Origin of the sequence: Pseudoxanthomonas broegbernensis, from assembly GCF_014202435.1 — a bacterium.
In the GTDB taxonomy this organism is placed as follows: domain Bacteria; phylum Pseudomonadota; class Gammaproteobacteria; order Xanthomonadales; family Xanthomonadaceae; genus Pseudoxanthomonas; species Pseudoxanthomonas broegbernensis.
Genome location: NZ_JACHGU010000002.1, coordinates 54,194 through 167,171 on the forward strand (window position 1 = coordinate 54,194; position 112,978 = coordinate 167,171).

The 112,978-nt window shown below is 72.2% G+C and carries 92 protein-coding genes and 2 pseudogenes (1 of these 94 only partly in view); 60 read left to right on the top strand and 34 right to left on the bottom strand.

The genetic code is table 11. The features are described 5' to 3' along the window. Window positions 1-114: 114 nt before the first annotated feature. Window positions 115-1,254, bottom strand: a complete 1,140-nt coding sequence (locus HNR76_RS03745) for a Gfo/Idh/MocA family protein (protein WP_162310987.1) — start codon at window positions 1,252-1,254, stop codon at window positions 115-117. A gap of 176 nt (window positions 1,255-1,430) precedes the next feature. On the opposite strand from HNR76_RS03745, the gene HNR76_RS03750 reads away from it, so the two are divergent. Continuing rightward, complete coding sequence (locus tag HNR76_RS03750; RefSeq protein ID WP_425501790.1) at window positions 1,431-2,324, top strand: SMP-30/gluconolactonase/LRE family protein; 894 nt, start codon at window positions 1,431-1,433, stop codon at window positions 2,322-2,324. Between the two features lie 173 nt (window positions 2,325-2,497). On the opposite strand, the gene rlmM is transcribed toward HNR76_RS03750, so the two are convergent. The 3 genes from rlmM to HNR76_RS03765 all read right to left on the bottom strand — a co-directional run bounded on the left by rlmM (window position 2,498) and on the right by HNR76_RS03765 (window position 5,949). Beyond that, window positions 2,498-3,550 (bottom strand): 23S rRNA (cytidine(2498)-2'-O)-methyltransferase RlmM, encoded by a 1,053-nt coding sequence (gene rlmM, locus HNR76_RS03755; protein WP_162311024.1) that lies wholly within the window; start codon window positions 3,548-3,550, stop codon window positions 2,498-2,500. An 11-nt stretch (window positions 3,551-3,561) separates the two neighbouring features. Then, window positions 3,562-4,122: a nucleoside deaminase gene (locus HNR76_RS03760; protein WP_162310985.1), complete on the bottom strand. Its 561-nt coding sequence runs from the start codon at window positions 4,120-4,122 to the stop codon at window positions 3,562-3,564. Between the two features lie 66 nt (window positions 4,123-4,188). Next, complete coding sequence (locus HNR76_RS03765) at window positions 4,189-5,949, bottom strand: glutamine--tRNA ligase/YqeY domain fusion protein (RefSeq protein WP_162310984.1); 1,761 nt, start codon at window positions 5,947-5,949, stop codon at window positions 4,189-4,191. 154 nt (window positions 5,950-6,103) lie between these two features. Here HNR76_RS03765 and HNR76_RS03770 point away from each other — a divergent pair, with 154 nt between their 5' ends. Then, window positions 6,104-6,364, top strand: coding sequence for a putative signal transducing protein (locus HNR76_RS03770; protein ID WP_162310983.1), 261 nt, complete (start codon window positions 6,104-6,106; stop codon window positions 6,362-6,364). A gap of 56 nt (window positions 6,365-6,420) precedes the next feature. Then, a complete protein-coding gene (gene msrA / locus HNR76_RS03775; protein ID WP_162311023.1) occupies window positions 6,421-7,029 on the top strand; it encodes a peptide-methionine (S)-S-oxide reductase MsrA in 609 nt (202 codons plus the stop codon). Between the two features lie 110 nt (window positions 7,030-7,139). Here the strand turns inward: msrA and HNR76_RS03780 are convergent, their stop codons facing one another. Continuing rightward, window positions 7,140-8,117, bottom strand: coding sequence for a transaldolase (locus tag HNR76_RS03780; protein WP_162310982.1), 978 nt, complete (start codon window positions 8,115-8,117; stop codon window positions 7,140-7,142). A gap of 253 nt (window positions 8,118-8,370) precedes the next feature. On the opposite strand from HNR76_RS03780, the gene pyk reads away from it, so the two are divergent. Together pyk and HNR76_RS03790 are read left to right on the top strand one after the other, a co-directional pair. Further along, entirely contained in the window at window positions 8,371-9,834 is a 1,464-nt protein-coding gene (gene pyk / locus HNR76_RS03785; protein ID WP_162310981.1) for a pyruvate kinase, read from the top strand. A 111-nt stretch (window positions 9,835-9,945) separates the two neighbouring features. Beyond that, entirely contained in the window at window positions 9,946-10,953 is a 1,008-nt protein-coding gene (locus tag HNR76_RS03790) for a class I fructose-bisphosphate aldolase (RefSeq protein WP_162310980.1), read from the top strand. Between the two features lie 603 nt (window positions 10,954-11,556). Here the strand turns inward: HNR76_RS03790 and HNR76_RS03795 are convergent. Both HNR76_RS03795 and gshB read right to left on the bottom strand, forming a co-directional pair. After that, on the bottom strand, window positions 11,557-12,420 hold the full coding sequence (locus tag HNR76_RS03795) for an energy transducer TonB (protein WP_162310979.1): 864 nt from the start codon (window positions 12,418-12,420) through the stop codon (window positions 11,557-11,559). Beyond that, window positions 12,417-13,397: a glutathione synthase gene (gene gshB / locus HNR76_RS03800; protein WP_162310978.1), complete on the bottom strand. Its 981-nt coding sequence runs from the start codon at window positions 13,395-13,397 to the stop codon at window positions 12,417-12,419. The genes HNR76_RS03795 and gshB overlap by 4 nt, the downstream gene beginning before the upstream one ends. 252 nt (window positions 13,398-13,649) lie before the next feature. Between gshB and pilG the strand changes: the two genes are divergently transcribed. From pilG to HNR76_RS03835, 8 genes and pseudogenes are all read left to right on the top strand, one after another. Further along, the gene (gene pilG / locus HNR76_RS03805; protein ID WP_162310977.1) at window positions 13,650-14,051 is read left to right on the top strand and encodes a twitching motility response regulator PilG; all 402 of its coding nucleotides are present in this window, start codon (window positions 13,650-13,652) and stop codon (window positions 14,049-14,051) included. 18 nt (window positions 14,052-14,069) lie between these two features. After that, window positions 14,070-14,435: a response regulator gene (locus HNR76_RS03810; RefSeq protein WP_162310976.1), complete on the top strand. Its 366-nt coding sequence runs from the start codon at window positions 14,070-14,072 to the stop codon at window positions 14,433-14,435. Further along, complete coding sequence (locus tag HNR76_RS03815; protein ID WP_162310975.1) at window positions 14,435-14,965, top strand: chemotaxis protein CheW; 531 nt, start codon at window positions 14,435-14,437, stop codon at window positions 14,963-14,965. Before HNR76_RS03810 ends, HNR76_RS03815 begins: the two co-directional genes overlap by 1 nt. A 45-nt stretch (window positions 14,966-15,010) precedes the next feature. Next, the gene (locus tag HNR76_RS03820; protein WP_162310974.1) at window positions 15,011-17,047 is read left to right on the top strand and encodes a methyl-accepting chemotaxis protein; all 2,037 of its coding nucleotides are present in this window, start codon (window positions 15,011-15,013) and stop codon (window positions 17,045-17,047) included. An 82-nt stretch (window positions 17,048-17,129) separates the two neighbouring features. Further along, window positions 17,130-21,626, top strand: a pseudogene (locus tag HNR76_RS03825) (Hpt domain-containing protein); the annotation flags it as partial. A gap of 219 nt (window positions 21,627-21,845) precedes the next feature. Further along, a pseudogene (locus HNR76_RS15730) lies at window positions 21,846-23,726 on the top strand (response regulator); the annotation flags it as partial. Beyond that, window positions 23,713-24,936, top strand: a complete 1,224-nt coding sequence (locus HNR76_RS03830; RefSeq protein ID WP_162310972.1) for a chemotaxis protein CheB — start codon at window positions 23,713-23,715, stop codon at window positions 24,934-24,936. The pseudogene HNR76_RS15730 and the gene HNR76_RS03830, both read left to right, overlap by 14 nt. 23 nt (window positions 24,937-24,959) lie before the next feature. Further along, window positions 24,960-25,433: a chemotaxis protein CheW gene (locus HNR76_RS03835; protein ID WP_162310971.1), complete on the top strand. Its 474-nt coding sequence runs from the start codon at window positions 24,960-24,962 to the stop codon at window positions 25,431-25,433. Window positions 25,434-25,799: 366 nt separating this feature from the next. Here HNR76_RS03835 and HNR76_RS03840 read toward each other — a convergent pair whose 3' ends face one another. Both HNR76_RS03840 and bioA read right to left on the bottom strand, forming a co-directional pair. Continuing rightward, window positions 25,800-26,534 carry a 16S rRNA (uracil(1498)-N(3))-methyltransferase gene (locus HNR76_RS03840; protein ID WP_162310970.1) on the bottom strand — a complete coding sequence of 245 codons (735 nt, stop codon included), beginning with the start codon at window positions 26,532-26,534 and terminating at the stop codon, window positions 25,800-25,802. Beyond that, window positions 26,525-27,916 (bottom strand): adenosylmethionine--8-amino-7-oxononanoate transaminase, encoded by a 1,392-nt coding sequence (bioA, locus tag HNR76_RS03845; RefSeq protein WP_162310969.1) that lies wholly within the window; start codon window positions 27,914-27,916, stop codon window positions 26,525-26,527. The genes HNR76_RS03840 and bioA overlap by 10 nt, the downstream gene beginning before the upstream one ends. A 68-nt stretch (window positions 27,917-27,984) precedes the next feature. Between bioA and nudE the strand changes: the two genes are divergently transcribed. Beyond that, on the top strand, window positions 27,985-28,536 hold the full coding sequence (gene nudE, locus HNR76_RS03850; protein WP_162310968.1) for an ADP compounds hydrolase NudE: 552 nt from the start codon (window positions 27,985-27,987) through the stop codon (window positions 28,534-28,536). Then, on the top strand, window positions 28,533-29,330 hold the full coding sequence (cysQ, locus tag HNR76_RS03855) for a 3'(2'),5'-bisphosphate nucleotidase CysQ (protein ID WP_162310967.1): 798 nt from the start codon (window positions 28,533-28,535) through the stop codon (window positions 29,328-29,330). The genes nudE and cysQ overlap by 4 nt, the downstream gene beginning before the upstream one ends. Before the next feature lie 60 nt (window positions 29,331-29,390). Here cysQ and HNR76_RS03860 read toward each other — a convergent pair whose 3' ends face one another. Continuing rightward, complete coding sequence (locus HNR76_RS03860) at window positions 29,391-29,942, bottom strand: Dps family protein (RefSeq protein ID WP_162310966.1); 552 nt, start codon at window positions 29,940-29,942, stop codon at window positions 29,391-29,393. A 98-nt stretch (window positions 29,943-30,040) separates the two neighbouring features. Here HNR76_RS03860 and hrpA point away from each other — a divergent pair, with 98 nt between their 5' ends. The 3 genes from hrpA (at window position 30,041) to HNR76_RS03875 (ending at window position 38,916) form a co-directional block, all read left to right on the top strand. Further along, on the top strand, window positions 30,041-34,411 hold the full coding sequence (gene hrpA, locus HNR76_RS03865; protein ID WP_162310965.1) for an ATP-dependent RNA helicase HrpA: 4,371 nt from the start codon (window positions 30,041-30,043) through the stop codon (window positions 34,409-34,411). Window positions 34,412-34,505: 94 nt separating this feature from the next. Next, window positions 34,506-36,668, top strand: coding sequence for a RelA/SpoT family protein (locus HNR76_RS03870; protein WP_162310964.1), 2,163 nt, complete (start codon window positions 34,506-34,508; stop codon window positions 36,666-36,668). Window positions 36,669-36,741: 73 nt separating this feature from the next. Continuing rightward, entirely contained in the window at window positions 36,742-38,916 is a 2,175-nt protein-coding gene (locus tag HNR76_RS03875; RefSeq protein ID WP_162310963.1) for a RelA/SpoT family protein, read from the top strand. Between the two features lie 245 nt (window positions 38,917-39,161). Here HNR76_RS03875 and HNR76_RS03880 read toward each other — a convergent pair whose 3' ends face one another. The 6 genes from HNR76_RS03880 to HNR76_RS03905 are packed head-to-tail and all read right to left on the bottom strand — an operon-like array spanning window position 39,162 to window position 43,923. Further along, window positions 39,162-39,824, bottom strand: a complete 663-nt coding sequence (locus tag HNR76_RS03880) for a ribonuclease HII (RefSeq protein WP_425501787.1) — start codon at window positions 39,822-39,824, stop codon at window positions 39,162-39,164. Continuing rightward, window positions 39,821-41,032, bottom strand: a complete 1,212-nt coding sequence (gene lpxB, locus HNR76_RS03885; protein WP_162310962.1) for a lipid-A-disaccharide synthase — start codon at window positions 41,030-41,032, stop codon at window positions 39,821-39,823. Before lpxB ends, HNR76_RS03880 begins: the two co-directional genes overlap by 4 nt. 25 nt (window positions 41,033-41,057) lie before the next feature. Next, a complete protein-coding gene (lpxA, locus tag HNR76_RS03890) occupies window positions 41,058-41,846 on the bottom strand; it encodes an acyl-ACP--UDP-N-acetylglucosamine O-acyltransferase (RefSeq protein WP_162310961.1) in 789 nt (262 codons plus the stop codon). A 31-nt stretch (window positions 41,847-41,877) separates the two neighbouring features. Then, window positions 41,878-42,336, bottom strand: coding sequence for a 3-hydroxyacyl-ACP dehydratase FabZ (gene fabZ, locus HNR76_RS03895; protein ID WP_162310960.1), 459 nt, complete (start codon window positions 42,334-42,336; stop codon window positions 41,878-41,880). Continuing rightward, window positions 42,333-43,358: a UDP-3-O-(3-hydroxymyristoyl)glucosamine N-acyltransferase gene (gene lpxD / locus HNR76_RS03900; RefSeq protein ID WP_183982115.1), complete on the bottom strand. Its 1,026-nt coding sequence runs from the start codon at window positions 43,356-43,358 to the stop codon at window positions 42,333-42,335. Before lpxD ends, fabZ begins: the two co-directional genes overlap by 4 nt. A 46-nt stretch (window positions 43,359-43,404) precedes the next feature. After that, entirely contained in the window at window positions 43,405-43,923 is a 519-nt protein-coding gene (locus HNR76_RS03905; RefSeq protein WP_162310958.1) for a Smr/MutS family protein, read from the bottom strand. A 168-nt stretch (window positions 43,924-44,091) separates the two neighbouring features. On the opposite strand from HNR76_RS03905, the gene surE reads away from it, so the two are divergent. Genes surE through HNR76_RS03925 form a run of 4 tightly spaced genes read left to right on the top strand, consistent with a single transcriptional unit; the run spans window position 44,092 to window position 47,051 of the window. After that, a complete protein-coding gene (gene surE / locus HNR76_RS03910) occupies window positions 44,092-44,886 on the top strand; it encodes a 5'/3'-nucleotidase SurE (protein ID WP_162310957.1) in 795 nt (264 codons plus the stop codon). After that, window positions 44,886-45,578, top strand: coding sequence for a protein-L-isoaspartate(D-aspartate) O-methyltransferase (locus HNR76_RS03915; RefSeq protein WP_162311021.1), 693 nt, complete (start codon window positions 44,886-44,888; stop codon window positions 45,576-45,578). Before surE ends, HNR76_RS03915 begins: the two co-directional genes overlap by 1 nt. A 3-nt stretch (window positions 45,579-45,581) precedes the next feature. After that, window positions 45,582-46,229, top strand: coding sequence for an exopolysaccharide biosynthesis protein (locus HNR76_RS03920; RefSeq protein ID WP_162310956.1), 648 nt, complete (start codon window positions 45,582-45,584; stop codon window positions 46,227-46,229). A 54-nt stretch (window positions 46,230-46,283) separates the two neighbouring features. Then, window positions 46,284-47,051 (top strand): peptidoglycan DD-metalloendopeptidase family protein, encoded by a 768-nt coding sequence (locus HNR76_RS03925; protein ID WP_425501786.1) that lies wholly within the window; start codon window positions 46,284-46,286, stop codon window positions 47,049-47,051. Between the two features lie 201 nt (window positions 47,052-47,252). Here the strand turns inward: HNR76_RS03925 and HNR76_RS03930 are convergent, their stop codons facing one another. Both HNR76_RS03930 and yhbY read right to left on the bottom strand, forming a co-directional pair. Further along, window positions 47,253-47,642 (bottom strand): Mth938-like domain-containing protein, encoded by a 390-nt coding sequence (locus tag HNR76_RS03930; protein WP_162310955.1) that lies wholly within the window; start codon window positions 47,640-47,642, stop codon window positions 47,253-47,255. A 6-nt stretch (window positions 47,643-47,648) separates the two neighbouring features. Then, entirely contained in the window at window positions 47,649-47,954 is a 306-nt protein-coding gene (yhbY, locus tag HNR76_RS03935; RefSeq protein WP_162310954.1) for a ribosome assembly RNA-binding protein YhbY, read from the bottom strand. Between the two features lie 82 nt (window positions 47,955-48,036). Between yhbY and rlmE the strand changes: the two genes are divergently transcribed. From rlmE to HNR76_RS04000, 13 genes are all read left to right on the top strand, one after another. Continuing rightward, a complete protein-coding gene (gene rlmE, locus HNR76_RS03940; protein ID WP_162310953.1) occupies window positions 48,037-48,675 on the top strand; it encodes a 23S rRNA (uridine(2552)-2'-O)-methyltransferase RlmE in 639 nt (212 codons plus the stop codon). Window positions 48,676-48,744: 69 nt separating this feature from the next. After that, window positions 48,745-50,679, top strand: a complete 1,935-nt coding sequence (gene ftsH / locus HNR76_RS03945) for an ATP-dependent zinc metalloprotease FtsH (RefSeq protein WP_162310952.1) — start codon at window positions 48,745-48,747, stop codon at window positions 50,677-50,679. Window positions 50,680-50,706: 27 nt separating this feature from the next. Continuing rightward, window positions 50,707-51,000: a hypothetical protein gene (locus HNR76_RS03950; RefSeq protein WP_246429004.1), complete on the top strand. Its 294-nt coding sequence runs from the start codon at window positions 50,707-50,709 to the stop codon at window positions 50,998-51,000. Between the two features lie 163 nt (window positions 51,001-51,163). Continuing rightward, window positions 51,164-52,060, top strand: a complete 897-nt coding sequence (folP, locus tag HNR76_RS03955) for a dihydropteroate synthase (RefSeq protein WP_162310951.1) — start codon at window positions 51,164-51,166, stop codon at window positions 52,058-52,060. 300 nt (window positions 52,061-52,360) lie between these two features. Beyond that, window positions 52,361-53,848: a sodium/proline symporter PutP gene (gene putP / locus HNR76_RS03960; protein WP_162310950.1), complete on the top strand. Its 1,488-nt coding sequence runs from the start codon at window positions 52,361-52,363 to the stop codon at window positions 53,846-53,848. 14 nt (window positions 53,849-53,862) lie between these two features. Next, window positions 53,863-54,846: a tRNA (adenosine(37)-N6)-dimethylallyltransferase MiaA gene (gene miaA, locus HNR76_RS03965; RefSeq protein WP_162310949.1), complete on the top strand. Its 984-nt coding sequence runs from the start codon at window positions 53,863-53,865 to the stop codon at window positions 54,844-54,846. Between the two features lie 57 nt (window positions 54,847-54,903). Then, window positions 54,904-55,179: an RNA chaperone Hfq gene (hfq, locus tag HNR76_RS03970; protein WP_162310948.1), complete on the top strand. Its 276-nt coding sequence runs from the start codon at window positions 54,904-54,906 to the stop codon at window positions 55,177-55,179. A gap of 14 nt (window positions 55,180-55,193) precedes the next feature. Next, window positions 55,194-56,516: a ribosome rescue GTPase HflX gene (hflX, locus tag HNR76_RS03975; protein WP_162310947.1), complete on the top strand. Its 1,323-nt coding sequence runs from the start codon at window positions 55,194-55,196 to the stop codon at window positions 56,514-56,516. Window positions 56,517-56,601: 85 nt separating this feature from the next. Next, entirely contained in the window at window positions 56,602-56,982 is a 381-nt protein-coding gene (locus tag HNR76_RS03980) for a RidA family protein (protein ID WP_162310946.1), read from the top strand. A gap of 36 nt (window positions 56,983-57,018) precedes the next feature. Further along, window positions 57,019-59,154: an ATP-dependent DNA helicase RecG gene (gene recG / locus HNR76_RS03985; protein ID WP_162310945.1), complete on the top strand. Its 2,136-nt coding sequence runs from the start codon at window positions 57,019-57,021 to the stop codon at window positions 59,152-59,154. Between the two features lie 80 nt (window positions 59,155-59,234). Further along, window positions 59,235-60,176: a nucleoside hydrolase gene (locus HNR76_RS03990; RefSeq protein ID WP_162310944.1), complete on the top strand. Its 942-nt coding sequence runs from the start codon at window positions 59,235-59,237 to the stop codon at window positions 60,174-60,176. Between the two features lie 96 nt (window positions 60,177-60,272). Further along, entirely contained in the window at window positions 60,273-60,521 is a 249-nt protein-coding gene (locus HNR76_RS03995; protein WP_162310943.1) for a type B 50S ribosomal protein L31, read from the top strand. A 270-nt stretch (window positions 60,522-60,791) separates the two neighbouring features. After that, window positions 60,792-62,081, top strand: coding sequence for a citrate synthase (locus HNR76_RS04000; RefSeq protein ID WP_162310942.1), 1,290 nt, complete (start codon window positions 60,792-60,794; stop codon window positions 62,079-62,081). A gap of 216 nt (window positions 62,082-62,297) precedes the next feature. Here the strand turns inward: HNR76_RS04000 and HNR76_RS04005 are convergent, their stop codons facing one another. Next, a complete protein-coding gene (locus HNR76_RS04005; RefSeq protein ID WP_162310941.1) occupies window positions 62,298-62,951 on the bottom strand; it encodes a hypothetical protein in 654 nt (217 codons plus the stop codon). Window positions 62,952-63,123: 172 nt separating this feature from the next. Continuing rightward, entirely contained in the window at window positions 63,124-65,583 is a 2,460-nt protein-coding gene (locus HNR76_RS04010; protein ID WP_162310940.1) for a penicillin-binding protein 1A, read from the bottom strand. 220 nt (window positions 65,584-65,803) lie between these two features. Between HNR76_RS04010 and HNR76_RS04015 the strand changes: the two genes are divergently transcribed. The 12 genes from HNR76_RS04015 to HNR76_RS04070 all read left to right on the top strand — a co-directional run bounded on the left by HNR76_RS04015 (window position 65,804) and on the right by HNR76_RS04070 (window position 79,102). Then, window positions 65,804-66,862: a pilus assembly protein PilM gene (locus HNR76_RS04015; protein WP_162310939.1), complete on the top strand. Its 1,059-nt coding sequence runs from the start codon at window positions 65,804-65,806 to the stop codon at window positions 66,860-66,862. Beyond that, complete coding sequence (locus tag HNR76_RS04020) at window positions 66,862-67,623, top strand: PilN domain-containing protein (RefSeq protein ID WP_162310938.1); 762 nt, start codon at window positions 66,862-66,864, stop codon at window positions 67,621-67,623. Before HNR76_RS04015 ends, HNR76_RS04020 begins: the two co-directional genes overlap by 1 nt. Next, window positions 67,620-68,270, top strand: coding sequence for a type IV pilus inner membrane component PilO (locus tag HNR76_RS04025; protein ID WP_162310937.1), 651 nt, complete (start codon window positions 67,620-67,622; stop codon window positions 68,268-68,270). Before HNR76_RS04020 ends, HNR76_RS04025 begins: the two co-directional genes overlap by 4 nt. A gap of 47 nt (window positions 68,271-68,317) precedes the next feature. After that, entirely contained in the window at window positions 68,318-68,818 is a 501-nt protein-coding gene (locus HNR76_RS04030; protein ID WP_162311018.1) for a pilus assembly protein PilP, read from the top strand. Between the two features lie 14 nt (window positions 68,819-68,832). Then, window positions 68,833-70,794 (top strand): type IV pilus secretin PilQ, encoded by a 1,962-nt coding sequence (locus HNR76_RS04035; RefSeq protein ID WP_162310936.1) that lies wholly within the window; start codon window positions 68,833-68,835, stop codon window positions 70,792-70,794. Between the two features lie 77 nt (window positions 70,795-70,871). After that, entirely contained in the window at window positions 70,872-71,873 is a 1,002-nt protein-coding gene (locus tag HNR76_RS04040) for an AAA family ATPase (RefSeq protein WP_162310935.1), read from the top strand. Then, on the top strand, window positions 71,870-72,808 hold the full coding sequence (locus HNR76_RS04045) for a DUF58 domain-containing protein (RefSeq protein WP_249065649.1): 939 nt from the start codon (window positions 71,870-71,872) through the stop codon (window positions 72,806-72,808). The genes HNR76_RS04040 and HNR76_RS04045 overlap by 4 nt, the downstream gene beginning before the upstream one ends. An 11-nt stretch (window positions 72,809-72,819) precedes the next feature. Continuing rightward, window positions 72,820-73,272, top strand: a complete 453-nt coding sequence (locus tag HNR76_RS04050; protein ID WP_162310934.1) for a DUF4381 family protein — start codon at window positions 72,820-72,822, stop codon at window positions 73,270-73,272. 5 nt (window positions 73,273-73,277) lie between these two features. Continuing rightward, entirely contained in the window at window positions 73,278-74,303 is a 1,026-nt protein-coding gene (locus HNR76_RS04055) for a vWA domain-containing protein (protein ID WP_246429025.1), read from the top strand. Further along, window positions 74,300-76,045, top strand: coding sequence for a VWA domain-containing protein (locus HNR76_RS04060; protein WP_162310932.1), 1,746 nt, complete (start codon window positions 74,300-74,302; stop codon window positions 76,043-76,045). Before HNR76_RS04055 ends, HNR76_RS04060 begins: the two co-directional genes overlap by 4 nt. Beyond that, window positions 76,042-77,739, top strand: coding sequence for a BatD family protein (locus HNR76_RS04065; RefSeq protein WP_162310931.1), 1,698 nt, complete (start codon window positions 76,042-76,044; stop codon window positions 77,737-77,739). The genes HNR76_RS04060 and HNR76_RS04065 overlap by 4 nt, the downstream gene beginning before the upstream one ends. A gap of 43 nt (window positions 77,740-77,782) precedes the next feature. Next, window positions 77,783-79,102, top strand: a complete 1,320-nt coding sequence (locus tag HNR76_RS04070; RefSeq protein WP_162310930.1) for a dicarboxylate/amino acid:cation symporter — start codon at window positions 77,783-77,785, stop codon at window positions 79,100-79,102. A gap of 33 nt (window positions 79,103-79,135) precedes the next feature. Here the strand turns inward: HNR76_RS04070 and HNR76_RS04075 are convergent, their stop codons facing one another. Continuing rightward, window positions 79,136-80,983 (bottom strand): beta-L-arabinofuranosidase domain-containing protein, encoded by a 1,848-nt coding sequence (locus tag HNR76_RS04075; protein WP_162310929.1) that lies wholly within the window; start codon window positions 80,981-80,983, stop codon window positions 79,136-79,138. Window positions 80,984-81,305: 322 nt separating this feature from the next. On the opposite strand from HNR76_RS04075, the gene HNR76_RS04080 reads away from it, so the two are divergent. Continuing rightward, window positions 81,306-82,922, top strand: coding sequence for a family 43 glycosylhydrolase (locus tag HNR76_RS04080; protein ID WP_183982119.1), 1,617 nt, complete (start codon window positions 81,306-81,308; stop codon window positions 82,920-82,922). Window positions 82,923-83,176: 254 nt separating this feature from the next. Further along, window positions 83,177-85,177, top strand: coding sequence for a transketolase (tkt, locus tag HNR76_RS04085; protein ID WP_162310927.1), 2,001 nt, complete (start codon window positions 83,177-83,179; stop codon window positions 85,175-85,177). Window positions 85,178-85,425: 248 nt separating this feature from the next. On the opposite strand, the gene HNR76_RS04090 is transcribed toward tkt, so the two are convergent. After that, window positions 85,426-85,749: a BolA family protein gene (locus HNR76_RS04090; RefSeq protein ID WP_162310926.1), complete on the bottom strand. Its 324-nt coding sequence runs from the start codon at window positions 85,747-85,749 to the stop codon at window positions 85,426-85,428. 148 nt (window positions 85,750-85,897) lie between these two features. On the opposite strand from HNR76_RS04090, the gene HNR76_RS04095 reads away from it, so the two are divergent. Continuing rightward, window positions 85,898-86,269: a BlaI/MecI/CopY family transcriptional regulator gene (locus tag HNR76_RS04095; RefSeq protein ID WP_162310925.1), complete on the top strand. Its 372-nt coding sequence runs from the start codon at window positions 85,898-85,900 to the stop codon at window positions 86,267-86,269. 76 nt (window positions 86,270-86,345) lie between these two features. Further along, complete coding sequence (locus HNR76_RS04100; RefSeq protein ID WP_162310924.1) at window positions 86,346-86,681, top strand: M56 family metallopeptidase; 336 nt, start codon at window positions 86,346-86,348, stop codon at window positions 86,679-86,681. A gap of 105 nt (window positions 86,682-86,786) precedes the next feature. On the opposite strand, the gene HNR76_RS04105 is transcribed toward HNR76_RS04100, so the two are convergent. Together HNR76_RS04105 and HNR76_RS04110 are read right to left on the bottom strand one after the other, a co-directional pair. Next, entirely contained in the window at window positions 86,787-88,052 is a 1,266-nt protein-coding gene (locus tag HNR76_RS04105) for a glucuronyl esterase domain-containing protein (RefSeq protein ID WP_162310923.1), read from the bottom strand. 331 nt (window positions 88,053-88,383) lie between these two features. Next, window positions 88,384-89,214, bottom strand: coding sequence for a S1/P1 nuclease (locus HNR76_RS04110; protein ID WP_162310922.1), 831 nt, complete (start codon window positions 89,212-89,214; stop codon window positions 88,384-88,386). A gap of 266 nt (window positions 89,215-89,480) precedes the next feature. Between HNR76_RS04110 and gap the strand changes: the two genes are divergently transcribed. The 4 genes from gap to HNR76_RS04130 all read left to right on the top strand — a co-directional run bounded on the left by gap (window position 89,481) and on the right by HNR76_RS04130 (window position 96,457). Next, a complete protein-coding gene (gene gap / locus HNR76_RS04115) occupies window positions 89,481-90,485 on the top strand; it encodes a type I glyceraldehyde-3-phosphate dehydrogenase (RefSeq protein ID WP_162310921.1) in 1,005 nt (334 codons plus the stop codon). 271 nt (window positions 90,486-90,756) lie between these two features. Beyond that, window positions 90,757-93,603, top strand: coding sequence for a DUF2339 domain-containing protein (locus HNR76_RS04120; RefSeq protein ID WP_162310920.1), 2,847 nt, complete (start codon window positions 90,757-90,759; stop codon window positions 93,601-93,603). Further along, window positions 93,600-94,964: a DUF3999 domain-containing protein gene (locus HNR76_RS04125; RefSeq protein ID WP_162310919.1), complete on the top strand. Its 1,365-nt coding sequence runs from the start codon at window positions 93,600-93,602 to the stop codon at window positions 94,962-94,964. Before HNR76_RS04120 ends, HNR76_RS04125 begins: the two co-directional genes overlap by 4 nt. Window positions 94,965-95,281: 317 nt before the next feature. Next, a complete protein-coding gene (locus HNR76_RS04130) occupies window positions 95,282-96,457 on the top strand; it encodes a phosphoglycerate kinase (RefSeq protein ID WP_162310918.1) in 1,176 nt (391 codons plus the stop codon). An 82-nt stretch (window positions 96,458-96,539) separates the two neighbouring features. On the opposite strand, the gene rnk is transcribed toward HNR76_RS04130, so the two are convergent. The 4 genes from rnk to ahpC form a co-directional block, all read right to left on the bottom strand. Next, window positions 96,540-96,971, bottom strand: coding sequence for a nucleoside diphosphate kinase regulator (gene rnk, locus HNR76_RS04135; RefSeq protein WP_162310917.1), 432 nt, complete (start codon window positions 96,969-96,971; stop codon window positions 96,540-96,542). 132 nt (window positions 96,972-97,103) lie between these two features. After that, window positions 97,104-98,057, bottom strand: coding sequence for a LysR substrate-binding domain-containing protein (locus HNR76_RS04140; RefSeq protein ID WP_162310916.1), 954 nt, complete (start codon window positions 98,055-98,057; stop codon window positions 97,104-97,106). Between the two features lie 246 nt (window positions 98,058-98,303). Continuing rightward, a complete protein-coding gene (ahpF, locus tag HNR76_RS04145) occupies window positions 98,304-99,896 on the bottom strand; it encodes an alkyl hydroperoxide reductase subunit F (RefSeq protein WP_162310915.1) in 1,593 nt (530 codons plus the stop codon). A gap of 257 nt (window positions 99,897-100,153) precedes the next feature. Beyond that, window positions 100,154-100,717: an alkyl hydroperoxide reductase subunit C gene (ahpC, locus tag HNR76_RS04150; RefSeq protein WP_162310914.1), complete on the bottom strand. Its 564-nt coding sequence runs from the start codon at window positions 100,715-100,717 to the stop codon at window positions 100,154-100,156. Between the two features lie 194 nt (window positions 100,718-100,911). On the opposite strand from ahpC, the gene prmC reads away from it, so the two are divergent. After that, window positions 100,912-101,757, top strand: a complete 846-nt coding sequence (gene prmC, locus HNR76_RS04155) for a peptide chain release factor N(5)-glutamine methyltransferase (protein WP_162310913.1) — start codon at window positions 100,912-100,914, stop codon at window positions 101,755-101,757. A 62-nt stretch (window positions 101,758-101,819) separates the two neighbouring features. Further along, complete coding sequence (pip, locus tag HNR76_RS04160) at window positions 101,820-102,767, top strand: prolyl aminopeptidase (RefSeq protein WP_162310912.1); 948 nt, start codon at window positions 101,820-101,822, stop codon at window positions 102,765-102,767. 91 nt (window positions 102,768-102,858) lie between these two features. Here the strand turns inward: pip and HNR76_RS04165 are convergent, their stop codons facing one another. The 5 genes from HNR76_RS04165 to HNR76_RS04185 form a co-directional block, all read right to left on the bottom strand. Next, the gene (locus HNR76_RS04165; protein WP_246429006.1) at window positions 102,859-103,524 is read right to left on the bottom strand and encodes a DUF2242 domain-containing protein; all 666 of its coding nucleotides are present in this window, start codon (window positions 103,522-103,524) and stop codon (window positions 102,859-102,861) included. A gap of 103 nt (window positions 103,525-103,627) precedes the next feature. Further along, entirely contained in the window at window positions 103,628-104,425 is a 798-nt protein-coding gene (locus tag HNR76_RS04170) for an N-formylglutamate amidohydrolase (RefSeq protein WP_170298596.1), read from the bottom strand. Next, window positions 104,415-104,978 (bottom strand): NUDIX hydrolase, encoded by a 564-nt coding sequence (locus HNR76_RS04175; protein WP_162310911.1) that lies wholly within the window; start codon window positions 104,976-104,978, stop codon window positions 104,415-104,417. Before HNR76_RS04175 ends, HNR76_RS04170 begins: the two co-directional genes overlap by 11 nt. A 9-nt stretch (window positions 104,979-104,987) precedes the next feature. Continuing rightward, complete coding sequence (locus tag HNR76_RS04180; RefSeq protein WP_249065646.1) at window positions 104,988-105,941, bottom strand: 5'-3' exonuclease; 954 nt, start codon at window positions 105,939-105,941, stop codon at window positions 104,988-104,990. Beyond that, window positions 105,938-106,513 carry a nitroreductase family protein gene (locus HNR76_RS04185; RefSeq protein ID WP_162310910.1) on the bottom strand — a complete coding sequence of 192 codons (576 nt, stop codon included), beginning with the start codon at window positions 106,511-106,513 and terminating at the stop codon, window positions 105,938-105,940. Before HNR76_RS04185 ends, HNR76_RS04180 begins: the two co-directional genes overlap by 4 nt. A 148-nt stretch (window positions 106,514-106,661) precedes the next feature. Here HNR76_RS04185 and HNR76_RS04190 point away from each other — a divergent pair, with 148 nt between their 5' ends. From HNR76_RS04190 to HNR76_RS04200, 3 genes are all read left to right on the top strand, one after another. Next, a complete protein-coding gene (locus HNR76_RS04190; protein ID WP_162310909.1) occupies window positions 106,662-108,875 on the top strand; it encodes a DUF1631 family protein in 2,214 nt (737 codons plus the stop codon). A 145-nt stretch (window positions 108,876-109,020) separates the two neighbouring features. Continuing rightward, window positions 109,021-111,378, top strand: a complete 2,358-nt coding sequence (locus HNR76_RS04195; RefSeq protein ID WP_162310908.1) for a DUF1631 domain-containing protein — start codon at window positions 109,021-109,023, stop codon at window positions 111,376-111,378. Window positions 111,379-111,582: 204 nt separating this feature from the next. Further along, a complete protein-coding gene (locus HNR76_RS04200) occupies window positions 111,583-112,698 on the top strand; it encodes an NAD(P) transhydrogenase subunit alpha (RefSeq protein ID WP_162310907.1) in 1,116 nt (371 codons plus the stop codon). 43 nt (window positions 112,699-112,741) lie between these two features. Here HNR76_RS04200 and HNR76_RS04205 read toward each other — a convergent pair whose 3' ends face one another. Continuing rightward, a protein-coding gene (locus tag HNR76_RS04205; protein WP_162310906.1) for a DUF3106 domain-containing protein crosses the window boundary here: on the bottom strand, window positions 112,742-112,978 show its 3' portion. Its footprint extends 192 nt past the window's final position; 237 of the gene's 429 nt are visible here — the last part of the coding sequence; the start codon falls outside the window, past its right edge — the gene reads right to left on this strand; it ends in the stop codon at window positions 112,742-112,744.

The following is a 112,978-nucleotide window of genomic DNA, read 5'->3' on the forward strand; positions in this document are numbered from 1 at the left end:
CGATGTGGGCGCCGCGCTCCGGGGCCCGGGTGCGCGGCGCAGGGCGTCCATCGGACAGGCGTGTCCCGTACCGGAAGGCCGCCGGCACCGGGCACGCCGCCACCGGCGCGAGGGCTACGCCAGGACGATGCGGCGGCCGCCGCCGCGCGCGGAGGCGTACACCGCGTCGAGCACGCGCATGTCGCGCAGGCCCTCCTCGCCCGGCACCAGCGGCGCGGTGCCCTGCAGGATGGCCAGGGCGTCGTCGTCCATCTGCCTGGCCTGCTGGTACGGGGACACGCCCGTATCGGTGAAGACCTGGCCGTCGCTGGTGCGGCCCTTCAGGCCGTCGTAGGTCTGGAACGGCGCCATTTCGTACCAGCCGCGCTCGCAGTCGATGCGCAGGGTGTTCATCTCCTTGCCGAAGCTGGTGGCGCACTCGGCCACCAGGCCGTCGCCGAACTCCAGGGTGAAGTACATGGTTTCGTCCACGCCCTCGAACAGGTGCGGGCGGTGGATCTCCTGGCGCGCGGTCACCGCCACCGGTTCCTGCGCGGTGGTGTAGCGCGCGGCATTGAGCGCGTACACGCCCATGTCGTACATCGCGCCGCCGCCGTGCTGCGGCAGCAGGCGCCAGGGCTTGGCGGCCGGGTCGACATCGTCGTAGGCGTGGAAGCCGGCATCGGCGCGCACCTTGAGGATCTTCCCGTAGGGCTTATCCCGGGCCATGGCCATCAGCCGGCGGGTGTTGGACTCGTGCTGCAGGCGATAGCCGATGGCCAGTTGCACCTTGTTGCGGCGGCAGGCCTCGATCATGGCCTCGCCCTCGGCCGCGTTCATCGCCATCGGCTTCTCGCACCACACGTGCTTGCCGGCGGCGGCCGCGCGCCGGGTCAGTGGCAGGTGCAGGTCGTTGGGCGTGGCGATGTAGACCGCCTGGATGTCGGGGTTGTCGGCGATGCGGTCGAAGCCGTCGTAGTCGTAGACGTTGCGGTCGGGGATGCCGTGCCGTTCCTGCCATGCCGGGACCTTCTCCGGCGAGCTGGTGACGATGCCGGCCAGATGGCAGTTGCGGGTCAGTTGCAGCCCCGGCGCGAGCAGGTGGGAGGCGTAGTAGCCCAGCCCGACCAGGGCCACGCCGATGGAGTCCTGGCGGCGCGGCGCCGGTGGCGGCGATTGCGTGGACGTTCCCGCGCGGACGGGCAGTGCGGCGCCCAGGCCGGCGCCGGCCATCGCCGCCAGCAGGTGGCGGCGGGTGATTCCTTGTAGCTGCATGATCCCTCCCTTGGTCGCGTGCGTGGCGCAGTCCGCCACCTTGCCATGCCGCGTCCGCGAACGGACGGCGGCGCATGCCGGAGCGGCTCTGGCACACTGCCCTCCGCACCGTCCAGGAGGATACCGCCATCGACCGCCCGACTCCGATTCGATCCGTTCCGGCCGCCGTCCTGCCGCTGCTCCTGGCCGCCTGCGCGTCCGCGCCCGCCGCGCCCGACACCCTGGCCGCCGCTGCGGCTCCGTTCGTGGCCCGCGACTTCGTCGGCGACGGTGTGTTCGGCGGCGGCATCGAAGGCCCGGCCACCGGTCCGGGCGGGGTGCTGTATGCGGTGGCGTTCGGCCGCGACGGCACCATCGGCCGGGTCGTGCCGCAAGCCGATGGCCTCGGCCATGCCTCGCCGTTCGTCGAGCTGCCCGCGGGCAGCACCGGCAACGGCATCCGCTTCGGTGCCGATGGCGCCATGTTCGTGGCCGACTACACCTGCCACAACGTGCTGCGCATCGATACGCGCACCCGCGCGGTCGAGGTGTTCGCGCACCTGGCCGGTGCCCACCAGCCCAACGACATCGCCCTCGCCCCCGACGGCACGCTCTACGCCAGCGACCCGGACTGGAGCACCGGCACCGGCCAGCTCTGGCGCATCGGCCGCGACGGCGCCGCCACGCGCCTGGAAACCGGGATGGGCACGACCAACGGCATCGAGGTCGGTCCCGACGGCAAGCGCCTGTACGTCAACGAGAGCGTGCAGCGGAAAGTCTGGGTCTACGACATCGGGGCCGATGGCGGCGTGTCGAACAAGCGCCTGCTGCTGGAGTTCCCCGATCACGGCATGGACGGCATGCGCAGCGACGTCGACGGCAACCTCTACATCGCTCGCTACGGCGCCGGCACGGTGGCCGTGGTGTCGCCCACGGGCGAGCTGCTGCGCGAGGTGCGGCTGAAGGGGCAGAACCCGACCAACGTCGCCTTCGGCGGCGCCGATGGGCGCGAGGTGTACGTCACCCTGCAGGACCGCGGCGCGATCGAGACCTTCCGCAGCGAGCGGCCCGGCCGCGAGTACGGCCGTTGAGGGCACCGGCCACGCGCGGGAGGCCGGGGGTTCTTCGCCGATCCCGGCGTACGGGCGGCTTGCGGCCGTAGGAGCCGGCTTCAGCCGGCGCAGGGTTCGGAGGCAGGAAGGCCGGCATGCCCGGCATGTTTCCCACCTCGCATGCCTGCGATGCCATCGCGCCGCGGATACCGCTACGCGGCCGTGGCGAAGACGGTGATCTCCTCGCGGTCGTGGTAGAGCTGGCGCGCGCGCACGGTCAGCGGGCGTCCGGCCTGGGCGGCGAACAGCTCCAGGCACTGCCGCGTCTCCTGCCAGCGCTTCTTCATCGGCAGCTTGAGGTTGAACACCGCGTGCCGGCACCAGCCCTGGGCGAACCATTGCGCCATGCGCGCGGCCACCCGGCGGGGCTGCTCGACCATGTCGCAGACCATCCAGTCCAGCGGCCGCGAGGGCTGCCAGTGGAAGCCGTCGGCGCGCAGGTGCTCGACCAGGCCGGTATCCAGCACGTGCTGGCGCAGCGGGCCGTTGTCGACCGAGGTCACGCGCAGGTGGTGGCGGGTCAGCACCCAGGTCCAGCCGCCGGGCGCGGCGCCGAGGTCGGCGGCGGTCATGCCGGGGTGCAGCAGGCGCTCGCGCTCGCCGGCGTCGAGCAGCACCAGGAACGCTTCCTCCAGCTTCAGCGCCGAGCGCGAGGGCGCATCGGGCAGCAGCTTCAGCCGGGGGATGCCCAGCGGCCACGGCGCGCTGTCGCGCGGGTCGCCCAGGGCCAGCAGTGCGTGGTCGCCGGCGAGGAAACACACGTGCAGCCGCGGCAGGCGGGCGTCGTCCGTGGCGACGAGATGGCCGGCCTTGCGCAGCGCCGGGCGCAGCGCGTTGCCGAAGCTGCGCGCCAGCGCAGACAGCGGCTTGCCGGCGTCCGAGTCCGGATGCTCGGCCCACGCGTCTGCCACGCGCAGCCCTTCGGGCAGCGCGGCCAGCAGCGGCGTCAGCCGGTCCTTCGGGTCCATGCCGCGCAGCTCGGCCAGCAGGCGCAGCTTCTGCCGGGCGAAGACCAGCCCGCGCGACGGCAATGCCCGGGCCAGCGTCCGCGCATCGGCTTCGTCGCCGGTGACGAACAGCACGTGGCCGTCGTCGCGGCCGGCGCGCGCATAGCCGGCGATGCCGGCCGTGGCGGCGCGCTCGCCCAGCTCGGCGGCCAGCTCCGGCTCGAAACCCTGGCGGCAGTAGCCGAGCAGGCCGTTCATGGCGGCGCTCATCAGTAACGCTCGCCGCCGCGCTCTCCATAGGCGCGCAGCACCGCGCACGCCTCGGCCCGCAGCAGGTCGCGGGCCACGGCGATGCCGCGGCGCTCCAGCTCGCCGATCCAGTCGGCCGGCAGCGGGCCCTCGTCGAACTCGGTCAGCGCCATCACGTCCTCGGAGCGGGCGCCGATCAGCAGGCGGTCGATGCCGGCCCAGATGGTGGCGCCGTAGCACTGGCAGCACGGCTGCGAGGACGTGGCCAGGGTGACCGGGGCGAGCACGTCGTTCAGGCGCGGGTTCTGCAGGCGCTGCTGGGCCAGCATGTAGGCCATGTTCTCCGCGTGGGCCAGCGAGGTGGCGTGCGGCACCACCCGGTTCACGCCGGCGGCGATGACGCGGTCGTCCGGGCCGAACACCACCGCGCCGAACGGGCCGCCGCTGCGCGCCTGGACGTTGCGCCCGGACAGCTCGATCGCCAGGGCGACCTTGGCCTCGTCGCCGGCGAACACCGCAGCCGGATCGACGGCATCGTGGATCCAGGCGGGCAGGGTGAGGTGGACCTGGGCGTAGAGCATTCGGCGTGCGCGGGGGGCTGCGGCGGACCGGGGCCTGCAGTGTATAGGCCCGGCGCCGCGCCGGGTTCAGCCCGCCCAGGTGTCGCGCAGGGTGACGCTGCGGTTGAACACCGGCCGGCCCGGGGCGTGGTCGTAGCGGTCGGCGACGAAATAGCCGCTGCGCTCGAACTGGAACGATTGCTCCGGCACGGCCTGCGCGGCGGCCGGCTCGACCCAGCCGGCCACGGTCCTCTTCGAATCCGGGTTGAGGTGGTCGCGGTAGCCCTTGCCGTCGGACTCGTCGTCCGGCCTCTCCACCGAGAACAGGCGGTCGTACAGGCGGATCTCCGCGGCCACCGCGTGCGGTGCGCTGACCCAGTGGATCGTGCCCTTGACCTTGCGGTTGGCGCCTTCCATGCCCGGGCGCGATTCCGGGTCCAGCCAGCCGCGAAGTTCGACCACCTGGCCGCCGTCGTCCTTCACCACCTCGTCGATGCGCACGATGCCCGCGCCGCGCAGGCGCGCCTCGCCGCCGGGGACCAGCCGCTTCCAGCCCTTGGGCGGCACCTCGGCGAAGTCCTCGCGCTCGATCCACAGCTCGCGCGAGAACAGCACCCGGCGCTGGCCGAGCGATGCGTCCTTGGGATGGTTGGGGAAGTCCAGCGATTCCTCGTGGCCCTCGGGCAGGTTGGCCAGCACCAGCTTCAGCGGGTCGATCACCGCCATGCGGCGCGGCGCGGCCGCGTCCAGGTCCTCGCGCAGGCAGCCTTCCAGCACCGAGAAGTCGATCACCGAGTTCTGCTTGCTGATGCCCACCCGGTCCACCAGCAGGCGCAGCGCGGCGGGGGTGTAGCCGCGCCGGCGCAGGCCCTGCAGGGTGTACATGCGCGGGTCGTCCCAGCCGTCGACCAGGTTCTCGGCCACGAGCTGGGTGAGCTTGCGCTTGCTCATCACCGTGTAGTTGATGTTCAGGCGCGAGAACTCGATCTGGCGCGGCTTGGCCGCCTCGATCGGCAGGCCCTTGGCCAGCAGCGGCTGCAGCAGCTCCGGGTGGCCGGCCAGGTCCACGTTGTCCACGCACCAGTCGTACAGCGGGCGGTGGTCCTCGAACTCCAGCGTGCACAGCGAGTGGGTGATGCCCTCGATGGCATCGCCCAGGGCATGGGCGATGTCGTACATCGGGTAGATCGGCCAGGCGTCGCCGGTGTTCTGGTGCTCGACGTGCTTGATCCGGTACAGCGCCGGGTCGCGCAGGTTGATGTTGCCCGAGGCCATGTCGATCCTGGCGCGCAGGGTGCGGGCCCCGTCCGGGAATTCGCCGGCGCGCATGCGCCGGAACAGGTCCAGGCTCTCCTCCGCGCTGCGGTTGCGGTACGGCGATTCGCGGCCCGGCTCGGTCAGGGTGCCGCGGTATTCGCGTACCTGCTCCGGCGACAGGTCGCAGACGAAGGCCTTGCCGTCGCGGATCAGCTTCTCGGCGGCCAGGTAGTAGACCTCGAAGTAGTCCGAGGCATGGCGCAGGCTGGCCCATTCGTAGCCCAGCCAGCGCACGTCGTCCTGGATGGCCTGGACGAACTCGGGGTCCTCCTTGGCCGGGTTGGTGTCGTCGAAGCGCAGGTTGCAGCGGCCGTCGAACTCGGCGGCGATGCCGAAGTCCAGGCAGATCGCCTTGGCATGGCCGATGTGCAGGTAGCCGTTGGGCTCGGGCGGGAAGCGGGTGCGGATGGCGGAATGCTTGCCGCTGGCCAGGTCCTCGCGGACGATCTGGCGGATGAAATCCTTTTTCGTCGATGCCGGGGCATCGGTGGCGCGCTTTTCCGGCGCAGTGGACGGGACGGTATCGGACATGGTGCGGAGGCGGCCAAAAAAGGTAAACGAGGAGTTTATCCGAGCCGTCCCGGCCTGGGCCGCCGGCGCGGGCCGGGCGTTCAGTTCATCGGCCGCTGGCGGGGCCGGCGTATGCTGGCAGGGTGCCGCATCCGCCCGCCGGGAGAAAACCAACATGCAGGTCGCCTATCGCGCCCAGAACCTGATTGATGCCCACCTGGCCCGGCACGCGCTGGAGAACGCCGGCATCCCCGCCTTCGTCTTCGGCGAGAACCTGCTGGGCGGGGCGGGCGAACTGCCGCTGTTCGGCGTGCTGCGCGTCTGCGTGCCCGATCCCTGCATGCCGCAGGTCGATGCGGCGCTGCAGGCGGCGGGCTTGGGCGGCGAGCCCGATGCCCCCACCTGGGAGGACGAACCCGGCCTGCAGCCGGCCTGAAGGAGGCAACCGTGAGTACCGGATCGTTCCTTGGCGTGGGTGCGTCGAAACAGCGCATGCCGCGCGAGCAGGACCTGCTGCCCGGCCGTGCCGACCCGCTGCCGCTGGCCGGCGTCCACCATGTCCATGGCCGGCCGCTGCGCGGCGACTTCCCCGGCATGGAGACGGCCGATCTCGGCCTGGGTTGCTTCTGGGGCGCCGAGCGCAGGTTCTGGCAGTTGCCGGGCGTGTTCACCACCGCCGCGGGCTATGCCGGCGGAAGCACGCCCAACCCCACCTACGAGGAAGTGTGCTCCGGCCGCACCGGCCACGCCGAGGTGGTGCGCGTGGTCTACGACCCGGAGCAGATCGACTTCGCCACCTTGCTGAAGGTGTTCTGGGAAAGCCACGACCCCACCCAGGGCATGCGCCAGGGCAACGACCTGGGCACCCAGTACCGTTCGGTCCTGTACTGCCATACGCAGGCGCAGTACGAGGCGGCGCTGGCCAGCCGCCAGGCCTACCAGCAGCAGTTGCAACTGGCTGGCTATCCGCCGGTCACCACCGAGGTGGCGTACCCGGCGCCGGCGTTCTTCCACGCCGAGGACTGCCACCAGCAATACCTGGCGAAGAACCCCAACGGCTACTGCGGGCTGGCCGGCACCGGCGTGTCCTGCCCGATCTAGGCGCAAGCTAGGCGCAGGCGCGCGCCTGGCGCACGGGGAAGCCGCCCGCGCAACGAAGCCGTGGCCGGTCCGGGCGAACCCGGCCGGCCAGTGCCTCTACGCGGGCCCGGTCACGCCAGGCGCTGGGCGATGTCCGCGCGCAGCGCGTCCAGGTCCTTGGCGAAGGTGACGATGCCCTCGGCCAGCTTGTCGTTGGCCATGGCGTCGGCGGCCAGGTCGGCGGCGAAGCGGGCCGCATCGACCGGAACCGTGGCGCGCTCCTCGCGCGCGACCGGCGAGAGCCTGCGCTCGACCGTGCCGGTGGACGCGTCCAGTTGTTCCAGCAGGTCCGGCGAGATGGTCAGGCGGTCGCAGCCGGCCAGCGCCAGCACCTGCTCGACGGAGCGGAACGAGGCGCCCATCACCACCGTGGACGAGCCGCGGCGCTTGAACTCGTCGTAGACCCCGCGCACGAACTTCACGCCCGGGTCCTCGTCGATGCTGGCCGGCACCTGGCCGCGGGCCTTGTACCAGTCCAGGATGCGGCCGACGAACGGCGAGATCAGGAACGCGCCGGCCTCGGCGCAGGCGATGGCCTGGGTGGGGTTGAAGATCAGGGTGAGGTTGCAGTCGATGCCCTCGGCCTGCAACTGGCGCGCGGCCTCCACGCCTTCCCAGGTCGCGGCGACCTTGATCAGGATCTTGTCGCGGCCGACGCCGCGCTCGGCGTACATGGCCACGAACTTGCGCGCCTTGGCCACGGTGGCGGCGGTGTCGTGGGCCAGGTCGGCGTCGACCTCGGTGGAGACGCGGCCGGGGACCAGCGCGCTGAGCATCGCGCCCACGCCCACGGTGAGGCGGTCGGCGACCTCGTCGACGACGGCCTTGTCGCCCGCGCCGGCCTGGGCGTGCGCCCAGGCCAGTTCGCGCTCGATCAGCTCGGCGTACACCGGGAGCACCAGCGCTTTCTTCACCAGGGTCGGGTTGGTGGTGCAATCGACCGGCTTGAGGCGCTTGATGGCGTCGAAGTCGCCGGTGTCGGCGACGACGACGGACATCTGGCGCAGTTGCTGGAGCCGGGAGGGAGAAGCGGAAGAAGTGGCGGTCATTGGATTTCGGCTTGAGAATGCGTGGGAAGACGACCTTTCCATCCTAGCCTGTGCAGGGACGGCATGGCCGGCGGCTGGGCATCGGCGGCGGTTGTGTTTGCAACTATTCCGATGCGTGCACCGACGCATATGGGGGCGGTAACCGCTCCGCACAAGTCCGGCGCGCCGCGGCGGCATGCGCGACGGGCGATGACAGCGCTGCCGTCGCGAGAGGCGATGTGGTAGTTTTCCCTGCCTTTTCGGGAAGCCCTTCATGACCAACCGCCGTCGCACCAAGATCCTCGCCACCCTCGGACCGGCCACCGATTCGCCGGGCGTGCTGGAGGCGCTGCTGCGCGCCGGCGTGAACGTGGTCCGCCTGAACTTCTCCCATGGCGATCCCTCCGGCCAGGCCAAGCGCGCCGCCGACGTGCGTGCCGCCGCGCAGCGGGCGGGCGTGGAGGTCGGCATCCTGGCCGACCTGCCCGGCCCGAAGATCCGCATCGAGCGTTTCGCCCAGGGCAAGGTGGCGCTGAAGGCGGGCGACCGCTTCGACCTAGTGGCCGACGTCAATGCCCCGGCCGGCGACGCCACCCAGGTCGGCGTGAGCTACCTGGGCCTGCCCGGCGACGTGAGGGCGGGCGACGTGCTGCTGCTGGACGACGGCCTGATGCAGTTGAAGGTGGTGGAGGTTCAGGGCGAGCGCATCGTCAACACCGTGCTCAACGACGGCGTGCTGTCCGACCGCAAGGGCCTGAACAAGCAGGGCGGCGGCCTGTCCCTGGGCGCGCTGACCGAGCGCGACAAGGAACTGATCGGCATCGTCGCCAAGATCGGCGTGGACTTCATCGCCGTGTCCTTTTGCCGCAACGCGCAGGACATGCACGACGCCCGCGAGGTCGCCCGCTCGCACGGCTGCGATGCCGCGCTGGTGTCCAAGATCGAGCGCACCGAGGCGATCGAGAACCTGGTGGAGATCGTCGAGGCTTCCGACGTGGTGATGGTCGCCCGCGGCGACCTGGGCGTGGAGATCGGCGACGCCGAGCTGCCTGGCCTGCAGAAGAAGATCATCCGCGAGTCGCTGGTGCAGAACAAGGTGGTGATCACCGCCACCCAGATGCTGCAGTCCATGGTGGAAAGCCCGATCCCGACCCGCGCCGAGGTGCTGGACGTGGCCAACGCGGTGATCGACGGCACCGACGCGGTGATGCTGTCGGCCGAGACCGCCGCCGGCGCCTACCCGGTCAAGGCGGTGGAGGCGATGGCCCGCATCTGCCTGGGCGCCGAGCGCCAGTTCCAGACCCAGACCGACTTCGGCAAGGCCCAGCGCAACCTGGAGCGCGCCGACCAGGCCATCGCCATGGCGACCATGTTCCTGTCCGAGCACATCGGCGTGCGCGCGATCGTGGCCATGACCGAGTCCGGCGGCACCGCGCGCTACCTGTCGCGCTTCCGTGCCAAGTCGCCGATCTACGCCATCACCCGCCACGACGGCGCCCGCCGGCAGATGGCGCTGATGCGCGACGTGTTCCCGATCGGCTTCGACAGCCGCGGCCTGACCCCGCGCGAGGCCGCGCGGGGCAGCATCCGCCTGCTGGTCGACGCCGGCATGCTGGCCGCCGGCGACCGGGTGGTGTTCACCAGCGGCGAGCACATGGAGACCCACGGCGCGACCAACACCTTGCGCCTGCTGGAAGTGGGCTCCGACGGCCGCGCCAGCGGGCTGGGCGACCTGTGACCGCGGGGCCGGCGCCCGCCAGGCGCCGGCCCGCCGATAGGGCCGGGGGGAATGGCGGGACAGCGCTGCGGCTATAATCGCGGCCCTTCCCCCGCCGTGCAGGACCCCCCCATGAGCATCGAGCAGCTCGCCGAAACCGCCCAGGCCATGGTCGCCCCGGGCAAGGGCATCATCGCGATCGACGAATCCACCGGCACCATCGGCAAGCGCTTCGCCGCCGTCGGCATCGAGAGCACCGAGGAACACCGCCGCGCCTACCGCGAGCTGCTGCTCACCGCGCCCAGGCTGTCCGAGCACATCTCCGGCGCGATCCTGTACGACGAGACCCTGCGCCAGTCCACCAAGGACGGCGTGCCCTTCGCCAAGTACATGGCCCAGCAGGGCATGATCCCGGGCATCAAGGTGGACAAGGGCACCGCCGCGCTGGCCGGCTTCCCCGGCGAGCTGGTCACCGAGGGCCTGGACGGCCTGCGCGCGCGCCTGGAGGAGTACTACCGGCTCGGCGCGCGCTTCGCCAAGTGGCGCGCGGTGATCAACATCGGCGAGGACATCCCCACCGGCACCTGCATCGAGGCCAACGCCCATGCCCTGGCCCGCTACGCGGCGCTGTGCCAGGAGCAGGGCCTGGTGCCGATGGTCGAGCCGGAGGTGCTGATGGACGGCGACCACGACATCGAGACCGGCTATGAGGTCACCGAGGCGGTGCTGCGCTCGCTGTTCGCCGCCCTGTACGAGCAGAACGTGCTGCTGGAAGGCACCATCCTGAAGACCTCGATGGTGGTCTCCGGCAAGGACTGCGAGGAGCAGGCCGACATCCAGGAAGTGGCCGAGTCCACCCTGATGTGCCTGAAGAGCACGGTGCCGGCGATCCTGCCGGGGATCGTGTTCCTGTCCGGCGGGCAGAGCGACGAGCTGGCCACCGCGCACCTGGACGCGATGAACCGCCTCGGCCCCAACCCGTGGCCGCTCAGCTTCTCTTACGGCCGTGCCATGCAGCAGGCGGCGATGAAGCTGTGGTCGCAGGACATGGCCGGCAACTACAAGAAGGCCCAGGACACGGTGCTGGCGCGCGCGCGCGCCAACGGCCTGGCCTCGCTCGGCCAGTGGCAGGGCGACTGAGCCGCATCGTTTCGCCTTGTTGCGTGGACCTGGACGCCGGCCTTGTGCCGGCGTTCTTGTTGTGGGGCGGCCTGGAGGCGAGGATATCCGGCTCCGAAGGCGGCCCGGGAAGGCTCGGCCCCGGCCGGGCCGCCGATGGCCGGGGGACTCGCTCCTCCCTCGATCGGGGCTTCCTGCCCCGACTCGGGCGCGCGTCATCCATGGCGCACTTGTTCCCCGAGCCCCCGGCCATCGGCGTCTCGTGTGCGTGGAGAGGGCTTCGTGGATCATTGTGAGAAAAGCGCGCGCGTTTCCTGCCCCGAGCGCGTTGCGTGAGACCTGGATCGTCATCCCCCGCAGGGCCGGGCTTCGTCCATGAAAGTTGCGGGGACGATCTTCTGTCCAGGCCCTCGCCGTTGGCCGACGAACGCAGCCGATGTTCCATCTCGGCCGCCCGCGTGTGTCGCCTTGGCCGTTACGCACGGATGCTTCCGTCCGCTCCGGAGTCGGCCAAGCAGATTTTCCACCAAGCCGACTTCCCGCCAAGCCGGTTCTTCCAGGGTTGAATCCCTGGAGACGGCGGTCGCCGTCAAGCCGGCTCCCGACCCGGGGGGCGTGAAGGCGCTATTCGGTCCGCAACTGCCCGCCAGGCACGAACACCCAGGTGCGGGTGACGTGCAGGATGTCGACCCGGTCGCCGCCATCGGGCAGGGGCGGGAACGGCTCGGCCAGCAGCACGATCCGCTCGGCCGCCGCGTCCAGCATCGGGGTGCCGCTGGAACGCAGGATGCGGGTGCTTTCCACCGTGCCGTCGCGGCGCACGCCCACGCTGATCACCACCTGGCCGCCGAGCCTGCGCCGGCGGATCTCGTCCGGGTAGTTGAGGTTGCCGACCCGCTCGGCCCGGTCCACCCAGGCGCGCAGGTAGTTGGCGTAGGCGTACTCGCGGGTGCTGGCGGAGACGAACTTGCGGGTGGGCCGCTTGGCGTAGAGTTCCGAGCGCAGGTAGACCTCCGCGGCCAGCCGGGCCATCTCCGCGTCGCGCGCGGCGCGCACCGGGCTGACCGGTGCCGGCTCCGGCTCGGCCTGGGTCGTCGGCACGACGTCCTCGCCGCGCCGGCTGGCCACGATGCGGGCCTGCGGGGGCGGCGACTCGACCGCCGCGCGGCGCTGCTCGGGCAGCGGCGCCAGCCCGGGCTCGGCCAGCGGGATGGTCCCGGCCTGGGTGTCGCGGGGGCGCTGCGCGACCTCGTGTTCGCCGCCGCCGCGGTTGTTGGCCTGGGCCAGGAAGTCGGCCTGCTCGGGCGTGAGCGGGGTCCGGGTGTGGCTGAAGATCACGTCCAGCGTGGGTACCAGCGGCGCCTCGTCGTCCAGGACGAAGCCCAGGCCCAGGATCGCGATGCCGTGCACCAGCAGCGACAGCACCAGGGTGGCGGTCAGGCGCTGCTGCTCGCCGATCTGCGGCGGGGCGCCAGCCGCGGCGTTCATGCCCGGCCGTCGGTCCCGTTCGAGCCGGTGATGGCCGGGCCGGCCTCGATCGCGTCGAACAGCATCCCGGCGATGTTCAGGCCGAACTGCGCGTCCAGTTCGCGCACGCAGGTGGGGCTGGTGACGTTGACCTCGGTCAGCCAGTCGCCGATCACGTCCAGGCCGACGAAGCGCATGCCGCGGCGCTTCATCTCCGGCCCGACCTGGGCGGCGATCCAGCGGTCGCGCTCGCTCAGCGGGCGGCCCTCGCCACGGCCGCCGGCGGCCAGGTTGCCGCGGAAGTCGTCGCCCTGCGGGACCCGCGCCAGGCAGTAGTCCACCGGGGTGCCGTCGATCAGCAGGATGCGCTTGTCGCCCAGGGCGATTTCCGGCAGCCAGCGCTGGGCCAGGGCCAGCTTGCGCCCCGACTCGGTCAGCGTCTCCAGGATCACGTTGAGGTTGGGGTCGCCGGCCTGGCTGAGGAAGATCGAGCGCCCGCCCATGCCGTCCAGCGGCTTGAGCACCACCCTGCCGTGCTCGGCGGCGAAGGCCTTCAGCTCGGCCGGGTCGCGGCTGATCCGGCTCGGCGGGCAGCACTGCGGGAACAGCAGCGCCGCCAGCTTCTCGTTGAAGTCGCGCAGGCCCTGCGGGTCGTTGACCACCTGCGCGCCGGCCCGCCGCGCCAGGTCCAGGATGTGGGTGTCGTAGAGATACTCGCCGTCGAACGGCGGGTCCTTGCGCATCAGCACGAGCTGGCCGGGGCCGAAGGCCAGTTCGCCCCAGTCGCCCAGCCGGTACCAGCCGGCCTTGTCGTCGCTCACCGTCAGCGGCGCCACCCGGGCCAGGGCGCGGCCGTCGCGCAGCGACAGCCCGCCGGGGCGCACGTAGTGCAGGCGGTGGCCGCGGCGCTGGGCCTCCAGCAGCATGGCGAAGGTGGTGTCCTTGGCGATCTTGATCGACCCGATAGGGTCCATCACCACGATGACGTCCAGAGGCATGGCGCGGGTGCGGCGTGCGGGGGAAGGCCGAAGATGGTAGCCGATCCGGACACCCGGCCCGGCCCGGGGCCGCCGCGAGGCGGGTCGCGATGCCGGCGCCCGCCCGCGGCGACGGGGACCGCCGCGGGCGACCCGGCCGGGCCGCCGCCGCCGCGAAGCCGGGCTTGACAGTCCGTGGCCGTACTGGGATATAGATCGACAACGTAGCGACGCCGGAGTGATGATGCGCCGCGCGCAAGGGGAATTTGGGTAATGACAGACAACACGGCCCCGAACGGGGAATTGGGCGGCTTGCGGGTCATGGTGATCGACGACTCCAAGACCATCCGCCGTACCGCAGAGACCCTGCTCAAGCGCGAGGGCTGCGAGGTCGTCACCGCCAGCGACGGCTTCGAGGCGCTGGCCAAGATCGCCGACCAGCAGCCGCAGATCATCTTCGTCGACATCATGATGCCGCGCCTGGACGGCTACCAGACCTGCGCGCTGATCAAGGGCAACCAGAAGTTCAAGTCCACGCCGGTGATCATGCTCTCGTCCAAGGACGGGCTGTTCGACAAGGCCCGCGGCCGCATCGTCGGCTCCGAGCAGTACCTGACCAAGCCTTTCACCCGCGAGGAACTGCTGGGCGCCATCCGTACGTACGTCAACGCCTGACCGGGGGGCAGGCAATCCATGGCTCGAATCCTGCTGATCGAAGATTCGCCGACCGACCGTGCCGTCTTCACGCAGTGGCTGCAGCGTGCGGGCCACGACGTCGTGTTCGCGTCCAATGCCGAGGACGGCCTGGACATCGCGCGCAAGCAACTGCCCGACCTGGTGCTGATGGACGTGGTCCTGCCCGGGATGAGCGGGTTCCAGGCCACGCGCGCGCTCAGCCGTGACGCGGCCACCAGCAAGATCCCGGTGCTGATCGTCAGCACCAAGAGCATGGAGACCGACCGCGCCTGGGGCATGCGCCAGGGCGCGGTCGACTACGTGGTCAAGCCGCCGCGCGAGGAAGACCTCATGGCGCGGATCAACCAGTTGGTGGCCGGCTGATGCGTACCCCGTTCGACATCCTCTCCGACTACGAGCAGCGCAGCCTGGCCCACGTGGTCCAGTTGCCGGCGCGCGAGCTGGGCGCCGACACCTGGCGCGGGGTCGGCTACCGGGTGGGCAAGCGCCGCCTGGTGTCGGCGTTCGGCGAGGTGGTCGAGATCCTGCCGATGCCGCCGGTCACCCCGGTGCCCGGCGCGCAGCCGTGGCTGCTGGGCATCGGCAACCTGCGCGGCAACCTGTTCCCCGTGGTCGACCTGAAGCTGTTCCTGGAGGGCGAGCGCACCGTGCTGCACGAGGGCCAGCGCGTGCTGGTCATGCGCCAGCAGGGCGGCGACGTGGCCCTGGCCATCGACGAACTCTACGGCCAGCGCGGCTTCGACCAGGAGCAGGCGGCCGACCCGGCGCCGCTGGCGCAGGGCCGCTACGCCCATTTCATCGACCGCGCCTTCCACAGCGACGACGTCGACTGGGGCGTGTTCTCGCTTTCGCGGCTGGCCCGCACTCCCGAATTCAGGCAGGCGGCGGCCTAGCGGCGAGCCGTTCCTGTTCCCGTTACCGATCGAGGCAGAAGACGCATGAGCACTACCCCCGAGACCCCCAAGACCAGCCGTCTGGGCGGCGTGAGCACCGGGTTCTGGCTGGTCCTGCTGTCGCTGTCGGTGGTCGTGTTCGGCGCCAACACCGGCGTGGCGACCTGGCAGAGCAACCGGCTCACCGGCGCCAGCACCGGCGCGGCCGACCTGCAGGTGCTGTCGCAGCAGTTGGCCAACCAGGGCCGCGACGCGGTGGCGGGCAACGCCGAGGCGTTCAATGCCTTCCGCACCACCCGCAGCGAGATCGAGGCCACCGTGACCGGGCTGCAGGGGCGCTTCAGCGCCGAGCCGGGCGTATCCGAACCCCTGGAGCGGCTGGTGGGCACCTGGACCCCGCTGGGCAAGAGCGCCGGGCAGATCATCGCCTCCGAGCAGGCGGTGCTGGCCCTGGCCGGCAACGCCGACCGCTTCGTCGGCCGGGTGCCGCAGTTGCAGGCCCAGCTCAACGAGGTGGTGCGCGCGATGACCGCGTCCGGCGCGCCGGCCGCGCAGGTGTTCAACGCGCTGCAGCAGGTGGTGGTGGCCGGGACGATGGCCCGGCGCGTCACCGAGATCCGTGCCGGCGGCCCGGGCGCGGCCAGCGCCGGCGACGCGCTGACCCGCGATGCGCTGGTGTTCGGGCAGGTGCTCGACGGCCTGCGCCAGGGCAACGAGGAACTGGGCGTGGCCGCGGTGCGCAACCCGGCCGCGCTGTCGGCGCTGGAGCAGTCGCAGGCGCAGTGGAACGAGATGCAGAAGGACCTGGACGCGATCCTGGGCAGTTCCAGGAACCTGTTCGCGGCCCAGGCCGCCGCCGCCAGCATCACCAGCGGCTCGGGCAGGATGCTGGACGACAGCAAGCGCCTGTTCGACGCGTTCTCGTCCTTCGGCTCGGTGCGCGACACGCGCCTGTTCCCCAATTTCTGGATCGGCGTGGTTTCCGGCGTCATCGCCCTGATCTCGCTGATCGGCTTCGTCTGGAGTTCGGTGCGCAACCGCGCCCGCGAGCAGGAAGTGCGCTACCAGGCACAGGTGGAGTTCAACAGCCGCAACCAGCAGGCGATCATGCGGCTGCTGGACGAGATCAGCTCGCTGGGCGAAGGCGACCTGACGGTGAAGGCCTCGGTGACCGAGGACATGACCGGCGCCATCGCCGACGCCATCAACTACGCCGTGGACGAGCTGCGCAACCTGGTGGCCACGATCAACGACACCTCGGTGCAGGTCGCGGCCTCCTCCCAGGAAACCCAGGCCACCGCGCTGCAACTGGCCGAGGCGTCCAACCACCAGGCCGAGCAGATCACCGCCGCCTCCGACCGCATCAACGAGATCGCATCGAGCATCGAGCAGGTCTCGCGCAACTCCACCGAATCGGCGGAAGTGGCGCAGCGCTCGGTGGTCATCGCGGCCGAGGGCGCGGGCGTGGTGCGCGAGACCATCCAGGGCATGGACCAGATCCGCGACCAGATCCAGGAGACCTCCAAGCGCATCAAGCGCCTGGGCGAGTCCTCGCAGGAGATCGGCTCGATCGTGGAACTGATCAACGACATTTCCGAGCAGACCAACATCCTGGCGCTCAACGCGGCGGTGCAGGCGGCTGCGGCGGGCGAGACCGGCCGCGGCTTCGCGGTGGTGGCCGACGAAGTGCAGCGCCTGGCCGAGCGCACCTCCAGCGCGACCCGGCGCATCGAAGGCCTGGTCCAGGCCATTCAGGCCGACACCAACGAGGCGGTCAGCTCGATGGAGCAGACCACCGCCGAGGTGGTGTCGGGCGCGCGCCTGGCCGAGGACGCCGGCACCGCGCTGACCGAGATCGAGCGCGTGTCCAACGCGCTGAACGAACTGATCAAGAGCATCTCGGTCGCCGCCCAGCAGCAGGCCGGCGCGGCGGCCGACATCACCAAGACGATGGGCGTGGTCCAGCAGATTTCCGGCCAGACCTCGCGCGGCGCCGGACAGACCGCCGAGTCGATCGGACACCTGGCGCAGATGGCCGCGGACCTGCGGCGTTCGGTCGCCGACTTCAAGCTGCCTGGCTGACGATGACGCGCCCGACGGGGGAAGAAGTAATGAGCAAGGCCCGGTACATGCGCATGGGCGACCAGCCGGCGAGGACCTCGTCATGAGTGCGCTGCGCGACGCGATGAGCCATGCCGTGCTCGGCTGGGTCAAGCCCGAGCTGGACGAAACCCTGCGCCAGGCGCGGGGCGAGATCGAGGCGTACGTCGAGAACCCCGAGGACGACAGCCGCATGCGCTTCTGCGCCGGCTACCTGCACCAGGTGCAGGGGACCTTGCGCATGGTCGAGCTGTACGCCCCGGCGATGGTCGCCGAGGAGATGGAGCTGCTGGCCCACGCCCTGCAGCAGGGCGCGGCCAACGACCGCGACGAGGCCTGCGCCACCTTGATGCGCGGCACCGTGCTGCTGCCCGACTACTTGGAGCGCCTGCAGAACGGCCACCGCGACATCCCGATCGTGCTGCTGCCGCTGCTCAACGACATCCGGGCCGCGCGCGGCGCGACCGGGCTGAACGAGAGCGTGCTGTTCGCGCCGGACCTGGCCGGCCCGCTGCCTGAGCAGGTGCCGGAGATCTCGACGCTGCCGTGGTCCCTGCGCCAGGACCACGTCGCCTCCGCGCAGGCCCGGTTCGAGGAAGCCATGGCCGGGTGGCCCGAGCATGGCGCGCCGGCCGACCCGGCGGCGCTGTCCGCCGCGGCATCGGCGCTGCTGGAGAACGCGCGCCACGATTCCACCCGGCGCATGCTGTGGGTGCTGTCCTGCGCCGCGCAGGCGCTGCAGGACGGCGCGCTGGCGCCCGGCGACGGGCTGCGCGGCGCTTTCGCCGGGATCGCCCGCGCGGTGCGCCAGGCGCACGCGGAAGACCCGGCACCGGCCGGCGCCCAGGGCGTGGCCAGCCAGGAGCCGACCCGCCAGTTGCTGTACCTGGTGGCCCAGGCGCGCACGGCGCACCCGGCGCTGGATGCCCTGCGCGGCGCCTTCGAGCTGGATACGCACGCGCCCACCGAGGCCGAGCTGGACCACGCGCGCGGCAGCCTGGCCGGGCGCAACCGCGACCTGCTCAACACCGTGGGCGGCGTGGTCAAGGAGGAACTGCTGCGGGTCAAGGACGCGCTCGACCTGCACCTGCGCACCGGCGGCGATGCCGCCGCGCTGCAGCCGCAGGCCGAGGAACTGACCAAGGTCGCCGACACCCTGGGCATGCTCGGCCTGGGCGTGGCCCGCGACGTGGTCCAGCAGCAGCGCGACGCGCTGGCCGCCATCGCCCGCGGCGAACAGCCGGCGAGCGAGGGCGCGCTCCTGGACATCGCCGGTGCGCTGCTCTACGTGGATGCCTCGCTGGACGACCAGGTCGCCCGCCTGGGCGCGCCGGGCGAGGACGCCGAGGATGCGGCCGCGGCCGAGGCCCGGCGCACGATCGAGGTGCTGGCGCACGAGGCCATCGCCAACTTCGCCGCCGCGCGCGAGCACTTCGTCGCCTTCATCGAGACCAACTGGGACCACGCACGCCTGGACGAGGTGCCGCGCCTGCTGGAGGAGGTCGCCGGTGCCCTGGGCATGCTCGACCTGCCGCAGCCGGCCTCCTATCTGGAAGGCGTGCGCCGCTACATCGCCGTCGAGCTGCTGGCCCGCCGCCGCGTGCCCAGCGGCCGCCAACTGGACACCCTGGCCGATGCCATGGCCAGCCTGGAGTACTACCTCGAAGCGCTGCGCGACCGCCGCCCGAACCGCGAGGAGATCCTCGAGATCGCGCGCGCCAGCCTGGAGAACCTGAACTACTGGCCGCTGCCCGAGACGCCGGCGCAGGACGACGCGCCCGCGGCTGCGGAAGCCCCGCAAGCCGCCGCGCCCTTGGCCGACGCACCGGCGCCCGCGCCGGTCGCCGCCGTGGAAGCCGTCCCGGCCGCCACCGCCGCCGTGGAAGCCGCGCCCGCGCCGGTCATCGACGGCCTGGCATGGGAGTCGGTGCAGGCCGAACGGCCGCCGGCCTTCGCCGCCGTGGAGGACGAGTACACCCCCATCCCGCCGCTGCAGCTCGCCGACGCCGACGCTCCCGAGCCCGAGGCGCTGGTGCCGCCGTCGCTGGAGATCGAGCCGCTGGAGATCGAGCCGGCGTCTATCGCCGCGCCACCGCCGGCGGACTTCCATTTCAGCTTCGATCCGGTATCGGCCGAGTACGACTTGGAGCCCACCGCGACGGCAGGGGGCGGGATCGCGCCCGAATTCGATGCGGCCGTGATCGCCACCGCCGGCATCGAGATGGACGACGCCGGCCTTGGCGCGGCGAACGCTTCCCTCGGCGATGACGCGGATGCCGAAGGCGGCCGCCCGGCACTCGATGCCGCGCCCGCTGCAACGGCGCCCGCCGAAACCGCACCCGCCGCGCCCGGTTACGCCAGCGTCCCGGTGGGCGGTTCGGAGAAGTGGCTGAATCTCAGCGTCCACTATCACATGGGGCCGCCCCCGGCCCGGCAGGAAGCCGACGCCGACGCCGATCCCGCCGCGGCCGCCAGCGATGGCGCCGCCGCACCCGAGGTGGAGTCCAGCGGACTGTTCGCCGAGATGTCGGCGGCCGCGGCCACGCTGCCCGAGGGCGGCTTCGCGGCCTCGGCGCCGTCCGCCGCCGTCTCCGCGGCCGCCGGCGGCTTCGACGACAGCCAGGACATCGACGCGGACATCCGCGAAGTCTTCCTCGAGGAGTTCGAGGAGGAGATGGTCAACCTCCGCCGCATGCTGCCGGAATGGCGGCGGGCGCCCGGGGAGATGGAGCGCCTGCGTCCGATCCGCCGCGTATTCCATACCCTCAAGGGCAGCGGCCGGCTGGTCGGCGCGAAGGCGCTGGGCGAGTTCAGTTGGAAGATCGAGAGCATGCTCAACCGCGTGCTCGACGGCACCCGCCCGCCGAGCCTGGCGGTGATGACCATGGTCCAGCAGGCCTGCGACGTGCTGCCGCAGTTCGATGCCGCGCTGCGCGGCCGGGCGGCGCTGGATGCCGACCTGGCACAGATGGAGGCGGTGGCCGAGCGCGTCGCCGCCGGCGAGGAAGCCTTCTACGAGGACCCTTCCGCTGCGGCTGCGGCCGAACCGGAACCGGGCGCCGAAGCGCCGGCCCACGTCGCCGAGGAAGGCACGCCGGCCTCGGTGGACAGCGTCCTGCGCGAGATCCTCGAGGCGGAAGTGGCCTCGCACCTGGAGACGGTGGACGCCTGGCTCGCCGCCGCGCGCCTGTCCCCGCAGCCGGCCAGCGATGCGCTGCTGCGCGCGATCCACACCGTGAACGGCGCGTTCGCGATGACCGATGTCCCGGAGATCACCCTCGTCACCGACGCGGCCGAGACCTTCATCAAGCGCGCCCTGGGCGGCGGGCAGCCGGTGGAGGCCGAGGCGGTGGACGCCATTGCCGGCACCGCCGAGGCCATCCGCGGCTGCATCCGCGCACTGCAGGCGGATTCGCCGCGCATTCCCCGCCACGCCGCGCTGTCGGCGCGGCTGCAGGCCCTGGCTGCCGCGCTGCCGGAGGCGAACTGGCCGCAGGCCGATCTGGCCGACAGTGCGCTGGACGTGACGATCGAAGGCCCGGACCTGCCCGTCGAGCTGACCGGCATCGGCGACCTGAGCGCCTACCTGACGGTGGACGCGCCGGAGGAGGCGCCCGCAGCGCAGGAGGAACCGGCGGAAGCGCTCGAGGAATCGATACGGGCCGATGCCGCTGCGGACATCACGGATGCGGGCTTCGCGCCGGTGGAAACCGGCGGCGTACCGCCGCAGGCGACCGACGTCGCCCCGGAGGCGGCGCAAGCCGATCCAGGCGCCGGCCTCGATCTGGATGCGAATGCGCTGGCGGCGGCGTATGCCGCCTTCGTGCCGGAACAGGAACGCGAAAAGGAAGAGGACGCCGTCGAAGCGCCATCGGCGGGCGCGGGGGTTCCTGCCTCTGCCGAAGACCGCATGCAGGCCGTCGCCTCAGGGGACGCACCGGCCGTGCAGGCTGCCGCGCCCATGGAAGCCAGCGGGGAGGCGAGCGCCACGCCGGCCGTTCCCGACGATGCCGTGGCTGGGCACGCCGAAGCCGCGCCGGAACGCGCCGTCGCCGAGGACGGCGCGACCGATGCCGCCGCGCAGGATTACCTCCAGGCCGTGGCCCCGGAACTCCCGGCGCTGCACGCGCCGCTGCCCGAAGCCGCCGCGCCGGCTGCCGATCCCGCGGCCGATGGCGCGATGCTGGACTTCGGCGAACTGGACCGCGACCTGGTCGACATCTTCGTCGAGGAAGGCGGCGATCTGATCGACCACATCGACGGCCTGATCCAGGAGCTGCGCCAGGACACCACCGCGCGCGAGCCGATCATCGGTCTGCAGCGCGACCTGCACACCCTCAAGGGCGGCGCCCGCATGGCCGGCATCGCCACCATCGGCGACCTGGGCCACGTGATCGAATCGCTGCTGGAGGCGGCCGCCGAGCACCGCACCGAGCTGCAGCGCGGCGACGTGCAACTGCTCGAGCGCGGCTTCGATACCCTGCATCGGTTGCTGGTGCGCACCCGCGCGCATCGCGTCACCGAGATGCCGCAGGCGCTGATCGACGAGTTCGAGGCGCGCATCCGCGGCGAGGCCTACGCCGCCGAAGCGGCCGCGCCAGAGCCGGGCCCTGCCACCGTACCGGCGGCCGAGGTTCCCGCACCGGTACCGGATGCGCAGGCGCCGGACGAGACGCCCGCATCGCAGGCGGCGGCCGGACAGGCCGATGCCGGCGCCGCGGCGGACACGCGCGCGGGCCTGCCGGAAGCGCAGGCGCAGGAGGCGGCGGCATCGTTCCTGGTCGCGCCCCTGTCGGCGCCGGTCAAGGACGAGGCCACCGCGACGGCCGAGGAGGGCGCCGCGCGTGCGCCCCAGGAGCAGGTGCGGGTACGCGCCGACCTGCTCGACAACCTGGTCAACCACGCGGGCGAGGTGGCCATCTACCGCGCCCGCCTGGAACAGCAGCTTGGCGCCTTCCGCAGCGCCATGTCCGAGCTGGACCGCACCAACGCGCGCCTGCGCGACCAGTTGCGCCGCCTGGACCTGGAGACCGAGGCGCAGATCGTGGCCCGCTACCAGCGCGAGCAGGACAGCGTCGACGCGACCTTCGACCCGCTGGAACTGGACCGCTTCTCCACCCTGCAGCAGCTCAGCCGCGGCCTGGCCGAGTCGGCCGCCGACCTCACCGGCCTGCAGGGCGTGCTCGACGACCTGGCCCGCCAGTACGACGTGCTGCTGCAGCAGCAGTCGCGCGTCAGCTCGGAGCTGCAGGACGGCCTGATGAGCGCGCGCATGGTGCCGTTCGACAGCGTGGTGCCGCGCCTGCGCCGCGTGGTCCGCCAGGCCGGGCATGACACCCGCAAGCAGGTCCAGCTCAAGCTGGACGGCACCCACGGCGAACTGGACCGCAACGTCCTGGACCGCATGGTCGCCCCACTGGAGCACATGCTGCGCAACTCGGTGGCCCATGGCCTGGAGACGCCGAAGGAACGCCGCGACAACGGCAAGTCCGAGGACGGCACGATCACCATCGCGCTGCGCCACGAGGGCTCGGAAATCGTGCTGCGGGTGAGCGACGACGGCCGCGGCCTGGACCGCGCCGCGATCCGCCGCCGCGCCGAGGCCCGCGGCCTGCTCAAGCCCGGGGCGGTGCTCACCGACGTGGAACTGGATTCGCTGATCTTCGAGTCCGGCTTCAGCACCTCCGAGCGGGTCAGCCAGTTGGCCGGCCGCGGCGTGGGCATGGACGTGGTCCGCAACGAGGTGCGCCAGCTCGGCGGCACCGTCGAGATCGATTCGGTCCCCGGCAAGGGCGTGGTCTTCACCCTGCGCCTGCCGCAGACCCTGGCCGTCACCCAGGCGGTGTTCGTGCAGATCGGCGACACCACCTTCGCGGTGCCGGTGGCCTCGGTCAGCGGCATCGGCCGGATCGCGCGCGAGCGCTTCGAGGCCGGCACCGGCGGCTACCGCTACGCGGGCGAGGAGTACGTGCTGCACGACCTGGGCCTGCTGGTCGGCCAGAGCCCGGCCAAGGCCGAGGGCCAGCCGCAGGTGCCGCTGCTGCTGGTGCGCGCCGGCGACCTGCGCGCGGCGGTGGCCATCGACCAGGTGGTCGGCAACCGCGAAATCGTGGTCAAGCCGGTGGGCCTGCAGATCTCCTCGGTCCCCGGCATCTACGGCGCCACCATCACCGGCGACGGGCGCGTGGTGGTGATCCTGGACGTGGCCCCGCTGGTGCGCCGCCACCTGTCGCAGCCGGAGCGCCCCGCTGCCGAGGTCGTGCCGCAGCAGCAGCGCCAGGTGCCGCTGGTGATGGTGGTCGACGACTCGCTGACCATGCGCAAGGTCACCGGCCGCGTGCTGGAGCGCCACAACTTCGAGGTGGCCACCGCGCGCGACGGCGTGGAGGCGCTGGAGCGCCTGGAGGAGCGCGTGCCCGACCTGATGCTGCTGGACATCGAGATGCCGCGCATGGACGGCTACGAGCTGGCCACCGCGATGCGCGCCGACGCCCGCTTCCGCGACGTGCCCATCGTGATGATCACCTCGCGCACCGGCGAGAAGCACCGCCAGCGCGCGTTCGAGATCGGCGTGCAGCGCTACCTGGGCAAGCCGTACCAGGAGCTGGACCTGATGCGCAACGTCTACGACCTGCTGGGGATCGCCCGTGTCCGCGAATGACGCCCGCACCCCGGTGGCGCTGCTGGCCCGCCCGGGCCAGGCCCGCGAGCGCCTGCACCAGGCCCTGGACGCGGCCGGCGCGCTGATCGTGCTGGAGGAAGACCCGAACGCGCTGGACGCCGCGGCGCTGGCCGCCGCCGCGCCGCGCGCGGTGCTGGTGGCGCTGGAGCCGGCGGTGGAGGATGCGCTGGAGGCGCTGGAGCCGGCGCTGGAGGCTCCCGGCCTGCTGGTGATCTTCGACGAGGCCGACCTGGCCGCCCGCCGCGACGGCTGGGAGGCGCAGCGCTGGATCCGCCACCTGGCGGCCAAGCTGTACGGTCATGACGACGTCCTGCCGCCCGGCCGCGAGCAGGACATCGCCCTGGACCTGCAGCCGGGCCACCCGCCCACCCCGCAGCAGGCCCATGAGCAGGACCGCTTCGAGCCGCACCTGGCCGAAGCCGAAGCGCTGGCCGCGGGCCTGCCGCAGGACCGGCCGGGCATGCCGCCATCACCGCCGCCGCCGCAGCCTGCGCCGGATTGGGCGCTGACCGACGCCGCCGAGCCGCAGCAGGCGCCTCCCGCCAAGGCAGTGCCGCCGCCGCTGCCCGATTTCTCGCAATTCGAGCTGGTCGCGCTGGAGGAGGCATCGCTGGCCGGCGCCGCTTCGTCCGCCGCCGAACCGGCCGCGGCGGCCGTGGCCGGGCCTTCGGGCGCGGTGCTGGTGATCGCCGGCATCGGCGGCCCGGACGCGGTGCGCAAGTTGCTGGTGGCCCTGCCGCGCGGCTTCCGGCAGCCGGTGCTGGTGCAACTGCGCCTGGACGGCGGCCGCTACGACAACCTGGTCAAGCAGATGGCGCGGGTGTCGGCGCTGCCGGTGCTGATGGCCGCGACGGGCGAGGCGCTGGTCGGCGCGCGGGTCTACGTGCTGCCCGAGGGCGTGGGCGTGGACGCGGGCGAGGACGGCGGCCTGCACTTCGCCGAGGCGCAGGCGGGTGCGGAGACGGTCGCCGTGCTGCCTCCCGAGCAGAGCGCCGTGCTGCTGCTCAGCGGCGCCGACCCGGCGCGGGTCGATGCGGCGCTGGCGCTGGCGGCCCGGGGCGGCCACGTCAGCGGGCAGGCGCTGGAGGGCTGCTACGACGCCACCGCGGTGAGGCTGCTGGCCGCCGGCGGCATGGAACTGGGCACCCCGGCGCAATTGGCCGAGCGGCTCGCCCAGCGCTGGGGCTGACGCCCGGAGATCGAGAACCGACCATGGCCTACAACAAAGACGAAATCCGCGGCGTCATGATCCAGGTGGGAGGCGAGCGCCTGCTGCTGCCCAACGCGACCGTCGCCGAGGTGATGGCGCGGGTGCCGGTGCAGCCCATCCCGGGCGCGCCCGACTGGCTGTCCGGCCAGATCGAATGGCACGGCTGGAGCGTGCCGCTGGTGGCGTTCTCGCGCCTGGCCGGCCTGGGCGAGGAACCGGCCGCGCGCAACAACCGCGTGATCGTGCTCAAGGGCATGGGCGGCGACGAGGCCCTGCCGTACGTGGCGCTGCAGACCGCCTCGTTCCCGCAGTTGGTGTCGGTGCCGCGCGACAGCCTGCTGGCCGACGCCTCGGAAGAGGAACTGCCGCGCGGCGTGCAGATGCGCGTGCTGCTGGGCGAGCAGGGTGCGCTGTTGCCGGACCTGGAAAGCGTGGAGCGCCTGGTCGGCGAGGCGCTGGCCGCCGCCGCGGCGTGAGGTTTCGCCTCGTTCCTCCTGTTCGGTAACCGCAACGGCAGCGATCCGCATCGGCGTCGGACGGGGCCGCCATGTCCAGGGGGCGTGGCCCGCCCCTCGGGACGGCCTCCTGTCTTTACTCGGGGCCGTGGCACATCCAGGGGCCACTTGGGCCATGCCCCCCGGGCACGACGGCCTCTGCGACACCTGGGCTCGTGACTTCGATTGCAGCGGCGGCGCCGGGGCCTGCCTGCACGACCGACCCCGCCGACACTGGTCGATCTCTCCGTTAGGAGCGTCCTCGGGCGCGATGCCGTTCGCGGAGATCCGGAGCACCCAGGAAGGGCGTCGCGCCCGGGGACGCTGCTTGTCCTCGCTACGGGCCGCCTACAGATCGCCGAAACGCGCCTGCAACGCCGCGATCGCGGCCAGCCCCGCGGTCTCGGTGCGCAGCACCCGCGGCCCCAGGCGCAGGCCGGCGAACCCGGCCGCATGCAGGACCTCGCGGTCGCGCGGCGACCAGCCGCCCTCCGGGCCGATGGCCACGCAGACCGTGTTCCCGGCCGGGGCCGCCAGCGCGTCGAGCCGGTGCTCGCCCCGCGGGTCCAGCACCAAGCGCGGCCCGTCCACGTCCAGGCCGCGCGCGGCCGCGTCCAGCGCGGCGGGCGGCGACAGCGTCGGCAGCCGCGCGCGTCCGCACTGCTCGCATGCCGACTCGACCACGCTGCGCCAGTGCGCCATCCGCTTCTGCGCGCGCTCGGCGTCCAGCTTCACCTCGGTGCGCTCGCCCGAGGCCGGCACGATGCCGGCCACGCCCAGCTCGGTGGCCTTCTGCAGGATCAGGTCCATCTTCTCACCGCGCGCGATGCCCTGCAGCAGCACGATCCGCAGCGGCGATTCGCCGTCGACCTCGCGGGCCGACACGACCTCCGCGCGGACCTGTCGCCGGTCCGCGGCCAGCAGCCGCGCCGCATAGTCGCGGCCGTCGCCGTTGAACAGCACGCAGGCATCGCCCTGGCGCAGGCGCAGCACCCGGGTCAGGTGCGCGGCGGCGCGCTCGGGCAGGACCACCTCGGCGCCGGCATCCAGCGCCAGGTCCACGTGGCAGCGGGTCAGGCGCATGCGGTGGCGTCCTCGATGGCGGCACCGGTAGCCTCGGCCAGCAGCCGCAGTTGCGCATCGTCCACGCAGTAGGGCGGCATCCAGTACAGCACGTCGCCCAGCGGCCGCAGCAGCACGCCGCGCTCCAGCGCGGCGCGGTAGGCGCGCAGGCCCACGCGCAGCGCGGGGTCGAACGGGGTGGCGCGGTCGCCGCCGCGGGTCAGCTCGAAGGCCAGCACCATGCCGGCCTGGCGCAGGTCGGCCACGTGCGGGTGCGCGGCCAGCGGCGCGGCCAGTTCGGCCATCCGCGCGGCGGTTGCGCGGTTGCGTTCCAGCACGCCATCGCTGGCGAAGATGTCCAGCGAGGCCAGCGCGGCGGCGCAGGCCAGCGGGTTGCCGGTATAGCTGTGCGAATGCAGGAAGGCGCGCTCGCGCGAATCGTCCAGGAAGCCGTCGTACAGCATCTGGGTGGCCAGCACCGCCGACAGCGGCAGGAAGCCGCCGGTCAGGCCCTTGGACAGGCACATCAGGTCCGGGGCGATGCCGGCCTGCTCGCAGGCGAACATCGTGCCGGTGCGGCCGAAGCCCGTGGCGACCTCGTCGGCGACCAGGAATGCGCCGCTGGCGTCGCACAGCTCGCGCACGCGGCGCAGGTAGGCGGCGTCGTGCATGCGCATGCCGCCGGCGCATTGCAGGCGCGGCTCCAGGATCACCGCGCAGATCTCGCCCGGGTGGCGGTCGAACAGGTCGGCCAGCGCATCGGCTGCGCGCTGCGCACACTGTGCCGGGCTTTCGCCGGGAGCGGCCTGGTACGCGTCCGGCGAGGGCGTGAACAGCGCCTGCGCCAGTAGCGGCGCGTACACCCGCCGATACAGCGGCACGTCGCCCACCGCCAGCGCGCCGAGGGTCTCGCCGTGGTAGCCGTTCTCCAGGGCGACGAATTTCGTGCGCCGGGCCTCGCCGCGGTTGCGGAACCAGTGGAAGGCCATCTTCAGCGCCACCTCCACGCCGGCCGAACCGTTGTCGGCGTAGAAGACCTTGGCCAGCGGCGCCCGGCCTTCCTGGCGCGGGGCGATGGCCAGCAGGCGCTCGGCCAGTTCGACCGCCGGCGCGTGGGAAAAGCCGGCCAGGATCACCTGTTCCAGCACCCCGGCCTGGCGGGCGATGGCCTGCGCGATGCGCGGTTCGGCATGGCCGTGCAGGTTGGTCCACCAACTGCTGATCCCGTCCAGGTAGCGGCGGCCGTCGTACCCGAACAGCCAGGCGCCCTCGCCGCGCTCGACCGGCACCAGCGGCAGCACGTCCGGGTGCTCGCGCATCTGCGTACACGGGTGCCAGAGCACGGCCAGGTCGCGTTCGCGCCATCGGCGCGCGGACTCCTGCAACGATGGGTCTGTTAGCATTCCGGTTTCATGAGCACGTCCCAGTATCCCGCCATCATATCGGCCCGATCGCGGCCGCGCCGTGGGCGATGCCGGTGAGCCGCCGCCTTCCCGTCATCCACGGGGTCACCAGCGGCGAGGCGGGCCCGTACCGGCTGGAGCGACTGGACCTGGAGTTCTCCAACGGGGAGCGCCGCCTGTTCGAGCGCATGGTCGCGCGCGGGCACGGGGCGGTGGTGGTGGTGCCGATGCTCGACGACGAGACCGTGCTGCTCGTGCGCGAGTACGCCGCCGGCGTGCACCGCTATGAGCTGGGCCTGGTCAAGGGCAGGATCGACGCGGGCGAGACGCCGGAACAGGCCGCCGACCGCGAGCTCAAGGAGGAGGCCGGCCACGGCGCGCGCCGGTTGGACGTGCTGCGCCCGCTGACCCTGGCGCCGACCTACATGAACCATGTCTCGTGGCTGGTGCTGGCACGCGACCTCTATCCCGAGAAGCTGCCCGGCGACGAGCCGGAAGAACTCGATGTCATCCCCTGGAAATTGCAGGAGCTGGACAAACTGATGTTGCGAGAGGATTTTTCCGAGGGGCGCTCGCTGGCGGCGCTGTTCATCGTTCGCGAATGGCTGGGCCGGCGATGATCCGCATCACCGCGGACCTGCGCGAAACCGTCATCGCCATCGCCCGCCAGGCCGGCGCGGCGATCATGGAGGTCTACTCCGGCGCCTTCGATGTGTCGCACAAGGACGACGCCAGCCCGCTCACCGCCGCCGACCTGGCCGCGCACCGGATCATCGTCGAGGGCCTGGAGCGGTTGACCCCGGACCTGCCGGTGCTGTCGGAGGAGTCGGCCCAGGTGCCGTGGGAGACGCGCCGCCACTGGCCGACCTACTGGCTGGTGGACCCGCTGGACGGCACCCGCGAGTTCGTCAAGCGCAACGGCGAGTTCAGCGTGAACATCGCCCTGATCGACCAGGGCGCGCCGGTGCTGGGCGTGGTCCAGGCGCCGGTGGGCGAACAGGTGTGGCACGCGGTGCGCGGCGAGTACGCCTACCGCCGCGACGGGCACCGCGACCAGTCGCTGCGCGTGCGAGCGCCGGCCACCGCGCCGCTGCGGGTGGCGGCCAGCCGATCGCACCGCGACGCGCGCACCCAGGGCGTGCTGGACAGGATGGGAGACATCGAGGAGATGGCGCTGGGCTCCTCGCTCAAGTTCTGCCGCATCGCCGAAGGGGGCATGGACGCGTATCCGCGCTTCGGCCCGACCTCGGAATGGGATACCGCCGCGGGGCAGTGCGTGCTGCATGCGGCCGGCGGCGTGCTGCTGGCCACGCAGACCGGCAAGCCGTTCCGCTACAACCGGCGCGAGTCCCTGCTCAACGGCGACTTCATCGCCCTGGGCGACCCGGACCTGCCCTGGCGCGACTGGCTGTAGGCCGCCGCGCGTCGCGCGTCCCTTCCACCACACGCGAAGGGACGGCGGCGCGGCCCTTCGTCACTCCAGCAGCGAGCGCAGCATCCAGGCGTACTTCTCGTGGGTCTGCAGGCGCTGGGTCAGCAGGTCCACCGAGGGGTCGTCGCCGGCGTCGTCGGCCGTCTGCAGCACGCCGCGCGCGGTGCGGCACACCGCCTCGTTGCCGGCCACGAGCTGCTTGACCATGCCCTTCCAGTCCGGCACGCCGCTGGCGCCGGGCTCCTCGCGGATCGAGGTCAGGCGGGTGAACTTGGCATAGGAGCCGGGCGCGTTGAAGCCCAGCGCGCGGATGCGCTCGGCGACGTCGTCCAGCGCCGCCCACTGCTCGGTGTATTGGGCCTCGAACATGTTGTGCAGCGAATTGAACATCGGCCCGGTGACGTTCCAGTGGAAATTGTGGGTCTTGAGGTAAAGGGTGAAGGCATCGGCGAGGAAGTGCGACAGGCCTTCGGCGATCTCCTTGCGGTCGTCGTTGGCGATGCCGATGTCGATCCGCGAGGTCGAGGCGACCGGGTCCAGCGCCTTGGGCTTGGCGGCTGACGTCTTGTTCTTGGGGGTGCTGCTCTTGGCCATGAACGACTCCTTGGATGGAAACCACAGGGAACAGATGGGGCTGCGACAATAGAGAGTAAACCCCCATGCGTCATACAGAATTTCACACGGTCCCATAGATGCCCGCGATCCCCGCCGACCTGCGCGATGCCCTGGAATCGGGCCGGCGCGACATCGACCAGGCGCTGAGCCGGGACCGCGGCCGCCTGCACGGGCTATGGTCGCGCTGGCGCGGCATGCCGGCCGCCGCCGAGCCGCGCGCGCGCTTCGAGCAGGCCCTGGCCGCCTCGGTCGCGGCCCGCGCCGCCCGCGCGGCCAGCACCCCCCAGGCGACGGTCGACGCCGCCCTGCCCATCGCCGCCGAGGCCGACCGCATCGTCGCCCTGATCCGCGACCATCCGGTGGTGGTGGTGGCCGGCGAGACCGGCTCGGGCAAGACCACCCAGTTGCCCAAGCTGTGCCTGGCCGCCGGGCGCGGCGTGGCCGGCGTCATCGGCTGCACCCAGCCGCGCCGGATCGCCGCCCGCGCGGTGGCCGCGCGCGTGGCCGAGGAACTGAAGACCCCGCCGGGCGGGCTGGTCGGCTACCAGGTGCGCTTCACCGACAACGCCGGCCCGGACACCCGGGTCAAGTTCATGACCGACGGCATCCTGCTGGCCGAGATCGCCTCGGACCGCTGGCTGTCGGCCTACGACACCATCATCGTCGACGAGGCGCACGAGCGCAGCCTCAACATCGACTTCCTGCTCGGCTACCTCAAGGGGTTGCTGCGCAGGCGCGGCGACCTGAAGCTCATCGTCACCTCGGCCACCATCGACACCGCGCGCTTCTCGCGCCACTTCGACGACGCGCCGGTGGTCGAGGTGGCCGGCCGCGCCTACCCGGTGGAGGTGCGCTACCGGCCGCCGGACGCGCAGGGCGGGGATGCGGCGCCCGCCACCCGCGCGGGCCCGCCCCTGCCGCCGAAGCGGCCGCCGGGGAGGAAGGACCCCGATCCCGCCGCCCGCCGCGACCGCGGCGAGCGCGAGCTCGACCCGCTGTCGGCCATGGTTTCGGCCATCGACGAGATCACCGCCGAGGACTCGCGCGGCGACGTGCTGGTGTTCCTGCCGGGCGAGCGCGAGATCCGCGACCTGCACCGCGCGCTGGAGAAGCGCCAGTACCGCTCCACCGAGGTGCTGCCGCTGTACGCGCGGCTGTCGGCGCGCGACCAGGACCGGGTGTTCAATCCCGGCCCGCCGCGGCGCATCGTGCTGGCCACCAACGTGGCCGAGACCTCGCTGACCGTGCCCCGCATCCGCTACGTGGTCGATCCCGGGCAGGCGCGGATCAAGCGCTACAGCCCGCGCTCGAAGATCGACCGCCTGCACGTGGAGCCGATCAGCCAGGCCAGCGCCGACCAGCGCAAGGGCCGCTGCGGCCGCGTGTCCGAGGGCGTGTGCTACCGCCTGTACGCCGAGGCCGATTTCCGCTCGCGCCCGGAGTTCACCGACCCGGAGATCCGCCGCTCCAGCCTGGCCGGGGTGATCCTGCGCATGCTGCACCTGGGCCTGGACCGGATCGACGGCCGCGCCCGGGCCAGGGGCGAACCGGCGCCCGATGCGGACGCGTGGGATTCGTCGCGGGTCGTGGAGAACTTCCCGTTCCTGGAGGCGCCGGACGAACGCGCCATCGCCGACGGCTGGCAGCAACTGCTGGAGCTGGGCGCCATCGAGGAAGCGGAAGGCCAGGGCCGCCGCCTCACCGCCATCGGCCGGCAGATGGCGCGCCTGCCGGTGGACGTGAAGCTGGCGCGGATGCTGGTGGCCGCGCAGGCGCACGGCTGCCTGCGGGCGATGCTGCCGATCGCCGCCTTCCTGGGCGTGCAGGATCCGCGCGAGCGCCCGCCCGATGCGCGCGAGGCCGCCGACAACGCGCATGCGCAGTTCGCCGACGCGCGCTCGGAGTTCGTCGGCATCCTGCGCCTGTGGCAGGCCTACGACGACGCCCATGGCGAGCTGACCCAGTCCAGGCTGCGCGACTGGTGCGGCAAGCGCTTCCTGGGCTTCCTGCGCATGCGTGAATGGCGCGAGCTGCATCGCCAGCTCAAGCTGCTGTGCGAGGAACTGGGCTGGCGCGAGGAGCCGCCGGAACAGGCGTTGCAACCGCTGCTGGCCGGCGCGCCGGCGGACCCGCGCGGCGTCGCGTCGTCGCGGCCTTCCCGCGGCGAACTGCACCGCGCCGCGCGCCTGGCGCGCGAAGGCCGGACGGAGGCGAAGGCCGGGCAAGGCCCCGCGGCGGCTGGTTCGCCCGTATCCGATGGCAAGCGCAAGGACACGGGCCGGTCGGCGGCCGGTGGCGCGCACGGCGATGGAGCGGCGGCCGCCTCGCGCTTCGGCGCCCGCGAGCGCGCCCACGCCTACCAGTCCCTGCACCGCGCGTTGATCGCAGGCCTGCCGAGCCAGATCGGCCACCGCACCGAGAAGGGCGACTACCAGGCCCCGCGCCAGCGCCGCTTCCAACTGTTCCCGGCCTCGCCGCTGGCGAAGGCGGGGCCGTCGAAGGGCGGGCCGCCGTGGGTGCTGGTCGCCACCTTGCTGGACACGCAGAAGGTGTGGGGCCTGACCGCCGCGGCGATCGAACCGGACTGGGCCATCGCCGAACTGCCGCACCTGCTGGCGCGCCGGCACTTCGACCCGCGCTGGTCGCGGGCCCAGGGCAACGTGCTGGCCTCCGAGCAGGTCGCCCTGTTCGGCCTGGTGCTGGCGCCCAAGCGGCCGGTGCACTACGGCCGCATCGACCCGGCCGGCGCCCACGACCTGTTCGTGCGCCAGGCGCTGGCAACCGGCGAGATCGACGCCAGGGCCTCGTTCCTGGCCGCCAACCTCAAGGCCCTGGAACAGGCGCGCGAGGAGGAAGCCAAGCTGCGCCGCGCCGGTCTCGTCGCCGACGAGGCCTGGCAAGTGCGCTGGTACCTGGACCGGGTGCCGGGCGAGATCCATTCGACCGCCGGCCTGGATGCCTGGTACGCCAGGCTGGCCGAGTCGCCGCGCGCATCGCTGCGCTGGTCCATCGCCGACCTGCTGCCGGGCGAGGGCGGACAGGAAGACCTGTACCCGAAGTATTTCCCGCTGGGCGATGCGCGCCTGCCGCTGCACTACCGCTTCGAGCCGGGCGCGGCCGACGACGGCGTGACCCTGGAGGTGCCGTTGCCGCTGCTGGGCGCGCTGGACCCGGCACGGCTGTCGTGGCTGGCGCCGGGCTTCGTGGCCGACAAGGCCGCCGGCCTGATCCGCACGCTGCCCAAGGCCATGCGCCGCAACTACGTGCCCGCGCCGGACTTCGGCCGGGCCTTCTTCGAGGCGTTTCCCAGACCCTCGGCCGATGCGCTGGCCGGCGAACTGGCGCGCTTCCTGTCGCGCGCCACCGGTGCGCCGGTGGCCGCGCTGGATTTCGACGAGGCCACGCTGGAGCCGCACCTGCGCATGAACCTGCGCCTGCGCGAGCTGCCCGAAAGCGGCGGCCGGGTGCTGGCCGAATCACGCGACCTGGAGGAACTGCGCGCCACCTTCGGCGAGCGCGCCGGGCGCGCCTTCGCCACCCGGGCCGGCCGCACGCTGGCCGCCGGCCACGGCCAGTTGCGCGGGTTCCCGGAGCCGCCCATCCCCGCGCAGGTGACCGGCGAGGCCGGCGTGCCCGGCTACCCGGCGCTGGTGGACGAGGGCGAGCATGCCGTGCTGCGCGTGTTCGCCGACCGCGCCCAGGCGCAGGCGGCGCATCCGCGCGGCGTGGAGCGGCTGCTGCGCATCGCCCTGGCCGACAAGGCGCGGCAGGCGCGCAAGCAGTTGCCGGTCTCGCCCAGGCTCGGCCTGCTGTACGCGGCCATCGAGCGCTTCGGCACCGGCCCGGGCGCCAAGGCGAAGGAAAAGGAGCAACTGCGCGCCGACCTGGTCGAGGCCGCGCTCAACGCCGTGCTCGCCGACGGCCTGGGCGAGATCCGCGATGCCGGCGCCTTCGGCCGCCGCGCCGAGGCCGCCGGCCGCGGGCTGTTCGCCGAGGCGATGTCGCGCCTGGAACTGGCCGAGCAGATCCTGGCCGCGGTGGCGGAGTTGAAGCCGAGGCTGGAGGCCCCGCTGATGGGCTGGGCCGGCGCCAACCTGGACGACCTGCGCGCCCAGCTCGACGCGCTGGTGCATCCGGGTTTCCTGCACCGCACCCCGGCGCAGGCGCTGGCCCAGTTCCCGCGCTGGCTCAAGGGTATGGCCCTGCGCGCCGAGCGCGCGCTGCGCGACCCGGCCCGCGACCAGGCGCGGATGCTGGAACTCAAGCCCTTCATCGACGCGCTGGCCGCCGCGCGTGTGCGCGCGCAGGACGCCGCGCCGGAATGGCAGGCGCTGCGCTGGGACCTGGAGGAATTGCGCGTATCCGTGTTCGCGCAGGAACTGGGTTCGCGCGGCGGCGTCTCGCCGAAGAAGCTGGCCCAGCGCCTGGCCGCGCTGGCCGCTTCCTGACCCGCCCCCGCGCGGTGCGGCGATGGAACCGGCTTGTCGCCCCGCCGCTTTCGCCGCTAGTGTAGGTCCACCTACTCCCCGCGTCGGAACGGCCTTGTCGCGCTCTGCCATCGACGGTTTGCACGCACTGCTGCAGGACCCGGCCGCCGCCGCCCTGCCGGCGCCGCTGCGCGAGTCCCTGTGCCGGGCCTGGGATGCGCAGGGCACCTCGCAGCAGGCACGCAATCCCTGGGCGACCATTGCCGACACCCTGGCCACCCTGGCGCGCCTGGATGCGGACGAGCCGGCCATGGCCGCCGCGCTGCTGTTCGACCTGCCGGGCCTGCGCGCGGCCGCGGCCAAGGATGTCGTCGCCGCGTTGCCGGCGGTCGCCGGGCTGCTCGACGGCCAGGACGCGGCCGACCAGGTCTGGGCGCTGCATGCCGGTCGCGAGGCGGGGCGCAACGGCGAGGGCCTGCGCCGGCTGCTGCTGGCCATCGTCCAGGACCTGCGCGTGGTGCCGATCCTGCTGTCGCGGCAACTGGCGAAGATGCGCGTGGCCGACCGCCAGCCCGAGGCGCAACGCCGCGCCCTGGCCCAGCTCACCCGCGACATCCACGCGCCGCTGGCCAACCGCCTGGGCATCTGGCAGCTCAAGTGGGAGCTGGAGGACCTGGCCTTCCGCTTCATCGAGCCGGAGACCTACCGCCGCATCGCCCGCGAGCTGGACGAGACCCGCACCGCGCGCGAGCGCTACATCGAAGGGGTGAAGGCGCACCTGGGCAAGGCCCTGGCCGGGCACGGCCTCGGCGCGGAGATCAGCGGCCGGCCCAAGCACATCTACAGCATCTGGCGGAAGATGCAGAAGAAGCAGTTGCCGCTGGACAAGCTCTACGACCTGCGCGCGGTGCGGGTGATGGTGGACGACGTGGCCGCCTGCTACGCCACGCTGGGCGTGGTCCACGCGCTGTGGGCGCCGGTGCCCGGCGAGTTCGACGACTACATCGCCCGGCCCAAGCCCAACGGCTACGCCTCGCTGCACACCGCGGTGGTCGGGCCGGAAGGGCGCACCCTGGAAATACAGATCCGCACCCGCGACATGCACGAGCAGGCCGAACTGGGCGTGGCCGCGCACTGGCGCTACAAGGAGACCGGCGGCAGCGCGGCGGGCAAGGGCGCCGGGCGCGCGTTCGAGCGCAAGATCGCCTGGATGCGGCAATTGCTGGAGCAGGCCGGCGAAGGCCGCGACGAGGGCCTGGCCGGCGCGCTGGACGCCGAGCTGGTGGAGGAGCGGGTGTACGCGCTCACCCCCAAGGGCGAGGTGATCGACCTGCCGCAGGGCTCCACCCCGCTGGACTTCGCCTACCACGTGCACACCATGGTCGGGCACCGCTACCGCGGGGCCAAGGTCAACGGCCGCATCGTGCCGCTGGGCTACCGCCTGCGCAGCGGCGACCGGGTGGAGATCATGACCGCCAAGGAGCCGGACCCGCGCCGCGACTGGCTGCTGCCGGCCAACGGCTACCTGGCCAGCGGCCGCTCGCGCGACAAGGTGCGCGCCTGGTTCCACAAGCTGGACCGCTCGCGCAACGTGCAGGCCGGGCGCGAGATGCTGGAGCGCGAACTCAAGCGCCTGGGCCTGCACCAGGCCGACCTGGCGCCGGTGGCCCGGAAGTTCCATGCCGACACCGTGGACGACCTGTACATCCAGGTGGCGCTGGGCGATGTCGGCCCGCACCAGGTGGGCCGCGCCCTGCACGAGATCGAGCACGCCGCCGAGCCGCAGGCGCCGCCCTCGTCGCGCCCGGCACCGCGCAGGGCAGCGCGCAAGCGCGACCCCGGCTTCACCGTGCAGGGCGTGGGCAACCTGCTGGTGCAACTGGCGCGCTGCTGCCAGCCGGTGCCGGGCGAGCCGATCGCCGGCTACCTCACCCGCACCCGCGGGGTCACCGTGCACCGTGCAGGCTGCGCGTCCTTTGCCCGCCTGGCCGCCGCCCAGCCGCAGCGGTCGCTGCCGGTGGAATGGGGCACGGCCGGCGGCGGCTACGAGGTGGACGTGGCCGTGAGCGGGGTGGACCGCAAGTGGCTGCTCAAGGACGTGACCACCCTGGTCGCGCAGGAGGACGCGCACGTGGCCGACCTGCGCAGCGACGTGGGCGTGGACGGGCGCCTGGAGCTGCGCATGCGCCTGCGCGTGTCCGACTACGGCCAGTTGTCGACCCTGCTGCGCAAGCTCGATGCGCTGCCCGGCGTGGAGCGCGCGCGCCGGATGGGCTGAGCGCGGCCGTGGCGGGGCACGCGCCGGCACCGTGCGGTTTGCCGCAAACCGGGCGCTGGCATAGTCTTTCCGCATGAACCCAGGCCATTCCGCCCAGGCAGTCGCAAACGGGCCGCCACCCACGGGCGAGCCGGTGCCCGGCTACGTCCTCGAACTCGAGCGCCTGGCGTCCTACCTGCCGCGGGAGCAACTGCCTTTGCTGCGCGAGGCCTGGCAGATGGGCGCCGCCGCCCATGCCGGCCAGACCCGCAAGTCCGGCGAGCCCTACATCACCCATCCGATGGCCGTGGCCGGGGTGCTGGCCGAGCTGGGCCTGGACGTGGAATCGCTGATCGCCGCCATCCTGCACGACACCATCGAGGACACCCCGCTCACCCGGCAGGACATCGCCACCCGCTTCGGCGAGGACGTGGCCGACCTGGTGGACGGCGTCACCAAGCTGGACAAGCTCAAGTTCCGCGACCGCCAGGAGGCGGCGGCCGAGAGCTTCCGCAAGATGCTGCTGGCCATGTCGCGCGACCTGCGCGTGATCATGATCAAGCTGGCCGACCGCCTGCACAACATGCGCACCCTGGGCGCACAAAGCGGCGAGGCGCGCGGCCGCATCGCCCGCGAGACCCTGGAGATCTACGCACCGATCGCCCAGCGCCTGGGCATGAGCCTGGTCAAGTCCGAGCTGCAGAACCTGGGCTTCCGCGCGCTGTATCCCTGGCGCCACGCGATCCTCGAGAAGCACATCCGCAGCCAGCCGGTGGTGCGCCGCGAATCGATGGTGCAGGTGGAGGTGAAGCTTTCCCAGGGCCTGGCCCGCGAGGGCCTGGAGCACCGCCTGGTGAGCCGGATCAAGACCCCGTGGAGCATCTACAACAAGATGCAGGGCGAGGGCAAGAGCTTCGACCAGGTGATGGACGTGTTCGGCTTCCGCGTGGTCGTGCGCAGCGTGCCGGACTGCTACCGCGCGCTGGGCGCGGTGCATGCGCAGTTCAAGCCGCTGGACGGGCGCTTCCGCGACTTCATCGCCATCCCCAAGGCCAACGGCTACCAGTCGCTGCACACGGTGCTGTTCGGTCCCTACGGTTCGCCCATCGAGGTGCAGATCCGCACCGAGGAAATGGACCTGATCGCCGAGCGCGGCATCGCCGCGCACTGGACCTACAAGCATGGCGGCGAGAGCCCCAACAGCGCGCAGAGCCGCGCGCACGCCTGGATCGTGGACCTGATCGACTCGCAGCGCGCGGCCGGCTCCTCGCTGGAGTTCCTGGAGAACGTCAAGGTCGACCTGTTCCCGGACGAGGTCTACCTGTTCACGCCCAAGGGGCGGATATTGTCGCTGCCGCGCAGCTCCACCGCGCTGGACTTCGCCTATGCGGTGCATACCGACGTGGGCAACCAGGCGGTGGCCGCGCGCGTGGACAAGAAGCTGGTGCCGCTGAAGACCAAGCTGGCCAGCGGGCAGACGGTGGAGATCATCGCCGCCAAGTCGGCCGCGCCCAAGCCGCAATGGCTGGAGTTCGTGGTCACCAGCAAGGCGCGCACCGCCATCCGCCATCAGCTCAAGCAGCTCGAGCACGAGGACGCGGTGCAACTGGGCCACCGCATGCTCGACCGCGCGCTGGAGGCGATGGGCAGTTCGCTGGAGAAGCTGCCGGCGCAGCGGCTGGAGTCGTTCCTGGCCGAGCACCGGTTCCCGCGCCTGGAGGCGTTCCTGGCGGAGGTGGCGCTGGGCAACTGGATGCCCAGCCAGGCGGCACAGGCGCTGATGGCCTATGCGGAGCTGCGCGGCGGCCGCGGCCGCTCCGGCCGGCTGCAGGAGAAGATCCTGATCAACGGCACCGAGGGCGGGGTGGTCAGCTTCGCCAACTGCTGCCAGCCCATCCCCGGCGATGAGATCATGGGCTACCACACCGCCGGCAAGGGCGTGGTGCTGCACCGGCTGGACTGTTCCAACCTGGCCGAGTTCCGCAAGTCGCCGGAGCGCTGGGTGCCGATCGACTGGGACCCCAACGTCGCCGGCGACTACGACACCTCCCTCATCGTGGACGTGGAGAACCACACCGGCGTGCTGGCGCAGTTGGCCGCGGCGCTGGCGCAGAGCCAGTCCAACATCGAGCGGGTGGACTACCTGGACCGGGACATGAACGCGGCGCAGTTGCGCTTCGCCATCCAGGTGCGCGACCGTACCCACCTGGCCGATGTCATCCGCCGCCTGCGTCGGCTGAACGTGGTGCAGGGCGTGCGCCGCCAGTAGGGCGGGCTCGCGCTGCCGCGTCCCGGCGCGCGTTGGGGACGCGACTTCCTCGGCGCCGAGCCGCCGCATGCGGCCGGACAACTGCGTCGTCCTCCATGTCCATGGAAGCAGCGAACCCGGCGCCGCAGAGGACGGCGGCCGGCCCGAAGCCAGCGCTTTGCCTTCGGCGCATCGGATGGAGCAGCATCCCCCGCCCGAAACCGGCGCGTTGCCCCGATGATCCGGGCAAGGCCTTCCGGCGGCGATCAAGCCTCGAAAGCCGGCTCCCGTTCCCGCATGCGCGCCGCCGACTCGCGCACCGGCGCGAAGCTGCGGCGGTGGTGCGGGCAGGGGCCGTGCAGGGAAAGCGCGGCCAGGTGCGCCGGCGTGGGATAGCCCTTGTGCAAGTCGAAGCCGTACTGCGGGTGCTCGGCGTGCAGCCGGCACATCAGCCGGTCGCGGGCGACCTTGGCCAGGATCGAGGCGGCCATGATCGCCGGTTCCAGCGCGTCGCCGCCGACCAAGGCCTCGGCCATGCACGGCAGCGCCTTGGGCACCGCGTTGCCGTCGATCCGGACCAGCTCCACCTGCGGCCCCAGCGCGACCACGCAGCGGCGCATGCCCTCCAGGGTCGCGTGCAGGATGTTGAGGCGGTCGATCTCGGCCACCGCCATCATCTCGACATGCCAGGCCGCCGCGCGTTCGACGATCAGCGGGTACAGCGCCTCGCGCCGGGCGTGGCTGAGCTTCTTGGAATCGTTGAGCCCCTCGACCGGGCGGGCCGGATCCAGGATCACCGCCGCCACTGCCACCGGACCGGCCAGCGGGCCGCGGCCGGCCTCGTCCACGCCGGCCAGGCGCAGGGAGCTGCGGTCGATGGCGAACATGCCCATGTCGCCGGACGCCCGCGCCGACGCGCGCCGGTTCACGGCCGCGGCTCCGCCGAGGCGAGCAGGCCGGGCAGGGTGGCGATGGCCTCGGCCGCCGAGGCCGAGGCGTCGCGGCGCAACTGCTCGTGCAAGCGCAGGTATTTCGGCTGCAGCGCGGCCACCGCCTGCGGCGCCTGGAACCAGTGCAGCACCGCGGCGGCCAGCCGGTCCGGGGTGCAGTCGTCCTGCATCAGTTCCGGGGCCAGGTCCTCGCCGGCCAGCACGTTGGGCAGGGCGTAGCGGTCGACCTTGAGCAGGCCCAGGGCGCGCACGATGCGGTAGGTCAGCGGCGCCACCCGGTAGCCCACCACCATCGGGCGCTTGCACAGCATCGCCTCCAGGGTGGCGGTGCCGGAGGCGAGCAGGACCACGTCGGCGGCGGCCATCGCGGCGCGGGCCTGGCCGTCGAGCAGGTGCGCGCGCTGCGGCGGCAGGGCCGAGTGCGACATCTGCGCCCGCATCAGCGCGCGGCAGGCGCCGTTGGCGGCCGGGGCGACTACGTGCAGCGCGGGCAGCGCCTCGGACGCACGCCAGGCGGCCTCGAAGAAGATCTCGCCCAGCCGCTCGATTTCGCCCAGCCGGCTGCCCGGCAGCACCGCCAGCACCGGTGCGTCGGCGGGCAGGCCCAGGCTCGCCCGCGCGGCGGCGCGGTCGGGCCGCAGCGGCAGCGCGTCGGCCATCGGGTGGCCGACGAAGCGCGCGTCCACGCCGTGGCGGGCGTAGATCTCCGGCTCCATCGGGAACAGGCACAGCACGCGGTCGGCGCTGGCGCCGATCTTCTCGGCGCGCTTCTCGCGCCAGGCCCAGACCGAGGGGCTGACGTAGTGCACGGTGGCCACGCCGCGCCGCTTGAACCAGCGCTCCACCGGCAGGTTGAAGTCCGGTGCGTCGATCCCGACCACCACGTCCGGCCGCCAGGCCAGCGCGCGCGCGCGGAATTCGCGGCGCAGGCGCAGCAGGCGCGGCAGGTGGCGCAGCACTTCGGCCAGGCCCATCACCGCCAGTTCGCTGGCGTCGTGCCAGGTCTCCATGCCGGCCGCCCGCATCGCGTCGCCGCCGATGCCCGCGAAGCAGGCCTCGGGGAAGCGCTGCCGCAGCGCGTCGATCAGCCCCGCGCCGAGCGCATCGCCGGAGGCTTCGCCGGCGACCAGCACGAACCGCGGGCCGCCGCCTTGCGTCGTTTCATGCCCCCGGATCCGCGCGTTCATGCCGGTGCGTCCCCGTCCGGCCGCTTCAGCGCAGCAGCGGCCGTTCGCCGCCGTCGATGAAATCCAGCAGGTGGCGCACGTCGGCGCTGCTCTCGGCCTGCGTGGCCAGTTGCTGCCTGGCCTCGGCCAGCGGCAGGCCGGCCACGTACAGGGTGCGGTAGGCGCGCTTGATCGCGGCAATGCGCTCGGCGTCGAAGCCGCGGCGCTTGAGGCCTTCGCTGTTGATCCCGCGCGGGCGCCCCAGCGAGTTGCCGCCGACCATGGTGAACGGAGGCACGTCGCCGTTGACCAGCGCGCCCATGCCCAGGAACGCGTGGTCGCCGATCCGGCAGAACTGGTGGGCGCCGGCGAAGCCGCTGATGATCACCCAGTCGCCCACGGTCACGTGCCCGGCCAGGGTGGTGTTGTTGGAGAACACGCAGTGGTCGCCGACGATGCAGTCGTGGGCGACGTGGCTGTAGGCCAGCAGCCAGTTGTCGTCGCCGATGCGGGTGACGCCGCCGCCGCCGGCGGTGCCGCGGTTGAGGGTGACGAACTCGCGGAACACGTTGCGCTCGCCGATCACCAGTTCGGTGCGCTCGCCGGCGAACTTCTTGTCCTGCGGCTCGCCGCCGACGGCGACGTGGCTGATGAAGCGGTTGCCGGGGCCGATCCGGGTGGGCCCGGCGAAGCTGCAGTGCGGGCCGACCTGGCAGCCGTCGCCGATTTCCACGTCGGCGCCGACTACGGCGAAGGCGCCGATGCTCACGCCTTCGCCCAGGCGCGCGCCCGGGTCGATCGCGGCGGTGGGATGGATGCGGGGGGCGTCGCTCATGCGGGGGTTCCAGGATTGGCGCCGGCCGGGGTCAGCCGCGGGTGCCGGCGCACAGCACCTCGGCGCAGGCGGCGATCTCGCCGTCGACCTTGGCCTCGCCGTAGTACACGGCCATGTTGCGGATCACGCGCTTGATGGTCACGTGCAGCTCCAGGACGTCGCCCGGCACCACCTGGCGGCTGAAGCGCGCATTGTCCACCTTGACCATGTAGAACAGCTTGGATTGCGCGTCGCGGCCCAGCGACAACTGGGTCAGCACGCCGCCGGCCTGGGCCAGCGCCTCGATGATCAGGACCCCGGGCATGATCGGCTGGGTCGGGAAGTGGCCCTGGAAGAACGGCTCGTTGATGCTGACGTTCTTGCGGCAGACGATGCGCTTGCCCTCGATGTCCAGTTCATCGACACGGTCGACCAGCAGGAACGGGTAGCGGTGCGGGATCAGCGTCTGGATGGCGGCGACGTCGATGGGGAGCTGCACGGGTTCGTTCATTCGGGACTTCCCTGGGTGGAGGCGTTGACGCGGCGTGCCAGCGCATCCAGTTGCTTGAACCGGGCGGCGTTCTTCCGCCAGGTACGGTTGTCGGTGAGCGGGGTGCCGGAGGAGTACTCGCCCGGCTCGCGAAGGCTGTGGGTCACCAGCGACATCGCGGTCACGGTGACCTTGTCGGCCACTTCCAGGTGGCCGAGGATGCCGGCGCCGCCGCCGACCAGGCAATAGCGGCCGATCCGGGCGCTGCCGGCCGCGGCCGAGCAGCCGGCCATGGCGGTGTGCGCGCCGATGCGCACGTTGTGGCCGATCTGCACCAGGTTGTCCAAGCGCACGTCCTCCTCCAGCACGGTGTCTTCCAGCGCGCCGCGGTCGATGCAGGTGTTGGCGCCGATCTCGCAGTCGTCGCCGACCACCACCCCGCCCAGTTGCGGTACGTTGACCCAGCGCCCGGCATCCATCGCCAGGCCGAAGCCGGCCGCGCCCAGCACCGCCCCGGGCAGGATGCGCACGCGCTTGCCCAGGCGCACGCGCTCCACCAGGGTCACCCGCGCCTGCAGCTCGCAGCCGGCGTCCAGGGTGCAGTCCTCGCCGATCGTGCAGCCGGGGCCGATGACGCAGCCCGGGCCGATCCGCGAGCGCGCACCGACGCTGACGAAGGGGCCGACGTGGGCATCGGGCGAAACCTCGGCGCCCGGGTCGATCGCCGCCGAGGGGTGGATGCCCGGCGCCCGCGCCGGCACGCGCTCGAACAGGGCGGCGATGCGGGCGAAGGCGACGTAGGGGTCGCGCGCGACCAGCGCGGCGCCCGGCGCGGCCTGCGCGTCGTCGGCGCGCACCACCACCACGCCTGCGCGGGAGGCGGCCAGTTGCGCGCGGTAGCGGGGGTTGGCCAGGAACGCCAACTGCCCCGGGCCGGCACCGGCCAGGGTGGCCACGCCGCGCACCGGGGCGGTGCCGTCGCCGTGCAACTGCAGGGAGAAGCGCTGGGCCAGTTCGGCGGCGGTGAATACGGGGGCACTCATGCCGCGCATTCTAGCCTCCCCGCACCCCGGACCCGACCGTACGGACTCAGCGGCGGGCCAGCAGCACCAGCAGCGCCCCGGTCCCGCCCTGCGCCGGCGGTGCCGAATGGAAGGCCAGCACGTCGCCGCGCTGGCGCAGCAGGCGGTCGACCAGGTTCTTCAGCACCGGCACGCCTTCGCCGCCGCCCTTGCCGTGGATGATGCGCACGCAGCCGAGGCCGGCCTGCGCCGATTCGGCCAGGAAGCGCGCCAGCAGGGTCTCGGCCTGCAGCGCATTGGCGCCGTGCAGGTCCAGTTCGTCCTGGGCCGAGAACTGGCCGCGGCGCAGCCGCTGCCAGTCGTGCCCGGATACCCGTTCGCGGCGGAACGCGCTGGGGTCGCCGCGCAGCAGCACGGCATCCGGGTGGTCGGCCAGGCGGCCGCGCACGCCCTTCTCGTCGGGCTTGCCGGGCCGCGCGGCCGCGCGCGGACGGGGCGGTGCCGGCGGTGCCGGCGCGGGCTTGCGCAGCGGCGCCACCTTGCCGACCGCGGCACGGAAAAGCTCGGCGTCGTCGTCCTCGTGCATGCGCACAGCCTAGCGCAGGCGGGCGGATGCGATGAGAAGCGCCCCGGCCCGCAGGAATAACGACGCGCGAAGCGCGAAGGCGGCGTGCGACCGCGGCGAGGCGGCCACGCAAGCGGCGGAACCGATGCGGGCGCTTCCGGTATCATGCGGATGTTTTCGAGGAAGCCCATGCGCGTACTGGTAAGCAACGACGACGGTGTGGACGCACCCGGCATCCACGCCCTGGCCGAGGGCCTGCGCGACGCCGGCCACGAGGTCTTCGTGGTGGCCCCCGACCGCGACCGCTCCGGCGCCAGCAACTCGCTCACCCTGGACGTGCCGATCCGGACCAAGCGCCTGGACCACTACACCTGCTCGGTCGCCGGCACGCCCACCGACTGCGTGCACCTGGCGCTGACCGGCATGTTCGAGTTCGAACCGGACATCGTCGTGTCGGGCATCAACAACGCCGCCAACCTGGGCGACGACGTGATCTATTCGGGCACCGTGTCGGCGGCGATGGAGGGGCGCTTCCTCGGCCTGCCGGCGGTGGCCGTGTCGCTGGTCACGCGCAACCACGACGCGCGCCACTACGCCACCGCCGCGCGTGCGGCGGTGGAGATCGTCGCGCGGCTGCTCACCGATCCGTTGCCGGCCAACACCATCCTCAACGTCAACGTGCCCGACCTGTCCTGGCAGGACGTGCGCGGCTTCGAGGTGACCCGCCTGGGCAACCGCCATCGCTCCGAAGCCTGCGTGCCGCAGACCGATCCGCGCGGGCGCACCGTCTACTGGATCGGCCCGGCCGGCGCCGAGCAGGACGCCGGGCCGGGCACCGATTTCCACGCCGTGCGCACCGGGCACATCTCCATCACTCCCATCCATGTCGACCTCACCCGCTACCAGGCGCTGGAGAAGGTGGCCGGCTGGGTCGGCGGGCTGACCCAGGCGCTGGCCGCAGGGGCGCCGGGAGCCCGGGCATGATGGCCCCGCGCCTGCGATTGCAGCCGGAGGCGGTCGGCCTGGGCATGACCTCGCAGCGCGTGCGCGACCGCCTGGTCGAGCGCCTGCGCGAGGGCGCGGCCAATGGCGGCGGCATCGTCGACGAGAACGTGCTCAACGCGGTGCGCACCGTGCCTCGCCACCTGTTCGTGGACGAGGCGCTGGCCAGCCGCGCCTACGAGGACACCGCCCTGCCCATCGGCCATGGCCAGACCATCTCCCAGCCGTGGGTGGTGGCGCGCATGACCGAGGTGGTGATGGCCGCGCAGCCCGGGCGGGTGCTGGAGATCGGCACCGGTTCCGGTTATCAGGCCGCGATCCTGGCCGCGCTGGGGCTGGAGGTGTACACCGTCGAGCGCATCGGCGAGCTGCTGCGCCAGGCGCGCAAGCGCTTCCGCGCGCTGGGCATGAACGTGCGCAGCCGCCACGACGACGGACGCGTGGGCTGGCCCGAGCACGCGCCCTACGATGCGATCCTGGTCACCGCCGCGGCCCCGGCGCTGGTGGAGGCGCTGATCGAGCAGCTTGGCGTGGGCGGCGTGCTGGTGGCGCCGGTCGGCGGCGCCTCCTCGCAGTCGCTGCTGCGCCTGGTCAAGCGTGCCGACGGCGGGGTCGACGAGGACGTGCTGGGACCGGTGGTGTTCGTGCCGCTGCTCGCCGGCACCCTGGACTGAACCATGCCCGAGCCTACGCCCCTCCTCGACGCCGGTGCCCCGCTGGGCGAGCAGTTGGCCGCGATCATCGCGCGCCTGCCCGAGGACCGGCTGAGCCTGCGCGAGCTGCTGGACGCCTTCGGCGACGAGGGCCTGCTGCTGCTGGTGATCCTGCTGACCCTGGTGTTCCTGATCCCGGTGTCGATTCCCGGCGTGAGCACGGTGTTCGGCGCGGCGATCCTGCTGGTGGGGGTCAGCCGCCTGGCCCGGCGCCCGCTGTGGCTGCCGCGTCGGCTGAAGGACCGGGCGCTGCCGGCCGGCCGCCTGCGCCCGGGCCTGACCGCCGGGCTGCGCTGGGTCCGGCGGATGGAGCGGATCAGCCGGCCGCGACGGCTGGGCGCGCTGGCCGACGGCCGTGTCGCGCGCTGGCTCAACGACCTGGCCTTCATCCTCGCCGCGCTGCTGCTGATGGCACCGTTCGGCTTCGTGCCGTTCAGCAACACGCTGCCGGCCCTGGCGCTGCTGCTGTATGCCACCGGCATGATCCAGCGCGATGGCGGGGCCATACTGCTGGGCCATGTGGCCAATGTCGGCACCATGGTCTACTTCGCGGTGCTGATCGGCGGCGGTGGCATGGCCGCGCACGGGATATTCGAAAGACTGACCGGTTGAACCCGGCGCGCCGCGCTGGCGCATCCGACTTCATACAGGGAGACACGCATCCGCATGAGCAACGCGACCGCCCCGGCAAGCATGGTGTTCCGTTTCGGCGCCCTGGTCCTGGCCCTGCTGCTGCTGGCCGCCTGCGGCAAGAGCACGGTGGTGCGCAGTCCGTCCGCCTCGGGCACGGCGACGGCCGCCTCCCAGCCGCGCCCGGGCGAATCGGTGCTGGTCAAGCGCGGCGACACGCTCTATTCGCTGGCCCGCGCGCAGGGCATGTCGGTGACCGACCTGGCCCGCTGGAACGGCCTGCAACCGCCCTACACGATCTATCCGGGCCAGCGCCTGCGGCTGGGCCCGGCCGACGGCAAGACGGCCACCGCCGCCAGCACGCGTCCGGCGGCCGGCGCCGCGACGGCCCCGCCGCGTCCCGCGACGCCCGCGCCCGTCCCGGCCAGCAGCGGCTTCGCCTGGCGCTGGCCGGCGCAGGGCGTGTTGCTGGGCACCTACGTGGCCGGCGACAACACCCGCCAGGGCATCGACATCGGCGGCAGCAGCGGCCAGCCGGTGACGGCGGCGGCCGACGGCGTGGTGGTGTATTCGGGTGCCGGGCTGGTGGGTTACGGCGAGCTGATCATCGTCAAGCACAACGAGCAGTGGCTGTCGGCCTACGGCCACAACCGCAAGCGCCTGGTCAACGAAGGCCAGAACGTGAAGACCGGCGAGCAGATCGCCGAGATGGGCCGTACCGGCACGGCGCGCGACATGCTGCATTTCGAGATCCGCCACAACGGCAAGCCGGTCGATCCGCTGCTGTACCTGCCCAAGCGCTGACGGCGCCGCGCTTGGCGGGTAGCGGGTTTCCGGTCCCGCAGGGGCCGGAAACCGTCATGCCGACCGGCCCGATGTCTGGCCTGCCACCGACGGAAGCCGGCTTCCACGAGGAAGGCGGGTGCCAGTGGAAAGGGCGGTCGCATCGGCCTTGACGGCGGGAGCACGGGCCGGCGTGCGCCAGGTACCGCCGTGCCGCACCGTTCAGCCCGCAGGCCCGCCATCCAGCAGGAATGCCGCCACCACCCGGCGGCCCTCGCCGGCCAGCACGTTGTAGGTGCGCGCGGCGGCGGCGTTGTCCATCACCTCGATGCCGATCTGCCGGGTCAGGCAGGCGGCCATCACCGCCGGCGGCGGGAACGACTGGCGCTGGCCCGTGCCCAGCACCACCAGCTCCGGCCGCAGCGCCAGCAGCGGCTCCATGTGCGCCGGCAGCAGGCCGGCGGCCGCGGCCGGGGCCGGCCATTCGTCGAGCAGGCGGTCCGGCGCGAGGGCGAAGCTGCGCACCAGCACGCGGTCGTTGACGCGCGCATGGCGGCCGTCGGCCTGGCGCAGGATGAATTCGTAGTCGGGGCGCTCGTGGCTCAGGTGCATGGCCGGTCAGGCCCGCGGCAGCACGATCCCGGGCTTGTCCCGGGCGGGGCGGTAGAGGGTGGCGGTGTGCCCGATCCGCTGCACCAGCGCGGCGCCGGCCTGCGCGGCCAGGTCGGCGATCATCGCGTCGCGGGCTTCGCGGTCCTCGGCGCCGACCTTGACCTTGACCAGCTCGTGTCGCTCCAGGATCTGGTCCAGCTCGGCCAGCAGGGCCGGGGTGATGCCCTTGCCGCCCACCTGCATCAGAGCCTTGAGGCCATGGGCCTGGCCGCGGAGAAAACGGTTCTGGGCGGCGGTCAGGACGACGGACATCGGGTACCGGGGCGGGGTCTGCAGGGCGGATCAGGGTATCATGGCGCCCCATATCGCCGCGGGCTCCGTGCCCAGCCCACGCATGTCCCGCAGCTCCCGCAGCAAGAGCAGCCACCGCTGGCTCCGCGAGCACTTCGCCGATCCCTACGTGAAGAAGGCCCAGGCCGCGGGCCTGCGTTCGCGCGCGGCGTTCAAGCTGGAGGAATTGCTGGAACGCGACCGCCTGCTCAAGCCGGGCATGGTGGTGGTCGACCTGGGCGCGGCCCCGGGCGGCTGGTCGCAGTACGTGCGCCAGGCGCTGGGCGACGGCGGCCGGGTGCTGGCGCTGGACATCCTGGAGATGCCGCCGCTGGCCGGCGTCGAGTTCCTTCATGGGGATTTCAGGGAGGATGCCGTCTTATCGGAGCTGGAGACGCTTTTGGAAGGCCGGCCGGTGGACCTTGTGCTGTCGGACATGGCCCCCAATATGAGTGGCATGGACGCGGTCGACCAGCCGCGGGCCATGCACCTGGCGGAACTGGCGCTGGAGTTCGCCGACACCCACCTGCGCCCCGGCGGCGCCTTCCTGATCAAGCTGTTCCAGGGGGTGGGGTTCGACGACTACGTGCGCCAGTTGCGCCGCCGCTACGAAAAGGTCGCCATCCGCAAGCCGGCGGCCTCGCGCAAGCGTTCGCCGGAAGTCTATGCCCTCGGGCAGGGCAAGCTGGCGCGGATGAAGTAAGCTCGAAACCCGCGAGCCGAGGCCGCAACAGACACACGCAGGATCAGGGATACACCGGAGCCGATGAGGATGAACGACTTGACCAAGAATCTGCTGCTTTGGGTGGTCGTCGCCGTCGTGCTGATGGTGGTGTTCCAGAGCTTCTCGCCGCGCGGCGGCACCGCCGTCGCTCCGGGCGAGTCGCCCAGCTACACCCGCTTCCTGCAGGACGTGGATGCCGGCCGCATCCGCTCGGTGGTGTTCACCGACGAGAGCACCTTCACCGCCAACGCCATCCGCTACCGCCGCGCCGACGGCACCGAGGGCCAGGTGGTGGGGCCGATGGACGGCAAGCTGATCGACCAGTTGGTCAGCAAGAACGTGGACATCGTGCGCGAGAAGCCGGCCACCGGCCCGGGCTTCTGGGGCATCGTCCTGAACTTCCTGCCGGTGCTGCTGCTGATCGGCTTCTGGATCTTCATGATGCGGCAGATGCAGGGCGGCGGCGGCGGCGCCAAGGGCGCGATGTCCTTCGGCAAGTCGCGGGCCAAGCTGCAGGGCGAGGACCAGATCAAGGTCACCTTCGCCGACGTGGCCGGCTGCGACGAGGCCAAGGAGGAGGTCAGCGAACTGGTGGAGTTCCTGCGCGACCCGTCCAAGTTCCAGAAGCTGGGCGGCAAGATCCCGCGCGGCGTGCTGATGGTCGGCCCGCCGGGCACCGGCAAGACCCTGCTGGCCAGGGCCATCGCCGGCGAGGCGAAGGTGCCGTTCTTCAGCATCTCCGGCTCGGACTTCGTGGAGATGTTCGTCGGCGTGGGCGCCTCGCGCGTGCGCGACATGTTCGAGCAGGCCAAGAAGCACGCGCCGTGCATCATCTTCATCGACGAGATCGACGCGGTCGGCCGCCATCGCGGCGCCGGCCTGGGCGGCGGCCACGACGAGCGCGAGCAGACCCTCAACCAGTTGCTGGTGGAGATGGACGGCTTCGAGGGCGGCGAGGGCGTGATCGTGATCGCCGCGACCAACCGCCCGGACGTGCTCGACCCGGCCCTGCTGCGCCCGGGCCGCTTCGACCGCCAGGTGGTGGTCGGCCTGCCCGACGTGCGCGGCCGCGAGCAGATCCTCAAGGTGCACATGCGCAAGCTGCCGCTGGCCGACGACGTCGAGCCGCTGGTGATCGCGCGCGGCACCCCGGGCTTCTCCGGCGCCGACCTGGCCAACCTCGCCAACGAGGCGGCCCTGTTCGCCGCGCGCAACAACGAGAAGGAAGTGCGCATGGAGCACTTCGACAAGGCCCGCGACAAGATCCTGATGGGCGCCGAGCGCCGCTCGATGGCCATGAGCGAGGAGGAGAAGACCCTCACCGCCTACCACGAGGCCGGCCACGCCATCGTCGGCCGCCTGGTGCCCGAACACGACCCGGTCTACAAGGTCACCATCATTCCCCGCGGCCGCGCCCTGGGCGTGACCATGTACCTGCCCGAGGGCGACCGCTACTCGATCAACCGGGTGGCGATCGAGTCGCAGCTCAGCTCGCTGTACGGCGGGCGGGTGGCCGAGGAGCTGATCTTCGGCGAGGACAAGGTCACCACCGGCGCCTCCAACGACATCGAGCGGGCGACCAAGATGGCGCGCAACATGGTCACCAAGTGGGGCCTGAGCGACGAGATGGGTCCCATCGCCTACGGCGAGGAAGAGGACGAGGTGTTCCTCGGCCGCTCGGTGACCCAGCACAAGAACGTCTCCAACGAGACCGCGCGGCTCATCGACGAGGTGGTGCGCTCGATCCTGGACAAGGCCTACGCCCGCACCAAGGCGATCCTGACCGAGAACATCGACAAGCTGCACGCGATGTCGCGCGCCCTGCTGCAGTACGAGACCATCGACGCGCCGCAGATCGAAGCGATCATGCAGGGGCACGAGCCGCCGCCGCCGGCCGGCTGGGGCAAGTCGGGCAAGGACGGCAGCGACAAGGGCGACCCGCGCCCGCTGCCGCCGGTGGGCGGCCCGGCCACCCAGACCTGAGGGCACGATGGGCAGGCGGCCGGCACGATGACGGAGCAAATGCGCGAGCCCGGCCCGCAGGATCGCCCGGCGCAGGGCCCCGATGCGGGCACGGCGCCGCGACAGAGCTACTACATCCGTAACCCGTGGCGGCCCTGGGCGTCCGGCGCTTTCGCCGGCGCCTCGTCCATGCTCACCTTCACGACGGTATTTTACGCGCTGGGGCGGCTGCCGCTGGTCCTGGTGGGCATCAGCGTGCTGCTGGCCGTGGCGGTATTCGTTTTCGGGCTGTACGCCCATCGTCGTGCCGCACGCTTCGATGCGCAGATAGGCGGGCGCTGAGCGCCTGCCCGGGTTCGCGCGAGGCCGATCCGGCTGGATGCATGCGGCTTCGAGTGCCGAGGCAGGCGCGTACGGCGGCCGTGGCCGCGCCGGAAGGTGGCCGGGATTGTCCGCGCGGTCGGCGCGGGCCAGACTTGCCGCCTCCCCTGCAGGACCGATGCCGATGTTCGACACCTCTCCCACGCTCGACTGCGCCGGGCGCGTCCTGAAGCTGGACCGCGCCCGGGTGATGGGCATCGTCAACGTCACCCCGGATTCGTTCTCCGACGGCGGCGCCCATGCCACCGCGGAGGCGGCAGTGGCGCACGGGCTGCGGCTGGCGGAGGAGGGCGCCGACCTGCTCGACGTGGGCGGCGAATCCACCCGTCCCGGCGCGGAGGACGTGCCGCTGGAGGAAGAGCTGCGGCGTGTGGTGCCGGTGATCGGGCAACTGGTGCGCCGGACCGGGCTGCCGGTCAGCGTGGACACGTGCAAGCCGGAGGTGATGCGCGCGGCGGTGGAGGCCGGCGCGGGCATGATCAACGACGTGTGCGCATTGCAGCGCGAGGGTGCGCTGGAGGCCGCCGCGGCCGCGGGGGTGCCGGTGGTGCTGATGCACATGCGCGGGCAGCCGCGCTCCATGCAGGACGCGCCGCAGTACGACGACGTGGTCGCGCAGGTGCACCGGTTCCTGGCCGAGCGGATCTTCGCCGCCGAGCTGGCCGGCATCCCGAAGAAGCGCCTGGTCGTCGATCCCGGCTTCGGTTTCGGCAAGACCACCGGGCACAACCTCGCCCTGCTGGCGCAGTTGGAGCGGTTCGCGGAACTGGGCGTGCCGGTCCTGGCCGGGCTGTCGCGCAAGCGCAGCATCGGCGAGCTGACCGGACGCCAGGACCCGGCCGCGCGCATGGCCGGCTCGCTGGCCGCGCACCTGGTCGCGGTGCAGCGTGGGGCGCGCATCGTGCGCGTGCACGACGTGGCCGCCACGGTCGATGCGCTCAAGGTATGGGAAGCGGTGGTCGCGGTGCCGGCGCCACGCCGCGATGCCGCGCCTGCAGCGATCCGCTGGCCGGAAGATTGAGCCCCGGGCAGGGACGACAACCCGCTTCCGTGGATATGTATGGGAACGGGTATAGCGGCGACATGGTTCCGGCGTCCAGGATGGCCGGTACCCCCGGCATGGCGGTCGCCGGCTATGCCCGGCTACCTACACGTGCGGGCGAATGCCGGGCCATGCATCCGGCGACATCGGGCCGCGCGCGCGACATGCGGCCGGCCGCCGGAAGAAGCGAAGCGGCGAGCGCAATCCTGGCCGGCCGCTCGCAGGCCGGTTCGAGGCGGTAAGCTGCGCCATCGCCGCAGGAATGCGCCGGGAGACCGCATGACCGCCAGCACCCCGTTGCTCGTCACCTTCCTGGCCTACCTGCTGCTGATGGTCGGCATCGGCCTGTGGGCCTGGTCGCGCACCCGCAGCTTCGACGACTACATCCTCGGCGGACGCTCGCTGGGCAGCCTGGTCACCGCGTTGTCGGCCGGCGCCTCGGACATGAGCGGCTGGCTGCTGATGGGCCTGCCCGGCGCGCTGTACCTGACCGGCCTGTCCGAGGCCTGGATCGCCATCGGCCTGATCGTGGGAGCCTGGTTCAACTGGCGCTACGTGGCCGGCCCGCTGCGGGTCTATACCGAAAGCACGCGCAACGCGCTGACCCTGCCGGACTATTTCACCCACCGCTTCGACGACCGCAGCCGGGTGCTGCGCATCCTGTCGGCGCTGGTGATCCTGGTGTTCTTCGCGATCTACTGCGCCTCGGGCATGGTGGCCGGTGCGCGCCTGTTCGAGAGCGTGTTCGGCCTGCCGTACGCGCAGGCGCTGTGGTGGGGCGCGGCGGCGACCATCGCCTACACCTTCATCGGCGGCTTCCTGGCGGTGAGCTGGACCGACACGGTGCAGGCCTCGCTGATGATCTTCGCCCTGCTGCTGGTGCCGGTGGTGGTGGTCGTGCACAGCGGCGGCCTGGCACCGTCGCTGGCGCTGGTCGAGCAGGTCGATCCGTTGCGCCTGCAGTGGGTCGGCGCCGGCGGGCTGGTGGCGGTGGTGTCGGCGATGGCCTGGGGGCTGGGCTACTTCGGGCAGCCGCACATCCTGGCCCGGTTCATGGCCGCCGAGAGCCTGGCCACGATCCCGCGCGCGCGCCGCATCGGCATGGCCTGGATGGTGCTGTGCCTGGCCGGCGCGGTGGCGGTGGGCCTGTTCGGCGTCGCGTACTTCGCCCAGCACCCGGAACAGGCCGGCGCGGTGCGGCAGAACCCGGAGCGGGTGTTCGTGGTCCTGGCCGGGCTGCTGTTCAATCCGTGGGTCGCCGGTGTGCTGCTGTCGGCGATCCTGGCGGCGATCATGAGCACGCTGTCGTGCCAGTTGCTGGTGTGCTCCAGCGCCCTGACCGAGGACTTCTACCGTGGCCTGCTGCGGCCGCGGGCCGGCCAGCGCGAACTGGTGTGGTTCGGCCGCGCGATGGTGCTGGCGGTGGCGGTGCTGGCGATCTGGATCGCGCGCGACCCGGAAAGCCGCGTGCTGGGCCTGGTCAGCTACGCCTGGGCCGGGTTCGGCGCCGCGTTCGGGCCGGTGGTGCTGTTGTCGCTGTGCTGGTCGCGGATGACGCGAGACGGCGCGCTGGCCGGCGTGCTGGCCGGCGCGGCCACGGTGATCGTGTGGAAGCACTCGGGCAGCGCGCTGTACGAGATCGTGCCCGGCTTCCTTGCCGCCAGCGTGGCGGTGGTCGCGGTGAGCCTGCTCGGCCGCGCGCCGCCGGAGAGCGTGCGCGCCACCCATGCGCAGGTGCGCGCCCTGCTGCGCGAGCAGGGCCACTGAGGGCGGAGCGCAGCGTGGGCATCGACATGCGGCCGCCGGCCATCGCGGTGATGGGGGCGACGGCCTCGGGCAAGACCGCGTTCGCCATCGAACTGGCGCGGCGCCATGGCGGCGAGATCGTCAGCGTCGACTCGGCCCTGGTCTATCGCGGGCTGGACATCGGCGCGGCCAAGCCCGACGCGGCCGAGCGCGCCGGGGTGCCGCACCACCTGATCGACGTGCGCGATCCCTGGCAGCCGTATTCGGCCGCCGAGTTCGCCGCCGATGCACGCGCGGCCATCGACGGCATCCTCGCCCGTGGGCGGCTGCCGGTGCTGGCCGGCGGTACCGGGCTGTATTTCCGCGCGCTGCTGCATGGGTTGTCGCCGATGCCTCCGGCCGATCCGGCGGTGCGCGCGGCCATCGCCGCCGAGGCGGCCGAGTGCGGCTGGGCGGCGCTGCATGCGCAACTGGCGCGCATCGATCCGGACGCGGCCGCGCGCATCCGTCCCGGCGACGCGCAGCGCATCCAGCGGGCGCTGGAGGTCCAGCGCCTGAGCGGCCGGACGATCAGCGCCTGGCAGCGCGACCGGCCGCCGCCGCGGCTACCGCTGCGGGTGCTGAAGCTGGTGCTGGCGCCGGCCGTGCGCGCCGAACTGCACGAACGCATCGCCCGCCGCTTCGATGCGATGCTGGCCGCCGGGTTCGTCGAGGAGGTGCGCCGCCTGCGCGCATCGCCGCCGCTGCGCGGGCACCCGCGGCCGCTGGACCTGCCGGCGCTGCGCGCGGTCGGCTATCGCCAGGCCTGGCGATACCTGGACGGGACGACCGATGCGCTGGAGTTCCGCGAACGCGGCATCTTCGCCACCCGGCAACTGGCCAAGCGCCAGTTGACCTGGCTGCGCGGCGAACTGGACGCGCGCTGGTTCGACCCGGCGCACGATGCCGGCCGGCTGCTCCCGGCGGTGTCGCGCTTCCTTGCGCCCGCGCCGCCGGCCGCCGCGCGCCGGCTTGTGTAACATGCCCGGACCGGGCGGGGAGCCCGTCCAACCCATAAGAACAAGAAGGGGAAAACCATGTCCAAGGGGCAATCGTTGCAGGATCCTTTCCTGAACGCGCTGCGTCGCGAGCGCGTGCCGGTGTCGGTGTACCTGGTCAATGGCATCAAGCTTCAGGGAACGATCGAGTCCTTCGACCAGTTCGTGGTGCTGCTGCGCAGTACGGTCAGCCAGATGGTCTACAAGCACGCCATCTCCACCGTGGTACCGTCGCGCAATGTCCGGGTCGGTCCCGGCGGTGGCTACGTCCAGCAGCCCGGCGAAGCCGGCGATGGCGCGGACGAGGCCGAATGAAGTCGGAGTATTGATTGTTCGAACGTTCCCGCAAGGGTGAACATGCGCTGCTGATCCAGCCCCATGCGGGCGGCGCGGCGGCAGAGGATGTCCTCGAGGAGTTCGTGGACCTGGCCCGCTCGGCCGGCGCGAGCGTGGCCGCCACGCTCACCGCGCGCATCGACAAGCCCAACCCCGCCACCCTGATCGGCAGCGGCAAGCTGGAGGAGGTCAAGGCCGCGGCCGAGGCCACCGGCGCCGACCTGATCCTGGTCAACCATCCGCTCAGCCCGGTCCAGGAGCGCAACCTGGAGCGTGCGCTGGAGCGCCGCGTGGTCGACCGCACCGGCCTGATCCTGGACATCTTCGCCCAGCGCGCGCGCAGCCACGAAGGCAAGCTGCAGGTGGAGCTCGCGCAACTCAAGCACATGGCCACCCGCCTGGTGCGCGGCTGGACCCACCTGGAACGCCAGCGTGGCGGTTCCATCGGCCTGCGCGGCCCCGGCGAGACCCAGCTCGAGAGCGACCGCCGGCTGCTGCAGAAGCGGCTGGAGCAGTTGCAGCGGCGGCTGGAGAAGGTCGAGGTGCAGCACGCGCAGATGCGCCGCGCGCGGGTGCGCAGCGAGCTGCCGCGGGTGGCGCTGGTGGGCTACACCAACGCCGGCAAATCCACGCTGTTCAATGCGCTTACCGGTGCTGACGCCTACGCCGCCGACCAGTTGTTCGCCACCCTGGACCCGACCGTGCGCCGGGTCGCGCTGCCCGGCGGCAGCGTGGTCCTGGCCGATACCGTCGGCTTCGTCCGCGACCTGCCGCACGAGCTGGTCGCCGCGTTCCGTTCCACCTTGTCGGAGGCACGCGAGGCCGACCTGCTGCTGCACGTGATCGACGCGGCCGACCCGCAGCGCGAGGAGCGCATCGCCCAGGTCGATGCGGTGCTGGCCGAAGTCGGCGCCGGCGAGCTGCCGCAACTGCTGGTGTTCAACAAGATCGACCGGATCGAGGGCGCCGAGCCGCGGCACGACCATGCCGGTGGCGCCGCCGACGACCCGGGCACGCGCGAGCGGGTCTGGCTCTCGGCCCGCGACGGACGCGGCCTGGAACTGCTGCAGGCCGCGCTGGCCCGGCGCCTGGACCTGCAGCGCGCGCACGGCCCGCTGCGGCTGCCGCCTCAGGCCGGGCGCCTGCGCGCGCGGCTGCACGAACTGGGTGCGGTGCGCAGCGAGGAGGCCGACGAGCAGGGCTGGCTGCTGCAGGTGGACCTGCCGCGCGGCGAGGCCGAACGCCTGGCCGCCGGCGCCGAGGGCGAACCGCTGCGCGCGCTGCTGCCCGCGCCCGCGGCGAACGACTGGGGCTGACGGTGGCGGGCGCGCCGCGGTGCCCGCCGTTGGCCGCGCGGGCCAGGCGCTAGAATCGGAAACCGTTCCACGCACAGGAAGCCCCATGTTCCAGATCGTCCAGACCGACCACGCGCCGGCGGCCATCGGCCCCTATTCCCAGGCCGTGCGCAGCGGCAACACCGTGTACTTCTCCGGCCAGATCCCGCTGGTGCCGGCCACCGGCGAGGTGGTGGCCGGCGACATCGCCGCGCAGGCACGGCAGGTGTTCGACAACCTCAAGGCGGTGGCGGAGGCGTCCGGCGGCTCGCTGGACCGGTGCGTGCGCCTGGGCCTGTACCTGACCGACCTGTCGCAGTTCGCCGCGGTCAATGCGGTGATGCAGGAATACTTCACCGCGCCGTTCCCGGCGCGCTCGACCATCGGCGTGTCCGCGCTGCCCAAGGGCGTGGCGTTCGAGGCCGATGCGGTGATGGTGCTGGACTGAGCATGCGGCGCTGACCGGGCCGGGGCGCGTACGGGCGTGAAGGCGACACGGCAGGCGGCCCCCGAGCTGGCAGGCGGCGACACGCCGCTCTCGTCGCTGCGCGGCGTCGGCGCGGCGATGGCGGAGAAGCTGGCCGCGCGCGGCCTGTCCACGGCGCAGGACCTGTGGCTGCACCTGCCGCTGCGCTACGAGGACCGCACCCGCCTGACCGCCATCGCCGACCTGCGCCTGGGCGAGCCGGCGCAGGTGGAGGGCGTGGTGGAGGCGGTCGAGCGCGGCTTCCGCTACCGCCCGGTGCTGCGCGTGGCGGTGGGCGACGGCTCCCGCGCCACGCTGGTCCTGCGCTTCTTCCATTTCCGCGGCGCCCAGGCCGCGCAGTTCCGGCCCGGCGCGCGCCTGCGCTGCTTCGGCGTCCCGCGTCCGGGGCAGCACGGGCTGGAGATCGTCCACCCCAGCTACCAGTTCCTGGGGGAAGGCGAAACGCCGGTGCTGGGCGATTCGCTCGACCCGGTCTATCCGGCGGTGGAGGGCGTCGGCGCGGCGACGCTGCGCCGGCTGATCGGCCAGGCGCTGGACCTGCTGCCCGACGCGGCGGCGCTGGAGCTGCTGCCGCCTTCATTGCCGGGACTGGCCGGGCTGCCGGGGTTGCGCGACGCGCTGCTGGTCCTGCACCGTCCGGCGCCCGGGGAGGACCTCGCCGCCCTGGCCGCCGGCGCCCATCCGGCGCAACGGCGACTGGCGCTGGAGGAACTGCTGGCACATCACCTGAGCCTGCGCCGGCAACGGCTGGCGCAGCAGCGCCTGCGCGCGCGCGCGCTGGACGGTCCCGGCACGCTGGCGCGGCGCCTGCTCGATTCGTTGCCGTTCGCGCTCACCGGCGCGCAGGCCCGGGTGTTCGGGCAGGTGCGCGCCGACCTGGCCCGGCCCTCGCCGATGCAACGGCTGGTGCAGGGCGACGTCGGCGCCGGCAAGACGGTGGTCGCCGCGCTGGCCATGACCCTGGCGGTGGAGCGCGGCTGCCAGGCGGCCCTGGCCGCGCCGACCGAGCTGCTGGCCGAGCAGCACCTGGCCAGCCTGCGCGCCTGGCTGGAGCCGCTGGACATCCGCGTGGCCTGGCTGGCCGGCAAGGTCACCGGCAAGGCGCGGGCGGCGGCCCTGGCCGAGGTGGCGTCCGGCGCGGCGCAGGTGGTGGTGGGCACCCATGCGCTGATGCAGGAGGGCGTGGCCTTCCACGACCTGGCCCTGGTCATCGTCGACGAGCAGCACCGCTTCGGCGTGCAGCAGCGGCTGGCGCTGCGCGACAAGGGCCCGGCGCACGGCCTGGTGCCGCACCAGTTGGTGATGACCGCCACGCCGATCCCGCGCACCCTGGCGATGACCGCCTACGCCGACCTGGACGTGTCGGCCATCGACGAATTGCCGCCCGGGCGTACCCCGGTGCGGACCGTGGCGCTTGGCGCGGAGCGCCGGCCCGAGCTGGTGGAGCGCATCCGCGCCGCCTGCGCGCAGGGCCGCCAGGCCTATTGGGTCTGCACCCTCATCGAGGAGGCCGAGGAGGACGCCAAGCCGGGGCAGGGCGCCAAGCTGCAGGCCCAGGCCGCCGAGCGCACCTTCGAGCAGCTCTCGCAGCAACTGCCGGGCGTGCGCGTGGGCCTGGTCCACGGGCGCATGAAGGCCGCGCAGAAGCAGGCCGCGATGCGCGCGTTCAAGGACGGTGCGATCGACCTGCTGGTGGCCACCACCGTGATCGAGGTGGGCGTGGACGTGCCCAACGCCTCGCTGATGATCGTGGAGAACGCCGAGCGCCTTGGCCTGGCCCAGTTGCACCAGTTGCGCGGCCGGGTCGGGCGCGGCGCGGCCGCGTCCAGTTGCGTGCTGCTGTACCAGCCGCCGCTGTCCGCCTTGGCCAGGCAGCGCCTGGACGTGCTGCGCAGGACCGGCGACGGTTTCGTCATCGCCGAGAAGGATCTGCAACTGCGCGGACCGGGCGAACTGCTGGGCACCCGCCAGACCGGCCTGGCCGCATTCCGCATCGCCGACCTGGCCCGCGACGCAGGCCTGCTGCCGCAGGTGCATGCCCTGGCCGACCGTTTGCTGGCGCAGGCGCCCGACGTGGCCGAGCGGGTGGTCGCGCGCTGGATCGGCGGCGCGGCGCGCTACGCGGCGGCCTGAGGCGCGCGCAACCTTCTCGCGGGTTTGCCCCGCTTGGCGGGAATGGCGACACTGGCCGCAACCTCCCCTGGCCCCCTTGCATGAGCGAGAAGATCCCGCTGCTCATCGACACCGATCCGGGCGTGGACGATGCCCTGGCGCTGCTGATGGCGTTCCATTCCCCGGCCCACGAAGTCGTCGGCCTGTGCATCGCCGCCGGCAACGTCGGCCTGCCCCACACCGTGCGCAACGCGCTCAAGCTGCGCGAGGTGGCCGGTCGCCCCGACGTGCCGGTCTTCCCCGGCTGCGAAGGGCCGCTGGTCCATGCGCCCCGCGAGGATGCCGCGCACGTGCATGGCCGCGACGGCTTCGGCGACGTCGGCTATCCGGACCCGGGCGGCACGGCGGCGGCCGAGCATGCCGCGCTGGCGATCCTGCGCCTGTCGCACGCCTACGCCGGCCGGTTGCTGCTGGTCGCCCTCGGTCCCCTGACCAACCTGGCCCTGGCCCTGCGCCTGGACCCGACCCTGCCACGGCGCGTGGCGCGGCTGGTGGTGATGGGCGGGGCGGTGCATGCGCGCGGCAACATCACCCCGGTGGCCGAGTTCAACGTCGGCTTCGATCCGGAGGCGGCGCACGTGGTGCTGTCCGGGTTCCCGCGTCACGACCTGGCCGACTGGGAAGCGACCCTGGCCCATGGCCTGCCGCACCGGCAGGTGGAGCGATGGCTGGCGGCCGATTCGCCGCGGGCCAGGTTCTACGAAGCGATCTCGCGCCAGACCCGGCTGTGGTCGGAGGACCGCCGCGGCGAGTCCTGGCATTCGGCCGACGCCCTGGCCATGGCCTGGGCGCTGGAGCCGGAGGCGGCGCTGGAACTGGCCGAACGGCCGCTGGCGGTGGAAACCGCCGGCGGGCTGGCCCGGGGCATGACCGCCGTGGACTGGAACCGCCAGACCGGCGCGGCGGATAATGCGCGCATCCTGCTGCGCTACGACCAGGCGCGGCTGGAGGCCAGGATCCGCGACGCGCTGGCCGCCGGCTGAGCCCGGCGGCGGCCATCCCAGGCCATGGCTTGCGCCCGGGAGGGGCGGGCCGCTAGAATGCCGGGCTCTGTTCCGTTACCTGCCACGGTGTGCGCCATGAAGGCCGACATCCATCCCGATTACCGCGAAGTCGTCTTCCACGACGTCACCTCCGATTTCAAGTTCCTGACCCGCTCGACCATGGCCGGCGGCACCAAGGACACCGTGAAGTGGGAAGACGGCAACGAATACCCGCTGGTCAAGATCGAAATCTCCTCGGCCTCGCATCCGTTCTACACGGGCAAGCACAAGATCGTGGATACCAGCGGCCGCATCGACAAGTTCCAGCGCCGCTACGCGCGCTGAGACCGGCCGGTTCCGCGCCGCCCGATGCGGGCGGCCGGGACGCGAGAAGATCCACGGGACGGCCGCGCTTGCGCGGCCGTCCTGCTGTGCGTGGAACGATGCGTATCGGCCGGTAGCAGGCGAATGCAGCTTCCGTCCAAGGGACCGGGGTCGACGGGCTGTGCGATAATTCCGCGGCTTCGTGGCCGTAGCCGCGAACTCCCTCCCGCGTCTGCGCCGGACGATATCCGCATCCAGCGTGGCGCCTACCCCACAAGAGGAGCGCACACCGTGTCCAATCTCGACCAGGTCACGTTGAATGCCGGCGACAAGTCGGTGTCACTGCCGGTGCTCAAGCCGACCCTGGGCAACGGCTGCATCGATATCTCGAAGCTGACCCGGGAAACCGGTCTTTTCACCTACGATTCCGGCTTCACCGCCACCGCCAGTTGCAAGTCGGCCATCACCTACATCGACGGCGACAACGGCGTGCTGCTGTACCGCGGCTACCCGATCGAGCAACTGGCCCAGCACTCCAGCTTCCTGGAAGTGGCCTACCTGCTGATGAACGGCGAACTGCCGACCGCGGCCGAGTTCGACACCTTCGAGCACGAGGTCACGCATCACACGATGATGCACGAGTCCCTGAAGAACTTCCTGCAGGGCTTCAACTACGACGCGCACCCGATGGCCATGCTGGCCGGCAGCGTCGCCTCGCTGTCCGCGTTCTACCACGACACCCTGGACCTGGCCGATCCCGAGCAGCGCCGCCTGGCCGCGATCCGCCTGCTGGCCAAGATGCCGACCCTGGCCGCCGCCGCGTACCGCTATTCCATCGGCTGGCCGATCCGCTACCCGCGCAACAACCTCGAGTACGTCGACCGCTTCCTGCACATGATGTTCGAGGTGCCCAGCGAGCCGCTGGAGGTGAACCCGGTGGTGGCCAAGGCGCTGGACCTGCTGTTCATCCTGCACGCCGACCACGAGCAGAACGCCTCGACCTCGACCGTGCGCCTGGTTGGCTCCACCGGCGCCAATCCGTACGCCTCCGTGGCAGCGGGCATCACCGCGCTGTGGGGCCCGGCGCACGGCGGCGCCAACGAGGCGGTGCTGAAGATGCTGGAGGAGATCGGCGACGCCAGGAACGTCGAGTCCGCCGTGGCCAAGGCCAAGGACAAGGAATCGGGCTTCCGCCTGATGGGCTTCGGCCACCGCGTCTACAAGAACTTCGACCCGCGCGCCAGGATCATCCGCGAGATGACCCACAAGGTGCTGGGCGAGCTGGGTGTGGACGACCCGCTGCTGGAAGTGGCGCTGCGGCTGGAAGAGGCCGCGCTGAAGGACGACTATTTCATCCAGCGCAGGCTGTACCCGAACGTCGATTTCTACAGCGGCATCATCTACAAGGCGCTGAAGATCCCGACCGAGATGTTCACGGTGATGTTCGCCATCGGCCGCACCGCCGGCTGGGTGGCGCACTGGCTGGAGCAGCAGGTGGACCCGGATGCCAAGATCGGCCGTCCGCGCCAGATCTACACCGGCTACGACGTGCGCGACTACCCGGGCGCCGGCCAGCGCTGAACGAAAGCGCCGGTGCGTCGCCGAAGCAAGGCCCCGCGATCGCGGGGCCTTGCCTTTTCCGGCGCGTCCTTTTCCGGCGCGTCCCCGGCGGCAGGCGCCATGCTGGTGAAGGCGACGGCCGGGCCGCTGCAGGAGCAGGCCCTCGCGCTGGCCGCTTCCCCCGGCGTTCCGGCTCACGGGCCGGCACTCCGGGAGGGCGAGCCGCTGGCCTGCCGATCAGGACGACGGCGCCGGAGTCGTGGAACCGGAGGTCCCTTCTTCCAGCAGCCGGCGCAACTGCGGCAGCGATGCGCGGCGCATCGGCCGCTGGTCGATGTCCGACAGCGGCGCCTGGCGCAGCGTGGCCGCGGGCAGCACCGCCAGGTCGAAGGCCAGCTCCTCGGCACCGAACAGCCATGCCGGCGCATCGATCGCGCGTTCGCGGTCCAGGCGCACGCGGCGCTGGCGCGAAAGGGCCGGGATCCCGTGCTCGTCGAGGAAGCGCGCCACGGCTTCGGGGTCGTCCGCATGCAGGTGCAACTGCACCGGCGAGCTGTCGTCAGCGGTGCCTTCGAGTACCGGCCCGACCAGCCTGGGTTGGAAGGCGGCGAAGAATTCCAGCGCGCGCATGGCCGCCACGCGCCGCTGGCGCAGGGCATCCTCCTGGGCCGGGCCGAGGAAGATGCGCTGGTATTCGCGCAGGGCGTCCTCGATCTCGCGGTTGCGCGGCAGCGAGGCGTCGTCGTGGATGCCGAGGCGGACGGCGGCCTTGAGCTTGGCCTGGTGGTAGTCGCGGATACCGCCCTCGGCCATCAGCCGGGCCGCTTCGTGGGCCAGGCGCTGGCGGCGTTCGCGCGTGCGGACCTGGGCGTGCTGGCGGGCGCGATGCATGTCGACACTCCCGGGACGGGGCCTGGCCGACTGTAGCGCACCGGCGCGGCAGGTCAATCGACGCGCCTGCGCGGATGGCCGGCCGCCAACCGGCACCCGCGCGGTGCCCGGCGCGAAGCGGATGCCGGTGCGTGTCGGCATGGGCGGCGTGGTCCGTGGCTCCCGGCCGCCTTCAGAAGATGTCGAACGCCGCCTCGTCGTCCTGCTCGGGGCCGAGGAAGTCCAGGCTGTTCTGCATCCGCTCCAGGTCCTCCAGCTTCACGTACTCGGCCAAGCCACCGCCTTCGGTGGAGATGCGCCCGTTGCCGTCGACGTAGACCTTGGCCATCCCCGGCGGCGGTTCGTTGAGGGCGATCGGCCGGCCCTCCAGCGCCACGCGCATGTAGTCGATCCAGATCGGCAACGCGGCGCGGCCGCCGTATTCGCGGTATCCCAGCGAGCGGAAATCGTCGCGGCCGACCCACACGGTGGTGACCAGCGCGCCGCCGAAGCCGGAGAACCAGGCGTCGCGATGGTCGTTGGTCGAGCCGGTCTTGCCGCCCACGTCCTCGCGTCCCAGCACCCTGGCCGCCGCGCCCGTGCCGCGCTGGACCACGTCGCGCATCATCGAGACCAACTGGTAGGCGGTGCGCTCGTCGATGGCGCGCGGGGCGATCTTGGCGTCGACGGCGACGGCCTCCGATTCGGGCTGCGCCGTGTCCGTGTCCGTCGCCGCGGGCTGCGCGGCGCGCGGCGCGGGCAGGGCGCCGAAGTTGAAGCCGTCCACCACCTGCGGCGCCCCGGCCACGGCGCGTCCGCCCACGGTGGCGCAGGTGCGGCAGGCCCGCGCCGGGTTTTCCTTGAACAGCACGTTGCCGTCGCGGTCGCGGATCTGGTCGATGAACCAGGTGTCCACCCGCGAGCCGCCGTTGACGAACACCGAGTAGCCGCGCGCCACCGACAGCGGGGTCAGCGAGGCGGTGCCCAGCGACATCGACAGGTTCGGCGGCAGCTCGGCCGGGTCGAAGCCGAACTGGGTGATGTAGTTGCGCGCGAACTCCACGCCGATGGCATCGAGCATGCGCACCGAGACCAGGTTGCGCGACTGCACCAGTGCCTCGCGCAGGCGCATCGGCCCGCGGAAACCGCCGCCGTCGTTCTGCGGCGACCAGGTGTTGCCGCGGCGGTCGCGGAACACCACCGGCGCGTCGAGCACGATCGAGGCCGGGTTGAAGCCCTTCTCGAACGCGGCCGCGTAGACGAACGGCTTGAAGCTGGAGCCGGGCTGGCGGCGGGCCTGGGTGGCGCGGTTGAACTTGTTGCCGGCGAAGCTGTAGCCGCCGACCAGGGCGCGCAGCGCGCCATCGTCGGCGTCCAGCGACACCAGCGCGGCCTGACCGCGCGGCACCTGCTCGAGCAGGTACTGGTCCTCCTTCTCGCCGCGCAGTACGCGCACCACGTCGCCGCGCTTGAGCAGGGCGGCCGGATTCTTGCCCGCCCAGCGCGCCGAACCGGCGGGCAGGGTTACCCGGCGGGCGTCGGCCAGCACCACCTGGGCGCTGCCGTCGGCGGCGGTGGCGGCGACCACCGCAGGCAGCAGGTCGGCCTGGGCGGAGGTGCCGGACAGGGCCTTGGCCAGGGTGGCGTCGTCCGCGTCGGCGGGCAGGTCCAGTTCCCGCTCCACCCCGTGCCAGCCGTGGCGATGGTCGTACAGGTGCAGGCCCTCGCGCACGGCCTTGTCGGCGGCGGCCTGCAGCACGGGGTCGATGGTGGTGGTCACCCGGTAGCCGCGGGTCACCGCCTCCGGGCCGTAGCGGGCGATCATTTCCTGGCGGACCAGCTCGGCCACGTACGGGGCTGAGGCCTCGATCGGCGGCTCGTGCGGGGCCGCGTGCATCGGCACGGCGGCGGCGGCGGCGGCCTCGGCGGCGCTGACGAAACCCAGCTCGGCCATCCGCTCCAGGACGTAGTCGCGGCGCACCTTGGCGCGTTCGGGGTTGCTGATCGGGTTGCCGGAGGAAGGGAATTTGGGGATGCCGGCCAGCGAGGCCATCTCGTCCAGGGCCAGTTCGTCCAGCTTCTTGCCGTAGTAGAACTCGGCGGCGGCGGCCACGCCGTAGGCACGGTTTCCGAAGAAACTCTTGTTGAGGTAGAGGACCAGGATCTGGTCCTTGCCCAGTTCCCGCTCCATGCGCATGGCCAGCAGCATCTCGGCCAGCTTGCGCCGGTAGCTGTACTCGGAGCTGAGGAAGAACTGCCGTGCCACCTGCTGGGTGATGGTGGAACCGCCGGGAACCCGCTTGCCGTCGGTGGTGGCCAGCAGCCATACCGCGCGGGCCACGCCCTTGTAGTCGACCCCGCCGTGCTCGTAGAAGCGCGCGTCCTCGATGGCCAGGAAGGCCTGGCGCAGGCGCTGCGGGACCTCGTCGATCTGCACCGGATAGCGCCTTCCCTCGCCGAACACGGCCATCAGCCGGCCGTCGGCCGCATGCACGTACAAGGGCTCCTGCATCTCCACTTCCCGCAACGAGGAAACGTCGGGAAGCTGGGCGGAAATCACGTAGTACAGGGTGCCCAGGCCGATGGCGGCCAGCAGGCCCAGGCCCGCGGACGCGATCAGCGCCCAGCGCAGCAGGCGGCGGAAACGGGGCATCGAGCAGGGTTCCGATTGCAGATTTTGCGACCGCAGAGTATAGATGAGCCACGGGCCTGGCCGGGGGGCGGGGCCGGGATTGCGGGCGGGGACAGACACCACTTTCGCGTGACAGGCGTCGCAGCCTGGGCCGGGGGGGTGTTGCCAAATCCGAAAAGGTCGTTATTTAATGCACGGGCACAGGTAGTGCGTCCAAGTGCCCGTCGGCAGGGGAGAAACCGTGGGGCTCATCCCGAAAAGCCAGTCGCCGCTCATCGGCGTCGACATCAGTTCGACTGCGGTCAAGCTGCTTCAGCTCTCGCGCAGCGGCAACCGCTATCGCGTGGAACACTATGCGGTCGAGCCGTTGCCGCCCAATGCGGTGGTCGAGAAGAACATCGTCGAGGTCGAGGCGGTCGGCGAGGCCATTCGCCGCGCCGCGACCCGTTCCGGCACCAAGTCCAAGAATGCGGCCGCCGCGGTGGCCGGCTCGGCGGTGATCACCAAGATCATCCCGATGCCCGCCGACCTGGACGAGAACGACATGGAAGCCCAGGTCGAGCTCGAGGCGGTCAACTACATCCCGTATCCGATCGAGGAAGTGAACCTCGACTTCGAGGTGCTGGGGCCGATGCCCAACAACCCCGAAATGGCCCAGGTGCTGCTGGCGGCCTCGCGTTCGGAGAACGTGGAACTGCGCCAGTCGGCGCTGGAGCTGGGCGGCCTGGTCGCCAAGGTGATGGACGTGGAGGCCTTCGCGGTGGAGAACGCCTTCGCCCTGATCGCCGACGATCTGCCGGTGGGCCGCGAGGGCGTCGTCGCCCTGGTCGACATCGGCGCGACCATGACCACCCTCAACGTCCTGCGCGGCGGCCGCAGCCTCTACAGCCGCGAGCAGGTGTTCGGCGGCAAGCAGCTCACCGACGAGGTCATGCGCCGCTACGGCCTGACCTACGAGGAAGCCGGCCAGGCCAAGCGCCAGGGCGGCCTGCCCGAGACCTACGAGGTCGAGGTGCTGGAGCCGTTCAAGGAGGCCACGGTCCAGCAAATCAGCCGCCTGCTGCAGTTCTTCTATGCCGGCAGCGAGTTCAACCGGGTCGACCAGATCGTCCTGGCCGGCGGCTGTGCGGCCATCGCCGGCCTGCCGGAGATGGTCGAGGAGCAGTTGGGCGTGCCCACCCAGGTGGCCAACCCGCTGGCGCAGATGACCCTCGGTCCGCGGGTGCAGGCGCATGCGCTGGCCCAGGATGCGCCGGCGCTGATGATCGCCACCGGCCTGGCCCTGAGGAGCTTCGACTGATGGCCCGGATCAACCTACTGCCCTGGCGCGCGGAGCGCCGCAAGCAGCGCCAGCGCGAGTTCCAGAGCATGCTGGGGCTGGCCGCGCTCGGTGGCCTGCTGCTCGCCTTCCTGGTCTGGTTCCACTACGACCGCCAGATCAGCGGCCAGCACCAGCGCAACCGCTTCCTCGACGACCAGATCGCGCAGGTCAAGAAGCAGAACGAGGAGATCAAGGAGCTGGACGCCAAGAAGGACCGGCTGCTGGCGCGCAAGAAGGTGATCGAGGAACTGCAGGCCAACCGCTCGCAGATGGTCCACCTGTTCGATTCGCTGGTGCGCACCATCCCCGACGGCGTGGTCCTGACCGCGCTCAAGCAGGAAGGCGACATCCTCACCCTGCAAGGCAGCGCCCAGTCCAACGCCCGGGTCAGCAGCTACATGCGCAACCTGGAAGGCTCGGGCTGGATGACCAAGCCCGACCTGTCCATCATCGAGGCGCGCAAGGACGACAAGACGGCGGTGCTCGGCGGACGCACCCTGCCGTACGACTTCACGCTGAAGGTGCGGCTGGCCAACCCGACCACCGACGAGAACGGCGACCCGGTCACCGACCCGGCCGCCCAGGCGGCGGCCCTGGCCGCTGCGGAAGAGGCTGCGGCCGCGCCGGCCGCGGAGCAGGCGCCGGCCGCCGAAGCCGCGCCCGCCGATGCCGGCGCCGCGCCGCAGGAGCAGGCGCCCGCGTCCGAGCCGGCCACGACCCAGGGGAGCCCGGCGTCATGAACCAGAAGAAGAAGTTCAAGATCAGCGACCTGGATTTCAACAACATCGGCGGCTGGCCGCAGCAGGCCAAGGTCGTGTTCTGCATCCTGGTCGCGGTGTTCATCCTGCTGATGGCCTACCTGCTGGTCGTCCGCGGCAAGACCGAGGAACTGGCGACGCTGGAGCGCAAGGAAGCGGACCTGCGCACCACCTTCGAGGTCGAGCAGGGCAAGGCGGCCAACCTGGAGCCGCTGCGCCAGCAGTTGGCGCAGATGGAACAGGTGCTGCAGCAGATGCTGCGCCAGTTGCCCAGCCGCACCGAGATGCCCGACCTGATCATCGACATCTCGCAGACCGCGCTGTCCAGCGGCCTGTCCAACGAACTGTTCCAGCCCGGTCCTGAGACGCCCAAGGAGTTCTACGCCGAGAAGCCGATTGCGCTGCGCATGGTGGGCAACTACCACCAGTTCGGCGCCTTCGTCAGCGGCGTGGCCTCGCTGCCGCGCGTGGTCATCCTGACCATGCACGACATCCAGCTTCAGCCCAAGCGCGGCCAGGGGATCACCCGCACCGGCACGCTCGAGCTGTCCGGCACGGTCAAGACCTACCGCTACATGGACGAGACCGAGATGGAAGACGCGGCCAATCAGGGGGGTGGCAATCCATGAGCCTGGTTCGTGACCATCGCGCGACCGCCCTGCGCTGGCTGGGGGCCATGCTGCTGGTGCTGGCGCTGGGCGCCTGCGGGCGCGGCGTGACCAGCACGCCCGGCGACGCCCCCAACCTGGAGAAGTGGGCGGCCGACGTGCGCGCGCGCCCGGCTCCGCCGCTGGAGCCGCTGCCGGTGATGCAGCAGTTCGAGACCTTCGAATATGCCGCCCAGGACATCCGCGACCCGTTCAGCGACGCCTGGAGCAATCCCAACGGCGGGGCGGGCCTGCGTCCGGACCCGAACCGGCGCAAGGAACCGCTCGAGCAGTATCCGCTGGACAGCCTGGACATGGTCGGCACGATCGGTTCGGGCGGCGGGCTGATCGCGCTGGTGATGGCGCCCGACCGGGTGACCCATCGCATCCGTCCCGGCGCGTACCTGGGGCAGAGCGACGGCCGGGTGACCTCGGTGCACGAGGACAGGATCGAATTGGTTGAGCTGGTGCCGGATGGCGCAGGTGGGTGGCTGGAACGTCCGGCTGCCATCGCGCTCGAAGATCAATGATTAGGGGATACACGATGACCTTTTCCAATGCCCAGAGCCTGCGTACGCCGAGGCGTCCGGCGATCTTCCGGGCCTGCGGCCTGGGGCTCGCGTTCGCCCTGACCGCATTCACCGCCAACGCCGTCGCGGCCACGCAGGGCGCGCCGGCGGCAACGGCCACCGTGCCGGCCAAGGCCAGCGTGTCGCGCATCGACTTCAAGCGCGGCGACGCCGGCGCGGGCCGGCTGATCCTGCGCTTCGACGGCGAGGGCGTGGCCCCGGACCTGCGCAGCCAGAGCGGCAGCGTGGTGGTCGACGTGGCCAACGCCAGCCTGCCGGCCGAGTTGCAGCGTCCGCTGGACGTGACCGACTTCGCCACCCCGGTGCAGCGCATCGACGCCAAGCCCTACGGCGGCGGCACCCAGTTGGTGCTGAGCACCCGCGGCGAGGTCGAGTCGCTGGCCTACCAGTCCGGCAACGAGTACGTGGTCGAGATCGCGCCGCGCATCGCCGAGGCGGCGGTTGGCGCGGTGAGCGGCAGCGGGCTGGCCAATGCCCAGGCCAAGCTGGCCGCCAAGCCGTATTCCGGCCGGCCGGTGACCTTCAACTTCCAGGACGTGCCGGTGCGCACCGTCCTGCAATTGATCGCCGAGGAATCCAACCTCAACATCGTCGCCTCCGACACGGTGCAGGGCAACGTGACCCTGCGCCTGGTCAACGTGCCGTGGGACCAGGCGCTGGACATCGTCCTGCGTGCCAAGGGCCTGGACAAGCGGCGCGACGGCAACGTGGTGTGGGTCGCCCCGCAGCCCGAACTGGCCGCCTTCGAGAAGGCCAAGGAAGATGCGCGCATCGACCTGGAGAACCGGGTCGACCTGATCACCGACTACATCCAGGTCAACTACCATTCGGCCGCGTCGATCTTCAAGGCGCTGACCGAGGCCAAGGGGATCGGCGGCAGCGGCGGCCAGGGCGCCGGCAACCAGAACGAGAACGGTTTCCTCTCGCCGCGCGGTCGCATCGTCGCCGACGAGCGCACCAACACCCTGATGATCAGCGACATCCCGAAGAAGGTCGCGCAGATGCGCGAACTGATCGGGGTGATCGACCGCCCGGTGGACCAGGTGCTGATCGAGGGCCGCATCGTGATCGCCACCGACAGCTTCGCCCGCGAGCTGGGCGCACGCTTCGGCGTCAGCGGCAGCCGCGACAACGCCTATTTCAGCGGCAACCTTGGTAGCAACGAGGCTACCCGCAACACCGAAGTGGCGACCAACACGGCCAACGCCAACGCGATGCGGAACTGGGCGATCGAGCGGGCCGCGGCGCTGGAGGCCGGTACTCCGGTCCCGCCGCTGCCGGTGCTGGCCGCGTCGTCCATCACCCGTGGCCTGAACGTCAACCTGCCCGTGGCCGCCACCAGTAACCCGGCCGGCCTGGCGCTGTCGATCCTCAACGCCGGCTACCTGCTGGACATCGAGCTGACCGCCATGCAGGAAGAGCAGCGCGGCGAAGTCATCTCCAACCCGCGGGTGGTCACCTCCAACCAGCGCGAGGCGGTCATCCGCCAGGGCCGCGAGGTCGGCTACGTGACCATGACCGGCGGCGTCGGCGCGGTGGCCACGCCCAACGTCCAGTTCAAGGACGTGCTGCTGGAGCTGAAGGTCGTGCCAACCATCACCGACGACAACCGGGTGTTCCTGGACGTCAACGTGAAGAAGGACGAGGTGCTGCGCTACCTGGACACCAGCATCGGCCAGGTGCCGGAGATCGCCAAGCGCGAGGTCAACACCGCCGTGCTGGTCGACGACGGCCAGACCGTGGTGATCGGTGGCGTGTACGAGTTCACCGACAGCAACAGTGTGTCCAAGGTGCCGTTCCTGGGCGACGTGCCGTTCCTCGGCGCGCTGTTCAAGAAGAAGGGCCGCAACAAGCAGAAGGCCGAGCTGCTGATCTTCCTGACCCCGAAGGTGATGCGGGTCGAGAAGCGCACCTGAGTCCGGAGGTGGCGGAACCCTGCGACGGGGCCTGCGGGCCCCGTCTGCTTTTGCGCGGGGAACCCGGCGCGCGCCGGATGGGTCAGAATCGGCGCATGGACACTCCGACCGCCGCCGACCTGCACGCCGCCTTCCTTCGCCTGCGCGACAGCCTCTCGGCCGCCATCGTCGGCCAGGCGGCCCTGGTCGAGCGGCTGCTGATCGCCCTGCTGGCCGACGGCCACCTGCTGGTGGAGGGCGCGCCCGGGTTGGCCAAGACCACCGCCATCCGCACCCTGGCCGCGCACCTGGAGGCGGATTTCGCCCGGGTCCAGTTCACCCCGGACCTGCTGCCGGCCGACCTTACCGGCACCGAGGTCTGGCGCCCGCAGGATGGGCGCTTCGAGTTCCAGCCCGGGCCGGTGTTCCACCCGTTGCTGCTGGCCGACGAGATCAACCGCGCGCCGGCCAAGGTGCAGTCGGCGCTGCTGGAGGCCATGGGCGAGCGCCAGGTCACGGTGGGCCGCCATACCTATCCGCTGCCGCCGCTGTTCCTGGTGATGGCCACGCAGAACCCGATCGAGCAGGAAGGCACCTACCCGTTGCCCGAGGCGCAACTGGACCGTTTCCTGATGCATGTGCGCATCGGCTATCCGGACGCGGAGATGGAGACCGAGATCCTGCGCCTGGCGCGCGAGCGGGCGAGGCGGCCGTCGCAGGCGCCGGAGGCGGCCGAGCGCATGTCGCAGGCGCAGGTGTTCGCCGCGCGCGAGGAAGTGCTGGCGCTGCACGTGGCCCCGGCGCTGGAGCGGTACCTGATCGAACTGGTCCTGGCCTCGCGCGACGCCTCGCGCTACGACGCTGCGCTGGGACGCCGGATCGCCTGGGGCGCAAGCCCGCGCGGGTCGATCGCGCTGGAGCGCTGCGCGCGCGCGCGCGCCTGGCTGGCCGGGCGCGACTACGCCACCCCCGAGGACGTGCGCGCGATGGCGCCGGACGTGTTGCGGCACCGGGTGCTTCCCAGCTACGAGGCCCAGGCCGAAGGCTGGGACGGGGACCGCTTGGTGGAAGCGCTGCTGGAACGGGTGCCGCCGCCGTGAGCGGCAACGGCGGCGTACCGGGAAAGGAGGGTGCGCGCGCCGGGGGCGTGGTCCCCACCCTTGCCGAGCTGGTCGCCCTGCGCGGCCAGGCGCGCGGTGCGCCGGCGCCGCGCCATGGACGCCACGGCCTGCATGGCCCGGCGCCCTCGAACCTGCACGGCCGCGGCATGGAATACGCCGAGTCGCGCGAGTACGTGGCCGGCGACGACGTACGCCACATGGACTGGCGGCTCACCGCGCGCAGCGGCCGCGCGCACACCAAGCTGTTCCAGGCCGAGCGCGAGCGCCTGACCCTGCTGGTCGCCGATACCGCACCGGCGCTGTATTTCGGCACGCGGGCGCGGTTCAAGTCGGTGCAGGCCGCGCGCGCGGGTGCGGTGGCGGCATGGTCGGCGGTCATGGCGGGCGACCGGGTGGCGGCGCTGCGCGGCGGCGAGCCGGCGATCCCGCCGGCCAGTGGCGCGCGCGGCGCGATGCGCGTGCTCGATGCGCTGGTGCGCTGGTACGCGCATCCGCCCCCCGACGATGCCGGCCTCGGGATGGCCCTGGAGCAGGCGCAGCGCCTGCTGCGCCCGGGCACGCGGCTGGTGGTGCTGGCCGATCCGCAGGCCGCCTCGCAAGTGCCGGCGCAGCGCTGGCGGGCTCTGGCGCGGCACCGGGAAGCCACCCTCGTCCTCCTTCAGGATCCCCTGGAAGCGATGCCGCCGCGCCGCATGCTGGCCTTCGCCGTGGGCAAGCGCCGGGTGCAACTGGCGCTGGACCGAGGCGACGTGCGCGAACGCTGGGAAGCCGCCTTCGCCGGCCCGTTGCGCATGCTGGCGCAGCCGCTGCCGGGCCTGGGCTGGCGGGTGCGCGTGCTGTCCAGCGACGCGCCGGTGCAGCATGGGCCGTGGGCCTGGGATGGCGATGGCGCGCCGATGGCTGAGCGGGGCTGAGGAAGGCGCGCGTGGACCCGGCACGGCTTCCGCTGCGCGATGTGCACCTGCCGCCGCCGCCTTCCTGGTGGCCGCCGGCGCCGGGATGGTGGTGGCTGGGCGGCGCGGTGCTGCTGGCATTGCTGGTGGTGGCCTGCATCCGGCTGTGGCGCCGCGCGCGCCGCCGCCGGTGGCGGCGCTGGTTCGACGCGCAGTGCGCGGCGGGCAGTCCACCGCAACGGATCGCGGCCATGTCCGCGCTGCTGCGCCGGGCCGCGCGCCGCCGTCGGCCCGGCGCGGAGCTGCTGCAGGGCGAGGACTGGCTGCGCTTCCTCGACGGCGACGAGGGCGCCGCCTTCAGCGCCGGTGCCGGCCGGCTGCTGCTGGAGGGAGGATTCCGGCCCCGCCTGGAACCGGCGGCGGTGGAGGCGGCGGGCGAGCTGGCGCGCGCGCGGTTCCTGGAATTGATGGAGGCGCGGCGCTGATGGCCATGTTCACCGGCTGGCTGTCCGCCTGGCAGCAGGGGCTCGCCGGTTTCGCCGGTTTCGCCTGGCCATGGGCCTGGGCGCTGGTGCCGCTGCCGCTGCTGGCGCGCTGGCTGTTGCCGCCGCGCCGCGGCAGCGCGGCGGCATTGCGAGTGCCGTGGATGGAGCGCCTGGATGCGGTGGGTGGCGCCGCGCTGCGCGCGCGGCCGCACGCTGCCTGGTGGCTGCCGGCACTGGCCTGGCTGCTGCTGTGCGCGGCGGCGGCCCGGCCGCAGCAATGGGGACAGGCGCATGCGCCACCGCTGCAGGTCCGGCAGATGCTGCTGGCGGTGGACCTGTCCGGCAGCATGAACGAGACCGACATGCGCCTGGGCACCCAGGTGGTGGACCGCCTCACCGCGGCCAAGGCGGTGATCGCCGACTTCCTGGAGCGCCGTGCCGGCGACCGCGTGGGCCTGCTGGTGTTCGGCCAGCGCGCCTACATGCTCACCCCGCTGACGCTGGACCGCGCCTCCGTGCGCAGCCAGTTACGCGACAGCGTGGCCGGCCTGGCCGGCCGCGAGACCGCGCTGGGCGATGCCATCGGCCTGGCGGTCAAGCGCCTGCGCGAGCAGCCCGAGGGACAGCGCGTGCTGGTGCTGCTGACCGATGGGGTCAACACCGCAGGCGTGCTGGACCCGGTCAAGGCCGCCGAGCTGGCCCGGGCCGAGGGCGTGCGCGTGCATGCCATCGCCTTCGGCGGCGGCGCGGCGAACCCGACCCTGTTCGGCATCCAGGTGCCGCTGGCACAGAGCGGGGAGGACGTGGACGAGGACACCCTGCGCCAGGTGGCGCAGACGACCGGCGGCCGCTTCTTCCATGCCCGCGACACCGAGGAGCTGGCCGGCATCTATGCCGAGCTGGACCGGCTGGAACCGGTGTCGGTGGCCGCCGAGCCGGTGCGGCCGCGGGTCGAGAGATACGCCTGGCCCCTGGCGGCTGCGCTGGTGCTGGCGCTGGCGGCCTGGCCGCTGGGCAGGCGCGGCGCATGATCGGCATCTGGCTGCTGCCGCACTTCCAGCGTCCGGCATGGCTGTGGGCGCTGCTGGCCCTGCCGCTGCTGTGGCTGGCATGGCGCCGTGGCCGCGCCAGTGGCTGGCGCGACGCGGTCGATGCGCACCTGCTGCCCTACCTGATCGAGCCCGGCGGCGGCCGCGCCGGGCTGCGCCTGGCCGGCGTCTGGCTGGCGTTCGCGCTGGGCGTGCTGGCGTTGTCCGGTCCGGGCTGGCGCCAGGAGGCGCAGCCGCGCTGGCAGTCGCATGCGCCGCTGGTGGTGGCGCTGGACCTGTCCGCGTCGATGACCACGCCCGACCTGCCGCCCTCGCGCCTGGCGCAGGCGCGGGCCAAGCTCGCCCAGTTGCTGCGCGAACGCCGCGGCGGCGAGGTCGGCCTGGTCGCCTGGGCCGAGGACGCCTACACCGTCGCGCCGCTGACCACCGATGCGGCCAACCTGGCGCTGTTCCTGGACGCGCTCGCACCGGAGGTGATGCCGGTGGACGGCCGGCGGCCGGAACGCGCCCTCACCCACGCCGCCTCGCTGTTGCGCCAGGCCGGATTCGAGCGCGGCACCATCGTGCTGATGACCGCGCAGGCCGATGCCGCCTCGGTCGACATCGCCGCCGCACTGGCGGCGCGGGGCCATACCGTATCCGTACTCGGGCTGGGCACCGCGGCCGGCGCCCTGTATCGCGACCGTGGCGGCGCCATGCGCGAGTCGCGCCTGGAGGCCGCCTCGCTGAGCGCCCTGGCCAGCGCCGGCCGCGGCCGCTATGCCGCCCTGACCGTGGACGACGCCGACCTGCGCACCCTGGGCGTGCTCGAACCCGGTGCCGCGCAGGCGCGCGAAGGCGATGCGGGCGAGCGCGTCTGGCTCGACCAGGGTTACTGGCTGTTGTTGCCCTTGCTGTTGCTGGCGGCACTGGCGTTCCGGCGCGGTGCCGGCGTGCTGGCCGCGCTGCCGCTGGCGCTGCTGCTGGCGATGCCGATGCCGGCGCGGGCCGACGGCGGCTGGTGGCGGCGTGCCGACCAGCATGCGCAGCAGGCGCTCGAGCAGGGCGTGGATGCGTATCGGCACGGCGAATTCGCCGCTGCCGAACGTGCCTTCGCCACCGCCGGCGCGCGCGGCGCCGAGGCCGAGTACAACCTCGGCAACGCCCTGGCCCGGCAGGGCCGCTACGACGAGGCGATCGCCGCCTACGACCGTGCCCTGGCGCAGGCGCCGGAGATGGAGGACGCGATCGCCAACCGCCGCGTCGTCGATGCCGCGCGGCAGCCGCATCCGCCCAGCGGCCAGGGCGGCCGGCCACCGCCCGAAGGCACGCAGGGCCAGGGCGGCGATGACGGGCAAGGCACGCCGGACGGCCGCGGGAGCCCGCCACCCGCCCAGCCGCCCCCGTCGCAGGGAGACCCAGGGGAGCGGGAGCCCGGCCATCCCGATGGCGCGCCTTCGCCGCAGGAGCGGGAAGGTCCCGCGCCGCAGGCCGAGGACGCCGATGCGCGCCAGCGCCAGGAACAGGCCGACCACGAGCAGCGCCAGCGCATGCAGGAGGCGCTGGAGCGCGGCGATCCCGCGGAGCAGCCGGCAACGGCGCAGGCGGATGCGGAGGATGCACAGGAGCGCGAGCGCCGCCAGGCGCACGAGGCCTGGCTGCGGCGCGTGCCGGACGATCCGGGCGGGCTGCTGCGCGCCAAGTTCCGCCTCGAACACGAGCGCCGCCAGCGGGAGGGACGATGAACCCACGCCATTTCGCATTTGCGCTGTGTCTGCTGTGCGCGCTGCTGCCCTTGGCGGCGCAGGCCGCCACCCGCGCCTGGCTGGACCGCAGCGCCGTCATGCACAACGAAGCGGCGACGCTGAACATCGAGACCGACCAGCCTGGCGTGGCGCCGGACTACACGCCGCTGCAGGCCGATTTCATGCTCGGCCAGCCCTACCGCAGCAGCCCGGACGGCGTGCGCAGCCTGTTCGGCATCGCGATCACCCCGCGCCGCAGCGGCACCCTGGCCGTGCCGGCGCTGCGCGTGGGCACCGAGCGCACGCCGCCGCTGTCGCTGCGCGTGGCGCAGGCGGCCGCGCGCGCTCCCCGCGGCGACGTGTTCGTGGAAACGCAGGTGGACGATCCGTCGCCCTACGTGCAGCAGAGCGTGGGCGTCAGCGTGCGGCTGTACTACGCCACGCCGCTGCTGTCGGGCGAACTGTCGCAGGACCCGCCCGACGGCGCCTCGCTGCAGCGGGTGGGCGAGGACGTGCAGAGCAGCCGCCAGGTCGGCGACCGCCGGTACCACGTGGTCGAGCGGCGCTACCTGCTGGTGCCCGAGCGCAGCGGCGAACTGCGGCTGCCGCCGGCGCGTTTCCGGGGGCGCGGCGCGGCCGGGTTCTTCGACGACATCTTCGGCACCGACCGCAGCCTCTCGGCCCAGGGCGAAGCCCAGGTCCTGCAGGTGCGCGCCCAACCCGACGCCGCACCGCAGCCTTGGTTGCCGCTGCATGCGCTGGAACTGCGCTACCGGAGTGCGCCATCGCGCGCACGCATGGGCGAGGCGGTGGAGATCACGGTCGAGGCCCAGGCGCAGGGCGCGACGCAGGCGCAGTTCCCGGATATCGCGCCGCCATCGGTGGCCGGCGCGCAGGTGTTCGCCGAGCCCGCGCAGGCCACCGAGCGCTTCGTCGACGGCCGCCCGCACCTGACCGTGGCGCGCCGTTTCTCGCTGGTGCCGCTGCGGCCCGGCGCGCTGGAAGTGCCCGGGCCGCAGGTGGACTGGTGGGACGTCGCCGCCGGGCGCGCCCGCCAGGCGCGGCTGCCGGACCTGCATCTGCAGGCCGAGCCGGCAAGCATGGGCACGGCGGCCGATCCACCATCGCCATCGCCGGGGACGCCATCGATGGCGCGAGTGCCTGCGGCGGAGGGTGCGGTGCCCGCCGGCGCCGCGGCGGCATCCGGTTCTCCCTGGCGCATCCTGGCGGCGCTGCTGGCGGCGCTGTGGCTGGCCACGCTCGGCTGGGCGCTGTGGCTGCGGCGCCGCAACGGGATGCGCGCCGAGGCCGCTGGAACCGGCGTTGCCGGTACGGACGCCCGCCCGCGGCCGGTCGCGGCGGACCTGCGGCGCACCTTGGACGCCGGCAGCTTCGACGAGGCGGTGCGGTTGCTGCGGCGGATGGCCTCGCCCCCTGCGGCGGACCTGGACGAGGTGATCGGGCGGCTGGACGATCCGGGCCAGCGCGCGGCGCTGGAAGCGATGCGGCATGCGCTGTGGGCCGGGCAGGGCGATCCTTCCGCGGCCCGCGCGGCCTTGCGCGCCGCCTTCCGCACGGGGCCGCGCTGGTCGTCGGCCGGCACGGACGAAGCGGCGTCGCCGTCTTCGCTGTCGCCCCTGTATCCGCCGCTCGACCCGCAGCGCCCACGGCCGCGGGAGCGCGGGGAGCGCTGAACCGGTTTGCTAAGCTGCCGGACCCTTTTCCAGGAACGCCCGCATGAGCGCAACCGCACGCCGCCCCTGGCCGATGCCGTGGAAAATGGCGCTGGGCTTCGGCCTGGGCCTGCTGCTGGGCCTGGCGGTGCACGTGTCGGGCGCCGACGCGGGCTGGGTGAGGGCGATCACCGACTATGCGACCACGCCGCTGTCGCGGCTGTTCCTCAATCTGATCTTCATGCTGATCGTGCCGCTGCTGTTCTCGGCGCTGGTGATGGGCATCGCCGAGATGGGCGACATCCGCGCGCTGGGACGGATCGGCTGGAAGACCCTGGCCTACACCGTGGTGCTGTCCGGGGTGGCGGTGCTGCTGGGCCTGGTGCTGGTCAACGTGCTGGAGCCGGGCGCGGGCGTGGACCCGGCGCTGGCGCGCGAGCTGCTGGCGCAGAACGTGGAGCGCAGCCGCGAGATCGTGGCCAGCGTGGATACCCAGCCGCGCGGCATGGACATGCTGTTGTCGATCGTGCCCAGCAACGTGGTCCAGGCCGCGTCGGAGAACGCCTCGATCCTGGCGCTGATGTTCTTCGCGGTGATGTTCGGCGTGGGCATGGTGCTGACGCCCGGGGAGAAGGTGGCCACGCTCAAGCGCGGCATCGAGGGCCTGTTCGAGATCTCGATGACCCTGATCGGCCTGGTGATCCGGCTGGCGCCGTACGCGGTGTTCTGCTTCATGTTCAACCTGGCCGCGATCTTCGGCTTCGACCTGCTGCTGCGGCTGGGCGCCTACGTGGGCGTGGTGGTGCTGGCGCTGGCGCTGCACATGTTCGTGACCTATTCGGTGGCGGTGCGGCTGGCCGGGCGCTCGCCGCTGGCGTTCTTCCGCGGCATCCAGGAGGCGGCGGTGATGGCCTTCTCCACCGCCTCCAGCAACGCCACCCTGCCCACCGCGCTGCAGGTGGCCGACCGCATCGGGCTGCCGCCGAAGGTGTCGCGCTTCGTGCTCACCGTGGGCGCGACCGCCAACCAGAACGGCACCGCGCTGTTCGAGGGCGTGACGGTGATCTTCCTGGCCCAGTTCTTCGGCGTGGAGCTGAGCCTGGCGCAGCAGTTCATGGTGATGATGGTGTGCATCCTCGGCGGCATCGGCACGGCCGGCGTGCCGTCCGGCTCGCTGCCGGTGGTGGCGCTGATCTGCGCGATGGTGGGCGTGGACCCGATCGGCATCGGCCTGATCCTGGGCGTGAACCACTTCCTGGACATGTGCCGGACCACGCTCAACGTGGTCGGCGACCTGACCCTGGCCACGCTGGTGGCGCACGGCGAGCCGGAGGGTCCCGGGCCGGAGCCGCTGCCTTCGCGGCAGGGCGATGGCCGCGCCTGAGCCGCCGGCGCGGCTTGCCGCGCGGCGCCGGCGCTAATCGTCCACCCGGCTGTACAGCCGGTAGGTCTCTTCGCCGATCGACATGAAGGGCTTGAGCCGCACCGGGCCGTCGGTGCCGTGCAGGGTCCATTCCTCCGGCCCGGTACGGGCGGCGGCGAGCAGGGCGCCGCGCTGCAGCGCGCCTTCGCCGGCCTCCACGGGGAAGAGCACCAGCGGCCCGGTCATTGCCGCCACCCACTCGGGATGGTGCGCGTCGAGCGGTTCCAGCCGCAGCGGCATGTCGAAGCGCACTTCGATTTCGTCGCCCTGCCGCCACGGGCGTTCCACGCGCAGGAACCGGCCGGCGGGCGGGTCGACGGCCACGGCGGTGCCGTTGACCAGTACCCGGGTGCCGCGGCCGGACCATGCGGGGATGCGCAACATCAGCGGGAAGGCGCCGCCGCCGGAGGCCACGCGTATGCGGCTGCTGTGCGACAGCGGATAGGCGGTGCGCTGCTCCAGCACGATGTCCCCGCCGCGAAGGGAGAAGGCCAGGCGCGAGGGCACGTAGAGGTTGACGTGCACCGCATCGTCGCCGAGCAGCCAGGCACTGATGCCGTAGTCGGCCACCAGTTGCACGAAGGTGCCCGAGCAGCACGGCCAGGCCTCGCCGCGGAAACCCTTGCGCGCCCGCTGGCTGTAGTCGGAGTAGTAGAAGGTGTCGCCCTCGGGCGTGGTGGGCCGCGCGCCGAGGATGGTGTTGTACAGCACCCGTTCCATGCTGTCGCCATAGCGGCTGTCCCCGGTGATGGCCGCCAGCGCGCGGGTGATCTTGAAATGCGCGTAGGCGCCGCACGGCGTCTCGAAGGAGCGGCGGGTGGCCTGCAGCGAATCGGCCAGGCCCCGGGTGTCGTCGGGGGCGAGCAGTTCCTCGTTCGGGCCCCAGCCGCCGGTGGCATACGACTGCTGCTGCAGGAACGCGAAGCCGTTGACGGCCGCCTGCAGGTACTTGTCCTCGCCGGTGGCCTCGTAGGCCTCGATCGCCGAGCCGAGGGCGTTGACGTGGCTGTAGGCGTGCTTGCCCTGGAACGGGCTGATGCCGCGCGCCAGCGGATCGAACAGCGCCTCGTCCTGCAGGAAGCGCACCGCCAGTGCGCGATAGCGCTCGCCCAGGCCCAGCTTCCACGCCTTGAACAGGTTCTCCGGCAGGATGTAGGGCTCGTCCCATATCTGCGCCTCGCGCTCGTAGGGGCGCTGCCGCCGTTCCTCGCGGGTGAGGGCCTTCTCCGGCAGGTAGGGCAGCACCGCGTCGGTGAGACGGCCCAGTGCGGCGGGCGCCTCGGCGACGCCAGCGTAGCGATAGGCGTCCACCAGGCCGCCGACCAGCTTGCTGTAGGTGTAGGCCGGCAGGTTGTAGTCGTCGAAGAAGCGGCTGCCTATGGTGGGCAGGTACAGCCGCACCAGGGCGCCGACCTTGCGGGCGATCGCCACGTCGCCGGTGGCAGCGTGCATGCGCGCCAGGCCGGACAGGTACTGGCCGAACGAATGCCCGGGGATGTAGCCGTGCCAGTTGGCGGTACTCCAGTCGTCCGGGTCGATGTGGAAGTCGGCCGAGTCGTCGTACCAGCCGCCCATGTCCGCACCTGGGGCGGGAAGTCCGGCGCGCGCGCGGAACGGCTTGAGCAGGCGGTCCTCGTCCATGCCCATGAACAGCGCGAGCTGGTGCCGGTACTGGTCGAGCATGCGTCCGTCGAGCAGGCGCACCTGCGCGTAGTCCGGCGGCTGCAGCGTGGACGCACGTCCGCGGTCTCCGGCCGGTGCGGCCAGCGCCGGCACGCCGGCCGGCAGCATGCAGGCGCACGCCAGGGTGCAGGCATGGGCAAGGAAGTCGCGGCGGGACAAGCGGGAAGCGGGTGCGTGAACCAAGGCATTCCTCATGCAGTGCGTGCGGCATGGCGTGCGCATGCGTGTTGGCGGGGTGCATGGCGCGCACGCGACGGGTGCCGCGCGCACCAGCATACCCACGCCCGTGCGGCGCGGCGATGCATCCACGCGCCTGCATAGGCGCGATCGCCAAACGGAATATCTGCAGCGGCGGGCACGCCGCATAATCCGATGGCGCGGCGCGGCTTCTTGCAGACGTCCGCGCATTGGATGCCGCGGCGGTTCGCGGCGATGCAGATGGCAGCCCTGTCCGCCGCCGCGAGAACCCATGGAGCAAGCAATGCCCACAGCCTCACGCCGGGATGTGTTCAAGGCCATGCTGGCCGGTGCGGCCATGGCGCCGCTGTCCACGCTGGCTGCGCCCGTTCCGGCATGCCGTGGCGATGCGCCGTCCTGGCGCCGCGGCATCGAGGGCCAGCGCCAGGCCGACCTGGGCGACGGCACCTTCCTCAACCCCATCGTCGCCGGCGACCGCCCCGATCCGACCGTCCTCAAGGACGGCGCGGACTACTACATGGCCTTCTCCTCGTTCCTGTCCTACCCGGGGATCGTCATCTGGCATTCCACCGACCTGGTCAACTGGGCACCGGTCGGGCCGGCACTGCACCGGGAACTGGGCACGGTGTGGGCGCTGGACCTGTGCAAGCACGGCGACCGCTACTACGTCTACATCCCGGCCAATCCCGGCGACCGCGGCTGGAAGATCTTCGCGATCTGGGCCGACGACATCCGCGGGCCGTGGAGCGATCCGGTCGACCTGGGCATCGACGGCTGCATCGACCCGGGCCACGTGGTCGGCGAGGACGGCAGGCGCTACCTGTTCGTCAACGGCATCCGCAAGGTGCGCCTGACCGACGACGGCCTGGCCACCGACGGCGAGCTCGAACATGCCTACAGCCCGTGGCGCTACCCGGACGACTGGGTCACCGAGAACTTCGCCCCGGAAGGGCCGAAGCTGACCTGGCGCAACGGCTGGCTCTACCTGGTCACCGCGGTGGGCGGCACCGCCGGGCCGGTGACCGGGCACATGGTGATCGCCGCGCGCTCGCGCTCGGTGCACGGGCCCTGGGAGCACTGCCCGCACAACCCGCTGGTGCGCACGCGTTCGGTGGACGAGCCGTGGTGGTCGCGTGGCCACGCCACCCTGGTGGAAGGTCCGGCCGGCGATGGCTGGATGGTCTATCACGGCTACGAGAACGGCTACCGCACGCTGGGCCGGCAGACGCTGCTGGAACCGATCGAGTGGACCGGGGACGGCTGGTTCCGGGCCACCGGCGGCGACCTGTCGCGGCCGCTGCCCAAGCCGTCCGGCGGCCGCGCCGGGCCGTCCGGGTTCGCGCTCTCGGACGACTTCTCGACTGACCGTTTCGGCGTGCAGTGGTGCTTCCACGATCCGCGGCCGAGGGAGAGGGCGCGCGTGGTGCGCGACGGCGACGGGCTGCTGCTGGCCGGTGCCGGAAGCTCGCCGGCCGACAGCCCGCCGCTGACCTGCGTGGTCGGCGACCGCGCCTATCAGGCGGAGGCCGGCCTGGACGTGCCGGCCGGTGGCGAGGGTGGGCTGCTGTTGTTCTACAACCACAAGGCCTTCGTCGGGCTGGGCTTCACCGCCGATACGGTCAAGTCGTTCCAGTACGCCGAGGAGCAGGCATGGGCACGCACGCGCCATCGCGGCGGGAAGCTGCGGGTGCGGTTGACCAACGACGGCAACGTGGTGACCTGGCACTACTCGCACGACGGCGGGCGCACGTGGACCCGGCATGACACGCGCATGGAGGTCTCCGGCCTGCACCACAACGTGTTCGGCGGCTTCCTGAGCCTGAAGGTGGGGCTCTACAGCGCGGGCGCGGTGCCGATCCGGATAACCGACTTCGCCTACCGCGCCCTTGCGTCGCCTTGACGGCTCCTTGCCCGGGAACCGTCGCGCGCCTCGGTACGCCGTTTCATGCAAAGCCGTGCCGGGCCTTCGGGCCGGCGCTCCCGTGCTGCCCGGCCTCGAAACGGCGGCCCAGGCGGCCCGCCGGGGCCTTCGAGCTGCCCCGAACACGGGCGGGAAACAGTTTTTTGGCCGGCCGACAGGACAGGAATGGACAAGGAATGGGACAATGGGCGGCCCGCAGCCCCGCGGTGTCCTGAAGAACACGCCGACCCGACATGACGAAGCCCACCCGCCGACAGCTTGCCAACGCCATCCGTTTCCTCGCCGCCGATGCGGTCGAAGCCGCCAAGTCCGGGCACCCGGGCATGCCGATGGGCATGGCCGACATCGCCGAAGTGCTGTGGAACGACTACCTGCGCCACAACCCGTCCAACCCGGACTGGTTCAACCGCGACCGCTTCGTGCTGTCCAACGGCCATGGCTCGATGCTGCACTACGCGCTGCTGCACCTGTCCGGCTACGACCTGCCGATCGAGGAACTCAAGCGCTTCCGCCAACTGCACAGCAAGACCGCCGGCCACCCCGAGCGCTACGAGACGCCCGGCGTGGAGACCACGACCGGCCCGCTGGGGCAGGGCCTGGCCAACGCGGTCGGTTTCGCCCTGGCCGAGAAGCTGCTGGCACAGCGCTTCAACCAGCCGGAGCTGGAGATCGTCGACCACCGCACCTGGGTGTTCATGGGCGACGGCTGCCTGATGGAAGGCGTGTCCCACGAGGCCGCCTCGCTGGCCGGCACCTGGAAGCTGGGCAAGCTGACCGCGTTCTGGGACGACAACGGCATCTCCATCGACGGCGAAGTGCACGACTGGTTCACCGACGACACCCCCGCGCGCTTCGAGGCCTACGGCTGGCACGTGGTGCGCGGCGTCGACGGCCACGACCCGGCCTCGATCAAGGCCGGCATCGAGGCGGCGCTGGCGGTGGACGACCGCCCCAGCCTGATCTGCTGCAAGACCACGATCGGTTTCGGCGCGCCGAACAAGGCCGGCAAGGAGGAGTCGCACGGTTCGCCGCTGGGCAAGGACGAACTGGAAGGCGCGCGCAAGGCGCTGGACTGGCCCTACCCCGCGTTCGAGATCCCGCAGGAGATCTACGCCGGCTGGCGCGCCAACGGCACCGGCACCCTGCGCCAGGCCGAGTGGGAGCAGTTGTTCGACAAGTACGCCGTGCAGTACCCCGATGCCGCCGCCGAGCTTACCCGCCGTTCGCACGGCGATCTTCCGGAGGATTTCGCGGCGAAGGCCGACGCCTACATCGCCCAGGTCCAGGCCGAGGGCGCGACCATCGCCTCGCGCAAGGCCTCGCAGAACGCGATCGGCGCCTTCGCCCCACTGCTGCCCGAACTCATCGGCGGTTCGGCCGACCTGGCGCCGTCCAACCTTACCCAGTGGAAGGCCAGCAAGTCGGTCACCGGCACTGATCGCGACGCCAACTACGTGCACTACGGCGTGCGCGAGTTCGGCATGAGCGCGATCGCCAACGGCATCGCCCTGCATGGCGGCTTCCTGCCGTTCGACGCCACCTTCCTGGTGTTCAGCGACTACGCGCGCAACGCGGTGCGCATGAGCGCGCTGATCCCGGCGCACGTGATCCACGTCTACACCCACGACTCCATCGGCCTGGGCGAGGACGGGCCCACCCACCAGCCGGTCGAGCACCTGGCCACGCTGCGCTACATCCCCAACAACGACGTGTGGCGCCCCTGCGACGCGGTGGAGTCGGCGGCGGCCTGGAAGGCGGCCATCGTCCGCAAGGACGGCCCCAGCGTGCTGGTGTTCAGCCGCCAGAACCTGCCGCACCAGCCGCGCGCCGACGCGCAGATCGGGTTGATCGAGCGCGGCGGCTACGTCCTGGCCGAGGCCGAGGGCGGCAGCCCGGACGTGATCCTGATCGGCACCGGCTCGGAGGTCTCGCTGGCGGTGGAGGCCAAGGCGGTGCTGGATGCGGCCGGCCTGAAGACGCGCGTGGTGTCGATGCCCTGCAGCGACGTGTTCGACCGCCAGGATGCCGCCTACCGCGAGTCGGTGCTGCCCAACGCGGTGCGCAGGCGCGTGGCGGTGGAAGCCGGCGTCACCGGCTTCTGGCGCAAGTACGTGGGCCTGGACGGCGCGGTGATCGGCCTGGACCGCTTCGGCGCCTCGGCCCCGGCCGGCGAGCTGTACGCGTACTTCGGCATCACCACCGAGAAGGTCGTCGAGGCCGCCAAGGCGCTGTAGGCCGCGCAACGGCGGCGGGCGAAGCGCGGGATCGAGGAAGAAGGGAGCCCATGCGGCTCCCTTCGCTTTTGCGACACGCCGGTCCTGGTGGCGTGGCGGCGGGGGGCCGTGCGCCGGTCCTTCGCCGATGGGCATGCCGGCGTTGCGCAGGAGTGTTGCGCGCCTATGCGTGGAATGCGGCTGCGCCCGTGGGCGGTGCGACGAAACCGCACCGGAGGGTACTCCTGCGCCGCGGCGCCGCGGCCGTGCTACGCCGAAGGAGCGGCCGGGTCGTGCTTGCTGCCGCCGCGGCAGCGGGGCGAGTCGGGCACGTCGGCGCCGGCTTGCCATTCCTCCGGCGTGTAGGTGTGCAGGCCCAGCGCATGGATCCGCTGCATCAGCCCGCCCATGGCCGCGTACGCGGCCTGGTGGCGCTGCAGGGTGCGCCTGCCCTCGAACGCGGCGCTGACGATCACCGCCTTGTAGTGCGTCTCCAACCCACGGCTGTGCATGTGGCTCTCGTCGATCACCTCCAGGTGGATCGGCTGCAGGGCGGACAGAGCGTCGCGGATCTGGTCGGCGCGGGTGGTCATCGGGGGGAATCGTCGCCAGGAGTGGAAGCGGTACGGTCATGTTAGCCCCGGCGAGGCGGTCGCATCCTTGTTTCCGGACTTCCTGTTGACAGTCCTTTGAATTACGTATGTAATCGATAGAAATTACATTCGTAATCGGGGAGTGGCCATGGCCGCGATCAGCGAAGCCGAGGCGACGGTGATGGAAGTGCTGTGGCGGTCCAGTCCGCGCAGCGCCGAGGAGGTGATCGCCGCGCTGGCCGATGCCACCGGCTGGGCCGAGCCCACCGTCAAGACCCTGCTCAACCGCCTGCTCAACAAGGGCGCCATCAGCGCGCGCAAGGACGGGCGCCGTTACCTGTATTCGCCGGTGCTGCGGCGCGAGGCCTGGGTGCAGCAGCAGAGCGAGGGCCTGCTGTCGCGCCTGTTCGGCGGCCGTGTCGCGCCCCTGGTGGCGCACTTCAGCGAGCGCGGCAAGCTCTCGGCGGAGGACATCGCCGAACTCAAGCGGCTGGTATCGGAACTGGACGAAGAAGGCTGAGCGATGGAGGGCCGGCGGATGCGCGGGCGGGCCGATGCCGCGTTTCCGGCCCCCTGCGGGCGAAGGAGGAAGGCAGATGGACGTGATGCAAACCCTGATCGAAACCACGCTGGCCGCCAGCGCCGCGTTGCTGCTGGTGCTGGGCTTGCGCCGGCCGGTGCGGGCATGGCTCGGCGCCAGTGCCGCGTATGCGCTGTGGCTGTGCGTGCCGACGGCCTTGTCCGCGGTGCTGCTCGAGCCGGCGCTGTTGTGCACCTACCCGGACGCGCCCACCCGCGACCGCGACTGGACCGGCTACGGCTGCACGGGCGCGGTGGCCGAGGCCCGGCCGGTCGCGGTCACGCTGGGATGGGCCTTCACCTTCGAGGTGCGCAACGGCCGTGCGCGGGTCGATGCGGCCCGCGCGCGCTGAAGGCCAGGCGCGCGGCCGGCTTCATTTCCAGCGGCATCGCCCGGCGCGAGGTTCTTCCACTGCCTCTTTCCCGTTGAGCGGCATCGCGCCCGTGACGCGCCTGCGTCACTCCAGCGCGGGCGTTGTCCAGTCGCGGTGGCGCTCCAGTTCGCCGCTGGCCGGGTCCGCGGCGATGATCGACAGGTCGTCGGCCGTCGCATGCAGCAGGTGCCTGCGGAGGGCGTTGCGGGCCGGGGCGTCCCATTCCGGGCGCCAGGCGCAGTGGGTGCCGTCCTGCACCGCGGAGTAGTAGCCGAGGTTGCCCGCCGCGCCGAGCGCCTTGTAGATCTCGGCACCGGCCAATGCGCTGAGGTGGCCGGAGCGCGCGCCGAGCCAGGCCACGTGCGGGTTGTCCAGGATCAGCAGGCCGCGCGGCGCGACCAGGCCCAGCACCTCGTGCTGGTCGATGGCCAGCCGATCGACCGCGCCGGTGAAGGCGCCGAACGCATCGCCCAGCCACGGCTGCTCGCCGTAGGCGCTGTGCGGGGGCTGGGCGCCTTCGCCTTCGCCGCCGCCACGCCACGTCGGGACGCCGCCTGCGCCGGATTCGATGGGGATGGTCAAGGCCACGCGCTGGTCGAACGCGCCGGCCGCCAGCGCGCCCTTGCCCAGTCGCGAGCAGCCGGCGACGGCGATGGCGTCGGCGCTCAGGATGCGCTGGTCCGAGCCGGCGATGACGTCGATGATGCGGCTCACGCCCCATGCCCAGGCCATCAGGCTGCCGGTGGACTGCACGTCCGGTCCGTAGAGTTCGAAGAACGCGCCTTGCCGGTCGCGGCTCTGGCCGGTTTCCGCGCCGATCTGCGTGGGCAGGTAGTCGATGCGGGCCACGCCTTCCTCGGCCAGCAGCCGGCCGTCCACGCCGGCGACGCCGCCCACGACGATCATCGCCGGATGGGGGCCTGGCCCCGCAGGCAGGCTGAGCTTCGCGCTGAAGGTCACCTGGCGGCCGCCATGGGAGACGGCGACGTCGATCCGGTCGCCGTTGATCGTGCCGGTGACCCGCTCCGGTTCCGGGCCCTTCCAGCCATAGACCTGGGCCTCGGCGGCCTTGAGGATCTCCTGCCGCCGGCAGCGCCAGTCCGCCCGCGTCGCCACCGCCGTGCCATCGGCCCTGGCGAAGGGATCGGGAAGGCGCGGATGGGATGCCGCGGCGGGCATGCCGACTTCGCAGTCCTGGCCACGGTTCTCGACGAACTCGCTCGCCGGGCCCGTGGGGCCCGCGACGTTCGGGGGTGCGGCCTGCGCGCCGCCCACGGCGGCGAGCGCCGGCGATGCCAGGGCGCACAGGAGCGCGAGCGGGACGAGGCGGAACGGGAAGGCGATGTGCATGGGACGTCCTGGCGGCAGTCGCCGCCGATCATGCCAGCATGCGCACGGCGTCGGCCAGGCGCTCCGCCGCGACGAGGCGGTGGCCGGGTCGGGGTCGGCTACCGGCATCTTCGCGCCGCGCAGCAACGGCATCGGTTCCTCGCGGCGCGCCGGGTCCAGCGTTGATGACGCTGCTTCGGCAGGCACGCGCGCCCGCTGCGCCTCGCCGCCCCACGTGGAACGGAAGAAAACGGACGGTCTTCAATGGGCGCGCAAATCCGCCGCAGGCCGATGCGGGGGGCGGGACGCGCCGATGATGCCTCAGCGCCGATCCTTGCCCGGGCGGGGCGGATCACCGTTGCTCGAAGGCGGCGTTGAGCACCGCCGCCAGGTGCGCGCCCGCCAGGCGGAGCTGGCGTTCGGCCACCGGCAGGTACGTGTCCACGTAGGCCGCGTCGATCGCGTGGCCTTGCGGATAGAAGCCCGGCTGCGACACCAGCCGGCACGACTGCAGCGCCCAGGCCAGTGCGCCCGCCGGCGGCGACGCGGCCGGCGGCTGCGGCAGCGCGCGCAGCCGTTCCAGCCATGCGTCCTCGTCCAGCCGGCGGGTGTTGAGCAGGCCGCTGTCCCAGAATGCGTGCAGGTTGGTGCCCCGGCCGCGGTGGTTCAACTGGTAGGTGTTGCCGCCGCGGTCGTGGCCGTGCCCGGCGTGCAGCGGCTGGTGCGCATCGCCGACCAGGTGGACGACGAACTTGAGCGCCTGCAGGCGCTCGGCGTCGCTGCGGGCGGTGTCGGCGAGGAGGCGGACCTGGGCATCGAGCGCATCGACCAGGCAATCGCCGCCGGGGCAGTCGCGAGCGGCGCGGTAGCGGCAGCCGTCGTCGCCGATGTTGACGTAGTGCCAGCGCGCGCTGCGCCGGCCCAGTTGCGGGTCGCTGCCGCGCAGCTCGTCGGCCCAGTTGGCGATGGCGGCCAGGCCCGGCGCGTTTTCGCCGCGCAGCAGCCGGGCTACGCCGGCCTGCGCCTGCGGGGTCAGGCCGTCCTCGGCCAGGCGCGCGACCAGGCGATGGCCCAGAGGCCCCCAGGCCTGCGCGGGCAGGACGACCGCCACGGCCAGCACCGCCGCCAGCCAGCGCGCGGCGCGGCGCGTGGGTATGCGCGGGGAAGGAACAGAATCGACCATGGTGGCACTTTAACCGAGGCGCGCGCCCACGCCGGAATCCAGCCGCCGCTGTGCATGCCCACGTCCGGTCCGGCAGCCAAGGAGCGGCGTTTCCGTTTCATCGGCAACGCCTCTTCGGCGGAAAGCGCCCATGGCCGCCACCGCCGGCCGGCATGCCCGGCGGCGCTTCCCACGGCCCGGGCGCCATGGGGACGGGTGCTAGAATGGTGGCCCTCTTTCCACCCACCACGGGCCACGCGGGGCGTGGCCGTCAGGAGTCACGAGCAATGGCGATCAAGGTTGGCATCAACGGGTTCGGCCGCATCGGCCGCAACGTGCTGCGTTCTGCGGTGCAGAACTTCGGCGACGACATCGAGATCGTCGCGATCAACGACCTGCTCGAGCCGGACTACCTGGCCTACATGCTGCAGTACGACTCGGTGCACGGCCGTTTCCAGGGCGAGGTGAAGGTCGAGGGCAGCACCCTGGTCGTCAACGGCAAGAAGATCCGCCTGACCCAGGAGCGCGACCCGGCCAACCTGAAGTGGGGCGAGGTCGGCGCCGACGTGGTGATCGAGTCCACCGGCCTGTTCCTGACCAAGGAAACCGCGCAGAAGCACATCGACGCCGGCGCCAGGAAGGTGATCATGTCCGCGCCGTCCAAGGACGACACGCCGATGTTCGTGTTCGGCGTCAACCACGACACCTACGCCGGCCAGGCGATCGTCTCCAACGCCTCGTGCACCACCAATTGCCTGGCGCCGCTGGCCAAGGTCATCAACGACAAGTGGGGCATCAAGCGCGGCCTGATGACCACCGTGCACGCCGCCACCGCCACCCAGAAGACCGTCGACGGCCCGTCCAACAAGGACTGGCGCGGCGGCCGCGGCATCCTGGAAAACATCATCCCGTCCTCCACCGGCGCGGCCAAGGCCGTGGGCGTGGTGATCCCGGAGCTGAACAAGAAGCTGACCGGCATGAGCTTCCGCGTGCCGACCTCGGACGTGTCGGTGGTCGACCTGACCGTCGAGCTGGAGAGGGCGGCCACCTACGAAGAGATCAAGGCCGAGGTCAAGGCGCAGAGCGAGGGCGCGCTGAAGGGCGTGCTGGGCTATACCGAGGACAAGGTGGTGGCCACCGACTTCCGCGGCGACACCCGCACCTCGATCTTCGACGCCGATGCCGGCATTGCCCTGGACGGCACCTTCGTCAAGCTGGTGTCCTGGTACGACAACGAGTGGGGCTACTCCAACAAGTGCCTGGAGATGGTCCGCGTGGTGGCAGGCAAGTAACAGAGCCCGGCGGAAGCCATGCATCGGTAATGCGAAGGCGCTCCTCACGGGGCGCCTTTCGCTTTTCCAGGGAGCCGGCTTGCCGGCGAGCATCGGCAGGAAGCCGTCCGCGGCAAGCCGGCTCCTGGGGGGGAGCGGACACCGATGGGTACCCAGGGCGCGGCAAGACCGGCGTCTTGCAAAGCGGACGCGCATCGTCGACGCTGCGCGCGCCGGGCCGACGTGCCGCGCCGGCGACCCTCGCTGCGGTACTGACGGAACGGGACGGGGAATGGACGGAATCGTTGGATTGCTGGTGTTGCTGGGCCTGGCGCTGCTGGCCATGCCGGTGCTGCTGGTCGTGGCGCTGGTCTCGCTGGCCGGGCTGAAGCGGCGCGTTGCCGCGCTGGAAGCCGTGCTGGCCGTACCGCGGCAGGCACCGGCCCAAGCGCGGCCGGTTGCCCCGTCGCGGGCCGCGGCCAGCGCTCCGGCCGTGCGCACCGCACCGGCCGCGGAAGAAGTGGACGGACCGACCCTGGGCGAGCTGATGCATGCACGCGCCGCGCCGGCGCAGTCGTCGCCGGCCGTACCGCCCGAGGCCGCGCCGTCCGCCCCCGTACCCGTGCCATCTCCCGCTCCCGCGCCGGTTTCCACGACGCCCGCAGCTCCCGCGCCGGCATCGCCGCCGCCACTGCCGGCCGCCGCCCGCGCCGCCGCGGGGGAAGGCGCCTCCGGGCGCGAGACCGCGCCCGGCGCGGCGACCGCTGCGCCACCACCGGGCCGCCGCCCGCCGGACGCCGGCACGCCGGACCCCGCCGGCGCGGTGCTGCGGATGGTCAAGCGCTGGTTCACCGTCGGCAACGTGCCGGTCAAGATCGGCATGCTGGTGCTGCTGGCCGGCGTGGCCGCGCTGCTCAAGTACGCCAGCGACCAGGGCCTGTTCGTGCTGCCGATGGAACTGCGCCTGGCCGGCGTGGCCGTGGTGGCGGTCGCCGCGCTGGCCTTCGCCTGGCGCAAGCGCGACAGCAACCGCGCCTTCGCGCTCAGCCTGCAGGGCGGTGCCATCGGCGCGCTGCTGCTGACGGTGTTCGCCGCGTTCAAGCTGTATGGAATCCTGCCGGCGGGCGCTGCGTTCGCGCTGAGCGTGCTGCTGGTGGCCGGCATGGGCATGCTGGCGGTGCTGCAGGATGCCAAGGCGCTGGCGGTGTTCGCGCTGCTGGCCGGCTTCCTGGCGCCGGTCTGGCTGTCCACCGGCAGCGGCAACCACGTGGCGCTGTTCTCGTACTACGCGCTGTTGAACGCGGCGATCGTGGCCATCGCCTGGTTCAAGGCGTGGCGCATCCTCAACTTGCTCGGCTTCGCGTTCACCTTCGGCATCGGCGTGCTGTGGGGCGTGCTCGGCTACACGCCGGAGAAGTACGCCACCGCGCAGCCGTTCCTGCTGCTGTTCTTCGCCTTCTACCTGGCCGTGCCGATCCTGTTCGCGCGGCGACGGCCGGAGGGACGCCGTGGCCTGGTCGATGGTTGCCTGGTGTTCGGCACGCCGCTGGTCGCCTTCGCCCTGCAGGCCGGGCTGCTGGAGGGCCGCTTCGTCGACGGTAGCCGGGTCCCGCTGGCGCTGTGCGCACTGGGCCTGGGCGCGGTGTACGCGGCGCTGGCCTGGCTCTTCCGCCGCCGCGCCGGCTACGCGCTGCTGTGCGACGCGTACGCGATCCTGGCGGTGGGCTTCGCCACCCTGGCGGTGCCGCTGGCGCTGTCGGCGCGGGTCACGGCCAGCGTGTTCGCGCTGGAAGGCGCGGGCCTGGTGTGGCTGGGCCTGCGCGGGCAGCGCTGGTGGCCGAAGCTGGCCGGCACGGCGCTGCAACTGCTGGCGGCCTGCGCGCTGCTAGTGGGGCTGGACGGTGCCGGCGCCGATGCGCGCGCGCTGTTCAACCCCACCGCGATGGGCCTGCTGCTGCTCGCGCTCGCCGGCCTGGCCAGTGCCTGGGCCGCGCGCGCGCATGGGGAGAACGGCGGCGCGCTGGCCTTCTACCTGTGGGGCCTGACGTGGTGGACGGGCAACGGCCTGCACGAGGTGGCGCGCTTCGTCGATGCCGATGCCCGGGCCGATGCCTTGGTCGTGTTCGCCGCCTTCACCGGCTGGCTCGTGGCCGAAGTGCAGCGCCGCCATCCGGCGCGCGTGCTGGCGCTGACGGTGTTCGCCGCCTTCGCGGCGGCGATGCCGCTGGCGCTGTGGCAGGACGCGGCGCACGTCCATCCCTTCGGCGGCGGCTATGGCGCGCTGTCGTGGGTCGTGTTCGCCGTGCTTGGCCTGCGCAGCCTGCTGTGCCTGCGCGAGGACCGCAGCGGGGGTGCGGGTGCCGCGCAGTTCGCATGGTGGCTGCTGTGGCCGCTGGTGTCGTCGCTGTGGGCGTATTGGCTGGCCGGGCATTTCGGGCTGGCGCAGGGCTGGCATCTGGCCCTGGCGGCGCTGCCGTGGCTGGCGCTGGTTGCGCTGGCGTTGCGGTGTTGGCCATGGCTGGCGTTCCCGCGGGCGCAGGAGGCGGCCGATCCGCTGCGCCAGCCGTTGTTGTGGGCGGCCTTCGCGGTGATCGCCGCGGGCTGGCTGTTGGCTTTGCCGCAGGCCGCGCCGTCCGCGCCGTTGCCCTGGTTGCCGCTGCTCAATCCGGCCGAGATCGCGCAAGGGCTGGCGCTGGTGCTGGGCGCGGCCTGGCTGTGGTCGGGCCGGGCATCGCCGGAAGCGGCGCGATGGCGCAGCGGCATCGTCGCGCTCGGCGGCTTCGTGCTGCTGACCGTGAGCACGCTGCATACCGTGCATCACTGGGGCGGCATCGCATGGACGCCGTCGCTGCTGTCCACCAGCCTGGCCCAGACCAGCCTGACCGTGGTCTGGAGCGTCCTGGGCGTGATCGGCTGGATCGTCGGTTCCCGGCGCGGCCGGCGTGGCCTGTGGCTGGCCGGCGCGCTGCTGATGGGCGTGGTCCTGGCCAAGCTGGTCCTGGTCGACCGCCAGCACCTGGGCAACCTGCTGGGCATCGTTTCGTTCATCGCCTACGGCGTGCTGTGCACCATCGTCGGCTACCTGGCGCCCGCGCCGCCCCGGGCGCCGTCGGCCGCTGCGGAGGGGGTGCGGGCATGAACAGGGCCGTCTGGATGTGCCTGTTGCTGTTGCCGTCGCTGGCCATGGCCAGCGCGCGCGAACAGTACGCGCGGCAGTGGCCGTTGACGCCGGGCCAGGCCGATGCCGGCGCCTATCGCGTGGTGCTGGACGAAGGCGTCTATCGCAGCGCCGCACAGGCGTCGCTGCGCGACCTGGAGGTGTTCAACGCCGAGGGCCAGGCGCTGCCTGCGGCGCTGCTGTCGCCCACGCAGCCGCTGGCGCAGCCGCCGCGCACGCTGGCGCTGCCGTGGTTCGCGTTGCCGGCGGCCGATGCGGTGGCCGGCGGCGGCGACATCCGCCTGATCGCGGAGCGTGGCGAGGACGGCGGCATCCTGCGGGTCGAGGCCGGCATCGCGGGGCGCAGCGTATCGGCCGGGGGGCAATGGCTGGTCGACGCCAGCCGCCTGCGCGAGCCGGTGCGCGCGCTGCTGCTGGAATGGGAGGCGCCCGCGCAGCCGCTGCAGGCCGGCTACCGGGTGGAAGGCAGCGACGACCTGCGCCGCTGGCGCACGCTCAATCCCGGCACCACCCTGCTGGACCTGCAGCGCGAAGGTCAGCGCCTGCGCCAGGACCGCATCGCCCTGGATGGCCAGGCGCGCTACCTGCGCCTGCTGCCGCTGCACTCGGGCACGGCGCCGGTGCTCAGCGGGGTGGCGGCCGAACTGGCGCCGCCGGCGCCACAGCAACAATGGCATTGGCAGGAGATCGCCGGTGAACGGCGCAGCGAGGGCGGGCGCGAATACTTCGACTTCGTCTTGCCGGGCCGCTTCCCGGTGGAGCGGGCCGACGTGCAGTTGCCCGGCAACAACGCGGTCGAGTGGACCCTGCACAGTCGCGAGGACGACGGCGCTTCATGGGCCTGGCGCGCGGGGCCGTGGATGGCCTACCAGGTGGGTGCCGGCGCGGAGGCGGCCAGCCGCTCGGCGCCCAAGGCCCTGGTCTCTCCCGTGCGCGACCGCCACTGGCGGCTGACCGCCGCCACCCCGCTCGGCGCGGCGGAGCCGGTATTGCGCCTGGGCTACCAGCCGGAGGTGGTGGTGTTCCTGGCCCAGGGCACGCCGCCGTACGCACTGGCTGCCGGCAGCGCCAGCGCGCAGCGCGCCGATACGCCGATCCCGGCGCTGCTGGAGGCGCTGCGTCGCCAGCGCGGCATCGACTGGCAGCCGGCGCCCGCCTACCTGGCCGATGCGCCCGAGGAACTGGCTGGCGAGCACGCATTGCGCGCGCAGCGGACCTACGACTGGAAGGCCTGGCTGCTGTGGTCGCTGCTGGTCGGCGGCGCGCTGGCCGTGGCCGCGCTGGGCCTGAGCCTGCTGCGCCAACGGCCGCCACCGGGCTGAGGCTGCTCTGCCGGTGCCCTCGCCGGTGCGAGCCGGTGCATCGACGCCATCATCGGCTTCCACCTGACGGGTCGGTGTCCGCGGCTGGCCCGTTCCGCCGCGCCACGCTTGTCGTTGGCGGGATATTCCTGCCGACCGTTGCGGCGGACACCATCGTCGCCGCCGGCCCGGTTTGCCGCATCGCCGGCCAGCCCTGAAAATGCACCGTCCGCTGCACCGGACCATCCGGTTGCAGCCCGCCTTCGCGCAGGGCCCGGCCACGATGCCGGCGCGGCGCGGGATGCTTTCCTCCTTTCCCCCTCGATGAGAATGAACCAATGACGATCCTGCGGATGACCGACCTCGACCTGTCCGGCAAGCGCGTGCTGATCCGGCAGGACCTCAACGTCCCGCTGGAGGACGGCCGCATCACCTCCGAGCAGCGCATCACCGCCTCGGTGCCCACGCTCAGGCTGGCGCTGGAGCAGGGCGCGGCGGTGATGGTCGCCTCGCACCTGGGCCGGCCGAAGGAAGGCGCGTGGAGCCAGGCCGACTCGCTGGCGCCGGTGGCCGCGCGGCTGTCGCAGTTGCTGGGCGTGGAGGTACCGCTGGTGCGCGATTGGGTGGACGGCGTGGACGTGCGGCCCGGCCAGGTCGTGCTGCTGGAGAATTGCCGCATGAACGTGGGCGAGGGCAAGGACGACGAGGCGCTGTCGCGGAAGTACGCGGCCCTGTGCGACGTGTTCGTGATGGACGCCTTCGGCACCGCGCACCGCGCCCAGGCCTCCACCCACGGCGTCATCCGCTTCGCCCCGGTCGCCGCCGGTGGCCCGCTGCTGATGGCCGAACTCGATGCGCTGGACAAGGCGCTGGCCGAGCCGGCCCGCCCGCTGCTGGCCATCGTGGCCGGCAGCAAGGTATCCACCAAGCTGGAACTGCTGACCAGCCTGGTCGGCAAGGTCGACCAACTGATCGTCGGCGGCGGCATCGCCAATACCTTCATCGCCGCGGCCGGCCATGGCGTGGGCAAGTCGCTGTACGAGGCCGACCTGCTCGACACCGCGAGGAAGATCGACGCCGATGCCCAGGCGCGCGGCGCGCAGATCCCGCTGCCGACGGACGTGGTGGTGGCGGCCGAGTTCAAGGCCGACTCGCCGGCCTCGGTGAGGCCGGTCGACGCGGTGGGCACCGAGGACATGATTTTGGACATCGGCCCGCAGACCGCGCAGCGCTACGCCGAGCTGATCGCGGCCGCCGGCACGGTGGTGTGGAACGGCCCGGTGGGCGTGTTCGAGTTCGACGCCTTCGGCAAGGGCACCGAGACCCTGGCGCGCGCGATCGCCGGCTCGAAGGCGTTTTCCATCGCCGGCGGCGGCGACACCCTGGCCGCGGTGGACAAGTACGGCATCGCCGGCCAGGTGAGCTACATCTCCACCGGCGGCGGTGCGTTCCTGGAGTTTCTGGAGGGCAAGACCCTGCCGGCCGTGGCGGCGCTGGAGGCGCGTGGCGGCTGAGGCCGTGACGGGAGCGTCGCGCTCCTAGCGGGTGCGGCCATGTGGTGGGGATGGGCCGGCGCATGGCGCGCCGGCCTCCGGATCAGCGGTGCAGGTCGCCGGCCGCCTCGGGCTGGTAGCGCACGGCCTTGACCTGGAGCTTGAGCGGGCGGCCGCCCGGCGCCTGCCAGTCGATGGTCTGGCCGACCGACAGGCCCAGTAGGGCGCTGCCGACCGGGGCCAGGACCGACACGCGGCCCTTCTCCACGTCCGCTTCGTTCGGATAGACCAGGGTCAGCACGTGTTGCTCGCCGGTGGCGGCGTCCTCGCACTCGACCTGGGAGTGCATGGTGACCACGTTGGCGGGCATCTGCTCCGGGGGCAGCACCTCGGCGCGGTTCAACTCGTCCATCAGCGCGAGCGCGGCCGGATGGCGGCTCAGCACCGGGGAGTCGAGCAGGGCCTCGAGCCGCGCCATGTCGCGGCTGGAGATGATCAGTGAAGGGGGCAGGCCGCTGACGGACTGGGTGGACATGGGTGTTCCTCGGGTTGTCGGTGCGCGGCGGGCGCGCATGAAGAAAAAGGCGGCGCGTCTCCGCATCCGCCTAGGGTCAATGACTATGGGAGAAACGTAGCCCGGAATGCGATCCGGTTCAACTGGGGCCGTTCAGGCCGGTGATGGGACGACCGGGGGTGGCGGCGGGGCGGATGCGGCCGGGGCGGTTTCCAGCAGGCCGGCCGGCAGGTTGCGGAAGACCTGGGCCAGGCGCGCCAGGAAGCCGGCCATGGCCGAGCTGCGCCGCCAGCACATGGCGATGCTGCGGCTGGGCGGGGTGCCCGAGAAATGCAGCAGGTGGACGTTTTCCGAGCAGGCCACCGGCGGCTTGACCGCCAGCGCCGGCAGCAGGGTGGCGCCGACGTTGGCGGCGACCATGTGCCGCAGCGTCTCCAGGCTGGTGGCGCGGAAGCCGGTCTTCTCCTGGGCCCCGGACAGGCGGCACACGTCCAGGGCCTGCTCGCGCAGGCAGTGGCCGTCCTCCAGCAGCAGCAGCGGCTGTTCCATCAGTTCGTCCAGGGTGAGGGTGCGGCGGCCGGCCAGCAGGTGGTTTTCCGGCACCGCCAGGACGAAGGGTTCCTCGAACAGGAACTCGGTGTGCAACTGCTCGTCGTGCACCGGCAGGGCCAGCAGGACCGCATCGAGCTTGCCCTCGCGCAGGCGGGTCAGCAGCTCGTCGCTCTTTTCCTCCACCAGCAGCAGTTCCAACTGCGGGAAGCGGGCGCGCATCTGCGGGATCACGTGCGGCAGCAGGTAGGGCGCCAGGGTGGGGAAGATGCCCAGGCGCACGGTGCCGGCCTCCGGGTCCTGGCTGCGGCGGGCGGCCTCCTTCATCTGCTCGACCTCGGCGATGATCCGCCGCGCGCGCTCGGCGGCCTCGCGGCCGGCCGGGGTCAGCATCACCTTGCGCGGCGCGCGCTCGACCAGCGGCACGCCCAGTTCCTCCTCCAGCTTCCTGACCTGGGTGGAGAGCGTGGGCTGGCTGACGAAGCAGGCCGCCGCGGCGCGGCCGAAATGCCGGTGGTCGGCCAGCGCCAGCAGGTATTTGAGATCGCGCAGGTTCATGGCAGCTTCCCTCCTGGAACCGTTGGCTGGCGCAGGGCGTGGGCATGCCCCAGGCACATGTCGTTCTTGACGTGTAGGCGCGGCTCCACTGTACGTGCGTTTGCGATGGGTACAAGCCCGGCTGGGGCTCGGAGAACCGCTAGGCGCGCCGTCCTGTTCCGGCATGCGCGGGCCTGGGTGCGCGGGAACCCGCATCCGGGCGGGTGCGGACCGCACCCGGCCTGCGCCCTTGCCCCGGCCGCCGCCTCAGGCCGCCTCGGCCACCGCCGCCTCGGCCTTCGGCGCCGACGCCCGGATCAGGTGGTCGAAGGCGGCCAGCGCGGCCTTGGAGCCCTCGCCCATGGCGATCACGATCTGCTTGTAGGGCACGGTGGTGCAGTCGCCAGCGGCGAACACGCCCGGCACGCTGGTCTGGCCGCGCTCGTCGACCACGATCTCGCCGCGCGGGCTCAGCTCGACCGTGCCCTGGAGCCACTCGGTATTGGGCAGCAGGCCGATCTGGACGAACACGCCCTCCAGTTCGACCCGGTGGCTGTCGCCGCCCTCGCGGTCCTTGTAGACCAGGCCGGTGACCCGGGCGCCGTCGCCCAGCACCTCGGTGGTCTGCGCGCTGGTGACGATGCGCACGTTCGGCAGGCTGCGCAGCTTGCGCTGCAGCACCTCGTCGGCGCGCAGCCTGGCGTCGAACTCGATCAGGGTGACATGGCCGACGATGCCGGCCAGGTCGATCGCCGCCTCCACGCCGGAGTTGCCGCCGCCGATCACCGCCACGCGCTTGCCCTTGAACAGCGGGCCGTCGCAGTGCGGGCAGTAGGCCACGCCCTTGTTGCGGTACTCGTCCTCGCCGGGCACGTTCATCTGCCGCCAGCGCGCGCCGGTGGACAGGATCACGGTCCTGGACTTGAGCGAGGCGCCGCTGGCCAGCCTGACTTCGATCAGGCCGTCCTCGCCGGCCGGCGACAGCGCGTCGGCGCGCTGCAGGTTCATCACGTCCACGTCGTATTCGCGCACGTGCTGCTCCAGCGCCGCGGCCAGCTTCGGGCCCTCGGTGTGCTGCACCGAGATGAAGTTCTCGATCGACATCGTATCCAGCACCTGCCCGCCGAAGCGCTCGGCGGCCACGCCGGTGCGGATGCCCTTGCGCGCGGCGTATACGGCCGCGGCCGCGCCGCCGGGGCCGCCGCCGACCACCAGTACGTCGAACGCGTCCTTCCCGGCGATCTTCTCGGCCGCGCGCTTCTCGGCGCCGGTGTCGAGCTTGGCGACGATCTCCTCCAGGCCCATGCGGCCGGCGCCGAACGCCTCGCCGTTGAGGAAGATGGTCGGCACCGACATCACCTGGCGGGCCTGGACCTCGTGCTGGAACAGCGCCCCGTCGATGGCCACGTGCTTCACCTTCGGGTTCAGCACCGCCATCAGGTTCAGCGCCTGGACCACGTCCGGGCAGTTCTGGCACGACAGCGAGAAATAGGTCTCGAACACGAACTCGCCGTCCAGCGCCCGCACCTGCTCGATCACCTCGGCCGCCGCCTTGGACGGATGCCCGCCGGCCTGCAGCAGCGCCAGCACCAGCGAGGTGAACTCATGGCCCATTGGCAAGCCGGCGAAGCGCAGCGAGATGTCGTGGCCGGGGCTGGTCACGGCGAAGGAGGGCGTGCGCTGCGCATCGTCGCGGCGCACCTCCAGGGTGATCCGCTCGGACAGCGCCTCGATGTCCTGAAGCAGGCCGAGCATCTCGGCCGAACTGGCGCCGTCGTCGAGCGAGGCGACCAGGTGCAGCGGGCGGGTCAGGCGCTCGAGGTAGGCCTGCAACTGGGTCTTGAGGTTGGCGTCCAACATGGCGCGGCTCCTTGGCGAAGGCATGGTGAAGAGGGGGAGGGCACGATCCAGGCGGCCTGCACCGAGGCAAGCCGATCGCGCTGCGCCCTGTCCGGCAGGGCACGGGATGCGTGGAAGTGGACCGGAGCCGACGCGGCCTGCGTGGCGTGCCGCTTGCGCGGCGGCGGCGTGGGAGCGATGGCTGCGGTCCACCGCCTCGGTGGGCGCGAGGCGGCATCCCATCCCCGCCCGCGGGCGGGGATGGGCGCGGCAGCCGCTTAGATCTTGCCGACCAGGTCCAGCGACGGGGCGATGGTCTTGGCGCCTTCCTTCCACTTGGCCGGGCACACCTGTCCCGGGTTGGCGGCGACGAACTGCGCGGCCTTGAGCTTGCGCAGGGTCTCGCTGACGTCGCGGGCGATCGCGTTGTCGTGGATTTCCAGGGTCTTGATCATGCCTTCCGGGTTGATGATGAAGGTGCCGCGCAGGGCCAGCCCTTCTTCCGGGATGTGCACGCCGAAGGCGTTGGTCAACTGGTGGGTGGGGTCGCCGACCAGCGGGAACTGGGCCTTGCCCACCGCAGGGGAGGTCTCGTGCCACACCTTGTGCGAGAAGTGGGTGTCGGTGGTCACGATGTAGACCTCCGCACCGGCCTTCTGGAACTCGGCGTAGTTGTCGGCGGCGTCCTCGACCTCGGTCGGGCAGTTGAAGGTGAAGGCGGCGGGCATGAAGATCACGACCGACCACTTGCCCTTCAGGCTGGCGTCGGAAATCTCGACGAACTCGCCGTGGTGGAAGGCGGTGGCCTTGAACGGCTGGACCGTGGTGTTGATCAGGGACATCGATGGATCCTCTGGTTGGGGAAAGGCGGATGGAAATAACAGGCGCCATCCTAGACAGGCGCGATAGATATTTCAAATCAATTATGAGGATTGCATAGATAGATGCTGACTATCGAAATTCAAGGCCCGCTCTTGCGCACCGGGCGGTCGCAGCCTGGTGGCGTTGGGGCCGCGGGTGCTTCATCGTCCGGGCGATGAACGAGACAGCCCCCTGCGCCCACCGCGTCGACGTCCTGTTGCGCGAGGCCTGCGCCCGGATCGGGCGGGAGGACGCCGAGCCCTTGCTGGTCCATGCCCTGGGCCGGGACCGGGCCTGGCTGTTCGCGCACGCGACCGATCCGGTCGCCACGGCCGCGGCGACCGCCTTCCAGGCCCTGGTGGAGCGCCGGGCCGGCGGCGAGCCCGTGGCCTACCTGACCGGCCGCCGCGGCTTCTGGACCCTGGACCTGGAAGTGTCGCCCGATACCCTGATCCCGCGCCCGGAAACCGAACTGCTGGTCGAACTGGCGCTGGAAAGGCTCGATCCGCAGGCACCGGCGCGGATCGCCGACCTGGGGACCGGCAGCGGCGCCATTGCCCTGGCCATCGCCAGCGAGCGCCCGCTGGCGGCGGTGGTGGCCACCGACGCGAGCAAGGCGGCCCTGGCAGTGGCGGTGCGCAACGCCCGGGCCCATGGGCTGGAGAACGTCTGGTTCCGCCGCGGCGACTGGTTCGCCGCGCTGGGCGGCGAGCGCTTCGACATGATCGTCAGCAACCCGCCGTACATCGCCCAGGGCGACCCGCACCTGGCCCAGGGCGACCTGCGCCACGAGCCGGCGGGTGCGCTGGCGTCCGGCACCGATGGGCTGGAGGCGATCGGCGTGATCGCCGCGAGCGCGCCCGGGCACCTGGTGCCCGGCGGCTGGCTGCTGCTGGAGCACGGCCTGGAGCAGGGGCCGGCGGTGCGCGGCCTGCTCGCGCAGGCCGGCCTGGCCGACGTGGAGACCAGGCGCGACCTGGAACGGCGCGAGCGGGCCACGCTGGGGCGGAAGCCGGCGTAGCGCCGCCGGGCGCCGCGCGCGCCTGCGCTAGAATCGCCGGCTCACCCGCAGCGAGTCCGGGCATGCGCACGCTCTACCCCGAGATCGAACCGTTCGATGCCGGCACCCTGAAGGTCGACGACCGCCACACGCTGTACTACGAGCAGTGCGGCAACCCGCAAGGCAAGCCGGTGGTCCTGCTGCACGGCGGCCCCGGCGGCGGCTGCAGCCCGAAGATGCGCTGCTTCCACGACCCGGCCAGGTACCGCATCGTCCTGTTCGACCAGCGCGGCTCGGGCCGTTCCACCCCGCACGCCGACCTGGTCGACAACACCACCTGGCATCTGGTGGCCGATATCGAGAAGCTGCGCCAGCACCTGGGCATCGGGACGTGGCAGGTGTTCGGCGGGAGCTGGGGTTCCACCCTGGCGCTGGCCTACGCCCAGGCCCATCCCGGGCGCGTCGCCGAACTGGTCCTGCGCGGCATCTTCATGCTGCGCCGCTGGGAGCTGGAATGGTTCTACCAGGAGGGCACCAGCCGGCTGTTCCCGGACGCCTGGGAGCACTACGTCGCCGCGATCCCGCCGGTGGAGCGCCACGATCTGATCTCCGCCTTCCACCGCCGCCTGACCAGCGGGGACGAGGCCACCCGGCTGGCCGCCGCGCGCGCCTGGAGCGTGTGGGAAGGCGCGACCAGCTTCCTGCGCGTGGATTCGGATTTCGTGGGCAGCCACGAGGACGCGCACTTCGCCCTGGCCTTCGCCCGGATCGAGAACCACTACTTCGTCAACGGCGGGTTCTTCGAGGCCGAGGACCAGTTGCTGCACGATGCCCACCGCATCGCCGACATCCCCGGGGTGATCGTGCACGGCCGCTACGACGTGGTATGCCCGCTGCGCAACGCCTGGGACCTGCACAAGGCCTGGCCGAAGGCGCGCCTGGAGATCACTCCGGTGTCGGGTCATTCCGCGTTCGAGGCCGAGAACGTCGACGCCCTGGTGCGCGCGACCGACGCCTTCGCGGCGGCGTAGGCGTCCGCGGGACGGGCCGCCCCGGGACCGTTCCTTCCTGCAGGTTCCGTGGTGGTTTGGGTGGTCCGGGGCGGCCCGGACTTCGCCTAGGTCAGGGGTCCGCCTGCTCCGGGAGCGTGCCGGCCGCCGACTGCTCCGGCACCGGCTCGGCCGCGGAGGGCTGGGGATACTGCTGGATCGGGAACAGCGCCGGCCGCGCCCGCGCCGCCGGCTTGGACGGGCGCTCGATCTCCTCGGGCAGGAAGCGCTCGAGCACGCTGTAGAAGCGCTTGTAGAACTCCGGGTCCTGCAGGGTCTCGCTGGCCACCTTGACCAGCGAGTCCTCGCTGGAGCCGATCGGCAGCGAGACCGAGCCCAGCGCGCTCACGCCCAGGCTGGCGCTGGTGTTGCTCTTGCGCAGCACGTAGCGGTCCTGCACGGCGTTGACGAACACCACGGTCTGGTGCTCGCCGCGGGTCTGCGGCATGCACACCGCGCGGAACTCCACCTGCTCGTGGCTCTCGTCGTGCTGGAAATACTTGCGTGCCTCGACGATGTCGGCCTCGGCGCGGCCGACCACGAAGCCCTGGCTGAGCAGGGCCCGGCGCGCGGCCTCGCAGGCCTGCGCCGGCGAGTGGTCGAAGCTGCGCGAATAGGTGCTGGAGGAGTCGAACGCCTCGAAGGCGGACCGCTCCGGCAGCGAGCGGCCCATGGCGCAGCCGCCCAGCGCGGCGGCGATCAGCGGGAGCATCAGGGTCGGGCGTAGGCCGGGCATCATGCGCGAACGGGGGAAGGGGAAACCGGGCGAGTATGCCGGATCGCGGCCGGCATGCCGACCCGCCGTGCCCCGGCCGGGGCCGCGGTTCGGCCAAGCGCGCGCTTCAGCCCGGGAGGAACGCGGGCGCCACCGCGCCGAACAGCCGCGCCAGGCGCCGCGCCCAGGCCTCCTGGCCGGCGGCGTCGGCGATCAGGTCCTGGCGGATCTCCAGTTCCACGTGCGGCAGCGCGCGGCGCTCGCCGTGCACCGGGATCGCGTAGTCGCTGGCGTCGCTGACCGCGTAGGGCTGGTTGTCGCCCACCGCCAGGTCGCCCTCGGCCCGCAGCGCATCGCGCAGGGCATGGGCCAGGCGCGCGTCGCGGTGGTAGAGCACCCCGCAATGCCAGGGCCGCTCCACGCCGCCCATCGACGGGGTGAAGCTGTGCAGGGTGGCCAGCAGGGTCGGTCGCGCCTGCGTGGCGCGCAGGTCCAGTGCGTGCCCGATGCAGGCGTGGTAGGGCGCGAAGATCGCCTGCGCCCGCGCCGCGCGCTCGGCCGGCGCCAGGGCGGCGTTGGCGGGCACGGCGGTGCCGTCGCTGGCGCCGACGATGGAGGTGGGCGAGTCCAGCGGGCGGTTGCAATCGATCACCAGGCGCGAGTAGTTCTGCAGCACGGTCCAGGCATCCAGCAGCGGCGCCAGGCGCCGGGCCACGCCGGCGATGCCGATGTCCCAGCCGATGTGGCGGTCGATCGCGCCCGGCGCCAGGCCCAGGCCGCCGAGCGCGCGCGGGATCGCCTGTCCCGCATGGTCGACCACCAGCAGCCAGGGCGAGGCGCCGTGCGGATGCAACAGCTCGAAGGGCTCGGGGTCGCCGGGGCGCAGCAGGGACGGCGCGGCGGCGCGGCCTGCGTCAGGGCTCACGCGCGCTGCCGTCCAGGTTGTGGTCGATCATCCACAGGCCCGCCCAGAGCTTGGCGTCCAGTTCGTAGCCTTCCTCCAGCTTGCGCGCCAGCCAGGCCGCGGCCTGCGCGCGCGGCACCTCGTGCACGCTGATGTCCTCGCTGGCGTCGCCGCCGCCGGGGCCGATCTTGCGCAGGCCGCTGGCACGGACGAAGGCGATCTTCTCGCTGCTGGCGCCGGACGAGGTGGGGCCGACCATCAGCACCTGCGCCCGCTCGGCGGTCCAGCCGGTCTCTTCTTCCAGCTCGCGGATCGCCGATTCCTCGATGGATTCGCCGGCATTCACGTCGCCGACCAGGCCGGCCGGCATCTCGATGGTGCGCGCCTGCAGCGGGATGCGGAACTGCTCGACGAACAGCACCCGGTCGTCCGGGGTGACGGCCACGATGATCGCGGCCAGGCCGCCGGGATGGGTGCGCTCGGAGTATTCCCAGTGGCCGCGCACCACCATGCGCTGGTAGCGGCCTTCGTAGACGACATGCGGTGCGTCGGATGCGACGGAGGAACGGTCCATCGGGCCATCCTAAGCCGGAACGGACGACGGTTGCGCATCGCTGGCGGCGTCCAGCCCGGTCGCGGCGAGCAGGCGGCGCCGGGTCATCGGGCCGAAGCGCAGCGCGGCGGCCAGCGCATCGAGCATCTCCGGGTCGGCCTGGCCGCGGGCGGCGGCCGGACCTTCGTAGGCCAGCGGCGCGTCGCAGGCGATGGTGGTCAGTTGCCGCCACAGCAGGGCATGCTCGCGCTGCTCGCGCAGCCGCACGGCCACCCGTGCGGCCCCGCGCAGGCGCAGGAAGGCGACCTCGTCCACCCGTGCCAGCAGCGCGTCCAGGCTGCCGAAGTGGCCCAGCAGCACCGCCGCGGTCTTGGCGCCGACGCCGCCCACCCCGGGGATGTTGTCCACCGCGTCGCCGCTCAGCGCCAGGTAGTCGGCGATCTGGTGCGCGTGCACGCCGTGGCGCGCCTTGACCCCGGCCGCGCCCCAGCGCTGGCCGCGCGCGTAGTCCCATTGCTCGTCGTGCTCGCCCAGCAGTTGCGACAGGTCCTTGTCGGCCGAGACGATGACCCCGCGGTAGCCGGCCGGGCGGGCGCGGTGCAGGGCGCTGCCGATGAGGTCGTCGGCCTCGTACTCGTGGTCGGCCAGCACCGTCAGGCCGAGCGCGGCGCACAGCGCCTTGCAGTGGGCGAACTGGCGGCGCAGTTCTTCCGGCGCCGGATCGCGGTTGGCCTTGTATTGCGGGTACAGGCGATGGCGGAAGCAACTGTCCAGCGCCTCGTCGAAGGCGACGGCGATATGCCGCGGGCGCTCGCGTTCCAGCAGGTCCAGCAGGAAGCGGGCGAAGCCGTGCACGGCGTTGGTCGGCCAGCCGTGCGCGTCGCGGAACTCGTCGGGCATGGAGTGCCAGGCGCGGAACACGTACAGGCTGGCGTCCACCAGGTGCAGCGCCGGCGGGGCGCCGGGCGCGGCGCCCGCGTTCACGGCGTCCAGTCCGTCAGCAGCGCGCGCGGGTCCGGGCGCTCGCGTTCGGGCACCGGCCGCTGCGCCGTGCCGATGTGGATGAAGCCGGCGATCCGCTCGCCTTCGCCCAGGCCGAGCACGCGCGCCACCTCCGGGTCGTAGGCCATCCAGGCGGTCAGCCATTGCGCGCCGAAGCCCAGCGCCTGGGCCGCCTGCAGCAGGGCGAAGCAGACGCAGCCGGCGGCGAGCAACTGCTCCTGTTCGGGCACCTTGTGCCCGGGCTGCAGCCGTGCGACCACGGCCACTGCCAGCGGGGCATGGGAGAAGCGCTGGCGCTCCTTGTCGAGCGCCGCGGGCGGCGCGTCCGGCTGGCGTTGCGCGGTGCGCGCGGCGAGGAATTCGCCCAGCGCATGGCGGGCCTGGCCGTGGATGCGCAGGAAGCGGAACGGCACCAGTCGGCCGTGGTCGGGCACGCGCACGGCCGAGGCCAGCATGCGCAGCAGGGTGGCTTCGTCCGGTCCCGGTTCGCCCAGCAGCACCGAGGGCACCGAACGGCGCTGGTCGAGGGCTTCCAGGGCGGAAAGTGTGTGCATAATCCCAAAACGCTCAAGTCGAAGGCGCGATGCGCCGATAGGGCTGAAGTATAGGCGCCGCTCCGGGCAGGTCGTCGTGCGCCAGGTCCCGGTTGGGCCGGTGCCCGGTACGGACGGCTCCCGCGTGCGTCCCGGACCCCCGACCCCCATGCAGACTTTGCCTCCCGCCGACGAGCTGGCCAGCCGCAACCTCGACCTGCTGAACCAGGTCAGGGAGACGGTGGTGATGCCGCTGGCCGACGACTTCGCCTGGGCGCTGGACGGCCTCGGCCAGGGATTGTTCCGGGAGGCGGACAGCGCACCGGCGGCGCGGCAGAAGGACTACCTCGACGCCATCCAGGAGCTGCGCCGCGAGCGCGAGCCGATCATCGCCCGTTTCCGCGCCCACCTGGCCAAGGCCTGGCAGGCGCTGGAAAGCGGGCGGCCGCTGTCGGTGGAGCGTACCCTGGCCCGTGGCAATGATCTCACCCTGGTGGCGGCCGACGAACTGGAAGTGCGACTGGCGGTCCGCAGCCTGGCCGGCGCGATCCAGCAGCGCTGGCGGCCGGAGCTGATGCGCCTGGACCGCTACCTGGGCTGGATCGCCGGCGGCCTGCGCTTGAATGGGGACAACAACCCGGTCGGCCCGGAGCACCTGGGAGTGGCGGTCTACGCGGCCTTCTCCGGCCTGCGCATCGCGCCGTGCGCGCGACTGGCCGCCGTGCGCCTGTGCGAGGGGGCGCTGGTGACCCGCGTGGGCGCGCTGTACGAAGTGCTGGAGCAGTGCTTGATTGCCCTGACCCGCGAGACCGACCTGCCCAGCGGCCGCACGCGCCGCCGCGGCATCCCCCGCGCCGGGCAGGCACCCGCGGCGCCGGCGGAGGACTGGATCGGCCGCTTCTTCAGCCATTGGCAGGGCGCGCGCGGCGCGGCGCCGGTGGCGGCCGGGCTGGACGCGCACGTCCGCGACGACCGCGAACTGCTGCCGCCGGGATTGCGCGGCCTGTTGCAGGCCGCCCGCGGCGGCCATCGCGCGGCGGGGGAGGGCGATGCGTGCCGCACGCTCTCGCCGCGCGAACTGTCCTCGGTGCTGTCGCTGCTGCAGACCAACGAGCATGCCGGCTTCGACCAGGTCGATGCGGCCGGCGATCTGGTCCAGGGCCTGCACCAGCAGGTGCTGGCGCAGGCCGCCACCCTGGGCATCGACCCGGCCAGCGTGCGCCTGGACCCGGCCGACCGGGACGGGCTGGACCTGGTGGCGATGCTGTTCGCGGCCATGCTGGACCAGTCCGTGTTGACGCCCGACATCCGCCCGGTGCTGGGCCAGTTGCTGGTGCCGGTGGCCAAGGTTGCGCTGCAGGACCCGCGCCTGTTCGTGCGCGACAGCCACCCGGTGCGGCGCCTGCTGAACCTGCTGGCCGAGGCCTGCGACGGCAACCCCGGCGAATCGGCCGCCGAACTGGCGCTGCTGGCCCAGGTGCGGGCGGCGGCCGGGCGCATCGTGGAGGACTTCGACGAGCATCTGGGCGTGTTCCTGGCCGCCGAGACCGAGTTTGCCGCCTACTACGAGCAATACCGGCGCCGGGTGGAAATCGCCGAGCGCCGTGCGGCCGAACTGCAGCGCGCCGAGGAGCGCCGCGTCCAGGCGCGCACCCGCGCGGCGGAGGAACTGGAGCGCCGCGTGGGCGGCGTGGCCCTGCTGCCGGCGCTGGAAGGATTCCTGCGCCGGCCGTGGACGCAGCAGGTCGAGCGCGCCGCCTTGCGCGCCGAGGGCGACAGCCCGGCGCTGCATGACGCGCTGGCGCTGGCCGACGGGCTGCTGCGGGCGCACGCCGCGGCCGGCGCCGGCACGCCCGAGGCGGCCGCCTGGCTGGAGTCGCAGCACCCGCAACTGCAGCGCGCCTATGCCGAGGCCGGCCTGCCGGGCGCCGCCGCCGAGGCGGCCGCCACCGCCCTGCGGGATGCGCTGCTGGGAAGGGCGGCCACCGGCGCGGTGGCCGCCCCGGAACTGCCGCCGCCGCCGGAATCCCAGGTCCCGGCGGCCGACGAGGCCGCCTCGCCGCTGCCGGACGAACCCCCGGAGGCGCTGGGCTTCGACGTCCAGACCGTCGAGTATTTCCAGGCCCTGCCGCTGGGAACCTGGCTGGACTTCGTCGACCGCCATGGCCGGACCCAGCCGGGCAAACTGTCCTGGGTCAGCCCCATCTCCGGGCGGCGAATGTTCGTCAACCGGCGCGGCGCCCGCTTCTGCCTGGCCTCGCCCGAGCAACTGGCGGCCATGGTCCGGCTGGGCCGGCTGCGCCTGCACCGCGAGGAGGATGCCTTCTACAGCGCCATGCAGGACGTGCTGGACCGGCTGGAAGAGCCGGGGGCGGCCGTATGAACGGACATGGACCGGAAATTTTCGATTCATGCGAACTGCCCACTGCATCACGGTCCCTGGCCGTGCCAGCACGTAGGATGCAGGTGCGGAAATGGGGATCCGTGTTCGTCCCGATGTTTGTATCGCCCGTGCGGGAGCTAGGCGCATGAGTCCAGTCCAAGCCGATCCCAGTTCCTCCACCCGCGACGCCGTGCTGCTGGCACAGGCCCGGGATGCCTTCCTGCCCGGGCTGAGCGACGTGTTCGCCGCGGCGGTGGCGCGCTACGACGATGTCCTGTTCGATCGCGCCGAGCACGCCGGCGGCTCGCAACTGCTGTTCCTGGACGGCATGCGCGAGCTGCGCCGCCACCGCGAGGAGATCGCCACCCGCTTCCGTACCCAGCTCGGCCTGGCCTGGCAGTCGCTGGAGATGGGTGCGCCGCTGTCGGCCGAGGCCGCGCTGTCCAGCCAGGCGTCCGGTTTGAGCCTGGTGCCCGAGCACGAGCTCGAATCGCGCCTGGCGGTCCGCAACCTGGCCGGGGTGATCCTGCGCGACTGCAAGCAGGTGCTGGCGCGCCTGGACCGCCGCCTGGGCTGGATCGCCGGCGGCCTGGAACTGGAGGCCGACAGCAATCCCCTCGGCCCCGAGCACATCGGCGTGGCCGTGCACGAGGCCTTCGCCAACTGCGAGCTGGCGCCGGAAGTGCGCCTGGTGCTGATCAAGCTGTGCGAGCGCGATCTGGCGCCGGCCGTCTCCAAACTCTACGAACTGCTCGACCAGCGCCTGGTCCGCGCCGGCGTGCTGCCGGGCGGCCCGGCCACGGCGCGTCCCCGGGCGCGTCCGGCCGCGCCCGCGTCCGCCGCCGAGCCGTTGTTCGACCAGGTGCCCGAGGAACCCCACGCCGGCTATGGCGGCGGCTGGGCCGAGCAGGCGGGCGACGAGCATTCGCCCGCCTGGGCGACGCGCTTCATGCAGCGCTGGGGCGAGACCCGCGGCGCGATGCAGGGTGCCGGCGGCTTCGACGCACCACAGGGACATGCGCCCGGGCCGGCCGGCGGCGCGCCGGGCATGTTGCTGGACGCGCTGCACCAGTTGCTGCAGCAAAGCCGCGAACTGCGCGGCGGTGCCGAGCAGGCCGCCGGCAGCGTTCACGCGGCGCAATCGCAGCAGCGCCCGCTGAGCCAGCGCGAGATGCTCTCGGTGCTGTCACTGCTGCAGGCCACGCCCAGCGCAACCTTGCGCGCGGCCATCGGCGACGAGCGCGAGTCGCTGTCGCAGCGGCTCAAGAGCGAGGTGCTGTCCAATGCCAGCCAACTGGGCATGGACCCCTCCAGCACCCGCCTGGACCCGAAGGACGAGGACGCGATCGACCTGGTCGGCATGCTGTTCGACGTGCTGCTGGACGAGCGCGACCTGGCCGGCCGCCCGCGCGAGCTGATCGGCCGGCTGGTGGTGCCGTTTGTGAAGGTGGCGCTGCTGGACCGGCGCATGTTCGTGCAGAAGACCCATCCGGCCCGGCGTCTGCTCAACGCGCTGGCCGAGGCCTGCGAGGGCAACCAGGGCGAGAGCGCGGCCGAGCGCACCCTGCTGGCCAAGGTGGAGGAGGTCATCGAGCGGCTGGTGACCGAGTTCAACGAGAACCTGGCCATCTTCATGACCCTGGAGGAGGAGTTCCGCGACTTCCTCGAACAGCACCGGCGCCGGGTCGAGATCACCGAGCGCCGCGCCACCGAGATCCAGCGCGGCCAGGAACGCCTGGAACTGGCGCGCACGCGCGCCCAGTCCGAGCTGGCCATGCGCACCGAGGACCTGCACCTGCCGCAGGCGGTGGCCGATTTCCTGCGCAATCCGTGGCAGCACCACGTGACCCTGTCGCTGTTGCGCGACGGCGAGGACGGCGAGGCGTTCGTCGAGGCGATGGCCCTGGCCGACGGCCTGCTCGACGAAGTGGCCGAGGCCCAGCGCCACATCGTCGGCAAGCCGTGGCTGCAGGCCTGGCAGCCGGGCCTGCGCAAGGTGTTCGCCAGCATCGGCCTGCACGGCGATGCGGCCGACGCGGCGATCGGCGCGCTGCACGACACCCTGCAGGCCGTGGCCGCCGCGCGCCCGGAACTGGAAAAGCCGCTGCCGGAACTGCCCGAGGTGGCGCTGCCGCAGCCGGCGGCGGTGGAGCAGAGCCCGATCGAACTGGTCGGCGGCACCGACACCCTGGACTTCGACAACGCCGACGCGGCCCGCATCCGCAGCCTGCCGGTGGGGACCTGGCTGGACTTCATCGACAAGGACGGCCGCGTGCAGCCGGGCAAGCTGTCCTGGATCAGCCCGATCTCCTCGCGCCTGCTGTTCGTCAACCGCCGCGGCGTGCGCTTCTGCGTGGCCTCGCCGGAGGAGCTTGCGGTGATGGTGCGGCTGGGCCGGTTGCGCAGCCACGTGGTCGACGACGGCGCCTTCGACAGCGCGATGCAGGGCGTGATCGACCGCCTGGACACGCCGCCGCCGCCGCCGTCGGTCACCTTGCACTGAGCGCGCCGGCGAGGGCCTTTGGCCCTCCATGGAGGTTGCAGGACGGCGCACGCGGTCCGAGGCGCGTTCTCGCCCGTCGCCCGGATGTCCCGCGACACCCCCTCCGACGTGTCGCGGGACGGATGAAACCATCGCCGGGCCACCGTCGAGCCCTCGCGTTTTGCTAGCATCGCGGATTCGATCTGGACCGTGACGAGGGGATGCATGGCGGTTGAAGTGCTGGTGCTGAGGGAATCGGCCGCCGGGGAACGGCGCGTGGCGGCGACGCCCGAGACGGTGAAGAAGCTGCTGGCGGCCGGCGCGCAGGTGCGGGTGGAGGCCGGCGCGGGCCTGGACGCGGGCATCACCGACCAGGCCTATCTGGATGCCGGGGCGCAATTGGCCGGTGCCGATGCGCGCGCGCAGGCGGACGTGGTGCTGTGCGTGCAGTCGCCGCCGGCCGAGGCCATCGCGGGGCTGAAGCAGGGCGCCGCCCTGATCGGGCAGTTGCAGCCGCAGGCCGACCAGGCGCGTGCGCAGGCGCTGCAGGCGCGCGGCCTGCGGGTCTTCCCGCTGGAGCGGCTGCCGCGCACCACCCGTGCGCAGGCGATGGACGTGCTCAGCTCGCAGGCCGGCATGGCCGGCTACAAGTCGGTGCTGATCGCCGCGCAACTGGCGCCGCGCTTCTTCCCGATGCTGACCACCGCCGCCGGCACGATCCGGCCGTCGAAGGTGCTGATCGTCGGCGCCGGCGTGGCCGGCCTGCAGGCCATCGCCACCGCGCGCCGCCTGGGCGCGCAGGTGGAAGGCTTCGACGTGCGCCCGGAGACGCGCGAGCAGATCGAATCGCTGGGCGGCAAGTTCCTCGACCTGGGCGTGAGCGCCGCGGGCGAGGGCGGCTACGCGCGCCAGCTCACCGAGGAGGAACGCGCCGAGCAGCAGCGCCGCCTGGCCGAGCACATACGCGGCGTGGACGTGATCGTCTGCACCGCGGCGGTGCCGGGACGGCCGGCGCCGAAGATCGTCACCGCGGCCATGGTGGCCGGCATGAAGCCGGGCAGCGTGATCGTCGACCTGGCCGCCGAGACCGGCGGCAACTGCGAACTGACCCGGCCGGGCGAAACGGTCGAGCAGGGCGGTGTGACGGTGGCCGGCCCGCTCGACCTGGCCAGCATGGGCGCGGTGCATGCCAGCGAGATGTTCGCGCGCAACGTCTACAACTTCGTCGCCCTGTTCCTCAAGGACGGTGCGCTCTCGTTCGACTGGGACGACGAGTTGCTGGCCAAGACCGCATGGCCCGAAGCGCCGGTGGTGAAGGCAGCCGAGGCCGGCGCGGCCTGACGGCGGCGCGAGGCCCCGGGCGGCACGGGCACGCCAGGGGGGGCTACGGCCCCTCGGGCGCCGGATGGGTGCGCAGCCATTCCTTGCGCTGCTCGGGCGTCATCTTTTCCCACCTCTGCACGAACTCGCGGCGCCGCTCCGGCGTCATCTCGCGGGTTTCGTGGAAGATCGCGCGCGCGCGCTGGCGCTGCTCGGGATTCATCTGCTCGAAGCGGCGCATGCCGCGGCGCGCGCGCTCGCGCTCGTCCGGCGGCATGTCCCGCCAGCGCCGCGCGTGCTC

What these genes read in the sequence shown, in the direction of transcription:
- HNR76_RS04030 (WP_162311018.1), top strand. Translation starts at nt 68,318, where the DNA reads ATGCTGCTGGTGCTGGCGCTGGGCGCCTGCGGGCGCGGCGTGACCAGC.
- nudE (WP_162310968.1), top strand. Translation starts at nt 27,985, where the DNA reads ATGCCGGTGAGCCGCCGCCTTCCCGTCATCCACGGGGTCACCAGCGGC.
- HNR76_RS03780 (WP_162310982.1), bottom strand. Translation starts at nt 8,117, where the DNA reads ATGACCGCCACTTCTTCCGCTTCTCCCTCCCGGCTCCAGCAACTGCGC.
- HNR76_RS03810 (WP_162310976.1), top strand. Translation starts at nt 14,070, where the DNA reads ATGGCTCGAATCCTGCTGATCGAAGATTCGCCGACCGACCGTGCCGTC.
- HNR76_RS03790 (WP_162310980.1), top strand. Translation starts at nt 9,946, where the DNA reads ATGAGCATCGAGCAGCTCGCCGAAACCGCCCAGGCCATGGTCGCCCCG.
- HNR76_RS04185 (WP_162310910.1), bottom strand. Translation starts at nt 106,513, where the DNA reads ATGCACACACTTTCCGCCCTGGAAGCCCTCGACCAGCGCCGTTCGGTG.
- HNR76_RS03820 (WP_162310974.1), top strand. Translation starts at nt 15,011, where the DNA reads ATGAGCACTACCCCCGAGACCCCCAAGACCAGCCGTCTGGGCGGCGTG.
- HNR76_RS03980 (WP_162310946.1), top strand. Translation starts at nt 56,602, where the DNA reads ATGTTCCAGATCGTCCAGACCGACCACGCGCCGGCGGCCATCGGCCCC.
- HNR76_RS03835 (WP_162310971.1), top strand. Translation starts at nt 24,960, where the DNA reads ATGGCCTACAACAAAGACGAAATCCGCGGCGTCATGATCCAGGTGGGA.
- HNR76_RS04005 (WP_162310941.1), bottom strand. Translation starts at nt 62,951, where the DNA reads ATGCATCGCGCCCGCCAGCACGCCCAGGTCCGCACGCGCGAACGCCGC.
- HNR76_RS03860 (WP_162310966.1), bottom strand. Translation starts at nt 29,942, where the DNA reads ATGGCCAAGAGCAGCACCCCCAAGAACAAGACGTCAGCCGCCAAGCCC.
- pilG (WP_162310977.1), top strand. Translation starts at nt 13,650, where the DNA reads ATGACAGACAACACGGCCCCGAACGGGGAATTGGGCGGCTTGCGGGTC.
- HNR76_RS03770 (WP_162310983.1), top strand. Translation starts at nt 6,104, where the DNA reads ATGCAGGTCGCCTATCGCGCCCAGAACCTGATTGATGCCCACCTGGCC.
- HNR76_RS03990 (WP_162310944.1), top strand. Translation starts at nt 59,235, where the DNA reads ATGAGCGAGAAGATCCCGCTGCTCATCGACACCGATCCGGGCGTGGAC.
- pip (WP_162310912.1), top strand. Translation starts at nt 101,820, where the DNA reads ATGCGCACGCTCTACCCCGAGATCGAACCGTTCGATGCCGGCACCCTG.
- hfq (WP_162310948.1), top strand. Translation starts at nt 54,904, where the DNA reads ATGTCCAAGGGGCAATCGTTGCAGGATCCTTTCCTGAACGCGCTGCGT.
- HNR76_RS04120 (WP_162310920.1), top strand. Translation starts at nt 90,757, where the DNA reads ATGGACGGAATCGTTGGATTGCTGGTGTTGCTGGGCCTGGCGCTGCTG.
- pyk (WP_162310981.1), top strand. Translation starts at nt 8,371, where the DNA reads ATGACCAACCGCCGTCGCACCAAGATCCTCGCCACCCTCGGACCGGCC.
- rnk (WP_162310917.1), bottom strand. Translation starts at nt 96,971, where the DNA reads ATGTCCACCCAGTCCGTCAGCGGCCTGCCCCCTTCACTGATCATCTCC.
- HNR76_RS03795 (WP_162310979.1), bottom strand. Translation starts at nt 12,420, where the DNA reads ATGAACGCCGCGGCTGGCGCCCCGCCGCAGATCGGCGAGCAGCAGCGC.
- surE (WP_162310957.1), top strand. Translation starts at nt 44,092, where the DNA reads ATGCGCGTACTGGTAAGCAACGACGACGGTGTGGACGCACCCGGCATC.
- ahpC (WP_162310914.1), bottom strand. Translation starts at nt 100,717, where the DNA reads ATGTCCCTGATCAACACCACGGTCCAGCCGTTCAAGGCCACCGCCTTC.
- rlmE (WP_162310953.1), top strand. Translation starts at nt 48,037, where the DNA reads ATGTCCCGCAGCTCCCGCAGCAAGAGCAGCCACCGCTGGCTCCGCGAG.
- HNR76_RS04165 (WP_246429006.1), bottom strand. Translation starts at nt 103,524, where the DNA reads ATGATGCCCGGCCTACGCCCGACCCTGATGCTCCCGCTGATCGCCGCC.
- lpxA (WP_162310961.1), bottom strand. Translation starts at nt 41,846, where the DNA reads ATGAGCGACGCCCCCCGCATCCATCCCACCGCCGCGATCGACCCGGGC.
- HNR76_RS03840 (WP_162310970.1), bottom strand. Translation starts at nt 26,534, where the DNA reads ATGCGCCTGACCCGCTGCCACGTGGACCTGGCGCTGGATGCCGGCGCC.
- hrpA (WP_162310965.1), top strand. Translation starts at nt 30,041, where the DNA reads ATGCCCGCGATCCCCGCCGACCTGCGCGATGCCCTGGAATCGGGCCGG.
- tkt (WP_162310927.1), top strand. Translation starts at nt 83,177, where the DNA reads ATGACGAAGCCCACCCGCCGACAGCTTGCCAACGCCATCCGTTTCCTC.
- HNR76_RS04025 (WP_162310937.1), top strand. Translation starts at nt 67,620, where the DNA reads ATGAACCAGAAGAAGAAGTTCAAGATCAGCGACCTGGATTTCAACAAC.
- HNR76_RS04200 (WP_162310907.1), top strand. Translation starts at nt 111,583, where the DNA reads ATGGCGGTTGAAGTGCTGGTGCTGAGGGAATCGGCCGCCGGGGAACGG.
- HNR76_RS03765 (WP_162310984.1), bottom strand. Translation starts at nt 5,949, where the DNA reads ATGTCCGATACCGTCCCGTCCACTGCGCCGGAAAAGCGCGCCACCGAT.
- HNR76_RS03915 (WP_162311021.1), top strand. Translation starts at nt 44,886, where the DNA reads ATGGCCCCGCGCCTGCGATTGCAGCCGGAGGCGGTCGGCCTGGGCATG.
- HNR76_RS04090 (WP_162310926.1), bottom strand. Translation starts at nt 85,749, where the DNA reads ATGACCACCCGCGCCGACCAGATCCGCGACGCTCTGTCCGCCCTGCAG.
- HNR76_RS04195 (WP_162310908.1), top strand. Translation starts at nt 109,021, where the DNA reads ATGAGTCCAGTCCAAGCCGATCCCAGTTCCTCCACCCGCGACGCCGTG.
- gap (WP_162310921.1), top strand. Translation starts at nt 89,481, where the DNA reads ATGGCGATCAAGGTTGGCATCAACGGGTTCGGCCGCATCGGCCGCAAC.
- HNR76_RS04190 (WP_162310909.1), top strand. Translation starts at nt 106,662, where the DNA reads ATGCAGACTTTGCCTCCCGCCGACGAGCTGGCCAGCCGCAACCTCGAC.
- HNR76_RS04010 (WP_162310940.1), bottom strand. Translation starts at nt 65,583, where the DNA reads ATGCCCCGTTTCCGCCGCCTGCTGCGCTGGGCGCTGATCGCGTCCGCG.
- HNR76_RS03760 (WP_162310985.1), bottom strand. Translation starts at nt 4,122, where the DNA reads ATGCTCTACGCCCAGGTCCACCTCACCCTGCCCGCCTGGATCCACGAT.
- HNR76_RS04175 (WP_162310911.1), bottom strand. Translation starts at nt 104,978, where the DNA reads ATGGACCGTTCCTCCGTCGCATCCGACGCACCGCATGTCGTCTACGAA.
- HNR76_RS03925 (WP_425501786.1), top strand. Translation starts at nt 46,284, where the DNA reads ATGAGCAACGCGACCGCCCCGGCAAGCATGGTGTTCCGTTTCGGCGCC.
- bioA (WP_162310969.1), bottom strand. Translation starts at nt 27,916, where the DNA reads ATGCTAACAGACCCATCGTTGCAGGAGTCCGCGCGCCGATGGCGCGAA.
- HNR76_RS04060 (WP_162310932.1), top strand. Translation starts at nt 74,300, where the DNA reads ATGATCGGCATCTGGCTGCTGCCGCACTTCCAGCGTCCGGCATGGCTG.
- HNR76_RS04080 (WP_183982119.1), top strand. Translation starts at nt 81,306, where the DNA reads ATGCCCACAGCCTCACGCCGGGATGTGTTCAAGGCCATGCTGGCCGGT.
- gshB (WP_162310978.1), bottom strand. Translation starts at nt 13,397, where the DNA reads ATGCCTCTGGACGTCATCGTGGTGATGGACCCTATCGGGTCGATCAAG.
- putP (WP_162310950.1), top strand. Translation starts at nt 52,361, where the DNA reads ATGACCGCCAGCACCCCGTTGCTCGTCACCTTCCTGGCCTACCTGCTG.
- ahpF (WP_162310915.1), bottom strand. Translation starts at nt 99,896, where the DNA reads ATGTTGGACGCCAACCTCAAGACCCAGTTGCAGGCCTACCTCGAGCGC.
- msrA (WP_162311023.1), top strand. Translation starts at nt 6,421, where the DNA reads ATGCCGCGCGAGCAGGACCTGCTGCCCGGCCGTGCCGACCCGCTGCCG.
- lpxD (WP_183982115.1), bottom strand. Translation starts at nt 43,358, where the DNA reads ATGAGTGCCCCCGTATTCACCGCCGCCGAACTGGCCCAGCGCTTCTCC.
- HNR76_RS04065 (WP_162310931.1), top strand. Translation starts at nt 76,042, where the DNA reads ATGAACCCACGCCATTTCGCATTTGCGCTGTGTCTGCTGTGCGCGCTG.
- ftsH (WP_162310952.1), top strand. Translation starts at nt 48,745, where the DNA reads ATGAACGACTTGACCAAGAATCTGCTGCTTTGGGTGGTCGTCGCCGTC.
- HNR76_RS04125 (WP_162310919.1), top strand. Translation starts at nt 93,600, where the DNA reads ATGAACAGGGCCGTCTGGATGTGCCTGTTGCTGTTGCCGTCGCTGGCC.
- HNR76_RS03920 (WP_162310956.1), top strand. Translation starts at nt 45,582, where the DNA reads ATGCCCGAGCCTACGCCCCTCCTCGACGCCGGTGCCCCGCTGGGCGAG.
- HNR76_RS04035 (WP_162310936.1), top strand. Translation starts at nt 68,833, where the DNA reads ATGACCTTTTCCAATGCCCAGAGCCTGCGTACGCCGAGGCGTCCGGCG.
- rlmM (WP_162311024.1), bottom strand. Translation starts at nt 3,550, where the DNA reads ATGAACGGCCTGCTCGGCTACTGCCGCCAGGGTTTCGAGCCGGAGCTG.
- HNR76_RS04095 (WP_162310925.1), top strand. Translation starts at nt 85,898, where the DNA reads ATGGCCGCGATCAGCGAAGCCGAGGCGACGGTGATGGAAGTGCTGTGG.
- HNR76_RS03930 (WP_162310955.1), bottom strand. Translation starts at nt 47,642, where the DNA reads ATGCACCTGAGCCACGAGCGCCCCGACTACGAATTCATCCTGCGCCAG.
- prmC (WP_162310913.1), top strand. Translation starts at nt 100,912, where the DNA reads ATGAACGAGACAGCCCCCTGCGCCCACCGCGTCGACGTCCTGTTGCGC.
- HNR76_RS04055 (WP_246429025.1), top strand. Translation starts at nt 73,278, where the DNA reads ATGTTCACCGGCTGGCTGTCCGCCTGGCAGCAGGGGCTCGCCGGTTTC.
- HNR76_RS03950 (WP_246429004.1), top strand. Translation starts at nt 50,707, where the DNA reads ATGACGGAGCAAATGCGCGAGCCCGGCCCGCAGGATCGCCCGGCGCAG.
- HNR76_RS03905 (WP_162310958.1), bottom strand. Translation starts at nt 43,923, where the DNA reads ATGCACGAGGACGACGACGCCGAGCTTTTCCGTGCCGCGGTCGGCAAG.
- HNR76_RS04140 (WP_162310916.1), bottom strand. Translation starts at nt 98,057, where the DNA reads ATGAACCTGCGCGATCTCAAATACCTGCTGGCGCTGGCCGACCACCGG.
- HNR76_RS03815 (WP_162310975.1), top strand. Translation starts at nt 14,435, where the DNA reads ATGCGTACCCCGTTCGACATCCTCTCCGACTACGAGCAGCGCAGCCTG.
- yhbY (WP_162310954.1), bottom strand. Translation starts at nt 47,954, where the DNA reads ATGTCCGTCGTCCTGACCGCCGCCCAGAACCGTTTTCTCCGCGGCCAG.
- HNR76_RS03995 (WP_162310943.1), top strand. Translation starts at nt 60,273, where the DNA reads ATGAAGGCCGACATCCATCCCGATTACCGCGAAGTCGTCTTCCACGAC.
- HNR76_RS04100 (WP_162310924.1), top strand. Translation starts at nt 86,346, where the DNA reads ATGGACGTGATGCAAACCCTGATCGAAACCACGCTGGCCGCCAGCGCC.
- HNR76_RS04105 (WP_162310923.1), bottom strand. Translation starts at nt 88,052, where the DNA reads ATGCACATCGCCTTCCCGTTCCGCCTCGTCCCGCTCGCGCTCCTGTGC.
- HNR76_RS04040 (WP_162310935.1), top strand. Translation starts at nt 70,872, where the DNA reads ATGGGTCAGAATCGGCGCATGGACACTCCGACCGCCGCCGACCTGCAC.
- HNR76_RS04130 (WP_162310918.1), top strand. Translation starts at nt 95,282, where the DNA reads ATGACGATCCTGCGGATGACCGACCTCGACCTGTCCGGCAAGCGCGTG.
- HNR76_RS04110 (WP_162310922.1), bottom strand. Translation starts at nt 89,214, where the DNA reads ATGGTCGATTCTGTTCCTTCCCCGCGCATACCCACGCGCCGCGCCGCG.
- HNR76_RS04070 (WP_162310930.1), top strand. Translation starts at nt 77,783, where the DNA reads ATGAGCGCAACCGCACGCCGCCCCTGGCCGATGCCGTGGAAAATGGCG.
- HNR76_RS03875 (WP_162310963.1), top strand. Translation starts at nt 36,742, where the DNA reads ATGAACCCAGGCCATTCCGCCCAGGCAGTCGCAAACGGGCCGCCACCC.
- lpxB (WP_162310962.1), bottom strand. Translation starts at nt 41,032, where the DNA reads ATGAACGCGCGGATCCGGGGGCATGAAACGACGCAAGGCGGCGGCCCG.
- cysQ (WP_162310967.1), top strand. Translation starts at nt 28,533, where the DNA reads ATGATCCGCATCACCGCGGACCTGCGCGAAACCGTCATCGCCATCGCC.
- HNR76_RS03745 (WP_162310987.1), bottom strand. Translation starts at nt 1,254, where the DNA reads ATGCAGCTACAAGGAATCACCCGCCGCCACCTGCTGGCGGCGATGGCC.
- HNR76_RS04020 (WP_162310938.1), top strand. Translation starts at nt 66,862, where the DNA reads ATGGCCCGGATCAACCTACTGCCCTGGCGCGCGGAGCGCCGCAAGCAG.
- folP (WP_162310951.1), top strand. Translation starts at nt 51,164, where the DNA reads ATGTTCGACACCTCTCCCACGCTCGACTGCGCCGGGCGCGTCCTGAAG.
- fabZ (WP_162310960.1), bottom strand. Translation starts at nt 42,336, where the DNA reads ATGAACGAACCCGTGCAGCTCCCCATCGACGTCGCCGCCATCCAGACG.